Here is a 95,750-nt window from a genome sequence, read left to right on the forward strand (position 1 = left end):
CGCCGCGCGACGGCCTAGACCCAGCCCCCGATATTGTCGCGGATCACGCCCATCATCACCTCGATATGGGCCGGATCGTCGTTCAGGCAGGGGATATAGGCAAAGTCCTTGCCGCCCGCATGTTCGAAACTTTCGCGGATCTCGCCATTGATCTCTTCCAGCGTCTCGATGCAATCCGAGGCGAAGGCGGGCGAGATGACGGCAATGTCGCTGACCCCGGACCGCGCCAGTTCGGCGACATGTTCGACGGTATAGGGACGCAACCATTCCTCGGGACCGAAGACGGACTGGAAACTGGTATCGATGATCCCATCCTCCCAGCCGAGGGCCTGTTGCAGCAGGCGCGAGGTCTTCTGGCACTGGCAATGATAGGGATCGCCTTCCAGAAGATAGCGTTTCGGCATCCCGTGATAGGACGCGACCAGCCTGCCCGGCTTGCGGTCGCCCAGCGTATGGCGGACCGAGGCGGCCAGCGCCTGAACATAGTCGGGCCGGTCGAAATAGGGATCGCAGGTGCGCACCGAGGGCTGCCATTTCTGCGCCATCAACGCGCGGAAAAGCTGGTCATTCGCAGTGGCCGAGGTCGCGCCCGCATAATGCGGATAGAGCGGCAGGAACACGATCCGGCGGCAGCCCGCCTTGACCATCCGGTCCAGCACCTCCTGCGTCGAGGGATTGCCATAGCGCATGCAGAAATCGACCATCACCCGATCGCCCCATTCCTCGGCGGCGCGCGCGGCCAGGGCCGCCGTCTGATCGCGGGTGATTGTCATCAGCGGGCTTTCGTTCCGCTCCTCGTTCCAGATCAGCTTGTAATTCTTCCCCGAGGTGAAGGGCCGTCTGGTCAGGATGATGCCCTGCAACAACGGCTGCCATTTCCACGCCGGATAGTCGATCACCCGCCTGTCCGACAGGAATTCGTTCAGATAGCGGCGCATGGACCAGTAATCATGGCCGTCGGGCGTGCCCAGATTGGCGATCAGGATGCCGGTTCTGGGTTGCTGGATCGGGGGGTGGTCGGCGGGGGCATTCGCTGGCGCGGCGGCTTGCGTCATGTCTTGGTCCTGATCTCGTTCAGCGCATCGGCAAGGCGGGTCGTGGCCGAGCCGGGTCGCAGCGGTCTTGGTTGCGTCTCGGACGGGGCCCACCCGGTCAGAAAGACCAGATCGAAGGTGGTCGCGACACGGGACGGATCGTCGCGGTCGGGGTGATGTTCGGCCATGATCGCGGCGGCGCGGGCAAAGATTGTGGCCCGCGTCGGACGGCGCAGGCGCGCCGCCATGGCATTACCCTCGCCCATGGCGCGCAAATCATGGGCAAGATGGATCAGATCGCGGTAGGAGGCGCGCTGACTGACCAGATCGGCGACCGGCAGCGCCAGCCCGGCCCGCGACAGCAACGCCCCCATGTCGCGGATCTCGCCCATCGGCAGGATGCGGGGCGACAGGCCGCCAGTGACTTCGGCCTCGGCCTGGGCCAGTGCGGCGCGAACCTCGTGCAGGGTCTGGCCGCCGAGACAGGCGGCGATGAACAGACCGTCGGGCGCCAGCGCGCGGCGGCATTGCACCATCTGGCCGACCGGATCCTCGGCCCAGTGCAGCGCCATGGCGTGGATCACCAGATCATGCGCGCCCTGGGCCAGATCCAGGACCGGATCATCGGCCACGACCTGCGCCCCGGGGATCAGTTCGCGCCACAGAGGGCCAAATCCGGTCACGACGACGGGTTGCGTAAACCTTCTGTTAATCTCGGCCAGCCTATCCTCGATTTCGGCGGCCGCGAGGCGGTGCAGCACGTCGACATGGCCGGACCGGACCGCGCGATCACGCTGGCGCAGCAAGGCTACGCGGTCGGTCAGGCCCTGGGGGGCCGGCGCGGGATCGGAGAGGGTCATCATGGGGCTGGAACATAGGGTGCTTCGCGCGGCGATGAAAGGCGCGCTGCGCCTGCTTTATCCACCGCAATGCCTGGATTGCGGCCAGCCGGTCGCGGCGGGCGGGGATGGCGGCATCCAGCTTTGTCCCGATTGCTGGCGCGAGGCGCGGTTCATCACCGGAACCGCCTGCTGCCGCTGCGGCGCGCCGCTGCCCGATGACGGCACCAGCCTGCCCGATGGTGCGCTGACCTGCGACGATTGCCTGACCCTTGCGCGGCCCTGGCGGCACGGCCGGGCGGCGCTGGTCTATGCCGGAACCGGGCGGCGGCTGGTGCTGGCGCTGAAACATGGCGACCGCCCCGACCTGGCCCCGGCACTGGCCGGCTGGCTGTCGCGGGCGGCCGCGCCGCTGATCCGGCCCGGCATGGTCGTCGCGCCCGTGCCGCTGCATCTGCGCCGGCTGATGAAACGGCGATACAACCAGGCGGGTCTGATGTCGGCCCCGCTGGCCCGCTCGCGCGGGCTGGACCATCTGCCCGACCTGCTGCTGCGCAATCGCCATACCGAAGGCCAGGATCACCGCGGCGTCAGCGACCGCTTCGCCAATATCGCCGGCGCGATCACCGTCAATCGCCGCCGCGCCGCGCGGATCGAGGGCAGGGCCGTGCTGCTGGTCGATGACGTGATGACCTCGGGCGCGACGCTGGCCGCGGCGGCCGAGGCGCTGCTGGCGGCGGGCTCGGGGCCGGTCTCGGTCGCGGTTCTGGCGCGCGCGGTCAAGGATGACTAGATTGGGGGTGAACCCTCGAAACCAAGGACCTCCATGAGCCAGCCCCGGATCACGATCTACACCACCGCCACCTGTCCCTTCTGCATCCGCGCCAAGGATCTGCTGACCCGGAAAGGCGCCGATTTCGACGAGATCGACGTGGGTGTCCGGCCCGATCAGCGCGCCGCCATGATCCAGCGGGCCAATGGCCGCCGCACGGTGCCGCAAATCTTCATCGGCGACACCCATGTCGGCGGCTGCGACGACCTGTTCGCGCTGGACCGCGCCGGCAAGCTGGAGGCGTTGCTGGCCGGCCGCGCCGCATGAACCAGGCCCGCGTCCTCAGCGCCGGTCTGGTGCAGCTGAATGTCGGCGACGACCCGGCCGGGAACCTGTCGCCGACATTGTTGCTGATCCGCCAGGCCGCGTCGCAGGGCGCCGAGATCGTGCTGACCCCCGAGGTCACGAACATGCTGTCGCCCGATCGCGCGCGACAGCAGGCCATGCTGCAGCGCGAGGACGACGATCCGACCCTCGCCGCACTGCGCGAGGCGGCGGGGGCTGCACGGATCTGGCTGCTGATCGGATCGCTGGCGCTGAAGACCGGCGATGCGGATGGCCGCTTCGCCAATCGCAGCTTCCTGATCGACCCGACGGGCCGGATCGCGGCGCGCTATGACAAGCTGCACATGTTCGACGTGACCATCTCCCGGACCGAACACTTCCGTGAAAGCGCCGCCTACCGGCCGGGCGACCGCGCGGTTCTGGCCGATCTGAACGGGATCGGTCTGGGCCTGACGATCTGCTACGATCTTCGCTTTCCCCATCTCTATCGCGATCTGGCAAAGGCGGGCGCGCGAATCCTGACCGTGCCCTCGGCCTTCAGCCCGACCACGGGGGCGGCGCATTGGGAAACCCTGCTGCGCGCCCGCGCCATCGAGACCGGCTGTTTCGTGCTGGCCCCGGCGCAATGCGGCACCCATCCCGCGCCCCACAGCCCCGACCGCCAGCCGCGCCGCAGCCACGGGCATTCGCTGGCCGTGGATCCCTGGGGCAAGGTCATTGCGGATGCGGGATCCGAACCCGGTGTCACCATCGTCCGGCTTGACCTTGGAGCGGTTGACAGGGCACGGTCCCGCATCCCCTCGCTTGACCATGACCGTCCCTATTCCGGGCCCTGACAGATGTTTCCCTCCGCACCGGACCGCGCCAGCACGCCCGAGAAGCCGCAGACGACCGACCGTCTGGCGGCCAGCCTGTTCGCCGAGGTGCTGATTGCCGAGCAATTGTCGCGCAATCTGATCAGCAAGGCGCTGCCGCGCGGGATGCAGATCTCGCATTTCTCGGTCTTGAACCTTCTGGCTCACGTGAACGAGGAACGAAGCCCCGCGCAACTGGCCGAGGCGTTCCACGTCACGAGAGGCGCGATGACCAACACGCTGTCGCGGCTGGAATGGGCCGGGCATGTCCATATCCGCCCCGACTGGGACGATGCGCGGCGCAAGTTCGTGTCCATCAGCAAGGCCGGACGGGACGCGCGCGATTCGGCGATCGCGGCCTTCATGCCGCTGATCGCCGGCGTCGTCCGCGACATCGGCGCCGACAAGGTCCGTGGCGCCCTGCCCGTCCTGCGGGAATTGCGTATCCGGCTGGAGGGCGGGCCGGACTAGGGTTCAGCCCCGGCCGCGATAGGGCGCGACGCCCTGATCGGGCAGCCACAGGCCCGCCGGCGCGGCGCCGGTCTGCCAGAACACGTCGATCGGCATTCCGCCGCGCGGATACCAGTAGCCGCCGATCCGCAGCCATCGCGGGGTCAGGCACCGCACCAGCCGCCTGCCGATCCCGACCGTGCAATCCTCGTGAAAGGCGCCATGATTGCGGAAACTGCCCAGAAACAGCTTCAGCGACTTCGATTCGATCAGCCAGTCGCCCGGGGCATAATCGATCACCAGATGTGCGAAATCGGGCTGGTTCGTGATCGGGCAGAGACTGGTGAATTCCGGCTGGGTGAAGCGGACCAGATAGGTCTCGTCCTGATGCGGATTCGGCACCCGCTCCAGCACGGCCGCGTCGGGGCTGGCCGGCAGGTCGGTCTTCGCGCCAAGCTGGGTCAGCGTGTCGGTGTGATGGGGCATGGCGGCTCCTGCCTTGACCGGATGGGCTGCGACCGGGAACGCAGGCGATAGCAGCGCGCCGCGCTTGCGTCAAATCAGTCCGGGTCGCGCGGCGGACGCGGGCGATACACCGGCAATTGCCATCCCCGCAGCAGACTGCCCGCGCGCAGAATCCAGACCGCCACGGCGCCCGCGATCAGCGCGGCGGGCGGGGCGACACCCAGCCAGACAAGGCCGGCCGCGACCAGGGCGCCGCCAAAGGCCGCCGTCAGGTAGAGTTCGCCCTGTTTCAGGACCAGCGGCACCTCGTTGCCGACCACATCGCGCATCAATCCGCCGAAGGTACCGGTGACAACGCCCATGATGACGGTGATGGCGGGGCCAAAGCCCGCCTGGATCGCCACGGCCGCGCCGGCGGCGACCGCCACCGACAGCGCGACGCTGTCCAGCCAGATCAGCAGGCGATAGCGGCTTTCGATCAGATGCGCGGTCCAGAACACCACCAGCGCGGCCCCGGCCGCAAGCATCACATAGGCGGGCTGGGCGACCCAGAACACCGTCGCGCGGCCCAGCAGCAGATCGCGCAGGGTGCCACCGCCGACCGCCGTCAGTGCCGCCATGAAGACGAAGCCCACCGGGTCAAGCTGGGCCCGGCTGGCCACCAGGGCCCCTGTCAGCGCGAAGATCAGCACCGATCCGTAATCCAGCGCCGCGACCAGCGTGCCGGGGCTCATTTGAAGGGCGCCATGCCGGCGCGGGCCAGTTCGTCGGCGCGTTCGTTTTCGGCATGGCCCGCATGGCCCTTGATCCAGCGCCACTCGACCTGATGGCGCGCCTGCGCCTGATCCAGCCGCTGCCACAATTCGACGTTCTTGACGGGCTTGCGGTCAGCCGTGCGCCAGCCGTTGCGCTTCCAGCCATGGATCCACTGGCTGACGCCGTTCTTGACATAGGCGCTGTCGGTGACGATCACGATGCGGCTGGGCCGGGTCAATGCCTCCAGCGCCGAGATCGCGGCCATCAGTTCCATGCGGTTATTGGTGGTGGCGGCCTCGCCACCCTGCAATTCGCGCTCTTTCAGCACCGCCTCGCCATCCATGGCGCGCATCAGCACACCCCACCCGCCAGGGCCGGGGTTGCCGCTGCACGCGCCATCGGTCCAGGCAAAGAGGTCTGTCATGCGGTCAGGCCGACATGGCCGGGCCGGGGTTCAGGCCGACGCAACCCTGGTCCGATGGCCGAAAGATCGCGCCGTTTCACCGAATCGCGCGGTCCGGCACCAGGGTTGCCGGCCGGTATCCCCGCCTGACAACCCGCCTGCGGCAGGATCAATTGTGACGTGGGTGTGTTGCCCGACGAGGGAATCGCATAAAATCGCATCCCTGACCTTTCACTTCGTCCCCGGTCCTGCGCTTTTCAGGCCACATTGTCGCGCAGGATGCGCGGCACCTTGAACTCGACCCGTTCCTGCGCCGTCTCGACCATCTCGACGGTAACGTCGAAGCGGTCGCGGAAGGCGTCGATCACCTCGTTGACCAGCACTTCGGGGGCGCTGGCACCGGCGGTGACGCCGACCGCGCGGATGCCCTCGATCGCGCGCCAGTCGATCTGGTCGGCACGCATGACGAGCTGTGAATAGGCGCAACCCGCCGCGCGACCGACCTCGACCAGGCGCTTGGAATTGCTGGAATTCGGCGCACCGATCACCAGCAGCGCGTCGATTCTGGGCGCCACCGCCTTGACCGCCGCCTGCCGGTTGGTCGTGGCATAGCAGATGTCTTCCCGGGCCGGGCCCTCGATGTTCGGAAAGCGGGCTTGCAACGCGGCGACGATGCCGGCGGTGTCATCGACCGACAATGTGGTCTGGGTGATGAAGGCCAGCGCCTGCGGATCGCGAGGTTCGATCCGGGCGACATCTTCGGCAGTTTCGACCAGGATGACCTCGCCCTCGGGCAATTGCCCCATGGTCCCGAGAACTTCCGGGTGGCCGGCGTGCCCGATCATGATCAATTGCAGACCCGTCGCGTGATGACGCTGGGCCTCGACATGGACCTTGCTGACCAGCGGGCAGGTGGCGTCCACGAAAACCATCTCGCGGCGGCGTGCCTCGGACGGGACCGATTTCGGCACGCCATGGGCCGAGAAGATCACCGGCCGGTCGTCGGGGCATTCGTCCAGTTCCTCGACGAAGACCGCGCCCTTGTCCCGAAGGGCATCGACGACATACTTGTTGTGGACGATCTCGTGGCGGACATAGACCGGGGCGCCCCATTTCTGCAGTGCCATCTCGACGATCTTGATGGCGCGATCGACGCCGGCGCAGAATCCGCGCGGCGCGGCGAGATAGAGGGTCAAGGGCGGCTTTGGCTGTTCCATGCGGCTGACCTAGCGCGGCGAAGCCTTTTCGTCCAGCGCCGCGACGGTCACAAGACCTCAATCCGCGCGAAACCCGGGGACGTCACGCACGGCCTTCGCGTCTCATGGGTATTTGGACAACGAAGAAGCGGATACCCCGCCCAGAGCCAGAAGCGCGGGCATGTCGAGATGCGTTTCGAGATGATCGGCAAGCTGATCGAGCGTCTGCTCGATGCCAATTTCATAGCCCGGCTGCGAGGCTGTGCCGAGCCGGGCGAGGTAGGCCGCCCGGAAGCCGTCATCCGAAAACATCCCATGCAGATAGGTTCCGGCGATCCGGCCATCCGGGCTGATCGCGCCATCGGGCGCCGGGACATGGGCGAAGGGGCGGGCGCAGTCGGCCCCGTGGCTGCGGCCCATATGGATCTCGTAGCCGCTGACCCTTTGGCCCAGGGCAGTGCCGGCGACGCGGACAAGGCGTTTCTCGGCGGCCATCAGGGTCTCGATGTCCAGCAGACCCAGGCCCGCAACTTCGCCCACGGCGCCATCGCGACCCAGCGGGTCGCGGATGATCCGGCCCAGCATCTGATAGCCGCCGCAGATACCCAGCACATGGCCGCCGCGCCGGACATGCGCGGCGAGATCCAGATCCCAGCCCTGCGCGCGCAGGAAAGCCAGATCGCCCAGCGTGGATTTGGTGCCGGGAATCACCACCAGATCGGTATCGCCGGGGATCGGGCGGCCCGGACCCAGCATGGTCAGCCGGACGCCGTGTTCGGCGGCCAGCGGATCGAGATCGTCGAAATTCGCGATCCGCGACAGGGTGAGGCAGACGACATGCAAACCGCTGCCTGTCGAGGCGCGCAGATCGACGGCATCCTCGGCCGGCAGGCGGTGGGCCGCGGGAAACCAGGGCACCACACCGAAGCCGGGCCAGCCGCTGCGCGTCTCGATCATCCGGTATCCATCCTCGAACAGCGCCGGATCGCCGCGGAACTTGTTGATGATGAATCCCCGGATCATCGCGGCATCGCCCGCGTCCAGCACCGCCCGCGTGCCGACGATCTGGGCGATCACGCCGCCCCGGTCGATATCGCCCGCCAGCACCACCGGCACGCCCGCCGCGCGCGCAAAGCCCATATTGGCGATGTCGCGGGGGCGCAGGTTGATCTCGGCCGGGCTGCCCGCGCCTTCGACGATCACCAGATCATGGGCCGAGACGAGGCGGGCGAAGCTGTCCAGCACCCCTTGCATCAGCCGGTCCTTCAACCGCGCATAATCCCGCGCCTCGGCCCGCGCGATGGCGCGGCCATGCAGCACGACCTGGGCGCCGGTATCGGTCTCGGGCTTCAGCAGGACCGGATTCATGTCGGTGACCGGATCCAGCCCGCAGGCGCGCGCCTGCAGGGCCTGCGCCCGGCCGATCTCGCCCCCGTCCAGCGTCACGGCGGCGTTGTTCGACATGTTCTGCGGCTTGAATGGCGCGACCGACAAGCCGCGCCGCCGCGCCGCGCGGCACAGCCCCGCGACCAGCATCGACTTGCCCACGTTCGAGCCCGTGCCCTGGATCATCAATGCCGGCATCCGGACACCCTGCTTGCCTTCACCATCATGGGTGACTAGATAGGCGCGTCCGAAAGTGAAAGGTCGAATTCCGTGCAAAACGTCCTGTTGACCATCCACCTGATCTTGGCGGTGCTGCTGACCGGTGTCGTGTTGTTGCAGCGATCCGAAGGCGGCGGGCTGGGCATGGGCGGCGGCGGAGGAGGCACCGGCGTGATGACCGGCCGGCAGGCCGCGAACGCGTTGACCCGCCTGACCTGGATCTTCGGAATCGCGATCTTCGTGACCTCGATCGGCCTGACGATCATCGCCGCGCAGCAGGGATCCGGTGGATCGATCATGGATCAGCTTGGCGCGACGAACGAACAGCCCGCCCCGGACCAGAATCTTCCCGATCTGCCGGCCTACACGCCCCCGCCGGTGACCGGAGGCGATCCGCTGACGCCGCCCGCGCCCGATGCGCCCGCAACCCAGGCGCCCGCCACCCAGGCGCCCGCCGCGTCCACCCAGGCGCCCGCGGCCGAGCCGGTAACGCCGCCCGCAGCCCAGGCGCCGGCCCCCGAAACCGGCGCAGGCCAGGCTGTCGCGCCAGAGGCGCCCACGACAGAGGCGGTGCCCGCCGGCGATGCCCCGGCCGACCCGGCCGGGACAAAACCGTCGAATTAAGGTCACACAACAACTAGGGGCAGAGAAAATCTGCCCCACATCAACTTGCGGTCCGTTGCGGCCACGGGGCGAATCGACTATATCTCAAGTCCCGTGGTGCCGGCAGTTCGGCGGCCCGCAGAACAACGATTCCGGCACATCACGGGGGCCTCATGGCGCGTTACATCTTCATCACCGGCGGCGTGGTTTCGTCCCTTGGCAAGGGCCTCGCGTCGGCGGCGTTGGGCGCGCTGTTGCAGGCGCGCGGCTTTACCGTCCGCCTGCGCAAGCTGGACCCATACCTGAACGTCGATCCGGGGACGATGAGCCCGTTCGAGCACGGCGAGGTCTTCGTCACCGATGACGGCGCCGAGACCGATCTGGATCTGGGCCATTACGAACGCTTTACCGGGGTCGCGGCGCGCCGGACCGACAGCGTGTCCTCCGGCCGCATCTATTCCAACGTGCTGGAAAAGGAACGGCGCGGCGAATATCTGGGCAAGACCATTCAGGTCATTCCGCATGTCACCAACGAGATCAAGGACTTCCTGGCCATCGGCGAGGACGAGGTCGATTTCATGCTGTGCGAGATCGGCGGCACGGTCGGCGATATCGAGGGCCTGCCCTTTTTCGAGGCAATCCGCCAGTTCACCCATGAACGCCCGCGCGGTCAATGCATTCTGATGCATCTGACGCTGCTGCCCTATCTGGCAGCCTCGGGCGAGCTGAAGACCAAGCCGACACAGCACAGCGTCAAGGAATTGCAGTCGATCGGTCTTGCGCCGGACGTGCTGGTCTGCCGGTCCGAACACCCGATCCCGGAAAAGGAACGCGCCAAGATCGCGCTGTTCTGCAATGTGCGTCCCGATGCCGTGATCCCGGCCTATGACCTGAAAACCATCTACGAAGCGCCCTTGGCCTATCACCGGGCGGGTCTGGACCGCGCCGTGCTGGACGCGTTCCGGATCAGCCCCGCGCCCCGCCCCGACCTGTCGAAATGGGAAGACGTGATGGACCGGCTGGACAATGCCGAGGGCCGCGTCAACATCGCCGTCGTGGGCAAATACACGCAGCTCGAAGACGCCTACAAGTCCATCGCCGAGGCGCTGACCCATGGCGGCATGGCCAACCGCGTCCGCGTCAGGGCCGATTGGGTGGACAGCGAAAAGCTGGAGGGCGAAGGCGCGCATCTGCTGGACGGCTATCACGGGATCATCGTGCCGGGCGGCTTCGGCGAGCGGGGCACCGAGGGCATGATCGCGGCGGCGAAATACGCCCGCGAGAAGGACGTGCCCTATCTGGGCATCTGTCTGGGGATGCAGATGGCTGTGATCGAGGCCGCGCGCAATCTGGCCGACATGCCGGACGCGGGTTCCGAGGAATTCGACCACGAGGCGGGCAAAACGCGCTTCACGCCGGTGGTCTATCACCTGAAGGAATGGGTTCAGGGGAACTATACCGTGCAGCGCAAGGTCGGCGACGACAAGGGCGGCACGATGCGGCTGGGCGCCTATACCGCAATCCTGGCCGAGGGATCGAAGATCAGCCAGATCTATGGCGGCGCGCGCGAGATGGAGGACCGGCACCGCCACCGCTATGAGGTGGACGCGACCTTCCGCGAGGCGCTGGAGGCGGCGGGCCTGTCCTTCTCGGGCATGTCACCGGACGGCAAGCTTCCCGAGGTGATCGAGTATCCCGACCACCCCTGGTTCATCGGCGTTCAGTCGCATCCGGAACTGAAATCCAAGCCCTTTGCTCCGGCGCCTCTGTTTGCGGGCTTCGTTCGCGCGGCGATGGAAGAAGGGCGGCTGGTCTAGGAAGAATTTCCTGCCATCGCCTGCATTTTTCTGAACGGACAACTTGATATCGTCGGTTCGATCTGGCGTCATGGCAAGCCAAGGCCGCACCGGCGGGACCGGAGGCGGCCCTGACCTGCCATGATTGCGTTGAAAAATCCCATTTCATATAAGCCGGGCCTGAATTTTCATGAAGGACAAGACAAGCCACGAACGGTTGATCGCCCAGAACCTGAGAGACAAGTTTTTCAGGGGCTGGCGGGTTTTCCGCGTCTCTTTCAAGATCAAGTCAGGCCGGTCCGAGGCGGTGTTTCGCGCCGAAGGCCCGGACGGGCGCAAGCTGGCCATCAAGCACTGTGCCCATCCGCGGAAGGCGATCGAGGAATTCATCGCGCTGCAATCGCTTTCGGCGGCGCGGGGCGATTGCATCAGGCCGGTCTTTCTGGACGAACAGGCTTCGGTCTTCGCGATGGAATGGATCGAGGCCCCGACGCTGAAACAGATGATGCAGCGGCCCCGACGTCTGGATCTGATCCGACAGGCGGGACGCTGGCTGAAAGGGCTGCATTCCGCGACCAGGTGCTGGACCCCGCGCCGCGACCGCCAGATCGAGGGCGACCTTCTGATCGGCCCACAGGGCGGCGAATTCAGGAAAATCGATGCGATACTGCGAAACCGGCGGACACGGCTTGGCTTGCGCCTTCATCGCCATTCGCTTCTTCATACCGACTTCCACATGGGCAATCTTTTCGTCGATGGCGAACGGATCATCGCATTCGATCCGATGACGTCTCGTCGCGGCCTGCCCGTCCACGACGTCGCCGATTTTCTGGTCCTGTGCGAGGTCTATCGCCTGCACGCGGCCATGCGGGGCGATGGTTGGCCCGATTGCGGAGGGCAGGATCGGCGAGCGTTTCTTGATGGATACGGCGCGCTGAAACCGCGCCGCAAACGGCTGCTGGACTTTGCCCTTGATGTCAAGATCGCCCGGATGTGGCACCACCACGCCAAGGCCGACACACGCGCGCCGCTGGCAGATGCCGAGTTTCTCCATCTGAGCAAGCGGATGCGCCAGCGGGGCCTGCTGCATCCCGTGGACTGAGCCGCGTTGGGGTGGCGGCAGGCGACGCGGCCCTCAGCGCCTGCCCCCCGCCAGCCGCCGTGCCGCCGGCAGCCCGCGCAGCCGCAGCATCGCCCAGGCGCCCGCCAAAGGCCCCGGCACCAGCGCCAAGAAGGTCCACTGCCAGCCTCCCAGCAGACCGGCGATGTGGGGCATCAGCCAGATCGCCAGCACCGTCAGCGCGAAGCCGATGCTGACCTGAAGCGTCAGCGCCGTGCCGACAAGACGCGGATCGGCCAGCTCGGTCACGGCGGCGGAGAACTGGGCGCTGTCGCCGATGATCGCGATACCCCAGATCACCGCGACCAGCGCCAGCAGCCATGCCGGGCCGGTGAAGGCAAAACCGATCAGCACCGCGCAGGCGCCCGAAACCGCCATCATTCCCGCCGTGGTCAGGCAGCGTCCGATACGGTCGGACAGAACACCGCCCAGGACGCAGCCGACGACGCCAGAGGCCACGACGATGAAAGCGAACATAGACGGCGATCCGAACGGCGCCACACCGCCCTGCCCCGCCGCCATGGCGAAGGCCAGAAACCAGGCCCACATCGCGTAAAGTTCCCACATATGGCCGAAATAGCCCAGATTGGCCAGCAGGACGGGTCGATCGCGCAACACGGCCAGCGACTGACGGGGGTCGAAGGTGGCGCGGCCGAAGGCATGGGGCCCCTCGCGGACCAGAAGGCCGAAGATCAGGGCCGATACGATCGTGGCAAGCGTCGAGGCCAGCACGACCATGCGCCAGTCGAAGCCGCCGCCGAGGGCGCGAAGCAGATGCGGCATCGACGAACCCAGCGTCAGGCCCGCGATCAGGAACCCCATCGCCAGGCCGCGTCCGCGGATGAACCAGGTGGCCATCAGTTTCATCGCCGGGGGATAGAGACCGGCCAGCGCCACGCCCGTCACGAAACGCGCCGCCACCGCACCGGGCAAGCCCGGCTCCAGCAGCAGCGCGGCATTGGCAATTGCGGCCAGCAACGCCGCACCGGCGATCAGCCGCGTCAGCGGCATGATGTCGGGCAGGTTCACCAGCGACGCGGCCAGGGCGCCCAGAACGAAGCCGATCTGGACCGCGTTGGTCAGCCAGACCGCCTGACCCTGCGACAGATTCCACGCCACGATCAGATCCGGCACGACGGCCGTGGCCGAGAACCAGCAGGTCATCGCCCCGACGACGCCGGCGCAGATCAGCGCCAGTGCCCTCCAGCGCCCGGCGACGGGATCGGACGCATCGCTCATGGGGGCGGTCGGCGTCGCATCAGGTTTCGGCCTGACCCTCGCGCGGGGGCCGGCCGATGATGTCGCGCAGTGCATCGAGTTCGATGAAATTGTCGGCCTGACGGCGCAGCTCGTCCGCGATCATCGGCGGCTGCGAGCGGATGGTCGAGACGACCGAAACCCGCACGCCCTGACGCTGCAACGCCTCGATCAGGGGGCGGAAATCGCCGTCGCCGGAAAACAGGACGGCGTGGTCCAGCCGGGGCGCAAGCTCCATCGCATCCACCGCCAGTTCGATATCCATGTTGCCCTTGACCTTTCGCCGACCCATCGGATCGATATATTCCTTGGCCGGCTTCGTGACCACGCAATAGCCGTTATAGTGCAACCAATCGACGAGGGGACGGATCGGGGAATATTCCTCGCTTTCCATCAGGGCGGTATAGTAATAGGCCCGCATCAGCTTGCCCCGACGGTCGAACTCTTGCCGCAGCAGCTTGTAATCTATATCGAAACCAAGCGCCTTCGCGGCGGCGTAGAGATTGGCTCCATCAATGAAGATGGCCAGCCGGTCGTCCTTGTAAAACATTCTGTGTTGCCTTCAATGGATCTTTCTTGCTCCCGGCGGTCGCGGATCAGAGTGAGGGGCCTGATTGTTCCAGACCGGCCGGAACGTCTTAGGACAGAAGGACTGACATGGTTAACCTGTCTTTCGGTATCGGTGCAGTCGGCGCCAATCTGCCCTCGGCTGCGGGCATTGCCGGTCAGACACTGCGCGCGGCTGCGGGCATTCTGCATAGTGAACAACACATTTCAATAACGGCGATCAGCCGCTTCTGGCGGACACCCGCCGTTCCCGCCGGATCGGGCCCGGATTATTGCAACGCTGCCTTCTGCTTCAGCACGATCCTGCCGGCCGAGGCGGTTCTGGCCCGGTTTCATGCCATCGAGGCCCGGTTCGGACGGGACCGCGGAACCGGGCGCTGGTCGGCGCGGGTGCTGGATCTTGATCTTCTCGCGCTGGCCGACCGGATCGCGCCGGACCCCGAAACCCTGGCGCACTGGATCGGCCTGCCGCCCGACCGGCAGGGGTGCGAGGCGCCCGACCGCCTGATCCTGCCGCATCCGCGGATTCAGGACCGCGGTTTCGTGCTTGCGCCGCTGGCCGAGATCGCGCCGGGATGGCGCCATCCGCTGACCGGGCGCAGCGTGGCGGCCATGCTGGCCGGCCTGGGACCCGGCGGGCTGGCCGGAATGCAGCCGCTTTCCCCCGAAAGCCTTGACATTTGACCCCTCGGCCATCAGTTATCCGGTTTCGCTCTGGATACCCGATTCGCAGTTTAGCACAGGTGATGACATGGCCCGCGTAACCGTCGAAGATTGCGTCGACAAGGTTCCCAACCGGTTCGATCTGGTGATGCTCGCCTCGCATCGCGCGCGAGAAATCGCCGCAGGCAGCCCGCCCACGGTGGACCGCGACAACGACAAGAACCCGGTCGTCGCCCTGCGCGAGATCGCTGACGAGACCCAGCCGGTCGACGACCTGCGCGAGCGGATGATCGAATCGACCCAGACCCAGATCGAGGTGGATGAGCCCGAAGAGGATGCGATGGCGCTGTTGCTGGGCACGGAAGTGGACCGCCCCAAGCCCGCCGACGAGGAATCCGAGGAACGGATGCTGCGCATGATGCTGGAAGCCAACCAGCGCTAGGGCAGAGGCGAACGAGGTCTTCGGCAGGACATGATCGACGTCGAAGACCTGATCGCGCTGGTCCGCAACTACAACCCGCGCAGCAATGCAGACCTGATCCGCGAAGCCTATGAATACGGGATGCGGATGCACGAGGGTCAGTTCCGCCATTCCGGCGAGCCCTATTTCACCCATCCCATCGCCGTCGCCGCCATCCTGACCGAGATGCGGCTGGACGACGCGACCATCGTGACCGCCCTGCTGCACGACACGGTCGAGGACACGCGATCGACCAAGGAAGAGATCGTCACCATCTTCGGCCCCGAGATCGCCGATCTGGTCGATGGCGTGACCAAGCTGACCAATCTGCAACTCAGCAACACCCAGTCCCGGCAGGCCGAGAATTTCCGCAAGCTGTTCATGGCCATGTCGCGCGATCTGCGCGTGATCCTGGTCAAGCTGGCCGACCGGCTGCACAACATGCGCACGATCCGGTCCATGCGGCCCGACAAGCAGGTGCAGAAGGCACGCGAAACGATGGACATCTATGCGCCGCTGGCCGGGCGCATGGGGATGCAGTGGATGCGCGAGGAACTGGAGGATCTGGCCTTCAAGGTCATCAATCCCGAGGCGCGCAACTCGATCATCCGCCGCTTTGTCAGCCTGCAGCGGGAATCGGGCGACATCATCGGCCAGATCACCGCCGATATCCGCACCGAGATGGACAAGGCCGGGATCGACGCCGACGTGTTCGGACGCGCCAAGCGGCCCTTTTCGGTCTGGCGCAAGATGCAGGAAAAGCAGCTTGCCTTCTCGCGCCTGTCGGACATCTACGGCTTTCGCATCATCACCCGGTCCGAGATGGATTGCTATCGCGCACTTGGGGTGATCCATCATCGCTGGCGGGCCGTGCCGGGGCGTTTCAAGGACTATATCAGCCAGCCGAAATCGAACGGCTACAGATCCATCCACACCACCGTGTCGGGCCGAGACGGCAAGCGGGTCGAGGTGCAGATCCGCACCCGCCAGATGCACGAGGTGGCCGAGGCGGGCGTGGCCGCGCATTGGGCCTATCGCGACGGCGTGCGCGCGAAGAACCCCTTCGCGGTCGATCCGGCGGCCTGGATCGACAGCCTGACCGACCGTTTCGGCGGCGAGGATCACGATGAATTCCTCGAACATGTCAAGCTGGAGATGTATCAGGATCAGGTCTTCTGCTTCACGCCCAAGGGTGACGTGATCCAGTTGCCGAAAGGCGCGACGCCGATCGATTTTGCCTATGCGATCCACACCCGCGTGGGCAATTCCTGTGTCGGCGCCAAGGTGGACGGGATTCGGGTGCCGCTGTGGACCCGGCTGAAGAACGGCCAGTCGGTCGAGATCATCGCGGCCTCGGGACAGCGCCCGCAGGCGACATGGCTGGATATCGTCGTGACCGGCCGGGCCAAGGCGGCAATCCGTCGGTCCCTGCGCGAAGAGGACCGCGACCGCTTCATCCGGCTGGGCCGCGAACTGGTCCGCGTCAGTTTCGAACATGTCGGGCGCAAGGCCACGGACAAGACGCTGCGCACCGCCGCACGGCAGATGGGCATGGCCGATGCGGAGGAATTGCTGGCGCGGATCGGCAGCGCCGAGAATTCCGCCAAGGAGGTTCTGGCGGTTCTCTATCCCGAACTCGCGGGCCATCAGGACGAAATCGACGGCGCCCGCCCCTTCGCCGGGCTGGAGGCCGATGCCAACTTCACCCGCGCGCCCTGCTGCAACCCGCTGCCGGGCGAACGGATCGTGGGCATCACCTATCGCGGCACGGGCGTGGTCATCCATGCCATCGACTGCCCCGTCCTTGCCGAATTCGAGGACAGCCCCGACCGCTGGATCGACCTGCACTGGCGCGAGGGGCGCCATCCTGCGGCCTATTCGACGCTGCTGGATCTGACGATCCGCCACGATGCGGGCGTGCTGGGCCGGATTTGCAGCCTCATCGGGTCGCAGGGGGCCAATATCTCGAACCTCGAATTCATCGACCGCAAGCCGGATTTCTATCGCATCGAGATCGAGGTGGAATTGCGCGATCGCGAACATCTGCACAATCTGCTGACGGTGCTGGAGACCGAAAGCGACGTGGCCCAGGTCGCACGCATCCGCGATCCGGCGCTGAAACCCTAGGCAAGCGGGGCCGATCCGGGTAGGTCTTGCCCGGCAGGACAGGATTGGGATGGGGTAGGCCGGGGTGTTCAAGCGCCGCAAGCCACGCAGCTATGGGCAGATCGCCAGCGACATGATCTATCCGCGCGGCGGCTGGCGGCGCGCGGGTGCCTATGTCTGGTTCCGCCTGCGCCGTCTGCCCGACCAGCCGCACCGGATCGGGCGCGGCGTGGCGTCGGGGGTCTTCGTTTCCTTCACTCCGCTTTTCGGTTTTCATTTCCTGTCGGCGGCGGGCTGTGCCTGGCTGATCGGCGGCAATGTGCTGGCCGCGCTGCTGGCGACCTTTGTCGGCAATCCGATCACCTTTCCCTTCATCGCCGTCGTGGCCGTCAGCCTGGGACGCCGATTGCTGGGGATGGGCGGCGAGTTGTCTCCGCAACTGATCTTCGGCGAATTCGCCCGCGCAAGCGGCGAGATGTGGCACAATATCCGGTCGCTTTTCGGGCCTGAACGCGCGCATTGGGGCAATCTGGTCGATTTCTTCCAGCAGGTCTATCTGCCCTATCTCGTGGGCGGCCTGATTCTGGGTCTGATCGCGGCCATCGCGACCCACTACCTCAGCGTCCCCGTGATTCGCGCCTATCACTGGCGGCGCGCCAAGAAGATGGCCGAGCGGATCGCGCGGGTGCGCAAGCAGGGCGAAATCGTCACCACCGCCCCGGATCTGGCACCCAGCCGCGATTCCGCGGCGCCTGCCGGACACGCCGCCCGCCCCGATCACCCGCCGGAGGATGGCGATCCGCCCCGGAGCATCTGACGGCGGAAACCGCCTCAGTATCCCCGGTCGCGGTCCACGAGGTTCAATATGGGTCGCCCGGACATGGCGCGGCGCAGGTTTTCGGCGACCACCGGGGCCGCGGTTTCGGGCCGCGTCTCGGCGGCGATATGGGGCGTGACGGTCACGCCGGGATGGGACCAGAACGGGTGGCCGCCGGGCAGCGGCTCGGTGCGGAAGACATCCAGCACCGCATGTCCCAGATCGCCTCGATCCAGCGCGGCGATCAGCGCGGCGTCCACGATGGCCGTGCCCCGGCCGGGATTGATGATCCAGGCCCCGCGCGGCAGCATGGCCAGGTGATCATCATCCAGCAGATCCCGCGTCCGCGCGGTGTCGGGCAGCAGGTTGATCAGGATTTCGGCCCGGCCCAGGGCCGCAGCCAGATGGTCCGCGTCAAAGACCTCGACGCCTTCGACCGGGCGGCCCGAGGCGCTGAAGCCCGCCAGCCGAAAGCCGATCGCGCCCAGCATCGCGGCGGTGGCACGGCCCAGCTCTCCGAGGCCCAGGATGGTCACGCCCCGCTGGGGCGCCAGCGGTGCGACGACATCGTTGCGCCAGGTGCCGTCCTGTGCATAGCGGTCCATCCCCAGATGCGCCCGCATCGCCCAGCCGGTGCAGAATTCCGCCATGCCCCGCGCCAGGCCCGGATCGACCATCCGCGCCAGCGGCTGGGTCAGGGTCGGGTTGGTGACGATCCGCTCGACCCCGGCCCACAGGCTCTGGACCAGCCGTGCATTTCCATAGGGCGACAGATCCTCGATCTCGCCGCCCGGCGCGTAGATGATGGCGTCGAAGCTGGCCGGTTCGCCGCCCCTGTCCAGATCCATTTCGGGACAGGCTTCGCGCAGGGCCGGGGCCCAGGCCTGCCACGCCTCGGGACGGGCGGCAAAGAGAACGCGCATCTGGCTACCTCGATCGGTGAACATGGGCGGATTGCACCAGGCCGAAGCCCAGCATCAGGATCATCAGCGAGGTGCCACCATAGCTGATCAGCGGCAGGGGGGAACCCTTGGCCGGGATCAGACCCATCACCGTCGCCATGTTGATGGCGAAATACAGAAAGAACGTGCCCGAGATGCCGATGGTGATCAGGCTGGCAAAGCGGTCGCGGTTGGTCAGCGCCGAATGCAGGCAGAAGCCCACGATCAGCGTATACAGCACCAGCAGCGAGACCGCGCCGATGAAGCCGAATTCCTCGGCCAGCACGGTGAAGATGAAGTCGGTATGCTTTTCCGGCAAGAAGTTCAGCCGCGACTGCGTGCCCTGCATGAAGCCGCGGCCCGACCAGCCGCCCGAACCAAGCGCGATCTGACTCTGTATGATGTTGTAGCCCGCGCCCAGCGGATCGGCGGCGGGGTCGAGGAAGGTGTCGATCCGGCGGAACTGATAATCCTTCAAAAGCTGCCAGTCGGTGCCCCGGCTTTCCAGCACCGTGGCGACGAGGCCGACGGCCATGCCGATCACCGCGCCGAAATACCACAGCGACACGCCGGCGGCGAACATCACGATTCCGCCGCCCGCGACCAGCATGATCGACGTGCCGAGGTCGGGCTGGATGATGACCAGCCCGGTCGGCGCCAGGATCAGCACCACCGGCAGCAGCACCCAGAGCGGGCGCGAGACCCGGTTCAGCGGCAGCCAGTCGTAATAGGCGGCCAGCAGCAGGACCAGGGCGATCTTCATCAGTTCCGAGGGTTGCACGCGAATCGGTCCGAAATCGATCCAGCGCCGCGCGCCCATGCCGACCTCGCCAGCGACCTCGACGCCGACAAGCAGCAGGAAGCAGCCGATATAGGCCGCGACCGAGATCCCGCGCCAGAACCACATCGGAACGAAGCCCAGGCCGATCATGATCACCATGCCGGCCGCGAAACGATACATCTGCGGCTTGGCCCAGCGATCGACATCGCCGCCCGCGACGGAAACCAGCATCAGAAAGCCGATCCCGGCAACGGCGGTGATCAGCAGGATCAGCGGCCAGTTCAGATACAGCAGCTTGCGCCACCCGGTCGGGGTCTGAAGCACCTGATAATCGAGATAGGACATTCCGGACCGTTCCCGTCAGGCGCGCGAGCGCGTGGCGCGCGGCGGATCGGGCACGTAGAGATTCATCGCGGCATGGCGTTCCTGCATCGCGGCGCGTTCGCTGTCAGGAATGGCATCCAGCGGCGGCAGACCGCCGGCCAGCGCGAACAGCAGGATGTCGCGACCGATCGGCGCGGCCACGGTCGAACCGCCGCCGCCATGTTCCACGACCACGGAAACCGCATAGCGCGGCGCCTGATAGGGGGCGTAGCAGATGAACAGCGCGTGATCGCGGCGGCTCCAGGGCAGATCCTCGTTCGACACGACCCCACGCGCGCGTTCGGCAGCGGTGATGTTGCGCACCTGGCTGGTGCCGGTCTTACCGGCCATGCGCCAGTCCTCGCGGATGATGCGCGATCGTCGCGCGGTTCCGCGCGCGCCGTTCATCACCGCCTCCATTCCGCCTTGTGCCAGCCGCATCAGGCCCGGATCGACGCCCAGATCGGGAAATTCGGCCAGCGGCCGGGGGATGCCGTCAACGCTGCGGATCAGGCGCGGCACCACAACCTTGCCGCTGGCCACGCGCGCCGTCATCAACGCCAGTTGCAGCGGCGAAGCCAGCACATAGCCCTGCCCGATCGAAGAGTTCAGGCTGTCGCCGATCTGCCAATCCTGTCCATAACGCGCAGCCTTCCAGGCCCGGTCGGGCGCGATGCCTTCTGCCACCGCGGACATCGGCAGATCATGCTCTACCCCGATTCCCAGTCGCCGCGCCATCGCGGCGATCCGGTCGATGCCGACCCGCTGGGCCAGTTCGTAATAGAACACGTCGCAGCTTTGCTCCATGCTCTGGATCGGGTTCATGCTGCCGTGTCCGCTGCGCTTCCAGCAATGAAAGCGGCGGCCGCCGACCTCGATGTAACCGGGACAGTAGAAGCGGGTATTTTCGTTGATCAGCCCCGATTCGAGCCCGGCCAGCAGCGGCGCCGGCTTGAAGGTCGAGCCCGGCGGATAGAGCCCCTGAACCGTCTTGTCGGCCAGCGGCCGAAGTTCGTGCTGCATCAGCCCGCGATAATCGGCCGAGGATATGCCGCGGACGAACTTGTTCGGATCGAAACTGGGCGAGGAACAGATCGCGACGATATCGCCGGTCTGCACATCCATGACCACGGCCGCGGCGCTTTCCTGGCCCAGCCGCTGCGCCGCGTAATTCTGCAGCCGCGCATCCAGTGTGGTCTGGATCGTCGCGCCCTGCTGACCCTCTTGCCGGCTCAGTTCGCGCATCTCGCGGCCGGTGCTGTTGACCTCGACCCGCCGCGCCCCGGCCTTGCCGCGCAGATCGGCCTCCATCTTGGCTTCCATGCCGACCTTGCCAAGCTGGAAGTCGGGCAGCATCAGCACCGGATCGGGATCCTCGATCTTCGAGAGATCGTAATCCGACACAGGTCCGACATAGCCCAGCACATGCGCCAGGTCGCCGGCGCGCGGATAAATCCGCGAAAGGCCCGATTCCGGCGTCACACCAGCCAGCGCGGGCGCATTCACGGCGATCGAACTGAATTGTTCCCATGTCAGGCGGTCGGCCAGCACCACGGGGGTGACGGCGCTGCGTCTGGAAAATTCTTCCAGAAGCTCGGCCATGCGATCGTCGCCGATCGGGATCAGTTGCGACAGACGCCGCAGGACCGGCTCGACATCGCCGCCGGCCTCTTCGCGGGTCAGGGTGACGCGATAGTTCTGTTCGTTTCCGGCGATGACCAGCCCGTTGCGGTCATGGATCAGACCGCGCGCGGGCGGCAAAAGGCGGATCTTGATCGAATTGCCATCCGCCAGCATTCGATATTCGTCGGCCTGCTCGACCTGCATCGAGCGCAGCTTCAGCGCCAGCGTCGTGACCACGCCAAGCTGGACGGTGCCCAACAGCAGACCGCGCCGCCCGATCAGGCGGGCGCTGTCGACGATCTGACGTTCGGTCTTCTTCATCTCGCGAATCTCGTCCGTTCGGCCGCGCCCGGGCTGACCCGCCGCAACCCGACCAGCCAGCGCGCCGCAAACACCGTGACCGGGTAGGCGGCGATGCTGGCCAGATATTGCAGGATCGCCTGGCCCAGGGCCGGGACCGGCAGGAAGAACACCACCTGAATGACCCGGTAGCCCAGCATCATCGCCCCGATCAGGATCGCGACGCGCAGCCATTCAACCATGAAAGACTGATCGCGCCAACGGGGCTCACGCAGGCGTGCGGCCTCGCTGCCCAGAAGCACGATCAGCGGCCACAGGCCCAGCGGACGATAGAGAAAAACATCTTCCAGCAGGAAGGCGGCGACGATCACGAGGGCGGGCAACTGGTCCGGGCGGCGCAGCACCCAGGCGAAGGTCAGGCCCAGGGCCACGTCCGGACCCGGCCAGCCCGTCAGCCCGGTCGAAAGCGGCAGCAGGCGCACGAAAAGCAGCACGGCAAAGCACAGCCCGAACAGGACCGTGCCACCGACGACCTGCCGCCCCGGACCCCGGCTCATTCGCCGGCGCCTTCCGGCAGGCCCGCGGAGAGGGGATCGGCCGCCTGCGCCGCCTCGACCGGCGACGAGGGCCGTTGCGGGCCGATCATTGCGCCGGAATTGTCGGGGCGTATGATCGCGTCGCTATCGGCCACCGTCTCGGCCGGGTGGGAACGCAGGACCCGCAGGAATTCCAGCCGACCGTAATCCGCCGCCAGCAGCAGCCGCATCCGCCCGTCGCTGCCCTGGGCCACCTGCCCGACCAGCAGGCCGGGCGGAAACACCCCGCCATCGCCCGAGGTCACGACCCGGTCGCCGGGGCGCACGTTGTCGACCGCCTCGATGAAGTCCAGAAACGGCAGCGGCGTGTTGTCGCCCGTCAGCAGCGCGCGTTCGCCCGAGGGCTGGACCGTGACAGGCAGCCGCGACGAGGGATCGTTCAGCAGCACGACACGGCTGGTCCTCTGCCCCACCCCGGCGATCCGGCCCACAAGGCCAAGACCGTCCATCACCGCCCAGCCCTCGACGATGCCGTCCTGGGCGCCAACATTCAGCAGCACCGATTGCCGGAAGGCCGAGCCGCTGTCGACCAGAACCACGCCGGTCACGCTGGTCAGCGCCGGGTCCAGTCGGACGTTGTTCTGCGCCAGCAGCTTGGAATTTTCCTGTTCCAGCTGGACGGCGGCCTCTTTCCAGGCCTGCATCTTCTGCAACTCGCGGCGCAGTTCCTGATTCTGCTCGTAGATGCGGGCATAGGACTGGAAGCCCGCGATCATCTGGCTGACCTTGGTCACGGGCGCGAAGGCCCATTCGAAACCGGGCACGAAACGGTCGATCAGCGCGACCCGCATCCGTTCGGCCCGGGGGCTGTCGATGCGCCAGAAAAGGAACAGACCGATCAGGACAATCGTCATCAGCGCGATCAGGACGCGCCGGATCGGGGTGACGAAATCGGGTCCCTTTCGTGCCATTCGGAAACGCGCCTTCGCGATACCGCCGCGCTGCGTCAGCTTTCGTAGTCGATGACGTGGCGCAACTGCTTTTCGAATTCCAGCGCCTTGCCGGTGCCAAGCGCGACGCAACTCATCGGCTGATCGGCCAGGGTGATCGAAAGGCCGGTCTGTTCGCGCAGGGCCAGATCCAGATCGCCCAGCATGGCGCCGCCACCGGTCAGGATCACGCCGCGATCGACGATATCGGCGGCCAGGTCGGGCGGCGTCGCCTCCAGCGCGACCATCACCGCCTCGCAGATCGCCTGCATCGGTTCGGTCAGCGCCTCGGCGACCATGGCCTGGCTGATCTCGATTTCCTTGGGGATACCGTTCAGCAGATCGCGTCCGCGCACCATGATCGTGGCGCCGCGTCCGTCATCGGGCATCCGCGCGGTGCCGATGCTGGTCTTCACGCGCTCGGCCGTGCTGTCGCCGATCAACATGTTCTGGTTGCGGCGCAGATAGTTGATGATCGCCTCGTCCATGCGGTCGCCGCCGATGCGGACAGAACGCGCATAGACCACATCGCCCAGCGACAGCACCGCGACCTCGGTCGTGCCGCCGCCAATATCGACGACCATGCTGCCGGTGGGCTCGGTGATCGGCATCCCCGCACCGATGGCCGCCGCGATGGGTTCCGCGATCAGGCCCGCACGGCGGGCGCCGGCGGACAGGACCGACTGACGGATGGCGCGTTTTTCGACCGGGGTGGCGCCATGGGGCACGCAGACGATGATCTTGGGCTTCGAGAAGGTGGTGCGCTTGAACACCTTCTTGATGAAATGCTTGATCATCTGCTCGGCGCTGTCGAAATCGGCGATGACACCTTCGCGCATCGGCCGGATCGCCTCGATGCTGCCCGGTGTGCGGCCCAGCATCAGTTTCGCGTCCTCGCCCACCGCCAGAACCTGCCGCTTGCCGTCCTTGACGTGATAGGCCACGACCGAGGGCTCGTTCAGGATGATGCCCTTGCCCTTGACATAGATCAGCGTGTTCGCCGTGCCGAGGTCGATTGCGATATCGGTCGAAAACAAACCGCCGAATGCCATGCCCGTAGTCCCCTGTTCGCACCGGGTTGATCCCGGCCTGCCCGAATTTCACGCCCCGCACAACCGGCGGGAATCGCCCCCGGTGCGGGCCTCGCCCGGTATAGAAGCCCTCAGGCCCAAGCGAAAGCCCTGTCTAGCGCCGCCCGGCACAACCGCGCTGTGCCGGGCGGCGGGGTGCGGCGACCGTGCCACAACGCGCGGCGGCGGACCGCCCCTTCGGATCCTTGCATCATCCGTGGCGCCGATGGCAGGCGGTTTCCGGGACGTGACAGGGCGTCCCCGCTTTCGCATCATCGGGCCAATCGCATCCGCGCGGGGAATGCCCCGCAGGCTTGCGGGCGGGCTTCCATCCGCGCCAGGGGATCAATGCGAATACATGCTGATCTGCTTGTCGTCCCGGCCCGTGCGGGCGCGGCGCACGATCAGGTGGTTCAGCGCGCCGACATAGGCCTTGACCGAGGCCAGGATCGTGTCGGTATCGGCCGCCTGCCCGTTCACGATGCGGCCGTCTTCCTCCATCCGGACGCTGACCGTGGCCTGCGCATCGGTGCCTTCGGTGACGGCATGGACCTGATACAATTGCAGCCGCGCGTCATGCGGGAAGATCTGCTTGACCGCGTTGAAACAGGCATCGACCGGGCCGTCGCCCACCGCATGGACGGTCCGTTCCTCGCCATCCACGATCATGGTCAGATCGGCGCTCTGTCCGTCGCTTCCGCAGACGACGCGCAGATGCTTGACCTGCAGATGATCGTCCTCGGTATTTGCGGCGGCGTCCTGGACAAGCGCGACGATATCCTCGTCATAGACCTCTTTCTTGCGATCGGCGAGCGCCTTGAACCGCACGAAGATGTCCTTCAACTGGTTGTCGCCGACCTCGTAGCCCAGATCCTTCAGCTTGGCCCGCAGCGCCGCGCGGCCCGAATGCTTGCCCATCGCGATGTTGGTTTCGTTCAGGCCGATATCGGCCGGGCGCATGATTTCGAAGGTCTCGACATTCTTCAGCACGCCGTCCTGATGGATGCCGCTTTCATGCAGGAAGGCGTTCTTGCCGACGATGGCCTTGTTGAACTGGACCGGAAAGCCGGAAACCTGCGCCACCCGACGCGACAGGCCGATGATCTTGGTGGTGTCGATTCCGGTGTCGAAAGGCATGATGTCGTGACGCACGCGCAGCGCCATCACCACCTCTTCCAGCGCGGTGTTGCCGGCGCGTTCGCCCAGCCCGTTGATGGTGCATTCGATCTGGCGGGCGCCGGCCTCGACCGCTGCAAGGCTGTTGGCCGTCGCCATGCCCAGGTCGTTGTGGCAATGGGTGGCGAAGATGATGTCATCCGCGCCGGGCACCCGTTCGATCAGCATCCGGATCAGATCGGCGGATTCGCGCGGTGCGGTATAGCCCACCGTATCGGGGATATTGATGGTCGTGGCGCCGCACCGGATCGCGATCTCGACCACGCGGCACAGGTAATCATGTTCGGTCCGCGTGGCGTCCATCGGCGACCATTGCACGTTGTCGCACAGGTTGCGGGCATGGGTGACGGTCTGTTCGATCCGCTCGGCCATCTGGTCCATGTCCAGGTTGGGAATCGCGCGGTGCAGCGGCGAGGTGCCGATGAAGGTGTGGATGCGCGGGCGGCGGGCATGTTTCACCGCCTCCCAGCAGCGGTCGATATCGGGGATCTGGGCGCGGGCCAGACCGCAGATCACGCTGGTCTGCGCCTGTCGCGCAATCTCGCTGACGGCGGCGAAATCGCCTTCGCTGGCGATCGGAAAGCCGGCCTCGATGATGTCCACGCCCATCTCGTCCAGCATCTGGGCGATTTCCAGCTTTTCGGCGTGGGACATGGTCGCGCCGGGCGATTGTTCGCCGTCGCGCAGGGTGGTGTCGAAGATGAAGACGCGGTTCTCGTCGCTCATGGGTCTGTCTTTCTTGCGCTGTCCGGTATCGGGAATATCCGGGCGCCGACCTGACTGAGCGGCGGCCCGGAAGACCCGCTCAGCGCAGCGTAAGAAGCAGCAGACCGCGGAGATTGACGGCCAGACGCGCGCCAAAGGGCGCGGTCGCGGCGGTCGGGATATGCAGCATCCGGGTCATGGCCGCGACTATGCCGCCCGCGGGCCGGCTTGAAAAGCGAAAAATCGCCGCCCAGGGCCGTGCAGCACGGCGCGGCCGATAGCGCCAATCCGCCGGCGTGAAAGGACATTCACGGTTTCGTCATCTTTTTGCTGGCCGCTGCCCCGGTCATTTGCCTATCATTTGATGATCGACGCAGAAGCGAGCACCGAAAAACCACGAAGCAACGGAAAGGGGGATTCATGTCACGCAAGATCGTCGTCGGTTATGACGGCAGCGAGGCGTCACGCCGCGCGCTGGACTTTGCGATAAGTCGGGCCGGCGCGCAGGGGGACAGCATCATCATCGCGCATGTCCTGGAATGGTCGCCCTACAGTTTCCTCACGCCCAACGAGATCGAAGAACGTCACCAGCGGCGCAAGGAAGAATTGCAGCGCGCCGAAGAGATGCTGATCCAGCCGATGGTCAGGCTGGTCGAGGCCGAAGGGATTCCGGTCTCGACCGCGATGCGCTATGGCCACATCGCCGAGACATTGTGCAAGATCGCGCAGGACGAAAACGCGGCGCTGATCTTCATCGGACGCATGGGCCATTCGGGCTTCACCTCGCGCATCTTCGGATCCGTTGCGGGCACGCTGGCGCAGGCATCGCCGGTGCCGGTGACGATCGTGCCATGAGCCACGGGACAAGGAGATTTGACATGACCCATTTCGCAAAACGACTGGGCGTCCCGGCGGCGCTTGCAACCCTGGCCGCGACAGGACCCGCGGCGGCCCAGGGGCTGGACGAGGCCGTCAACAGCGTCTTCGCCAGTTCGACCGGCTGGTTCGTCAGCTTCATCTTTTCCAGCTTTCCGGGCACCTCCTTCCCCTGGATCGTCGGCTGGCTGGTGGTCGCGGCGACGATCTTCACCATCTATTTCGGCTTCATCCAGTTCCGCGCCTTCGGCCATTCCATCGCGCTGGTCCGGGGCGATTATTCCGACCCCAACGACGCGGGCGAGGTCAGCCACTTCCAGGCGCTGGCCACGGCGCTGTCGGGCACGGTCGGGCTGGGCAATATCGCCGGCGTCGCGGTCGCCATCGGCATCGGCGGTCCGGGCGCGACCTTCTGGATGATTCTGGCGGGTCTTCTGGGCATGGCATCGAAATTCACCGAATGCACGCTGGGCGTGAAATACCGCAACGAATACGAAGACGGCCACGTTTCGGGCGGGCCGATGTATTACATGACCAAGGGCTTTTCCGAACGCGGCGTCGGCGGCGGCAAGGTGCTGGCGGTCCTGTTCTCGATCTTCTGCATCCTCGGAGCCTTCGGCGGCGGCAACATGTTCCAGTCCAACCAGGCCCATGCCCAGCTTGCCAATGTCTTCGGCGACTATCCGGGCTGGATCACCGGACTGGTCTTCGCGCTGATCGTGTTCATGGTCATCGTCGGCGGCATCAAGGCGATCGCGCAGGTGACCGAACGTGTCGTTCCCTTCATGGGCATCCTCTATGTCGGCACGGCGCTGATCATCATCTTGCTGAACTACGACCAGATCGGAAACGCCTTCGGCCAGATCTTCCGCGGGGCCTTTACCTGGGACGGCGCCGTCGGCGGGGCCACCGGGGCGCTGATCCAGGGTTTCCGCCGCGCCGCCTTTTCCAACGAGGCCGGCGTCGGCTCGGCCGCGATCGCCCATTCGGCCGTGCGCACCAACGAGCCGATCACCGAAGGCTTCGTGTCGCTGCTGGAGCCCTTCATCGACACCGTCGTGATCTGCACCATGACGGCGCTGGTCATCATCATCACCGGCCAGCTGGTCACCGATCCCCAGACCGGCATGTTCGTGCTGAACGAGTCGGGCGACGCGATCCAGACGCTCAGCGGCAATAGCGGCGTGGCACTGACCTCGGCGGCCTTCAGCGAAAGCTTCGGCTGGTTCCGCTATATCCTTGCGCTGGCGGTGGTGCTGTTCGCCTTTTCGACAATGATCTCGTGGAGCTATTACGGCCTGAAGGCCTGGACCTTCCTGTTCGGCGAGGGCCGGACCAAGGAACTGGTCTTCAAGGTGATCTTCTGCATCTTCACCTGGATCGGCGCGGCGGCGAGCCTGGGGCCGGTCATCGACTTCTCGGATGCGATGATCTTCTCGATGGCGGTCGTCAACATCATCGCGCTCTATGTGCTGATGCCGGTCGTGAAGACCGAGATGAACAGCTATCTCTCGCGGCTCCGGTCGGGCGAGATCAGGAAGTTCGCCTGAGACGGGACCGGCGGGGGGCCAGCCCCCCGCACCCCCCGAGGTATTGGGAAAGAGTGCGAGGGGGGCGGACGACTTGTCCGCCCCCTGCGTTCAGGGCCGGATGCGGCGATCCAGAAGCTGCTGGGCCGCGCCCGCCAGGATCAGCCACAGCGTCGTCACCACCAATCCCCAGATCGCCCAGCTCGAGGGGTGGAAATCGACCCATGCCGCGCGGACGGCAAAGATCACCCAGGCGATGGCCACGGGCAGCGAGATCGCGCGCCAGCGTTCGGTGCGCACCGGGTGGATGAACTTGATGTTGCTGAACATCGCGACGGTCAGCGCCACGATGATGGCCAGGATCACCGTCCAGTGCGGCTTGACCGCGAACAGGACCAGAACAACCATGTTCCAGCATCCCGGAAAGCCCGCGAAGGAATAATCCCTGGTCTTCATCCGCGTATCCGCGAAATAGATCACGCTGCCATAGGTGATGACGATGATCGCGAACCAGCCGGTCCAGCCGCTGAGAAGCCCGGATTTGAACAACGCGAAGGCCGGAATGAAGACATAGGTCAGATAATCGATGATCAGATCCATCAGCACGCCGTCATAGGTCGGCCAGTTGACCCTGACATCGTATCTGCGCGCCAGCGGGCCATCGACGCCATCGACGGCGAAGGCGGCGACCAGCCACAGAAACATCATCGACCATTCCGCGTTGACCGCCGCCAGCATCGCCAGCATCGACAGCACCGCGCCTGTCGCGGTCAGAAGATGGACAAGAAGGGCCTTGTATCGCGGCTGCATCCATCCCTTCTGTCAGTTTGGCGACGACGGTGCAACAATCCTGCGTCACGGCGCGGGGCGAAACCGACGCGACGATCAGCGCAGGATCGGCGGCCCTTTCGGGCCTTTCGGCAGGTCGGGGAGGACGTCCGGCGGCAGGTCGAATCGCAGCGCGCCGGTCGGAGGAACGGTCTCGGAAAAGCTGATATCGACACCGCCGGGCTGCGGCGGCAGGAAGGCCAGCGTTTCGGCCAGGGCCTTGGCGATGGCGGGCTGGTGGTCCGGCGACGCCCCCGAAATCAGCAGCAGATGTCCGGCCCGGCCCGCGATACCCGCAAGGGCTGCGCCGGATACCAGGCCGCGCAGATCGGACAGCCGCGCCGCCAGGGGTTCGGCCAGCGCCGCGACGGCGGCCGGGTCGGGCGCGACAGGCCGCAGCCGCGCCTCGGCGGTTTCGGGCGCAGAGGTCAGCGCGCCCGCCAGCCAATCCAGCGTCGCGGCGTCCAGAAGCATCTCGGAGGGTGCGCCGGGATTGACCAGCAGGCCCGTGCCCTCGGTGCGCAGGATCGCCGCCAGCACCCGCCCGGGCAACGCGGCATAGGCGACCGGGCCGCCCAGGAACCCCGCCAGCCGGTCCTCGCCGTCGCAGGCCAGGGCGACGGGGCCGTCTTCCAGCGCGAAGATCCGGAATTCCAGCGTCTCGCCCCTGGGTTCGGAGACCAGCGCGACGGCCAGTTCGGTATCGGCCAGCCGCGACAGCATCCGCGCCCGAAGCGGTGCCTCGGCATCGTGGAACGGACTGGTGGCAAGATCGTCAAGCGCGGACATGGCCCCCCCCTTTCATCGCGTTCCGCCCTACAGGCGCGACCCCGCCTGACGCAAGCGTGACTTCGCCTGCCGCCGCCGCGCCCGCATAATGGGGCCATGCACAGACGCATCCTGCTGGCTGCCGCCGCCGCCGTCCTTGCCGCGCCGAACCTTGCGCGGGCCTCGCTGTCGCCGATCCTCTCCGAGGCGTCGCGGCTGGAGCCTCTGCGCGCCGTCGCGATCTGGCGCGACGGCGCCGAGATCGCGGCCCGCGGCTATGGCGGCTTTACCCCGGACCGGCCGACCAACATCAAGTCCGCCTCGAAATCCGTGATTTCGGCCCTGGCGGGCATCGCCATCGACAAGGGGCTGCTGGACGGTCCCGACCAGCCGATCGCCCCGATCCTGAAGGCCGATCTGCCGCGCGACCCCGATCCGCGCCTGGCGCAGGTGACATTGGGTGATCTGCTGTCGATGCAGGCGGGACTGGAACGGCAATCGGGACCGAATTACGGCCGCTGGGTCAACACTGCGAACTGGGTCCGCGCCGCATTGGCCGCGCCTTTCACCCAGGATCCGGGCGGGCCGATGCAGTATTCCACCGCATCCAGCCATCTCGTCTCGGCCATCCTGACGCGGGTGTCACAGCGATCCACGATGGCGCTGGCGCGGGACTGGCTGGGCGATGTTCCGGGCTTTCGCATCGCCGGCTGGCAGCGCGACCCGCAGGGCATCTATCTGGGCGGCAACCAGATGGCGATGAGCACCCGGTCGCTGCTGGCCTTCGGCGCGCTTTATGCCACGGGCGGACGCGCCGGCGGGCAGAGGATCCTGTCGCGGGACTGGATCGCGCAAAGCTGGCAGGTCCGCACAGCCTCGATCTTCGGCGGCCAGGGATACGGCTATGGCTGGTTCATCGACCGCATGGCCGGTCGCGACCTGCGCTATGGCTGGGGCTATGGCGGGCAGATGATCTATGTCTTTCCCGCCACGCGCGACCGCCCGGCCAGCGCCATCGCGATGACGTCCGACCCCGACCTTCCCTCGGCGCGGACAGGATATCGTGACCAACTGCATCGGCTGGCGGCCCGCCTGATCGAGACCACCTGAACGGCCCGGCCCGCGCGCCGCGTCACTCGATGAAGTCGCCGGCCTGGAAATTGCCCAGGTTGCCGAGAAGCTGGCGGATGAACGAAACCTCGGTAACGCTGCCCTCCGTCACGCGGCGCGACAGCACCACGACGCGGCCACGTTCCTGCCCGAAACGTTCGATATTGGACACGACCCCGCTGGGCGCGAAGGAAATCGCCACGACTTCTCGATCTACCTCTTGCGGGGGCAGCGCGCCAAAATTGCGCCAGCGCGAGCCGACATAATACCACCCCGCACCGGTCAGCAGACCCTGCGCCGAGGGCCGGCCGATCAGCCCCTCCAGTTGATCCATGCTGGTCTGGCCGACGACCACCTTCGCCAGATCGGAATCGGGCGGCACATAGCCGTGATTGCGATAGACGGGCGCACAGGCGGCCAGCACGGCCACGAAAGCCAGGATCAGAAGGTTCCTGAAGGCAGCCATGCGGGTTTCCTTTGTGCGGGCGGTTGACGCGGCCCGCCCGGCTTAGCAAACTCCGGCGCGGCGCTCAAGAAGTCCATCCGCGACGAGGGCTTGTGCCGCAGGTCACCGCCGCATGTCGCAAGCCAACTGCCCGAGGCACGATCATGACAGCCCCAGCACAGCCCTCCGCGTCGCAGCCGCAACGCCTGCGCGTCGCCCATCTGGATCCGCGCGGCCCGACCGATTTCGCGCTGCGTCCCGCGGCCGAGGCGCGCGCGGCCATCGCGGCCGAACTGAACATCCTCGCCCTGCCCCGCCTGGCTTTCGAGGGCCGGATCAGGGCCGAGGGCGGCCAAGCCTGGGCGTTGTCGGGCCGGCTGACGGCACAGGTCGTGCAGTCCTGCGTGGTGACGCTGAAGCCGGTGAAGACCCGGATCGAGGAAGATGTGCGCCGCCTCTATTCCCCGCATCTGCGCGACCCCGAGGGCGACGAGGTCGAGATGCCGGACGAAACGCTGGAACCGCTGGGCCAGTTCATCGACCTTTCGGCCGTGATGATCGAGGAACTGGCGCTGTCCTTGCCGGATTATCCCCGCGCGCAAGGCGCCGAACTGACGCCGGATGCCCGCGATGATGACGGCCGGCCCGAGACGCGACGGCCCTTCGAGGGGCTGGACCGGCTGATGCGGGGGGACGGCGACGTCCAGGGATAGGGGCCCGGAACCTGCGCCGCCGCGCCGTTGCAATGCAGCCACAGAATCGCGGCCGATCATGCGGATTCGTCCTGCCGGACCAGAATGGGCTGGCGCGGCGCCACCGCCGCGGCGCATTTATGGGCAAGCCGACCCAAGCGAGGGCTTGCAGGCGCGGGTTCTATCGCGTATCTGCGCGGTTCATTTACGAATACAAAACTCATGGTGCCACGGCTTTCGGCCCGCACCCAGACAACCGAGGTCGAGACATGGCTGTCCCTCAGAATCGCGTCACCCGCTCCAAGCGCAACATGCGTCGTGCCCATGACGCGCTGGTCGCCGGCAACCCCAACGAATGTTCGAATTGCGGCGAATTGAAGCGTCCGCATCACGTCTGCCCGTCCTGCGGCCATTACGCCGATCGCGAGGTGATCGCCCAGGCGAACGAGATCGACCTGGACGACGACGCGGCCTGATCGGGTCGGGCCCTCCCGCCATATGACCGACGATCCAGCGACCATTCAGGAACAGCGCGCCCCCGAGAACCGGGGCAGCGTGGTGATTTCGGTTGACGCGATGGGTGGCGATCGCGGCCCCCTCGCCGTGGTGGCCGGAATGGCCGAAAGCGCCGAAAAGAACCCCGAGATCCGCTTTATCGTGCATGGCGACCAGGATCAGCTTCGCCGTCTGATCAACCGCCGCAAGCAATTGTCCGACCGCTGCGACATCCGCCATGCCGCGGGTGTCGTGACGATGGAAGACAAGCCCAGCCAGATCCTGCGCAAGGGCGACGGCACCTCGATGTGGTCGGCGATCGAATCCGTTCGCAAGGGCGAGGCCGGGGCCGCCGTCAGTTGCGGCAATACCGGCGCGCTGATGGCGCTGTCGATGCTGCGCCTGCGCAAGCTGCCGGGCGTGAACCGTCCCGCCATCGCCTGTCTGTGGCCCTCGAAGAACCCTCAGGGCTTCAACATCATGCTGGATGTGGGCGCGGATATCCGCGCCGACGCGCCTGACCTGTTGCAATATGCGATGATGGGCGCCTCCTACGCCCGCAACGGCCTGGACGTCGAACGCCCGCGCGTCGGCCTGCTGAATGTCGGCACCGAGGAACACAAGGGGCGCGCCGAACTGAAACAGGCCCACGACCTGATCGCTGACGCCGCCGGAACCGGCGGTTTCGACTATGTCGGTTTCGTCGAGGGCGGCGATCTGCCGTCGTCGCGCGTCGATGTGATCGTGACCGACGGCTTTACCGGCAATATCGCCCTGAAGACGGGCGAGGGCACGGCCAAGCTGGTGGGCGAGTTCCTGCGCGCGGCCTTCGCCAATTCGATCATGTCGAAATTCGCGGCCGTGCTGGCCATGACCTCTTTGAAGCGCCTGCAAAAGCGGATCGACCCGCGTCGGGTGAATGGCGGCATCTTCCTGGGCTTGAATGGCACCGTGGTCAAATCTCACGGCTCGGCCGATGCGACCGGCGTTTCGGCGGCGATCAAGCTGGCCTTCACCCTGGCGAAGTCGGGCTTTCAGGACCGGCTTGCCGCGCGCGTGGCCCAGGTTGCCTCGGCCACGACCGCCGGCGAATCGGAGACCTCGACGTGACCCGAAGATCCGTCATTCGCGGAACCGGCCTCTATCTGCCTGAAACGGTGATCGAGAACAGCTGGTTCGAGGACAAGCTGGATACCAGCGACGAATGGATCCGTTCGCGCAGCGGGATCGAGCGGCGCCACTTCGCCGCCGAAGGTCAGGCGACCAGCGATCTGGCTCTGAACGCTGCCCGCGACGCGCTGTCGAAAGCCGGGCTGGAACCCGACCAGATCGACGGCATCATCCTGGCGACGTCGACCCCCGATCTAACCTTTCCGGCGGTGGCGACGATGGTGCAGTCCGGTCTGGGCATGACCCACGGCTTCGCCTATGACGTGCAGGCCGTCTGCGCGGGCTTCGTCTTCGCGCTGGCCAATGCCGATGCGATGATCCGGGGCGGCATGGCCGACCGGGTCCTGGTCATCGGGGCCGAGACCTTTTCGCGCATCATGGACTGGACCGACCGCTCGACCTGCGTGCTGTTCGGCGACGGTGCCGGCGCCGTGGTGCTGGAGGCGCAGGAGGGCGCGGGCGGCAATGCCGATCGCGGCGTGCTGTCCGCCGATCTGAACAGCGACGGACAGTATCGCGACCTGCTCTATGTCGATGGCGGCGTCTCGACCACCGGCACGGCGGGGCATCTGCGGATGCAGGGCAATCTGGTGTTCCGCCACGCGGTCGAGAAACTGGCCAGGACCGCGCACACGGCCCTGGACAAGGCCGGGCTGACCGCCGCAGACGTGACCTGGCTGGTGCCGCATCAGGCCAACATGCGCATCATCACCGCCACCGCACAGAAGATGCAGTTGCCGATGCAGAAGGTCGTGCTGACGGTGGCCGATCACGGCAATACCTCGGCGGCCTCGATCCCGCTGGCGCTGGCCGTGGCCGCAGCGGACGGACGCCTGAAACGCGGCGATGTGATCGTGACCGAAGCCATCGGCGGCGGGCTGAGCTGGGGCAGCGTCGTGCTGCGCTGGTAACGCCGGGCGCGGCTATTTCATCTGTGAATCCTTGCTGCCGCGCCGGTTGATCCCGCCTTCCGGGCGAATTCGGCGGTCGCGTCCGGATTGGCATGTGACGCAAAGCTGCACCCCCGGCACCGCCCGGCGGCGGGCCTCGGGGATCGGGTCGTCGCATTCGGCGCAGAATTCGGCCGATGGCGCCTCGGCGGCGCGGGCCGCGCGCGCCCTGGCGCGGGCCACGGCCTCGGCCGTGCTGACCTCGATCTGATCATTCACCGCATCGTCGCGGGCCCATCCTCCGGCCATGGTATCCTCCTTTTCGTCGCTTCAAGATAGGCGTCGTTCGGGCCGGTTTCAAAGCCCGCGTGCTGCGCGGCGGTCCGCGCAAACGCGCCGATCCGGTGCGGATGGCGGAACGATTTGGCGCCGGCCCTCGTTGACACGGCGATCATTCCGCTTCATCCTGTTGTGACAAAAGAGGAAAAGTCATGGGCGACAAGACTCTGACCCGGATGGATCTGGCCGAGGCGGTGTTCCGCGATGTCGGCTTGTCGCGTCACGAATCCGCCCAGCTTGTCGAAAGCGTTCTCGATCACGTTTCGGACGCGCTGGTCAGTGGCGAGCAGGTCAAGATCTCGTCCTTTGGCACATTCAGCGTCCGCGACAAGAACGAACGGATCGGCCGCAACCCTAAAACCGGCGAAGAGGTGCCGATCACGCCGCGCCGGGTGCTGTCCTTCCGACCATCGCACCTGATGAAGGAGCGGGTCGCTGCCGGCAACAAGCGATAATTGCTGATGCAGAAAAGCGCCGAGGCATTCCGTTCGATCGGAGAGGTCGCCAAGCTGATCGGCGTCGCCCCGCATGTCCTGCGCTATTGGGAAACGCAGTTCCCGCAGTTGAAGCCGATGAAGCGGCCTGATGGTCGGCGCTATTATCGCCCCGACGATATCCGGCTGGTAGCCGGGCTGTGCGAGGTTCTGCGCGACGACGGCATGACCATCAGGGGCGCGAAGAAGCTGATCGCAAAGGATCGTGGCGCGGCGATTCGCGGTCGCGGCGCCGAGCGCCTGGGCGAGCAGGTGGCCGCGCCCGGCGCCCCTGAGGCGACGCCGCGCAAGGAAGCCGCCATCGCGAAGCATCTGATCGAGATGCCCGACGAACCCGCGCCGCAGGACGATCCGATGCCCGACCATCCGCCCCGCGCGCGGCAGCGCCGCCGCCGGCAGTCGGGCCATGATGCGCTGCCTCTGTTTCCCGACCTGTCCGCCGACGCGCAGGCCACCGGCTGGCTGGCGCAGCTTGCCCGACTGTCGGTTCGCCTGCGCGCGGCCAGCCATCGCGACGCGCGGTGGCAGCAGGCCGCGCCCCGCGCCGCCGCACTGCGCGGCATCATCATCGCGCATTACGAAAACACCTGACCGGCAGGATGAAGATTCCCGTCCCGTGGCCCTTGTGCAGGCCCGCCGCTTCGCTCTATATGGCCGGCGTCGGGCCGTGGCGCAGCTTGGTTAGCGCGTCCGTCTGGGGGGCGGAAGGCCGCGAGTTCGAATCTCGCCGGCCCGACCATTTCGAAAACGCCCATCCCTCCACGGGGTGGGCGTTTTCGTATCCGCCTGATCTGCAAGGAAGGATGGCATGAACGGAGTCCTGCCCGACAGCGAGATCCGGCACCTGATCGATAAGGGCGCCATCACCGCCGATCCCGCGATCCTGCCCGAACAGGTCCAGCCCGCCAGCCTGGACTTGCGGCTGGGCACGACGGCCTGTCGACTGCGCGCCAGCTTTCTGGCCGGAAAGGGCCATCGCATCAGCGACCGTCTGGCCGATTTCGGAATGCACCGGATGGATCTGTCCGGCGGTGCCGTTCTGGAACGGGGATGCGTCTATCTGGTGCCGCTGATGGAACGGCTGACCCTGCCCGATGGGCTGAGCGCCGTCGCCAATGCCAAATCCTCGACCGGGCGGCTGGATCTGCTGACCCGGCTTGTGACCGATGACGGCACCGAGTTCGATCGCCTGCCCGAAGCCTATGACGGTCCCCTTTATGCCGAAATCTGCCCGCGCAGCTTTTCGGTTCTGGTGCGCCCCGGAATGCGCCTGAACCAGCTTCGCCTGCGGCGCGGTCAGGCGGTGCTGACGGACGCCGAATTGCGCGATCTGGACGCCCGCGAGCCGCTGGTCGGCGGCAAGGCGCTGATCGACCAGGGGCTTGGCTTTTCCGTGGACCTGCGTCCCTCGGGCGGCGATCTGGTCGGCTATCGCGCGCGACCCCATAGTGGTGTCATCGACCTGGACCGGATCGGGGCCTATGACGCGCGCGATTTCTGGGATGAGTTGCGGACCGGCGACGGCCGCCTGATCCTCGACCCCGGTGCGTTCTATATCCTCGTCAGTCGCGAATCGGTCGCGATCCCCGCCGATTGCGCCGCCGAGATGGCCCCCTATCTGGCCATGGCGGGTGAATTCCGCGTTCATTACGCCGGCTTCTTCGATCCCGGCTTCGGCATCGGGGCGGCCGGCGCCGGCGCGCGCGGCGTGCTGGAGGTGCGCTGTCACGAGGCACCCTTTGCGCTGGAACATGGTCAGGTCGTCGGGCGCCTGGTCTATGAACGCATGGCCGCCCGCCCCGACCGCCTCTACGGCGCGGGCATCCGGTCGAATTATCAGGGTCAGGGCCTGAAACTTGCCAAGCAGTTCCGCTGACCGCGAATGCCGTCCGGTCACCCTCGCGGTGTCTGCCACAGCCGGACCTTCAGCCCGCCATGCGCGATGATGGGACCGGCCTCCAGCGGCAGCCCGGTCGCCCGTGCCAGCCCGGCCTCGCTGGTCACGATCCCGACCCGCCAGCCCGCAAGCCGGTCGCGAAACACCTCGCCCATGGCGGCGTGCAACCCGTATAGCGGCCCCTTGTTTCCGACCCGGGCGCCATAGGGCGGATTGACGATGACGATGCCGGGCGGTCCCTTGGGCGGCGTCAGGTCGCCAACCGGCAGGCAGGCAAAGTCGGTCCATTCCGACACGCCAGCCCGGGCGGCGTTCTGAACGCTCATCCGAATGGCACCGGCGTCGCGATCGCTTCCGTGAAAGCGGTTTTCGGGGGTTGTCGGCGCCGGGGATGCGCGCATTGCCCGCCAGGCTGCGGGATCAAAACTGGAAAGGTTTTCAAAGGCAAAGCCGCGACTGCGACCGGCGGCGAGACCGGCCGCCATCTCGGCCGCCTCGATGACGAAGGTGCCCGACCCGCACATCGGGTCGACCACGGTCTGGCTGCCATCGAACCCCATCTCGCGCAGGAACATCGCCGCCATCGTCTCGCGCATGGGGGCCTTGGCGACAGCTTGCTTGTGGCCGCGCTTGTGCAGCGATTCGCCGGTCGTATCGAGGCTGATCGTGACCAGATCGTCGTCGATCCGGACCTTCACGACGATTCCGGCATCGGCCGCGATCGGGGCGCCCAGTTCCTCGGCGATGGCGCGTTCGACCCGCTGTGCCGCCGCGCCCGCGTGATAGATGCGGCTGGCGCGGCAGACGGCATCGACCCTGACGGACAGATCGCGGCGCAGCACCGAAGCCCAGGGAAATTTCCGCGCCCGCTTGTCCAGCTGCGCCAGATGCAGCGCCCGAAAGCTGCCGATCCGCGCCAGAACCCGCGTCGCCCCGCGCAGCCAAAGATTGGCCCGCCAGACATCCGCCCAGCCGCCGCGAATCGTCACGCCGCCGGGCTGGATCTCTGGCACCCAGCCAAGCGCGCGCGCCTCGGCGGCCAAGGGCTGTTCCAGCCCCGGCGTCGCCACCAGGAAAATGTCGAAAGGATCGTCGCGCATGCGCCGAGCCCTAGCGGCTGGCGACGGAAAAGGCGAGGCTCAGCGGCCGATCCGCCGCGCCAATTTCGCCGCCTGCCGGGCACGCTTGGCGGCCTGACGGTTGGTTCTGGCCTGCTGTGGCTTCGGCGTGGCCCCCGGCTTGCGCCGCGACATGCGGTTGATGCCCTTGTTGATGCCCCAGTTCATCATGCGGCGCATGAACAGACGGGTGAACATGTTGATGAAGCCGTTCATCCTGTGACCTCACTCATCTTCGAACAGATCGTCGGCGGGAATGCCGCGGTCGATATTGTCATCCTCGGTGGCCGGCGCAAGAGGGGTGGCGATCCCCTCGCGCGGCGGCCGCGAATCCAGCAGCCCTGCCGCGCGCAACTCGGACAATCCGGGAAGATCGCGGGCCGATTCCAGGCCGAAATGGTCCAGAAATGTCTCGGTCACGACAAAGGTCGCCGGCCTGCCCGGTGTCATGCGGCGGCGGCCGACACGGACCCATTCCATCTCGATCAGCTGGTCCAGCGTGCCGCGGCTGACCGCGACGCCGCGAATTTCCTCGATCTCGGCGCGGGTGACCGGCTGGTGATAGGCGATGATCGCCAATGTCTCGACGGCAGCGCGGGACAATCGGCGCTGCTCGACCGTTTCGGTCTGCATCAGGAAGGACAGATCGGGGGCGGTGCGGAAGGCATAGCCGTCGCCGATTCGTTCCAGCGCCACGCCGCGGCCCTGATAGCGGCGGCGCAGGGCCGACACGGCCTCGGCCGGATCGCAGCCGCGCGGCAGGCGGGCGGCCAGGTCGCGAACGGTGATGGGACCGGCGGCGGCGAAAAGGATGGCTTCGACCATTCGTTCCTGCTGGTCCGGCGGCGGCGGCGGAAACTCGGGCCGGGCTTCGGCCTCGGCGTCGTCTTGCGGGGTCGGATCGGTCACGTCAGGAGCGGTCGGCTGAAGGGTTGCGGCGGAAGCTGATGGGCGCGAAGGTCCCGGCCTGGCGGATCTCCAGCTTGCCCTGCCGGGCCAGTTCCAGCGAGGCGGCAAAGGTGGCGGCGGTGGCCGAGCGGCGGCGCCTGCCGTCACCGTCCCAGCCATCGGGCAGGAAATCCGACAGGTCGGTCCAGTCGCCGGCAAAGCCGATCAGCCCGCGCATCCGGTCCAGCGCCTGTTCCATGGTGAATGTGTCGTGGCGCTCGAAGGCATAGGGGCGGAATTCCTCTTTCGTCTTCAGGCGGGCATAGGCGCGCATCAGGTCGATCAGCCCGGCCTGCCATTCGGTGCGCCGCTTGCGGGCAATGGTTTCGGGCGCGCCGCGCGCAAAGCGGCTGATGCCCAGCCGATCGCGGCCCATCAGGCGGGCTGCCGCCTCGCGCATGGCTTGCAGCCGTTCCAGCTGGAAGGCCAGATGGGCGGCCATGTCCTCGGCCGAGGGGCCCTCGGCCTCGGGGTCGGGCGGCAACAGCAGGCGCGATTTCAGGAAGGCCAGCCAGGCTGCCATGACCAGATAATCGGCGGCCAGCTCGATTCGCAGGGCGCGGGCCTTTTCCACGAAGGCCAGGTATTGTTCGGCCAGGTGCAGGACCGAGATCTTCATCAGATCGACCTTCTGGGTCCGCGCCAGGGTCAGCAGCAGGTCCAGAGGGCCTTCATAGCCGTCCACGTCGATGATCAGCGCCTCGTCCGCCCGGCGCTGCGCCACGCTGTCGAAATCATCCTCCGGCGGGCTGTCGGGCACCGGCTTCAGATAGGGAACGTCTGTCGAGGATCTGGCCAAGGGAATTCCCGTTTGCTGCGACGGGCAGACTCGGCCCAAGCCCTGCGCGAGTCAAGCGCGGCGGGCGCGCAAGGGGTATTTGTGCAACGAAGAAATCAGGCGGTCAGCGCGCGCCATTCGGCGAGCAGCGCGGCACGGTCCAGATTCCGGGGCGCACGGCGCCGGGCAAGTGCTGCATCGGCACGGCGGCGGGCGAGGGGCGTCATCGGCCCCGCGGCGGCGACCACCGGTTCCATCTGGGCCACATCGCGGTTGCAATGCAGAACCAGATCGCATCCGGCGGCGATCGAGGCCGCGGCACGGTCGGATTCGGACCCGGCGAGGGCGTTCATGGTGATATCGTCGCTCATCAGCAGGCCGTCGAAGCCGATCCGGTCGCGGATCAGCGCGATGATCCGGGCCGAGGCGGTGGCGGGGGCGTCGTCCAGGTCGGCAAAGCGGATATGGGCGGTCATGCCCATCGGCAGATCGTTGAGCGCCCTGAACGGCGCGAAATCCGTTGCGTCGAGTTCGGCCAGTGGCGCGGTGACCACGGGCAGGTCGCTGTGGCTGTCGGCGGCAGCCCTGCCATGTCCGGGCATGTGTTTCACAACCGGCAGCACTCCGGCAGCCAGCAGGCCATCGGCGGCAGCGCGGCCCAGTTCGGCGACGGTTTGCGGATCGGTTCCGAGACAGCGGTTGCGCAGGAAGGGATGAGTGTCGGGCTGCGCCACATCCAGCGTCGGCGCGCAATCCGAATCGATGCCGCAATCGCGCAATTCGCGCCCGATCAGGTAGTGTCGCAGCCACATGGCGCGCGGCCCGGCCGGGGCCTGATCCAGCGGTGCGGGCCATTCCATCCAATGCGGCGCCCGCAGGCGCTGGACGCGGCCGCCTTCCTGATCGACGGTGATCACCGCGTCGCGGCCCACGGCCTCGCGCAGATCACCGGTCAGGCGGCGCAGCTGGTCAGGGTCGTCCACGTTGCGGCCGAACAGGATGAAGCCCCACGGATCGGCTTGGCGGAAAAAGGACCGCTCGCCCGTCGTGAGGCTGGTCCCGGCGATGCCGCCGAGGATCGTCGCGTTCGGCGCCATCAGCGCGACAGCGCGATGCAGTCCGTGCCGCCCGATTTGACCGCCGAACAGAATTGGCGCGCATCGCTGATCGAGGAAAAGCCTGCCACGCGCAACCGCCAGAAGGTGCGGCCGTTCGAATCGTATTTCTGGATCACCTGCCCCTTGTCCGAGAACAGCGAGCCGAACTTGCCCGAAAGGCGGTTCCATTCGCCGTTGGCGATGGCATTGCTGTCAAAGGCGCCAAGCTGGACCAGCGGGCCGCTGCCGGTATCGACGGCCGGCTTCGCGGTCGGCTCGGCCGGGCGGCGGGCCGGGGCCGCCGGCGCCGCGTCGGTTGCCATCGTGCCGGCCGAGGCCAGACGGGTGATGCGCGGGCGCGGAGCCGGACGGGGCGAGGCCACAATGGCGCCAAGATTGGCCGCGGCCTGCGCCTGCGCCAGAGCCGCGTTGATCGCATCGGTCTGCGCGGGGACGCCGTTCTCGTCGGTCAGCGCCTCGTTGACCGATCCCTCGATCACGGGCGCGTCGATGACCGAGGAATCCTCGACCGAATCGCTGGCCACGGCAAGGCGGTTCGCTTCGGCCGCCGCCTGTTCCTCGGCCAGGGCGCGGGCCTCGCTGTCAGACATCGGCGTGATTTCCTCGCCATCGAAGCTGAGCGGCGCGTCGGGCGTATTGGCGGGATCGCGCGCCTCGGCGCCAAGCGTGCCCATCGCGACATCCTCGTCGGTCAGGCCCACCGCGGCGGGCGCGATCGCGACCGTATCGGTTCGCGCGGGTTCGGCCCCCTCGGTCACGCCGTTGACCGAATAGCCGGTGTAAGAGGTCAGCTTGCCGCCCGGATCCTCGGGCGTGGTGCGGGCATCGCCCGCGATGGCCTTGATGACCGGCACGCCCGACACATCGCGCGACACCAGTTGCCAGCCCCAGACCATCAGACCGACCATCAGCCCGACCGAGGCCACGGCGCCCAGATAATGGGTCAGCCGGGTCAACCGAACCGAAATGCCTTCCGACCCGTCGGGATCGGCCGCGAATCGGCTGTCGCCGGATACGGCATCGCCGGCGCCGTCCCAGTTGTCCTGATCGTAAGAGAATTCGCGCCGCACCTTGTGCCGCGAGAACACGTAACCGCCTTCGCGGAAATCCATTACTGCCATAGCCTGCCTGTCTGCCGGTTGATCCGACTTGCCTCGACTGCTCGTCCACTTCGGCCGGGGCGCCTTTGGTCAGCGCATTTCCTCGACCGGAGTGACGCCAAGGATACCCAGACCGGCGGAAATGACAACGCCAACCGCCCGGACCAGCGCGATTTTTGCCTGGCTCGTGGCCGAATCGCCATCCTGGACAAAGCGCAGCGACTGATCGTCATTGCCCCGGTTCCACAGCGAATGCAGGTCGGACGCGATCTCGTAGAGGAAAAACGCGATCCGATGCGGCTCGTGCGCGCGGGCGGCATGTTCGACAAGGCGTGGCCATTCGGCAACTTTCCGGGCCAGGTCAAGTTCTGATTGATGGGCCAGTTTCGACAGATCGGCGTCCGCAAGGGCCGAATCCGAGACGTCGATGCCAACCTCTGTCGCGCGGCGCAGGACCGAACTGACCCGCGCGCTGGCATACTGGACATACCAGACCGGGTTGTCCCGGGATTGTTCCAGCACCCTGGCAAAGTCGAAATCCAGCGCCGCGTCGTTCTTGCGCGTCAGCATGATGAAACGGGTCACATCCGAACCTGCCTCTTCGACGACATCGCGCAGGGTGACGAAGGTGCCCGCCCGCTTGGACATCTTGAAGGGCTCGCCGTTCCGGAACAGCTTGACCAGCTGGATCAGCTTGATGTCCAGCGGCACGCGGCCGTTCGACAATGCCTTCACCGCGGCGTTCATCCGCTTGACATAGCCGCCGTGATCGGCGCCGAACACGTCGATCAACTGATCGAAGCCCCGGTCGATCTTGTCCCAGTGATAGGCGATGTCGGGGGCGAAATAGGTCCAGGCGCCATCCGATTTCTGGATCGGCCGATCCACGTCGTCGCCATGGGCGGTCGATCTGAAAAGCAGTTGTTCGCGCGCCTCCCAATCCTCGGGCAGTCGGCCCTTGGGCGGCTCCAGCACGCCGCGATAGATCAGGCCCAAGCTGTCCAGGCGCTTGATCGCCGCCTCGATCCTGCCGCTGCCGTAAAGCGCCTTTTCGCTGGAATAGATGTCCATCCGGACGCCCAGCAGGGCCAGATCCTGGCGGATCATCCCCATCATCGCCTCGGTCGCGAAATCGCGCACCTCGGCCAGCCATTCCTCCTCGGGGCGCTCCAGCAGGCTGTCGCCGTATCTGTCCTTCAGCGCCTCGCCAACCGCAATCAGGTAATCGCCGGGATACAACCCTTCGCGGATTTCCGGTTCCAGCCCATTGGCCTCGCGGTAACGCTCATAGGCCGAGCGGGCCAGCACATCGACCTGCGCGCCGCCGTCGTTGATGTAATATTCGCGTGTCACCTCGTGGCCGGAAAAGGCCAGCAGATTGGCCAGCGCGTCGCCAAAGACCGCGCCGCGGACATGGCCCACATGCATCGGGCCGGTCGGGTTGGCGCTGACGAATTCGACATTGACCTTGTGGCCCGCGCCGATGCCGGAACGGCCGAAATCGCGGCCCGCGCGGATTGCCGTCCTGACCACACCCTGCCAGACCGAGGGCGCGAGGCGCAGGTTCAGAAAGCCCGGTCCCGCCACCTCGGCGCCTGCGATGCGGGGATCGGTCAGCCGGGCGGCCAGTTTTTCGGCGATCTCGCGCGGCTTCATGCCGGCGGGCTTGGCCAGCACCATCGCGGCATTGGTCGCCATGTCGCCATGGGCCGGATCGCGCGGCGGCTCGACCGTGACATTGGCGGTGTCGAGACCGGCAGGCACTTCGCCCGCCCCGGCCATCTGGTCCAGCGCCTCGATGACGATACCGCGAAGATCGGTGAAAAGGTTCATGATCGGCTTCCTGACATTCAGCCTGCCGGTTATCGCCTGCGGATATGGAAGGTCAACAGCGGTGGCCGAAGCGCGCCAGGAAGCAGGGGCATCTGTCGGCGATCCCGGCATCGGAAACGCGCCCACCGGTCCCGGTCAGGGGGCGATGCGCGGCCGGACGACACCCGCCGCGCCGGGATTGCGGTCGGGGGATCCGCGACCGGGACGGGAATGCCCGCCCGGTCGGATCGTCAGTCCTGCGAATCCCGATCCTTTCGGTCTTTCGGCCGTTCCTCGTCCTCCAGCGCCGCATCCGGATCGGGCTGGCTGCTGTGATCCTCATCGCTGTCCGGATCGGCGACCTTGCCCTGGGTCTCGATCAGTTCGGAATCATCTTGCATATCCTCGCGCAGCTCTTCGGCCTCCTGCCCCGATTCGCCGCCCTTGACGCTGCCATTGCCCTGACCGCGCTTGACGGCCTCGGCCTCGTCGCGGGCGATCCGGCGGGCCTTTTCCTGCGGTTTGGCCTGCGCCTCGTTCTCGCGCGCGATCTGGTCGGCGATGTCGGGCGGCAGAAGCGACACGATCCGCACCCCCGCCTTGTCCACGACATCGCTGTCGGGATCGGTGACGAACCACAGCTTGCCGTCCTGCACGACCGCCAGCGGGATCGCGCCCTCGCGCACCGCACGCCAGTCGTCCAGCCGGTATTCCTCGGTCAGGCGCGTGGTGCGGAAAATCCAGCCCTCGGCCAGAAGTTCCAGATACTCGGCCAGCGTGCGGTTGCCGTCGATGGTCTGCCCGCCCAGTTGCGAGGGCAGCGCATGCCGGGCGCGATCTTCCTTGTGGCGGGCAAGCTGCCAGATCGCCTCGCGACCGAATTCCGGTGCGAGATCGGTGGCGACCAGCGTGTTGTAGGCGTCGTTGTCGGATGCCGAGAGGATCCCCGAATAGGTGATGAACTCGACGTTGCTTTCCGCCGCCTCGCCCAGAATGTCGCCATAGAAGGTGGGAATGTTCTGGGCCCGCGCGGTGCGCAGATGATCGCGGTTGGTGTCGGTGATCAGCACGTTCACCTCGGCCTTTTCCAGCGCCTTTGCCAGGCCCGTCGCGAACAGCGAGCCGCCGACGATCATCAGGCCCGGCTTCTCGCCCGAGGTCAGGCCCAGCCGCCGCGCCAGCGGCGCAAGGGTGAAGCCGTGCAGCACGACCGTCACCAGCACCAGCACGAAGGCCAGCGGCGCGATCTGCGCGCCGTCGTCGATCCCCGCCGATACCAGATTCTCGCCGAAGATGCCCGAGACGGCGACCAGCACCACCCCGCGCGGCCCGGTCAGGGCGATCAGAAACCGTTCGGGCAGGGTCAGGTTCGATCCGATCAGCGAGATCAGGACCGTCAGCGGCCGCGCCACCAGCACCACCAGCGCGACGAAGATGCCCGCGCGCAGCCAGTTCAGTTGCGCCAGCGTGTCGAATTCCACACCCGCCGCAAGAAGGATGAACACCCCCGAAACCAGCAGGATCGTCGCATGTTCCTTGAAGCGGTGCAGTTCGTGATAGCTGGGCAGATCGGCATTCGCGACGACCAGCCCCATGACCGTCACCGCCAGCAGCCCGCTTTCCTGCAACAGCGTGTCCGATACCGCGAAGATCGCCAGCACGGCGACGAAAAGCAGCGGAACCTTCATGTATTCGGGCACCCAGCCGCGCCGGAAGGCCTGCACCAGCATGTAGCCCGCCACGGCCCCGATCAGCGCCGCGAAGCCGACGCCCAGAACCAGTTGTCCGATGGCCTCGCCGGCGGTGACACCGGTGCGATAGACCAGCACGATTTCCAGCGCGATGACGCCGACAAGGGCGCCGATCGGGTCGTTGACGATGCCTTCCCATTGCAGGACCTGCGCCGGCCGCGAGGTCAGCCTGGCCTGTCGCAGCAGGGGCGCGATGACCGTGGGTCCGGTGACGATCATGACCCCGCCGAAGACGATGGCCGATTCCCAGCCCAGCCCGGCACCGAAAACCAGCGCAAGCGACGACAGGATCCAGCCCAGCGGCGCCCCGATATAGACCAGCCGCCTGACGCCCGGCCGGGCATCGGCCAGCTTTTTCAGGCTCAGCGTCAGGCCCCCCTCGAACAGGATCACGGCAACGGCCAGCGCGATCATCGGCTTGATCAGATCGCCGATATCGCGGGCCGGCACGAAAATTCCCGTGACCGGGCCCAGCAGCAACCCGGCGGCCAGCATCAGCACGATCGCGGGCAGGCGGAACCGCCATGCCAGCCATTGCGCGCCCACCCCCGCGATACCGACCACGGCGAAGGCCTGGATCGGGCTCAGCCCGCCGGTCACGTCCATCTCCATTCCTGTCCCTCGTTCTGTGCGCCGGTGTCCCGCGTCCAAGCGTCTGCCGGCCGAAAGGTTCCCTGTCGACTGCCATTGTGGCAGGTTTTCGGCCGGAAAGATTGACCTTCCTGCCCGGTTGGTTTAGGCGAGGCGGGTCCGCATCCGGCGGAACGACCGAAGGGGCGTGCGGAACTGCGTCCCATGACAGCCGACTGATGCGCCATTCGGGCGCACGGCATGGAACGCGGCGCGCGATTGGCGCGGCCAATGGAAAGCCCCCGCATGACGAAATTCTCCGATCTGAAAATCGACCCCAAGGTTCTGAAGGCCATCGAAGAGGCCGGCTACGAGAACCCGACACCCATCCAGGAAGGGGCCATTCCGCCCGCGCTGGAAGGCCGCGACGTTCTGGGCATCGCCCAGACCGGCACCGGCAAGACTGCCAGCTTCACCCTGCCGATGATCACGCTGCTGGGTCGTGGTCGGGCCCGCGCGCGGATGCCGCGGTCGTTGGTCTTGTGCCCGACGCGCGAACTGGCCGCGCAGGTGGCCGAAAATTTCGATACCTATGCCAAGCACACCAAGCTGACCAAGGCCTTGCTGATCGGCGGCGTCAGCTTTGCCGAACAGGACAAGCTGATCGATCGCGGCGTCGATGTGCTGATCGCCACGCCGGGCCGCCTGCTGGACCATCACGAACGCGGCAAGCTGCTGTTGACCGGCGTGCAGATCATGGTCGTGGACGAGGCCGACCGGATGCTGGACATGGGCTTCATCCCCGATATCGAACGCATCTTCCAACTGACCCCCTTCACCCGCCAGACGCTGTTCTTCAGCGCCACGATGGCGCCCGAGATCGAACGGATCACCAACACCTTCCTGCACGCCCCCGAACGGATCGAGGTTGCCCGCCAGGCCACCGCCAGCGAAACCATCACCCAGAAGCTGATCCAGTTCACGCCCACCCGCAAGGATCAGGCCGCCAAGCAGAAGCGCGAATTGCTGCGCGCCCTGATCGATGCCGAGGGTCTCGCGACCGAAACCGGCGGGCTGAAGAACGCGATCATCTTCTGCAACCGCAAGACCGATGTGGACATCGTCGCCAAGTCGCTGGCCAAATACGGCTATGATGCCGCCCCGATCCACGGCGATCTGGAACAGAGCCACCGCACCCGGACCCTGGACAGTTTCCGCGACGGCAGCCTGAAACTGCTGGTCGCCTCGGACGTGGCGGCACGCGGGCTGGACATTCCGGCGGTCAGCCATGTGTTCAATTTCGATCTGCCCAGCCATGCCGAGGATTATATCCATCGCATCGGCCGCACCGGCCGGGCGGGCCGTCAGGGCACCGCCATCAGCCTCGCCACGCCCTCGGACGAGAAATATCTTTCGGCCATCGAAAGCCTGGTAAAGCAAAGCCTGCCGCGCGCCGAGGCGCCAACGGGATTTTCGCTGACGGACGCGGCGCCATCCTCGTCTCGCAGGGATGGCGACGACCGCGGTCGCGGGGGGCGCGGCCGAAGCCGCAGCCGTCGCGGCGGCGAGGATCGCCCGCGCGAGGACAGCCCGCGCGTCGATCAACCCGAGAAGACGCGCGCGCCAGAGGCCGAAACCGCACCGCAGCAGCCCGAACGCCGCGAACAATCCGGCCAGCAGGACCGGCGCGACGACCGGCGCGGAGGACGCAGGGGCCGCGGCGAGGATCGCGGCCAGCCGGTGCAGGGCATGGGCGATCACGTTCCGGACTTCATGCTGGTGCCGATCCGGTCGGCGCTGGACAGCGCCACCCGTGACGAGCCCCCGGCAACCAGCGACGACGATGCCGGGAAACCGCAGGAACAGCCCCGGCCAAAGCGCAGCCGGCGCCGCAAATCCTCGACCGCCGAGGCCGAGACGGCGACCGGGCCCGCGTCGCCCGAGCAGCCGGAGGAATCGGCGCCGCCGACGGAGGCCATGGTCGAAACGCCGGCCGAGACACCCGCGGCGGCCGAAGCCCCCGCCGAGGCACAGGCAGAAACGCCGGACGACAAGCCGAGGAAAACCCGTCGCAAGGCTGCGGCCGCCAAGTCCGAGACCGCCGAGGCGGCGGCGGACGCGCCAAAACCGCGCCGCAGCCGCGCCAAGACCGCAAAGAAGGACAGCGCGGCCGAGGACGATACCGGCGCCGCGGACAGCGACTCGGCCGCGAAACCGGCGCGCAGCCGCCGCAAGAAGGCCGACCCTGCCGCAGAGGCCGAGGCCGAGCCGGCCAAGCCCGGGGCCGAGGAGACGCCCATGCCCAAGCCCAGGCGGCCCCGCCGCAAGAAGGCCGATGCCCCCGCAACCGGGGACAATGCCGACGCTGACGCCTGAGCCTCGACGATGCGCGACCGCCTGACCCCGCCGCGCCTGCGCTCTGGCCGGCGACCGCCGCTGCGCCAGCTTCTGCCCGATCTGGCGCTTGGCATGATCGCGTCGCTGGGCCTTGCGCCCTTCGATGTCTGGGGGCTGGCTCCGGTGGCCTTCGCGATCCTGATCTGGCGCGCCTGCCGCGCCAACCCGCAGGCCGCGTTCTGGCATCTGCTGGCGGCGGGGCTGGGCTGGTTCGGCCTGGGCATGAGCTGGATCGTCGAGCCTTTCCTGGTCGAACCCGAGATCTATGGCTGGATGGCGCCTTTCGCGCTGATCCTGATGGCGCTTGGCGGCGCCCTGTTCTGGGCCATTCCCGGCTGGCTGGCCGCACTTGCCGCACCCGGCTGGCGCAGCCGCAGCCTGACCATCGCGGCGGCGCTGGTTCTGTCGGACTGGCTGCGCGGCTGGCTTTTCACCGGCCTGCCCTGGAACCTGGTCGGGCATACCTGGATCTCGACCCCGATTGCGCAGATCGCCTCGAGCACGGGCGCCATCGGGCTGTCGGCGATAACGATGGCGCTTGCCGTCCTGCCCGCAGCGCTGTGGCGACCCTTCGAACGCCGCGCGACCGGTTTCCTGCCGGGCATCGGGCTGGCAATCCTTGCAACCGGCGGGCTTTGGGCTCTGGGCCTGAACCGGCTGTCGCGCCCCCTGCCGCCCGATACCGATTTCACCATCCGGATCGTCCAGCCCGATGCCGAACAAAAGCTGAAATGGGACCCGGAATGGTCCGCGGTCTTTTTCCGCCGCCTGCTGGATCTGTCGGCCGAGCCGGGCCCCCGCGATCTTGTGATCTGGCCCGAGACGGCGGTGAATTTCCTGCTGAACGATGCCGAGGGCGTGCTGCCGGTCCTGGCCGGGTCAGCGGGTGCCCCATTGGTCACCGGCATCCAGCGGCGAGAGGGCGGCCGCTATTTCAACAGTCTCGTCGCGCTGGACGCGCAGGGCAGACCCGAAGCGGTCTACGACAAGTTCCACCTGGTGCCCTTTGGCGAATACATTCCCTGGGGCGATGCGCTGGCAAGGTTCGGCATCTCGGCCTTTGCAGCGCAATCGGGACGCGGCTATTCGTCCGGCTCCGGCCCGGCCTCGATGCAGGCCGGCAAGCTGCCGCCCTTTCAGCCCCTGATCTGCTACGAGGCGATCTTTCCCCAGCATCTTCGCGGTCTGGACAATCGTCCGGCATGGTTGTTGCAGGCCACGAATGACGGCTGGTTCGGCCGCTTCCTGGGTCCGTATCAGCATCTTGCCCAGGCCCGCCTGCGCAGCATCGAATCCGGATTGCCGATGATGCGCGCGGCCAATACCGGCGTCAGCGCCGTGATCGATGCCCGCGGCGCGGTTCGCCAGTCCCTTGGCCTTGGCGTCGCCGGCAAGATCGACGCCAAGCTGCCCGGCGCGCTGCCGCCGACCGTCTGGATCAGGTGGGGCTCGATGCCGGTGGTGGTGCTGGTGGCGCTGGTGCTGCTGATGGCGGCCGCCGCGCCCCGGCTGTTCCGTCGCAAGGGGGGCGCCGCCCCCCGTCGCTGACGCGTCCCCCCCCGGAGGTATCTGGAAAGAGGGCGAGGGACCGGCGCGGCGTGATCCGCCTCAGTCGCGGAAATACCGGCTGTCCTTGACCTGATCCCAGGCCCAGACGACCTCGGCCAGACGATCCTCGTCCGAGCGGTCACCGCCATTCATGTCCGGATGCAGATCCTTGACCAGCGACTTGTACTGGCGGCGAATTTCGGTCCGTGACCAGCCGTCGCGGGCTTCAAGGATTTCCAGCGCCTTGCGTTCGGCCGGCGGCAGTTTGCGGGCCGCGACCCGGGCGCGGGCCTCGGGCGCGGTGCCGTTGGCACCCAGGATCTCGTGCGGGTCGCTGACGCCGTGGCGAGCCCATTTCTGTTCCTCGGCGGCGCGGCCGAAGGGTTTCGTCGGCCTTTCCCAGACCGTCGCATTGTCGATGAACTGCTGGAATTCCTCTTCCGACTGGCCCTGGAAATAGTTCCAGTTGGCGTTGTATTCCCGCACATGTTCCTTGCAGAACCAGAAATAATCATCAAGGTTGCGCGGGTTCTTGGGCGCCCGGTATTGCCCCGCCTCGTCACATCCTTCCCGTTCGCAGATGCGGGTCGAGGTTTCGAAGGCGCCCGACATGCCGCGGCGTCCCTTGTTCTTGCGCTTCTTGTCCTTCGCGGCCGAAATGTCGAATCCGAAGGGGTCTTTGCTGCTCATTCTCGGGCACCTTTGCGACTCGGAGGCGGCAGTTTAGGCTATTTCGGGCGACATGAAAGGTCTTGACGAAAGGATGTGCGGATGATCGCGGACGAGATGCGCAACAGGCTGGAAGCTCTGCGCCCCGAACGGCTGGAGATCGTGGACGACAGCGAATCCCATCGCGGACATGCGGGTTTTCGCGAGGGCGGCGAGAGTCATTTTCACATCCGAATGACCGCGGCCGCCTTTGCCGGGCTGAGCCGGATCGAGCGGCACCGGCTTGTTCACCGCACGCTGGGCGATATCGTGCCGCGGATCCACGCCCTGTCGCTGGATCTGGCCGAGGCCTGAGCGCTGTTAGCGCCGTCAAGGCTTGCCCGCCCGGCGAGCGCCGCGTAGAAGCCCAGCGACGAGGCAGGTGACGAGGAACCGATCATGAATGCGCCCGGGGATTTCAACGACCGCATGCTGTCCCTGGGATTGGCCCGCGTCAGTGAGGCGGCGGCCCATGCCTCGGCCCTGCTGATCGGGCGCGGCGACGAAAAGGCCGCTGATCAGGCCGCCGTCAATGCCATGCGCGATCAGCTGAACATGCTGGACATCAGGGGCGTGGTCGTCATCGGCGAGGGCGAGCGCGACGAGGCGCCGATGCTGTATATCGGCGAAGAGGTCGGCACCGGTCAGGGGCCGCAGGTGGATATCGCGCTGGACCCGCTGGAGGGCACGACGCTGACCGCCAAGGACATGCCGAACGCGCTGACGGTGATCGCGATGGCGCCGCGTGGAACCCTGCTTCATGCGCCTGACGTCTACATGGACAAGCTGGCCATCGGGCCGGGCTATGACAAGGATGTGGTCAGCCTCCGGATGAGCCCGGCCGAACGGGTTCGGGCGCTGGCCCGTGCGCGGGCCTGCCGCGACAGCGACATCACCGTCTGCATCCTCGAGCGTCCGCGCCACGAGGAAATGATCGCCGAGGTTCGCGAGACGGGCGCCGCGATCCGGCTGATCACCGATGGCGACGTGGCGGGGGTCATCCACACCGCCGAGGCCGAATTGACCGGGATCGACATGTATATGGGCTCCGGCGGCGCCCCCGAGGGGGTTCTGGCCGCATCGGCGCTGAAATGCATGGGCGGACAGATGTGGGGTCGGCTGCTGTTTCGCAACGAGGACGAGCGCGGCCGCGCACGCAAGGCCGGGATCAGCGATTTCGACCGCATCTATACCCGCGACGATCTGGTGACGGCGGACGTGATCTTCGCCGCGACCGGGGTGACGAACGGCTCGATCGTGCGCGGCGTTCACACCCGGCCCGGCTATATCGAGACCGAGACGATCCTGATGCGGTCCAAGACCGGCTCGGTCAGGCGGATGCTGTATCGCAACCCGGTAAGGTAGGCCGCGCCGCCCGGCCCCGGGCCCGCCTGGGGAGGATTTCTGCAAGTCGAAAGGAGCCGCGTGGCGTTTCTGGGGATCGAGCAATCGCTGAGCGGGCGGCGCTGGATCGGTCCGGATGCCGCGTTGGAGCGGCTGGCCGAGGGGCTGGCGCAGAAGTCCGCCCTGCCGCTGGCGGTGGCGCGGGTTCTGGCCGAACGCGGAATCGAGGCCGGCGCCCACGAGGCCTTTCTGACGCCGAGGCTGCGCGATCTTCTTCCCGATCCCTTGACCCTGCGCGACATGGAGACGGCGGCCGAGCGGATCGTGGCGGCTGCTGTCGGCGGACAGCGGATCGCGATCTTCGCCGATTACGATGTCGATGGCGGCACCTCGGCCGCGCTGCTGCTGGACTGGCTGCGGCGACAGGGCCGGGACGCGACCCTCTATGTCCCCGACCGGATCGACGAGGGCTATGGTCCGAACGCGCCGGCGATCGAGGCACTGGCCGCCGCGCATGATCTGATCATCTGTGTCGATTGCGGCACGCTGAGCCATGATGCGCTTGCCGCCGCCGGGCGCCGCGACGTGATCGTGCTGGACCACCATCTGGGCGGCGAGACCCTGCCCCCCGCGCTGGCCGTGGTGAACCCGAACCGGGCGGACGAGGACGGATCGCTGGGCCATCTCTGCGCCGCCGGCGTGGTCTTCCTGACGCTGGTTCAGGCCGGGCGCGTGCTGCGCCGGATGGGCCGGCCCGAGCCCGATCTGCTGTCGATGCTGGATCTGGTGGCGCTGGCGACGGTGGCGGACGTGGCGCCCCTGGTGGGGGTCAACCGGGCTTTCGTGAGGACCGGGCTGGCGATCATGGCACGGCGACAGCGGCCGGGACTGGTTGCGCTGTCCGACGTGGCGCGGCTGGACGGGCCGCCCAACAGCTTTCACCTGGGTTTCCTTCTGGGCCCACGGATCAATGCCGGGGGGCGCGTCGGGCGCGCCGATCTGGGCGCGCTGTGCCTGTCGGCGACCGATCCCGTCGAGGCCGGGCGGCTGGCCGCGGATCTGGACGGGCTGAACCGCGATCGCCGCGCGATCGAGGCGGCGGTGCGCGACGAAGCCTTGGCCCAGGTCGAGGCGCGCGGCGATGCGCGCCTGTCATGGGCGGCCGGCGATGGCTGGCATCCGGGCGTCGTGGGCATCGTCGCGGCGCGGGTCAAGGAGGCCAGCGACCTGCCCTCGGTCGTGATCGGGATCGAGGGCGGAATCGGAAAGGGATCGGCCCGTTCGGTTCCCGGCGTCGACCTGGGCCGTGCGGTCCAGCGGCTGGCGCAGGAGGGCCTGCTGCTGAAAGGTGGCGGGCACGCGATGGCCGCCGGTCTGACGGTCGAGGCCGCCCGTATTCCCGACGCGATGGCACGGCTGGCCGACCTGATCGAGCGCGATCTGTCGCAGCGCAGCGGCAGCCGCGACCTGCGCGTTTCGGGGCTGCTGGAGGGCGCGGGGGCCACGCCGCAGATGTTCCGCCAACTCGAAGATGCCGGACCCTATGGCCAGGCCGCCCCGGCGCCCCGTTTCGCCTTTGCCGACCAGTTGATCGACAGCGCCGCGACCATGGGCGACAGCCATCTGCGGCTGTCCTTCCGCAGCCCCGGCGGGCCCTCGCTGGAGGCCGTGGCCTGGGGCGCGATGAACGGCCCCCTCGGGCCCGCGCTGATCGGTGCGAAGGGCCGGCGCTTTCATCTGGCGGGCAAGTTGGAATTGTCCACCTGGGGCGGGCGCGAAAGATTGCGGTTGCGGCTGGACGACGCGGCCCCGGTCTAGCCGCGGGTCAGGCGCATCCCGTTCCGCCTTCGCGGCATTGTCCACGATTTTCGGTCATGACGGCGACCAGCCGCGCTTCGCGACCCGAACGATCCTGCGGATCGGGTTCGGACAGGAACCAGAAATCGGCCAGCACCCTGCCCGGTTCGTCCGACCAGCCGATCCGCAGGATCTCCGGGCCGTCATGCGCGAAAGAGCGCCCGGTCACGGCTTCCGGAGAGATGAATTTCAGCATCGTGCGATTGAAATCCCGGTCGGCGAAGGCCACCGAAACCTGATCGGACGCGCCCTGGAACGTCAGGTTCCAGACCCCGCCCTGCCGCGTCGTGGTCACGAACAGCCCGACAATCCTGCCGGGGCCGGGCAGCCGGACCTGAACGCCGTCCGGACCCGGATCCCACGTCGTGACGCGTCCCACGGCGCTGTTTTCCAGAACGCCCCGCCCGGCCCCCGGAAAATCCGTCACGAGGCGGATCGAGGGCAGATCGGCGCCGGGATGGTGGGGCACCCTGCCGCGCCGGATCAGATCCAGCGCCCCGGCGACGATGTGGCCGAAAACCGCCGGATCATTCGCGTAATGCAGATAGTCCTGGTAAAACTCCACTGGCAGCGTCGCGCTGTCGGGATGGACGGCGAGATAGGCTTCATCGACATCGAAATAGGGGATGCCGCTTGCCCCGAACAGATCGTGCAGCGCGGCACGATAGGGCGATTTCCGCCGGATTTGCGAGGGTCGGCGCGGCTGGAAGATCATCGGCGCGAAGACGACGCCGCGATCCGCGCAGATCGCAATGATCTGACGCAAGACCCCGATCATCTCGTCAACCGTATAGCCGGCATTCCGGATATAGAGCGCGTCGTTGATGCCATAGGCCCAGATAAGGACGTCGCCGCGCCCCATGCCGGTTTCGCGCATCGCCCGCAGCAAGCTCATATGCGAGGGCGCGCCGCCGATCGAGATGTTGCGCACCTCGGCCGGCGTGTCGGGATGGGCGATCAATCCGGCGACCCAGCCATCGCGACGGACCGAATTGGAATCGCCCGAGACGAAGATCGTCATCCGCTCCTCTCCTTGCCGTGGCGGCCCATCCTGTCGTCGGCGAGCCGCGCGGGACCGGCACTGGTTCGTGCGCGTAAGCGGTCGGCCAGAGGAAATCAACAGCCGCGCCCGCTCTGGTCAGTCGGACAAGGCGCCGCTAGGCTTCGACCGACATCGCAAAGGAGGTCTCGATGAAACTGACCTGGCTTGGACATTCCGGCTTTCGCCTTGAAATCGAGGATGCCGTGATCCTCATCGACCCCTGGCTGTCGGGAAATCCGGTCTTTCCCGAAAACGGCCGTGACGCGGCCATTCAGGGCGCGACCCACATCCTGCTGACCCACGGGCACGGCGATCATTCCGGCGACACGCTGGCCATTGCGAAAGAGCTGAAAATACCGGTCGCTGGCATCTATGACCTGATCAACGGCTGGAGCACGCATCACGGAATCGACGGGATCGGCTTCAACAAGGGCGGCACCGTCGATCTGGGCCGGGCAAAGGTGACGATGGTGAACGCGGCCCATTCCAGTTCGCTGGACGGGGCGGACGGGCCGATCTATGCGGGCCACGAATCGGGCTACATGATCGCCGGCGAGGGGCAGGTGATCTATGTCAGCGGCGATACCGACATCATGGCCGACATGGAATGGATGGGCGATTACCACAAGCCCGATATCGGCATCCTCTGCGCGGGCGGACATTTCACCATGGACATGAAGCGGGCGGCCTATGCTGCGAGGCGCTATTTCGCCTTCAAGACCGTGATTCCCTGTCATTACAAGACCTTCCCCCTGCTTGAACAATCGGCCGAGGCGCTGGTGGCGGATCTGCCGGGGGTCATGGTGATCGAACCCGAAGTGATGAAGGCGATCGAATTGTGAGCTTTCAGTCCTTTGACGACCGGGCCGGTGGCGGCGATCACGCAGGCCGGCTGGCCGCGCTGCGGCAGCGGATGAAGGCCGCCTGTCTCGATGCCTTCATCGTGCCACGCGCCGATTCGCATCAGGGCGAATATGTGGCCGAAGCCGATGCGCGGCTAGCCTGGCTGACAGGCTTCACCGGCAGCGCGGGCTTCGCCATCGTTACGGCGGACAAGGCCGGCGTCTTCATCGACGGCCGCTACCGGGTGCAGGTGAAATCGCAGGTCGATCCGGCGCATTTCACCCCTGTCCCCTGGCCTGATACGAGGCCCTCGGACTGGCTGCGCGACGCCCTGCCGGCCGGAGGGCGGGCCGGCTTCGATCCCTGGCTGCACACGCGCAAGGAAATCGAGACGATGGAAAAGGGGCTTGCCGACAGCGGCATCGGCCTGATCGCGATGGACCGCAACCCGCTCGATGCCGTCTGGACCGACCGCCCTGCCCCGCCCGTCGGCCGGGCCCGTGCCCATGACGAGGCACTGGCGGGCGAAAGCGCCGCCGGCAAACGCGCCCGTCTGGCTGCCGCGCTGCGCAAGGACGGTCAGGCGGCGGCCTTTCTGTCGCTGCCCGATTCGATTTCCTGGCTTCTGAACATCCGCGGCAAGGATTTGCCAAGGAACCCCGTGGTGCAAGGCTTTGCCGTCCTGTCCGATGACGGCCATCTGGCGCTGTTCGCCGATCCGGCGAAATTCGACGACGGCTTGCGGACGACGCTTGGCAACGCGGTTTCGATTCTGCACCCCGAGAGCCTGTCCGCCGCCCTGCTGGACCTCGAAGGCCCGGTGCGCCTCGACCCCGCAACGGCGCCCGAGGCCGTCTTCCGCCTGCTGGAACAGGCCGGAACCGATATCGCCCGCGCCCCGGACCCGGCGATCCTGCCCAAGGCCCGCAAGAATTCCGCCGAACTCCACGGAATGCGCCAGGCGCATCTGCGCGACGGCGTGGCGATGGTGCGGCTGCTGGCATGGTTGGAGGCGCGGGATCCGGCGTCGCTGACGGAAATCGATGTCGTCCGAAAACTCGAATCCCTGCGATCCGACCAGGGCATCACGGATATCAGCTTCGACACGATCTGCGGCGCGGGCCCCAACGGCGCCATCGTCCATTACCGCGTGACCGAGACCACCAATCGCCGCCTCTCGACCGGCACGATGCTGCTGATCGATTCGGGCGGCCAGTATCCCGACGGAACCACCGACATCACCCGCACGCTGCCGCTGGGCCAGCCTCCGCCCGACGCCGTCGCCCCCTATACCGCCGTATTGCGCGGGTTGATCGCGCTTAGCCGGGCGCGCTTTCCCAGGGGCGTGGCGGGCGCGCATCTGGACGCGCTGGCGCGGCAATTCCTGTGGCAACAGGGGCTGGATTACGACCATGGCACCGGCCATGGCGTCGGCGCCGCGCTGTGCGTCCATGAAGGCCCGGCCCGGATCAGCCGGACCAGTGACATCGCGCTGGAGCCCGGCATGATCCTGTCCAACGAGCCGGGCTATTACCGCGAGGGCAGCTTCGGCATCCGTCTCGAAAACCTGATCGCCGTGATCGAGGCCCCGTCCGAGGAAGGCCGCACCATGCTGGGGTTCGAGACGATCACACTCTGCCCCATAGACACGCGCTGCATCGACCGCGCCGCGCTGTCACCGGCCGAGGCCCGGTGGCTGGATGGCTATCACGCGCAGGTCCGCGAAACGTTGTCGCCGCTGCTCGACGAGGACACGGGCGCATGGCTGGACCGGGCCACGGCCCCGATCGCCTGACCTCGCCCTCTTTCCAAATACCTTGCAGGGGGTCCGGGGGACGCAAGGTCCCCCGGCGGTCGCGGGACGCGGGGCTACAGCGCGTCCAGGATCCGCTCGGCCTCGTGGCGACAGGACGTCAGCACCGCGCGATCCTCTCCGGGAAAGAACCGTCCGCGGGTGGCGGTCGGCATCGCGGCCGGTTCCGCGATGACCACGCGCGGGCCGATCGCTGCGTTCTCGGCCTGCCAGCTTCGCACCAGCGCGATCTGCGCGGCCTTCGTCGCGCCGTAGGCGCCGAAGAATTTCTGTCCGGCGCGAGGATCGTCGAAGAACAGGGCGGTGCTCTGGCGTATGCGCAGCAGCGGCTCGATCAGGGCGATCAGGCCGCGCACGACCTCGACATTGGCCAGCAGCGATTTCGACCAATCCTTGCCGTCGATATGCGGCGCCGGCGACAGCGGTGCGGCGTGGATCGCACAATGTGCCCACAGATCCAGACCGCCCCATCGTTCGGCCACGGCCTGCACCATCTGCTGCATCGCCGCCGCGTCGGTCACATCCATCGGCGCCAGCGTCGCGCTGCCGCCCGAGGCCCGGATGCGGTCGTCCAGCTCTTCCAGGCCGCCCACGGTCCGGGCCACGGCCAGCACATGAAATCCGCGCCGGGCCAGCCCCTCGGCCAGGGCCGCGCCAAGACCGCGCGACGCGCCTGTCACCAGCGCGATCCTGCCTGTTTCCTCGGTGGTCTGATCCTGTGTCATGGCGGCAGCCTTTCGCAAAAGAGCGGTGCCCGCGCAAGACCCTTTCGCCGACCGGCCGATTGACTTTCGCGCCCGCTGCGTGAACATTCGGCCACGAATTTCGCACCAGGAAGAGGCCCCGCCATGACATTGACCCAAGCCGCGCTGCCGGTCCGCTCGACCCGAACGAACATCCTGCTGGTTCTGGCCGGCTCGGCTCTGGTCGCGTTGTCCGCCCAGGCCAGCGTACCGATGTGGCCGGTGCCGATGACCTTGCAGACTCTGGCCATCACGCTGATCGGGCTGACCTATGGCTCGCGTCTGGCGGCGGCGACGATGCTGGCCTATCTGGCCGAAGGCGCCGTGGGCCTGCCGGTCTTTGCCAATGCCTCGGGCGGGATCGCGCCGCTGATGGGGCCGACGGCGGGCTTCCTGTGGGGCTTTGTCGGCATGGCCTGGCTGACCGGCTGGCTGGTCGAACGCGGGCTGGACCGCGGCTTCCTGCGCCTGTTTGTCGCCGGTCTCGTGCCGGGACTAATGCTGTTCGTGCCGGGCGCCCTGGCGCTGTCGCTGGTGCTGGGCAAATCCCTGTCCGAGGCCGCCGCGCTGGCGGTGATGCCGTTCCTGGCCGGCGCGCTGGTCAAGGCCGCAATCGCCGCGATGGCTGTCGCCGGCGGCTGGCAGTTGTTCCGCAAGCGCTGACCGAAGCGATGTCCGCGACGCGGCGGCCATCGCGGCCCGCCTGAAAGCCGACGAACCCCGTCATTCCGGCGGGGTTTCGTTTTGCGACCGCGCTGCGGCCAGGCCGGTCAGGCCGCCACGGAAGCCGGCGCCGGTCGCCGGCCCGGCCCTGTCCTGCACGCCGGATACAGCGCTGGAACCGGCTGCGCCGGCCACCAGCCGTCGCACCCGGTCCGCAGGAAAATGGAAAACCCCCGCAGATGGCGGGGGCCTTGTTACCGATCCGTGCGGTTTCAGTCTTGTCTGCGAGCGATCCGCAGAGGGGTCACGCCGCCTCGGCCTCGGCCTCGGCGGCCATGCGCCGTTCGCTTTCCTCGCGCGACAGCGCCACCGAGGTCCGGACGCCCTTCGAGACGAAGTCCATCAATCCCTTGACGACCCGCTCGTTCGGGTCGATCCCGGCGCAGGACAGAACCTCGCGTCCGTCGCGCGAACGCGCCCACCGGGCGATCTGCTCGGGGCCGTTGCCGTATTTCTTGTCATCTGCAATGGCGTCATCCAAAGCAGCCAGAACCACCGCCGCAAACAGCTTGCGGGCACGCTGGCCCTGCTCGAAATTGAAAGCCGAGCCGTCAACAAAATCGCGCATATCGTTCGTCCATTTCCTCTGGCCCGATGATACCACCGAGGCCCTTGCGGGAAGACTCTGGGTCAACCCTTCGTTTTTTCTTCCGTTTCTCCGACGGTGCCGTTTGGCTTAGACCATCCTGACCCCGATTCGATATTACTTCGACTGCATGACAGCCATGCGTAGCCTGCAAGGCGGGCAAAAACACGCAAAATTTCGACGGCCCGCCGGACGGCGGCGGCCTTCCGCCACGGATATCAGCTTGACAACGCCCGCATACCGTTCCGGTTGCCAGCCACGGCCTGTCCCGATATAGGGGCGCTTCAACGCCATTCAACGTCTGGACGGCGCGAACCTCTCATCATCCGTCAAGAGAATCCCATGCCCAAGATCAACGGCAACGAAATCCGGCCCGGCAATGTGCTGGAACATGACGGCGGCCTCTGGGCCGCCGTGAAGGTCAATCACGTCAAGCCGGGAAAGGGCGGCGCCTTCGCCCAGGTCGAGTTGAAAAATCTTCGCGACGGCCGCAAGCTGAACGAACGTTTCCGCAGCGAGGACAAGGTCGAGCGTGTCCGGCTGGACCAGAAAGATCAGCAATTCCTGTATGAAATGGACGGCAAGCTGGTCTTCATGGACAGCCAGACCTTCGAGCAGACCGAACTGGACGCCGAATTGCTGGGCGATCGTCGCCCCTTCCTGCAGGACGGCATGACCGCGACCATCGAATATTACGGCGACGAGGCGCTTTCGGTCTCGATCCCGCAGAAGGTCGTCTGCAAGGTCGCCGAGACCGAGCCGGTGGTGAAGGGCCAGACCGCCGCCAACAGCTACAAGCCCGCGATGCTGGACAACGGCGTTCGCATCATGATCCCGCCCTTCGTGGGCGAGGGCGAGGATATCGTGGTGAATACCGAGGTCTTCGAATACAGCGAACGGGCCTGACGCGCGCCACGTCCTGACCGGGTGAGGATCGGACTTCCCGGGCCCTGTCCGGCAGGATGGCGCGCCCTGTCGGAGGGTCGGGACGCCGCCCGGCGCGGTGGCATGCCGATTTCTACCCGAACAGGTTCAGCTGCACCGGATCGCTATCTTCGTCACGATCGAAACCCGACAGCGTGATCCCCAACAGCCGGGCGCCGCGCGGATCGGGCAGGACAGCGCCGGCCAGTTCGCGGGCGATGGACAGCATCTCGGCCTCGGATCCCACGGCGCGCGGCAGGGTCCGCGCCCGTGTGATCTGCTGAAAATCCGAAAACTTGACCTTCAGCGTCACCGTCCGTCCCCGCAAGCCATGGCGGCTGACATGGCGCCAGACCTTACCGGCCAGGGGCGCCAGTGCGTCATGCGCCTGGGCCAGGTCCATCAGGTCGGTGAAATAGGTGTTTTCGGCCCCGACGGATTTTCGGATGCGGTCGGACCGGACCTGCCGGTGATCGATGCCGCGCGAGATGTTCCAGTAATAGCGCCCCGACTTGCCGAAACGCCGGGTCAGGAAATCAAGGTCCTGCGCCCGCAGATCGGCGCCGGTCTCGATCCCCATCGCGCGCATCTTGCCCGCCGTCGCCGGGCCGATGCCGTGAAACTTGCCCACCGGCAGGGCCAGCACGAAATCCGGTCCCCGATCGGGCGTGATCACACAAAGCCCGTCGGGCTTGTTCTGGTCCGAGGCCAGCTTGGCCAGAAACTTGTTGTAGCTGACCCCGGCGCTGGCGGTCAGCGCGGTTGCCTCGCGGATGCGGGCGCGGATCTCGCGGGCCACCTGCGTCGCCGTCTGGCCGGGCCAGAGGTGGTCGGTCACGTCCAGATAGGCCTCGTCCAGCGACAGGGGCTCGATCAGCGGCGTGTAATCGGCAAAGATGTCGCGGATCTGGCCCGAGATGTCGCGATAGATCTCGAACCGGGGCCTTACGAAGATCAGATCGGGGCACAGCCTGCGCGCCGTGACCGAGGGCATGGCCGAGCGGATCCCGAAGACCCGCGCCTCGTAGCTGGCCGCCGCCACCACCCCGCGCATCGAACCGCCGCCCACAGCGACCGGCTTGCCGCGCAATTCCGGATCGTCGCGCTGCTCGACCGAGGCATAGAAGGCATCCATGTCGATATGGATGATCTTGCGCAGCGGTGGCTGCGCGTCGGGGGCCATGCCGGCCCCGACGCTCATTCGGCGACGATTCGGGCCGGGCCTGCCTCCATCCCCGCGCCCAGCCGGTCGAAGCGGACATGGGCGATGCCGCGACCGCCCGATTGGGTAAACAGGGTGCCGACTTCGCGCCCCTCGCGGGTGATGGCGGTGCCGACCGGGGCTTCGCCCTCGACGCGCAGGGTGATCAGACCCTTGCGCAATTCGGTCTTGTGCTTCATCCGCGCGGTGACTTCCTGACCGACATAGCAGCCCTTGCGGAAATCGACGCCGTGCAGACGCTGGAATCCGGCCTCGAGGATGAAAGTCTCGTTCGGGATCAGTTCGATCAGGCTTTCGGGGATGCAATGGGCGACGCGGATCGCGTCCCAGTCGCTGCCGTCATCGCCCCGCTGGCCGTAAAGGCGCCAGCCCAAAGCGTCGTGGCGCGGATCGGCGATGGCGCCATCGGGCGCAGGGCCGGTGCCGCGCGCGATCGGCATCGCCACCGCCTCCAGCGCGACCTTCGAGCGCAGCTTGTACATGCCCAGCCGCCGCAGCAGATCCTCGGCCAGCCCCGCATCGACATCCAGCAGCAGCGCGTCACCATCGGACAGGATCAGGAAATCCGCCAGATACTTGCCCTGCGGCGTCAGCAGCGCGGCCCAGCAGGGTGCGCGGGTCACGTCGTTCGTGACCAGATCCTGCAGGAAATCCAGCCGATCCTCGCCGGTCACACGGATGATCTGGCGGCTCATTGTTTCTCTCCGAATTGCAGCGCGACAAGGCGGGCATAGGCGCCGCGCCTTGCCATCAACTGGTCATGACTACCCTGTTCCACAACCCGGCCAGCCTCGATCACGACGATCTTGTCGGCATTGCGGATCGTGGACAGCCGATGCGCGATGACCAGCGTCGTGCGCCCGCGCGCCAGCCTGTCCAGCGCATCCTGCACCAGCCGTTCGCTGGCGGTGTCCAGCGCGCTGGTCGCCTCGTCCAGAAGCAGGATCGGGGCGTCGCGCAGGACGGCGCGGGCAATGGCGATGCGCTGACGCTGGCCACCCGACAGCGACGACCCCCTTGGCCCCGCGGCGCTGTCCAGTCCGCGCTTTTCGGCATCGACGAAATCGGTGACATGGGCTGCATCCATCGCACGGCGAAGATCGTCCTCGGACGCATCGGGCCGGCCCATCAGCATGTTGTCGCGCAGGCTTTCGTCGAACAGCGCCGCCTCTTGCGAAACCGTCGAGAACTGGTCGCGCAGCACGCCCAGGTCGTAATCCGCAACCGGCACACCGCCCAGCAGCACCTCGCCGCGGTCGGAATCGACCATCCGTGTCAGAAGGTTGAACACCGTCGATTTGCCCGCCCCCGAAGGACCGACCAGCGCCGTCGTTCGCCCCGCCTCGGCCGCGAAGGACAATCCGTGCAGGATCATCTGCCCGTCATAGGACAGCCAGACATCCGACAGCCGGATGTCGCAGTCATCGGGCGGCGCGGTCCGCGTGCCCGATACAACCGTCGGCCTGGTGTCAAAGACCTGATAGACCCGTTCCAGGCTGGCCGCCGCCGTCTGCCAGCTTCCGGCCAGCCCGCCCAGCCGACGCATCGGCTGGAAGGCCAGCGCAAGCGCGGTGAAGAAGGACATGAAATCGCCGACGCTGCGGCTTCCCTCCATCACCTCCTTGCCGCCCAGCAACAGCACGGCGACGAAACCGATGCCGGTGACAATATCGGTCAGCGCCGGGATCACGCTGGAGGTCGCGGCCAGCTTGACCTGCTCTTGCCGGATGCGGCGGACGATCGTGGAAAAGCGTCGGGTCTGGTCGGCCTCGGCCCGGTTCAGCCGGATCGAGGCGATGCCATGCAGGATCTCGTCCAGCCGGGTCGCGCGCGCGCTGGCGCTGACGCGATTCTGGCGCATCTTGCGGCGGATATAGCGTTGCACGACGGCCGCCGGCGCGATCAGGATCGGCGCGCCGATCAGCGCGGCCAGGGTCCAGACCGGATCGATGGTCAAGGTGACGCCGAACAGCATCACCAGCGAGATCGCGTCCCGCGTGGCCCCGGTCAGCAGCGTGGCCCAGATGCCCTGAACGGCCTGCGTGTCGCCCTGGATTCGTTCGATCATCGCGCCCGGCGCGTTCTCGCGGAAAAAACGGCCGTCCAGCGTCAGGATATGGGCCAGCAGGTTGGTCTGCATCAGCGTCGAGATGTCCAGCGAGATCCGGCTCAGCAGCGCCCGGCTGGAGACCAGCGTGATCGCGCGGGTCAGAAAGATCGCGAAGATCGCCGTGCCGACCCACCAGATCGCCCCGGTTTCCTTGCCGATGAAGACCCGGTCGAACAGCGGCTTCAGCATCCAGGAGATCAGCGCCAGCGTCGAGCCCTCGATCGTCATCAGCGCGAAGGCCGCCAGCATCCGCCCACGATGGACATAGAGGTAATCCGACCAGAAGCGGCGGAACAACATGGATGTCGTATCGGGCTTGCTCACGTCCGCGGATGCCTTTCGCAAGGGTGCCCCAGCCTTATCCCGCCAGCCGCCCCGGCGGCAACCCGCGCGCGCATCAGTCCGGGACGCGCCGCCCCGCGATCATGTGCCGCTTGGTGCCGAAACCGGGCTGACGCCGGACCGCGAAACCGGCGGCCGTCAGCGCGCGGCGCACCGATCCCGCCGCGGTATAGGTGGCGAAGCTGCCGTCCGGCGATGTGTGCCGGCCGACCTCGGCCATCAGCGCGGCGGACCACATCTCGGGGTTCTTCGCGGGCGAAAACCCGTCCAGGAACCAAGCATCCGCGCAGCCCTGCCATCGCGGCAGCGTTTCGCGCGCATCCCCGATCACCAGCTGCAATTCGACCGCGCCGACGCGGATCGCCGTGCCGTCCGACAGACCCGCGCGCAGATCGGCCGCCAGCGCGGCCAATTCGGGAAAGGCCGCATGGGCGCGCGCCATCTGCTCCGGCGCCATCGGAAACGCCTCGAAGCTGGTCATTCGCATCGGCACCTGCGCCACCCTGGCCAGCGCGAGGCAGTTCAGCCCGGTCCCGAAGCCCAGTTCGGCAATGTGGAAACCGGGGCGCAGACGCGCGGGCAGATCGTTGCCCGCCAGAAAGACGTGGCGCGTTTCCGCCAACCCGCCGGCCAGGCTGAAATAGGGATCGTCAAAGCGTGTCGAGACCGGCACGCCCCCCTCGCGCCAATCCAGTCCCGGCTGGCTGCCCGGCGTGATTTCGTCTAGATCACCCATGCGCCGAACTAGGGGAAAGGCTCGCGTCTTGGCAAGCGTCACGATCATGGGGGCGGGGATTTTCGGCCTGTCCTGCGCCTGGGAAATGGCCCGCCGGGGCGCCAGGGTCCATGTGATCGAGGCCCGCCGCATCGGGGCCGGATCCTCGGGCGGCCATGTCGGTGCGCTGGCGCCGCATGCGCCCGAAAACTGGAACCGGAAAAAACAGTTCCAGCTGGACAGCCTGCTGATGGCCGATGATTTCTGGCGCGCGGTCGAGACCGCTTCGGGGCGTTGCGCGGGCTTTGCGCGAACCGGGCGGGTCCAGCCCCTGGCGGAGGGGGCCGCCGAACTGCTGGAGGCGCGCCTCGATGCCTCGGCGATCCGCTGGCCGGCCGCGATGGCGATGCGGATCACGCAGGCCCCGGCGACCAGCCTGATCCCTGACAGCCCCTCGGGCCTGTGGCTGGAAGACGGGCTGTCCGCGCGGCTGAACCCCCGGGCCGCGCTGCAGGCGCTGGCCCATGCGATCCGGGCAAGCGGTGGCCGGATCAGCGAAGGCACGTCGGTCCGGCCCCAGACCGGCCCCATCCTCTGGGCGACCGGCGCCGAAGGGCTGGCGCATCTGTCGCAAGCCCTGGACCGCCCTGTCGGCAAGGGCGTCAAGGGGCAGTCGGTCCTGCTGGGCCATGCCGCCCCCGAGGCGGCACAGATCTTTGCCGACGGGCTGCACGTCGTGCCCCAGGCCGATGGCACGACGGCGGTCGGCTCAACCACGGAAAATGATTTCACGCATCCTGATCCGGATGATCGGTGCGACGGGCTGGTGGTCCGCGCCCGCGCAATCTGCCCCGGCCTTCGCGACGCCCCGATCCTCGAATGCTGGGCAGGGATCCGCCCGCGCGCCGGATCGCGGGCGCCGCTGTTGGGCGCCTGGCCCGGCCGCTCTGGACATTATGTCGCCAATGGCGGGTTCAAGATCGGCTTCGGCATGGCGCCGATGATCGCCCGGGTCATGGCCCGGCTGATCCTTGACGGCAGGGACGAGGTTCCACCCGACTTCCGCCTGATCTGAGGCATTTCCGGCGCGTGGCGGCCCCGACCACGGTCGCCGCGCGCCATCATCGCCGCTTGCAAACGCGGCCGAAGACGGTTGAAACTGGCCGAGAACACGGAGAAAGCGCATGACCACACGGCTCGACAAGGCCTTCAGCGCCATCGACGCGGCGAATGCAAGGGATCCCGGCCTCGAGAACGGGAAACCGGCCAATCTTCTCTATGGCCAGCGGATGACCGAGGAACAGCAGCGCCTGTTTCCGGAAGCGTCGGAACCCCTGCGCATCGCCTGCCGCGGCCAGCATGTCGAACGCTGGACATTGCCCCGCGACGCCTATCCGATGGATCGCGCGGGCTATCTGCGATGGCGGCAGGAACAGGGCCGCCGCCATGCCGACCGCATCGCCGGGATCATGCAGGACGCGGGCTATGACGACGACCAGATCGACCGTGCCCGCAGGATGCTGACCAAGCAGGGACTGAAGCGCGACCCCGAGGTTCAGGCCCTGGAGGACGTGATCTGCTTCACCTTCATCCGCTGGTATCTGGGCGATTTCATGGCGGAACAACCCGACGACAAGATGCCGCGCATCATCGAAAGGACCGCGAAGAAGATGTCGCCCGAAGGCCGCGCCCGCGCTTTGACGGAATTCGACATGCCCGACGCCTTGGCGCGACATTTCCGCCAATGACGGAGGCGCGAGCGGTCATCGTCTCGCATGGGCAGCCGGGCGATCCCGTGCCGCAGCAGCGCGCGATCGAGGATCTCGCGGCCGCCGTCGCTCGCAACGATCCCGGTTGCGAAGTCCGGGGGGCAACGCTGGCGATGCCCGGCGCGCTGGCCGAAACCTGCGAACCGGACAGCCTGATCTATCCGATGTTCATGGCCGAGGGGTGGTTCACGCGCACCGAATTGCCGCGCCGGCTGGACCGCGCCGGGGCCGCCGGCGCCCGCGTCCTGCCCCCCTTCGGAGCCGATCCGGCCCTGCCTGCGCTGATCGTGCGGATCGCGCTTGCTGCCGCCGCCGACGAGGGCTGGACCCCGTCCGAGACGACGCTGCTGCTCAGCGCCCATGGCTCGCAACGCTCGCCGGCCAGCTTTGCCATCACCACCGCGATCGCGGCGCAGATCGCGCCGCATTTCGCCCGCGTGGTGACGGGCTTCGTCGAACAGGCCCCGTGGCTTGCCGATGCCGCGCGCGATCTGGACCGCGCCGTGCACCTGCCCTTCTTCGCGCTGAGGGCGGAACATGTGACCGACGATCTGCCTCGGGCCCTGGATCAGGCGGGGTTCACCGGCCCGCGCCTCGATCCGATCGGACTTGCCGCCGAGGTTCCCGCGCTCATCGCCGCCGCGATCAGATCGGCCCGCTCCGATGGCGGGGCGAAATAGCCATAACCCGCCACCTCGCGAAATCCCAGCTTTCGGTAAAGCGCCATCGCCGACATGTTCGGCCGGCTGACCGCCAGAGCCAGCCGCGATGCCCCCTGAGCGTCGGCCCAGAAGGCCGCCTGCCGCATCATCCAGCCGGCCAGACCGCGCTGCCGCCACGCGCCCAGAACCTCGACGCAATGCACCATCGCGATCCGGTCATGGACCGCCACGAAGGCTGCCCCCGCCGCGCGATCCGAGGTCCGGCCGAGGATCGTGGTCTTGGGCTGCGCCACCCGCTCGATCACCGCCTGCCGGGCAGGTCCGATATTGCCCGCAGCCCAGATTTCGCGCTGGATCGCCAGCGGCGGCCACAGGGTGAAGGTGGTCACCGACGGAATCGCGATGTCGGTGAGGGCCCGGGTGGCGGTCGCCATCACCGCGGTGGGCGTCTCGCGACGAAATCCCCGCGATTCCAGCGCCCCGGCCAGCGCCGCATCGTCATCGGCAACCCGGAAGACCGGCCGCTGATCCCAGCCCCGATGGATGGCGATGGCAGCGTCGATGTGATCGCCACGCCACGCGCCCACGGCGCGGGCCGAACTGACCCGGCCGCCCGCGCCCAGGCCGCGCCCGACCCGGAAACCGCCCGCATCGGCATATTCGGATGCCGGCCAACTGATCTCGAAAGCCTCGGCCAGGGCGGCGTCCATCACAGCGACAGCCGTCGCTTCAACTCGGCCATGGCCACGGCGACGCGATCCGCGTCCAGCCCGCGCACGACCAGGTTGGTGCCCCAGCCCCGTTCATCGTGATAGGGATAGGATCCCATCGAGACATCGGGGAATTCGGCCGCGACCGCCTTCAGCTCCTCGGCCACATCGCTTTCGCCGCGCCGGACCTCGACCGTCTCGGACCGCACCGGGCGCCCGGCGGCCAATCGGGGGATCAGCCAGTCCACCATGCCGCGAAACACCTCGGGTACGCCGGCCATGACATGCGTGTTTCCGATGGAAAAGCCCGGCGCTGCCGAGACGGCGTTGTCGATCAGCGTCGCGCCCAGCGGGATGCGCGCCATGCGCAGCCGGTTGAGCGTCAGTTCCGTTCCCATCCGTTCGCAGCGTTCCTGCAACAGCGCGCGCGCGGCTTCGTTGACCTCGGCCGTGGTGCCATGGGCGATCGCGACGGAATCGGCGGTGATGTCGTCATGGGTCGGACCGATCCCGCCCGAGGTGAACAGCAGATCGAAGGCGCCGCCAAGGCTTTTGTCCAGTGCCCGCACGGCCTCCACGATCTGATCCTGATCGTCGGCCACGATTCGTATCTCGCGCAGGTCAAACCCGGTCGCCGTCAGCACCTGGGCCAGATGATGCGCGTTGCCCTCGCGCGTGCGGCCCGACAGGATCTCGTCCCCGATGACCAGGATCGCCGCGCTTGGATTATCCGATTGCATATGCCGTCCTCCGAAGGATGCCGTGACGTTCTAAGCCCGCGCGCGGGGCTGGAACAAGGGGCCGCTCGGGTCTATCTATGCGCCATCAGAAAGGATCCGCGATGGACGAAAGCCACATCACACGAGAAGGCATCCGCATTCACGTCCCGGCAGATTTCGCCGGAATGCGCAAGGCCGGCGCGATGACGGCCCAGATCCTCGATGAGGTCGGCGTGATGGTCGAACCGGGCGTGACCACCGGCGCGCTGGACGATTTCATCCGCCGGCGGATCGAAGAGATGGGCGCGACCTCGGCCACGATCGGCTATCGCGGCTATCAGCATGCAAGCTGCATCAGCGTGAATCATGTCGTCTGCCACGGGATTCCGGGCGACAAGGTGCTGCAGAACGGTGATATCCTGAATATCGACGTGACCGTGATCGTGGATGGCTGGTATGGCGACAGCAGCCGCATGTATGTGGCCGGCACACCCTCGATCAAGGCGCAAAGACTGATCCAGGTCACCTACGATTCGCTGATGAAGGGGATCGAGGCGGTCCGCCCCGGCGCCACCTTCGGCGATATCGGCGCGGCCATTCAGGCCCATGCCGAAGGCCAGCGCATGTCTGTCGTGCGCGATTTCTGCGGGCACGGGCTGGGCCGCGTCTTTCATGCGCCGCCGAACGTGCTGCATTTCGGCCGCGCCGGCAAGGGCCCGGTGCTGGAGGAAGGCATGTTCTTCACCATCGAGCCGATGGTCAACCTGGGGCGCCCCGATACCAAGGTTCTGGCCGACGACTGGACAGCCGTGACGCGCGACAAATCGCTGTCGGCGCAGTTCGAGCATTCCATCGGCGTGACCTCCCAGGGGTTCGAGATTTTCACGCCCTCGGACAGGTTCTTTCCCGATTTCTGACCGTCAGGCGGACATCGCCGGTCCCTCTCGGCCCTTTCCTCGCATCACGCGGCGCGGCCGACGCCCCTAGGCACGCCCGGCCGCTGCCGATAGCAGCGAGGGGTCGATTCCCTGCGCGCGCAGCGCGGATTGCCACTTGCCGTCGTGATCCGCGCCGAAGATCAGATCCTCTCTGCCCTCGCCGGTCAGCCAGCCGTTCTGCAGCATCTCGTCTTCCAGCTGCCCCGGTCCCCAGCCGGCATAGCCCAGGGCCAGGACGGCCGATTCCGGGCCCTGACCATGGGCCAGATCCTCGAGAATGTCGCGGGTCGTGGTCATGGCGATGGCACCGCCGATGCGCAGCCGGCCCTCGGGATCATTGCCGTGTTCGGGCACCTTGTGCAGCACGAAGCCGCGGCCGGGCTCGACCGGGCCGCCGAAACGGACCTCGATCGGGCGGGCGTCCTCGTCGGCCTCGATACCGAGCTGCTCAAGAAGGTCACCGAAGCCGATTTCGGGCAACGGCCGGTTCAGCACCAGCCCCATCGCGCCTTCCTCGGAATGGGCACAGACCAGCACCACGGATCGCTGAAAACGCGGATCGGCCATCCCCGGCATGGCGATCAGGACCTTGCCGGTCAGATTGGCTTCGCCGGGATCGCCGGGATCGTTGTCGAATTCGCTCATCGAATCTCCTTCACGCTCAAGATCGGTGCTTGGCGGGATCGTTGCAAGTCCTGCGCGCAAACGTGACCCCAGGCCACGGCCGGCCAGCAGCGATCCTCACGCCGTCGGGCGCCGTCGCGAGGCAAGGCCGCGCCCCGCAAGGCCAAGCATCGCCAGCCCGGCACCCAGGGCGATGATCAGCAGCGCCAGGGCATACCAGCCAAGCGCCATCCAGGCCGAGGACGCGACCGGCCACCAGCCGGGCAGCGCGATTTTCATGGCGGGCAACAGCGTGACCGGCAGCAGGATCGCCACGAAGGCCAGTGCCGCCAGCCCGGCCGCCAGCCGCACCGGCCAGCGCAGGCCGGGGCTGCGCAGCCCGCGCCGGAAACCCGTGCGGGCGCGGCCGATATCCTCGCCGATACCCAGAACCGCGGGCACCACCAGAAGCACGACGACCATGCCAAAGCCAAGGCCATAGGCAAGCGTCACCACCGTGGGTTTCAGGAACAGCGCCTGGGACGAACGCTCGTAGAGCAACGGCGCCAGACCCAGAACGGTCGTCGCGGTGGTCAGCAGGACCGGACGGAAGCGGTCGCAGACGGCATCGACAATGGCGGGCCGGAGACCACGATCCCTCGCATATTCGTCGATGGTCGAGATCAGGACGATCGAATCGTTGATGATGATTCCCGACATCCCGATCAGACCCACGATCGAGAACATCGACAGGGGCAGCGACCACAGGGCATGGCCCCAGACCGCGCCGACCAGTCCGAAGGGGATCACCGACATCACCACCAGCGGCCGGCTCCAGCTGGCAAAGATCCAGGCCAGCACCATGTAGATCCCGGTCAGCGCAAGCGCGAAACCGACGACCGCGTCGCCCAGGAAATCGCGTTCCTGCTCGGCCAGGCCTGTGGTCTCGTAATTGATGCCGAATTCGGCCGCGATCTGCGGCATGATCTCGGTTTCCAGCGCCTGCGTGATCTGCGCCGCGCGCGCCGGATCATCGCCCGAAATATCGCCGGTGACCGAGATCATCCTTTCGCCGTTCTCGCGCCGGATCACGGAAAAGCCCGCCTCTGTGCCCACCGTCACGATATCGCCCAGCGGCACCCACTGCCCCGACAGCGTGCGCATCATCATCCGGTCCAGAAAATCGCCCTGGCGTTCGTTCTCGGGCAGTTCCACGCGGATTGCGCCGGTGCGGGTGCCCACCGGAAAGGTCGCGGCCTCGATGCCCGCCAGGCGCTGGCGCAATTGCCGTGCCAGGCTGTCGGTCGTGAAGCCCAGGGCCTCGCCCTGCGCAGTCAGCCGCAGGTTCAACTCGTCCTTGTCATAAGACATGCTGTCTTCCAGTGCCGAGACTTCGGCAAAGCCCGACAGGCGCAGCTTCAGCGCCTCGGCCGCGTCCTTCAGGCGCTGTGCCTCCGCCCCCGTCATGCGGACCGAGATCGCATCCCCGCCCGGACCCGATCGGAAGCCGCGAAAGCTGATCGTCTCCAGCCGGGGATCGCTGGGCATGGCCTCTTGCAGCGCAGCCACGAAGTCGAAGCTGGAATAGGGCCGCACATCCGGCTCGATCAGTTCCAGTTGCACCGCGCCCAGCAGATCCGTGTCCTTGGTGTCGGCGCCGGGCAGCGGACGGCCGGAATTTCCGCCGACCATGGTCATCGCATGGGTGATCGGGTTGGCGCCGTATCTGGTTTCGTATTCGGCGCCGACGCGATCGACCGCGTCCTGTACCAGTCCCATCACCCGGATCGTATCCTCGCGCGTGGCGCCGGGCAGCATGGCAAAGTTTCCCGCCACGCTGCCCCGTTCGGGCGCGTCGAAAAAGCGCCAGGGCACCTGCCCGGTGACCAGCGCGCTGGCCGACCAGGCGAACATCGCCGTCGTCGCGGCCAGAACCGGATAGCGCAGCACCATCGCCCAGCGGATCAGCGGTCGCAGCAGGCGAGCCACGAACCAGTCCAGCCCGCGATTGACCAGCTTCGAGGGGCGGTCGTACCAGTTGCGCCGCGCCGTGCGGGTCAGGGCATGGGCCATGTGGCTGGGCAGGACCAGGAAACATTCGATCAGGGATGCGGCCAGAACCAGGATCACCGTCATCGGAATATCCGAGATCAGTTCGCCGAAATGACCGCCGATGAACATCAGCCCGGCAAAGGCGATGATCGTGGTCAGCGAAGACGACACGACCGGCGCGGCCATTCGCCCCGCCGCGCGTTCCGCCGCGACGACCGCGGGCTCGCCCAGCTTGCGGGCGCGATAATCGGCATGTTCTCCCACCACGATCGCGTCGTCCACGATGATGCCCAGCGTCAGGATCAGCGCGAACAACGAGATCATGTTCAGCGTCATGCCGGTCGCATACATCAGCCCCACCGCCGCCGCCAGCGAGGCCGGAATCCCCGCCGCCACCCAGATCGCGGTGCGGGCATTGAGGAACAGAAACAGCAGCGCCAGCACCAGCCCAAGGCCCAGAACGGCATTGTCCAGCAACAATTCCAGCCGTGCCGCGATCAGTTCGGCCCGTGCCCGCACCAGTTCCATGGTGACGCCGCCGGGCAGTGCGGGCGTCATCCGGGCCACGATGTCCTCGACGCTGCGCTGCATCCCGATCGCGTCGCCGGCGGCGCTGCGCTGGACCTGCACGATCACCGCCGGATTGCCGCCGACATAATAGGCCGTGTTGCGATCCATGCCCGATTGCCGCACATCGGCGACATCGCCCACGGTCAGGGTCGTTCCGTCCGGCTGGGCCTTCAGCGCCAGGGCCGCGACGGCGGCCGGATCGCGCGTCTCGGCGCCGGTGCGCACCCGCGCGGCGCCGGACGACACGTCGCCCGCCGGGCTTGCCGAGGCCGCTGCGCCGACGGCTGCGGCGATCTGTTCCAGCGTGATGTCGTACCGGACCAGATCGGCCATCCGCACCTCGACCAGCGTCTCGGGGGCGGCCAGACCCGTGATGCTGAGCCGGGTGATCCCGGCGGCGTAAAGGCGGTTGCTGAAATCGTCGGTGATCCGCGACAGCTGGTCCAGTCCGACCGGTCCCGAGATCACCACATCGGCGACCCTGTCGCGCCAGGAGGATCGCACCGTTTCGGGGTCTTCCGCGCCTTCGGGCAGATCGCCGGCGCTGGCAATGGCGGTTTCCACGTCGGAATTGGCGCGCGCCATGTCCCAGCCCGGTTCGAACTCGATCTCGATCTCGGCCGATCCCTGCACCGCGCGCGAGGTGACGTTGGCCACGCCCTCGACCCCCATCAGCGAGGGTTCCAGCACCGCCACCACGGAACGGTCCACATCCTCGGGTCCGGCGCCGTCCCACTGCACCCGCACGTCGATTTCCTGAACGACGGTATCGGGAAAGAACTGCGCGCGGATCCTGGGCGCGGAATACAGACCGCCGACCACCATCACCATCAGGATCAGATTGGCCAGCGTCCGGTGGCGGGTGAAGATCGACAGGAAACCGCGACGCTCAGCCATTGCCGGCCCCGCGCCGGTTCCGGGCGCTCTGATCCGTGGCGGGTGCCCGTGGCTCGTCGGACGGGGCCTCGGCCTGGCTGTCACGGACCAGAATCCCGGTGCCCAGTTGCGGCGCACGTTCGGCCACGATCCGCGCGCCCGCCAGCTCGTCCGAGACGCGGATCACCACGTCATTTCCCTGCCGCCGCAGGATCTCGACCGGCGTCGCGGTCAGGCGGCCCTGATCATCGGCGACCAGGACGCCGCCATCCGCACCGATCGCGATGGCTGGGATGATGGCGGCATCGGCCAGCGCGGGTTCGGCGATCTCGACGCTGACGAAATCGCCCGGACGCAAGGTCGCGCCGCCCCGGATGATCCTGGCATAGACCACGCGGCCGGACGCACCCTCCGCGACCGAGGCCGCCGCGCGGTCGATCTGCGCCTCGGCCGTCAGCCGCCCGGCCGAGCCGTCCAGCACGATCATCGCCGCCGTCCCGTCCAGCCTGCCATCCTCGTCCACAAGCCGCGAGAACTGATCCAGCGACAGGGGCACCTGCGCCTCCAATGCGTCCGGGTCGATGATCTCGGCCAGTTGTTCGTTCAGGCTGACCAGGCCACCCTCGACCGCGGTGACGGCGGTGACGCGGCCGGAAAAGCCCGCGGTGATCGTGGTATCGGCCAGAGCGCGGCGAGCCTCGGACAGGTCGATCTCGGATCGGCGCAGCGCGTTCTGGGCCGCGGTGACCGCGCTTTCGGCGCTGGCCAGGGCGGAGCGGCCCGCGATCACGGCCTGTTCGGCCGATGATGCCGCCAGCTGTGCCGTTTCGCGGTCGGCGCTGGTGCCAAGCCCCCGCGTGGCCAGCGATTCCTGGCGATCGACCGCCGCGCGGCGCAGTTCGGCCTGCCGCTCGGCCGCCGCCAGATCATCGGTCGCGACCTGCACGTTGCGACGGGCATCGCGCAAGGTCGCCTCGGCGTCGTCGCGGGCGGCGATCTGGTTGTCCAGCGCCGCCTGCGCCGAGGACGGATCGATCCGCACCAGCAATTGCCCGGCCTCGACCTGACCGCCCTCTTGCAGGCTCGGGTCCAGATAGACGATCCGGCCCGCCGCGCCGGCCCGCAATTCCAGGCGCCTGCGCGAGTCGATGCTGCCGAAGACGCGCATCACCGGCTGGACCTGTTGCGGGATGAGGGTCAGCAACCGCGCCGAATAGACCTGTTCGCCGCCGCCGCCGCGCCCCGGTCCACCGTCCTCGCCGCGCGAGGCGACCGCCTGCCACAACTGAAAGCCCGCCAGAAACAGCAGGGCCAGGGTCAGAAAGGTGATGAACAGCCCCGAAAGACTGCGGAAGAGAAAGCGCATCCGGCGGGGATCCCGTCTGTGAAGGGTCGTCCTAACCCATGATGCGGAAATGAAACCTAAACGGAAAGGCCTTCCAGCGTCGCGGACAGCGACAGAAGATCCGCCCATGCCTCGCGCTTGGCGGCCGGGTTGCGCAGCAGATAGGCCGGATGGGTCATCGGCAGCGCGGGGCGGCCGAAAGCCTCAACCCATTGCCCACGCAGGCGCAGAATGCCCCGGCGGCCCAGGGCGGCCTGGCAGGGAATGTTGCCCATCAGCACGATCAGATCGGGCGCGGCCAGTTCGACATGACGCCGCACGAAAGGCATGCTCACGAGGATTTCATCGGGGCTGGGGTCGCGGTTGCCCGGCGGACGCCAGGTCAGCACGTTGACGACATACAGCGCCTGCGCCGCATCGACCGCCGTCCGGGACAGCCCGATGGCGGCGAACATCCGGTCCAGCAACTGCCCCGCGCGACCGACGAAGGGGCGACCCTGACGGTCCTCCTCGTCGCCCGGCGCCTCGCCCAGAATCATCACGCGGGCCCCGGGATCGCCGTCGGCGAAGCAGAAATTCCGAGCGCCCTTCTTCAATTCGATCCCGTCGAAAGCCTCCTGCGCCGCCGCAAGCGCCGCCAGCGTCCCGGCCCCTGCAGCCAGCGCCTCGGCCTCGGCCAGACGGGCGGCGGCGTCATCGGTCGATTGCGGAGGCGACGATCCCGGCGCCCGGGCCTGCAGCGGCGGCGGCAGCGGTGGCTTGGCCGTGGCCGGTTTCGGGCGCGCGGCCAGGTCGAACCGGTCCAGGGGCGCGTCCAGGATCGGCTCGTCCACGCCCATCTCGGCCTGCCATTCCAGCAGCGCCAGCGCGGTTTCGGCATCCAGCTCGATTCCGTGATATGTCGGGTTCGCGTCCATCCGCGCGCAGGCTAGGCCGCGCGCGCGGGCGGGACAAGTCAGTCGCAGACCAGCATGTAGCCGGTGCCGCGCACAGTTTGCAGAAAGCGCGGCTCTTTCGGATCGGGCTCGATCTTGCGGCGCAGGCGGGTGATCTGGACATCGATGGCGCGTTCGCTGTTCTCGGCCTCGTCACCATTGCCGCTGCGCCCCAGATCCTCGATCAGATCCGACCGGCTGACCGGCTGGCCGGCCCGCGCCGCCAGCCGGCGCAACAGGGATTGTTCGGTTCCGGTCAGCCGCAGCGGGGCATCGCCCTGCCACAATTCACCCTTGTCGGTATCGTAGCGCAGCATCCCCAGCGTCAGGAATTTCGGCTGAGAGGCTTCGGCCGCCGGCACCCGGCGCAGGATCGCGGCGATGCGCAGCAGCAATTCGCGCGGCTCGAAAGGCTTGGCCAGATAATCGTCGGCGCCGCTTTCCAGCCCGGCGATGCGATCCTCGGTCTCGCCCCTCGCGGTCAGCAGCAGGATCGGCGTGTCCAGTGCACCGCGCAGGCTGCGGGTCAGCGAGATGCCGTCCTCGCCGGGCATCATCACGTCCAGCACGATCAGGTCGAATTCCAGCCCCGCCAGCAGCCGCCGCGCCTGCGTCGCGTCGCGCGCCATCGTGACCATGAAGTCGTTCTTGCGCAGGAACTTTCCCAGCAGCGCGCGGATACGTTCGTCATCATCGACGATCAGAAGATGGGCGGCAGGATGGGTCATCGGGCTCAGCGGTCCTCGGGCAGGTCCTTCATCGCCTGATACTGCGCCCGCGTCTCGGGGTCCATCATCGCTTCCAGAACCTGCCGGAAACCGGCCACGGCCTGAGGTCCGGCATTGCGATAGGCGGTCCGCATCCGCACCCGCTGCGCCTCGGAGAGGCGGCGTTCCAGCGCCGTTCCCTTGCCGGTCAGGAACAATTGCCGTTCGCGCCGATCACGGCGGCCGACCCGGCTTTCGACCAGCCCGTCCGCGATCAGCGTCCGCAGCACCCGGTTCAGCGATTGCTTGGTCACGCCCAGGACTGCCAGCAACGAGGTCACCGTCAGGCCCGGATCGCGGTTGATGAAATGCAGCGCGCGGTGGTGGGCGCGGCCGTAATCCAGTTCGGTCAGAATCAGGTCGGGATCGGCGGTGAAGGCACGATAGGCGAAGAACATCGCCTCGATCCCCCTGCGCAACTGATCATCGGTGAGAAACAGCAGATCTTCCCCGACCTTGGTCTGGAGTCGCAGCTTCTCGGCCATTCGATCGTCCTTTCGGCGGTTTGCGTCTTGATAGGGCAGCGTTGTTGACTTTCCAAGATTCGATTGCTAGCCGTCAAGGGCTTCGCGCAACAAAACGGCCCTTTCCGGACGGCTGGCGCAAGAATCGCAAATTCCGGACGTGATGGAGGGAAATGATGACGGCGGCATATGACGATCGCGACGGCAAGATCTGGATGGATGGCGAATTGGTCGAATGGCGCGACGCGAATGTTCATGTCCTGACCCATGCGCTGCATTACGCCAGTTCGGTCTTCGAGGGCGAACGCTGCTATGACGGCAAGATCTTCAAGGGGCACGAACATTCTTTGCGGCTGATCGAATCGGCACGGCTGGTGGACATGACCTCGCCCTATACGGCCGAGGAAATCGACGCAGCGAAGGACGCCGTGCTGAAGGCCAACGGGTTCGACAACGCCTATGTGCGCGCGGTGATGTGGCGCGGGTCGGGTCCGGACATGGGCGTTTCGGCCGCGCGGAACCCGGTCCGGATGGCCGTCTGCGCCTGGGAATGGGGCAGCTATTACGGCGATGCGAAATGGCAGGGCGCCAAGCTGGACGTGGCCAAGTGGAAGCGGCCCAGCCCGGAAACGATCCCGACCGCGGCCAAGGCGGCCGGCCTCTACATGATCTGCACCATGTCCAAACACGCGGCCGAGGCCAAGGGCTGTTCGGACGCGCTGTTCATGGATTGGGAAGGCTACGTCGCCGAGGCGACCGGCGCCAACATCTTCTTCATCAGGGATGGCGAGGTGCACACGCCGCTGGCCGACCGCTTCCTGAACGGGATCACGCGGCAGACCATCATCGGGATGCTGAAGGACAACGGCGTTTCGGTTCACGAGCGCCGGATCAGGCCGGAAGAACTGGAAGGTTTTCAGGAATGTTTCCTGACCGGGACCGCCGCCGAGGTGACGCCGGTCGGCCAGATCGGCGACTGGCATTTCCAGGTTGGCGAAACCACGCGCAAGATCGCCGAGGATTACGAGACGCTGGTCCGCGCTTGAATCTCCGCGCTTGAATCACCGACGCCCATCTCGCGCTGGTGGTGCGCGATCATGACGAGGCGATCGGGTTCCATGTCGATGTCCTGGGTTTCCGGCTGCTTGAAGGTGTCCATCAGCCGGAACAGGACAAGCGATGGGTTCTGGTGCAACCGTCGGGTGGCGGCGTTTCCTTGCTGCTGGCGCGCGCGACCAGCGACGCCCAGAACGCGGTCGTCGGCGATCAGACCGGCGGCCGTGTCTTTCTTTTTCTGGAAACCGACGATTTACGCGCGGACCTGGCCCGACTGCGCCGGGCAGGCATCCGGATCATCCGCGAACCGAGATTGGCGGATTGCGGCATCGCGGCGGTTTTCGCCGACCTCTACGGCAATCTCCGGGATCTGATCCAGCGCCCCGCAGAGGCCGGCTGACCTGCGCGGCTAGGCCGTTTGATCCCGTTCGATCCGCAGGAATTCGGCGGTCTTGCGGTTCTCGTCACCCCGCATCTTCGGGCGGGCGCGCAGGGTCTTGATGGCGGGATGGGTGCCGGCCTCGCGTTCCTGGCGTGCGTATTCGCGCAGGCGCGTTCCGTTCTGGCTGCGGGGTTGATCGCTGACATGCTTGTTCATGATCCGGCCCTCCTCTGGCCTTCTGGACCATCAATATAGGACCGGAACAGACCGATTGGAACCGTCAGGCGGCCTTGATTCCCTGAGCCGCCGACAGAACGGCATGCAGGGCGGTCGCGTCGTCGTTGGCACGCAGCTTCGCGCGCAAATCGTTGTCGCGCAGCGTCCGCGAGACCAGCGCCAGCGCCTTCAGATGATCGACGCCACTGGATTCTGGGGCCAGAAGCGCAAAGATCAGATCGACCGGCTGGCGGTCCACCGCGTCGAAATCCAGCGGTTTCTCGAGGCGCAGGAACAGCCCCACGACGTTGTCCAGCCCGTGCAGGCGGGCATGGGGCAGCGCGACGCCATGGCCGACACCCGTCGGCCCCAGGCTTTCGCGCTCCTGCAGAGCATCCACAACCTCCGAGATGTTCAGCTTGTATTCGGCATTGGCCAGATCGGCCAGTTCCTGAAACAGCCGTTTCTTCGAGGTGACCTGCCCAAGAGAACGAACGGCGCCGGGTTTCAGGATCTCGCTGAGTTGCATGATGCTTGCGTCTCTCTCAATGGATGCGCCCCCGCGCGAAAACGCCGGGGGCGGTCCGTCGGTTCAGCCATGTCGCGGGCGACGATCAGCCATTGCCGCGCGGATCGATCCAACCCACATTGCCGTCGTCGCGGCGGTGGACGACGTTGACGCCGCCGTGTTTCTCGTTGCGAAACACCAGCAGCGGCGTTCCGGCCAGTTCCATCTGCATCACGGCATCCCCTACCGAAAGCGTGGGCACACGCGCCTCCATTTCGGCGATGATGATGGGTTGAAGCCCGCTATCCTTCGTCTCCCACACATCCTCGTCGGCGGACAGCACATACATGCCCGCGGGGCCGAATTCAACCGGATCAGAGCGGTCCTTGTGATGATCCTTCAGACGGCGCTTGTAGCGGCGAAGCTGCTTGTCCATCTTCTCGCGGCAGGCCTCGAAGGCATCATAAATCTCGACCGCGGCCCCGCGCGCCTGCACGGTCAGGCCGGTGGACAGATGCACGACGCTATCGCACAGGAACTGATGCGCGTCGCGGGAAAAGGTGACGGTCGCATCGGTGGGCCGCTGCGAATATTTGGTCACCGTCTCGCCCAGTTCCGTCTCGACATGAGTGCTGAGGGCATCGCCCACATCGATATGTTTTCCGCTGATCGTATAGCGCATCGTCGTTCCTCTTCGGTTGCCCGGTCTGACACGCCTGCCCGACGCAGAAAGCCAGGCCCGGGTTTGAGACGGCATTCCGTGCCGCCACCTGAACATTTGGTGACAGAGCGGCTTGGCTGTCAACGGGGCGGCGGAGGATCGCCGACGACCCGCGCCGCACGAGCTGGTGAGCAGCGTGCTGTCGGGGGCCGGGTCTTGCGGCGAAAGCCGCCCGCAATCGCCGCGCAAGCGCAGTCCGGATCGCGGGTCCGCCACTTCGCATTCAAGGTCGTCCCGTGGAACGGCAATCAGGCCAGGCTGAAGCTGTCGCCCAGATAGACCTTGCGGACCCGCGCGTCGGCAACGATCTCCTGCGTCGAGCCGGACATCAGCACGTTGCCGTCATGCAGGATATAGGCGCGATCCACGATGCCCAGCGTCTCGCGAACGTTGTGATCGGTGATCAGCACCCCGATGCCGCGCGATTTCAGATCATGGACCAGCCCGCGAATCTCGCCCACCGCGATCGGATCGACGCCCGCAAAGGGCTCGTCCAGCAGCAGATAGCCGGGATCCGAGGCCAGACAGCGCGCGATCTCGCATCGCCGCCGCTCGCCCCCCGACAGGGCCAGGGCCGGCGCGCCGCGCAGATGACCGATCGAGAAATCCCCCAGCAACTCCTCCAGCCGGTCGCGGCGGTGGCGCGGATCGTCCAGCGTCACCTCCAGCACGGCCATGATGTTCTGCTCGACCGTCAGGCCCCGAAAGATCGACATTTCCTGTGGCAGATAGCCGATGCCCATCCGTGCACGGCGGAACATCGGCAGCGCGGTCGCGTCGCGGCCGTCGATCATGACCTGCCCGGCATCCGGCGCGACCAGCCCCGCGATGCAGTAGAAGCAGGTCGTCTTGCCGGACCCGTTCGGCCCCAGCAGCGCCACCACCTCGCCCCGGTCCAGCGTGACCGAGACATCGCGGATCACCGGCCGGTTGCGATAGGATTTGCGCAGCCCCGCGACCCGCAGCCCGCCTGCCCTGACCTGAGTGTCCCGCGCCATCAATTGCCGCCGGGCTGGAGCACGGATCGCACCCGGCCATCGACCCTGGCGGTGCCGTCGGCAAGGTTGACGATCATGCGGTCGCCGGTCAGCACGTTCTGGCCCTGTTTCAGCACCACCGCGCCGGCCAGCGCGATATTGCCACTGGCAACGTCGTAATCGGCCGTTTCGGACTGTGCCGCATCCTTGCCCGAGGTCAGGGTCACGTTCCCCTGGGCCTTCAGCGCCTGGATCCGGTTCTGCCCGCCCTCTGCATAGATTACCGTCACGCTGTCGGCGGCCAGCCGCATCTCGCCCTGGCCGATCACCACATTGCCGGTGAAGACCGCGCTGCCATCCGCCTGATCGACGGCAAGATTGTCGGCGGCGACCTCGACCGGGGCCGAGGTGTCGGCCGTCATGCCGCCGAAGGCCACGTTCTGCGCCAGGGCGGGCGCGGCCAGGAGGGTCAGGGCGATGGTCAGGGGGCGCAGCATGGCGGGCATCCTCGTCCGGGGTTCAGGGTTGGTATATCAAACGGACGGAGCCCGAGAAATTCAAGACCGCTGCGCCCGCCCCGTCTTCGCGCTTTGGCTGCAGATCCATGCGGTCTGCGCGGATGCTGCCGAACGGCGCCTCGGCCTCGACCCCGCCGGTCGCGCGAATCAGCGAACGGTCAGTCGCGGCATCGACGCTGGGCGCATCCATCCGCCAGCCCGACGAGGTGGTCATCCTCACGCCGCCGCGCAGTCCGATCAGGCCATCGGCAAGCCCGGCCCGGGGCGCGGTCAGATCGGCGGTCAGGCCGTCCTTGCGCCGCCAGTCCAGCCGCACGTCGCGCGCGGCGCCGGCCCCTTGGCCTGGCGGCGTCGCCTCGCTGGCGCTCAGCGACAATTCGGCACCGTCATCGGTCACGCCGGTATAATCGGGCGCCACGAGGCGCGGCTCGCGCGCCATCTGTTCGGCATCGAGCTGGGCATAGGGAATGCGCGAATCCTCTTCGGGTCGGCGCGAGAACAGGAACAGCGTGGACAGGATCGCCAGCGCCGCCAGTGGCAGAAGCACGCGCAGCCAGCGGACGATGCGGGTGCGCCCCATCCGCCTAGACCAGTCCGGCGCGCAGGCAGTCGTGGATATGCAGAATGCCTTCCGGCCTGCCGCCCCGGACGGCGAAAAGACAGGTGATCTTGCGGTCCTGCATCTCGGCCAGGGCCGCCTCGGCCAGGGCGTCGGGGGCGATGGTGCGCGGATCGCGGGTCATCACCTCGTCGGCGCGGTAGTCCAGCAATCCCTGCATGTGGCGCCGCAAGTCGCCATCGGTGATGATTCCGACCAGGGCGCCGGACCCGTCCGTGACCCCGGTCACGCCATATCCCTTCTGGCTGATGACCAGCAGCGCGTCCGCCATCGGTGCGCTTTCGCCGATCAGGGGCATGTCGGAATGCATCAGATCGCCGACCTTCGACAAAAGCGCGCCCAGCTTGCCACCCGGATGAAAGGTCCGGAAATGCTCGGCCGTGAACTGACGATGCTCCATCAGCGCAACGGCCAGCGCATCGCCCAGGGCCAGCGTCATCGTGGTCGAGGTGGTGGGCACGATGCCGCGCCCGCAGGCCTCTTCGGCGGCGGGCAGGACCAGGGCCACATCCGCCTGCCGCAACAGCGTCGATTCGGGGCGCGAAGCGACCGCGATCAGCGGGATGGCGAACCGCCGGGTATGCGCGACCAGATCGGCCAGTTCGGGCGTTTCGCCGCTGTTGGACAGAATCAGCGCCGCATCGCCCTGCGTCACCATGCCCAGATCGCCGTGACTGGCCTCGGCCGGATGGACGAATTGCGCCGGCGTGCCGGTGGAGGCCAGTGTCGCCGCGATCTTGCGCGCGACATGGCCCGACTTGCCCATGCCCGAGACGATGACCCGGCCTCGAGCGCTCAGGATCACCTCGATTGCACGCTGGAAACTGTCGCCAAGTCCGTCGGCCAGCCGCTCCAGCCCGGCGATCTCGGTGCGGATCACGCGCCGCGCGGTCTCGATGTAATCTGCCAAACCCCTGACCCCTGCTCTGGTCGCCACGTCTCTGTTGGGGGTCCGGGGGGAAAGCGCCCCCGGCCGTCGTCTTCCATCTAGTGCTGGAAGATGTCCTTTTCATCCCCCCAGCCCAGCAGATCCAGATGGGCGCGGGCGGGCAGGAAATCGAAACAGGCCTGCGCAAGCCCCATCCGGTTCTCGCGCTTCAGCCGTTCCTCAAGCGCGGCCTTCAGCTTGTGCAGGTGCAGGACGTCGGAGGCCGCGTATTCCAGTTGCGCGTCCGTCAGATCCGGCTGCCCCCAGTCGCTGGTCTGCTGCTGCTTGCTGACATCGACATCCGCCAGTTCGTTCAACAGGTATTTCAGCCCGTGCCGGTCGGTGAAGGTGCGCACCAGCTTCGAGGCGATCTTGGTGCACCAGACCGGCGAGGTCACGACGCCGAAAGCGTTTTCCAGCGCCGCGATGTCGAAACGGCCGAAATGGAACAGCTTCACCACCTTGGGATCGGTCAGGATCCGGCACAGGTTGGGAGCCTCGGTCTGACCGCGCTCGATCTGGACAAGATGGGCATCGCCGTCGCCCGCCGACATCTGCACCAGACACAACCGGTCGCGGCGAGGATCCAGCCCCATCGTTTCGGTGTCGATGGCCACAACGGGGCCAAGGTTCACGTCGTCGGGCAGGTCGTTCGGATAAAGATGGATGCTCATCGGCCTTTTTCTGCTTGGGTTCCGGTTTTGCGCCTCTCTGACCAGAAACCGTCGCGGCATTCCAGAAGAATCGCCGCGCCCCGCGAGGAAGATGACGGTGCGTCGCACGGCATCGGCGTCGAACCGATCCTCACGCCCACGCCACGGCGCAAGGGTCCGCAGGCGGGCCGGGCTTCGGCGCGGCAGGCGCCCGATCATGCGGCCTGCCACAGCCCCTGTTCCCGGACCAGCTGGCAGGCCTGGTCGATCGAGGTTCGCGCCCGTTCGATCAGCAGGTCGATCTCGGATTCGCTGATGACCAGCGGCGGCGAGATGATCATCCTGTCGCCGACATGGCGCATGACCAGATTATTGGCGAAACAGCGTTCGCGGCAGATCAGCCCCACGGTCCCCGCATCCGCGGCAAAGCGCGCCCGGCTGTCCTTGTCCGGCGTCAGCGCGATTGACCCCATCATGCCGACGATCTTGGCCTCGCCCACCATCGGGTGATCCGTCAGGCTTTCCCACCTGGCCTTCAGATAAGGCGCCGTCACCTTGGCCACGCGATCGACAATGCCATCCTCGTCCAGGATGCGCAGGTTTTCCAGCGCCACGGCGGCGGCGACGGGATGGGCGGAATAGGTATAGCCATGGGCGAATTCACCCGTCTCGTTGATGACCTTCGCCACCCGGTCCGACAGGATGGATCCGCCCATTGGCGCATAGCCCGAGGTCAGGCCCTTTGCGATGGTCATGATGTCGGGTGTCATCCCCATCGTCTGCGAGCCGAACCAGTTGCCGGTCCGCCCGAAGCCGCAGATTACCTCGTCCGCGATCAGCAGGATGTCGTATTTGGCAAGGATGCGGTTGATCTCGGGCCAGTAGGTTTCGGGCGGCACGATCACGCCGCCCGCACCCTGCACCGGCTCGGCGATGAAGGCCGCGACCTTGTCGGGGCCGATTTCCTCGATCTTCGCCTCAAGCTGGCGGGCGCGTTCGAGGCCGAATTCCTCGGGCGTCATGTCGCCGCCTTCCGACCACCAGTCCGGCTGGTCTATATGGACGATGCCGGGGATCGGCAGGCCGCCCTGCGCGTGCATCCCCTTCATCCCGCCCAGGCTGGCCGCGCCCATGGTGGACCCGTGATAGCCGTTCCATCGCGAGATCACGACCTGCTTTTCGGGCTGGCCCTGCGCGGCCCAGAAGTGCCGCACGATCCGCAGGTTGGTGTCGTTGGAATCCGATCCCGAACCGTTGAAGAAGACGTGGTTCAGATCGCCGGGCGCAAGCTCGGCCAGGCGTTTGGCAAGGCTCAGCGCCGGAATGTGGGTCGTCTGGAAGAAGGTGTTGTAGAACGGCAGCTGGCGCATCTGTTCGGCGGCGGCCTGCACCAATTCCTCGCGCCCATAGCCGATATTGACGCACCACAGGCCGGCCATGCCGTCCAGGATCTCGTTCCCGTCGCTGTCTGTCAGGAACACGCCCTCGGCGCGGGTAATGACGCGCGCGCCCTTCGCGCTCAGCTCCGCGCCGGCGGTGAAGGGATGCATGTGATGGGCCGCGTCGATGGCCTGCAATTCGGCCGTGGGCAGGTGGTTCTGGATCATCGTCAGGCTCCTCGCACGCGGATCGGAACGAAAAAATGGCCGCGCATGGCGACCCTTTGCGGACAAGATAGAGCTTCGCCGAATGGCGTCAACCCGATTTGATCAAATCTTTTCGCGCAGGATGGCGCGAACGTTCTCCATCCCCTGCCTGATGTCGCCGGCGATGGCCACGCCGGCGGCCGTCCCGTCTCCGCGCGCCAGCGCAGCCAGCGCCTGCTGGTGCAGATCGGGCAGGTTGCGGGTGCCGAATCGGCCGCACATGACCCGCAGCGATGGCGCGGCGCGCAGCCACAGGGCCTCGACCAGCGGCAGCAGGACCTGCGAGGCCGAGGCGGCGTAAAGCGTCATGTGAAAGCGGTGGTTCTGCATCATGTAGCCGGTGATGTCGCCGCCGGCGATGGCCTGGTTCAGAACATCGTCGATCCGGTTCAGACCGGCGATCTGGGCAGTGGTCAGCAGCGGCGCGGCGCGGCGCACCAGTTCGGGTTCCAGGGCGAGGCGGGCGAACAGCAATTCGTCGATCTGGGCCTCGGACAGGATCGGCACCGAAACCCGCCGGTTGCCCTGAAATTGCAAGGCGCCCTCGGCGATCAGCCGCCGGATCGCCTCGCGCACGGGGGTCATGCCGGCGCCCAGCATCGCCACCAGCCCCTGGATCGTGACCGGCTGGCCCGGCGCCAGGTCGCCCGACAGGATCATCTCGCGCAGGCGGTGGTGGACGCGGACATGTTCCGGAGGCTTCGGTTCGGGATTGTTCAAATTCCGGGCATTCCTCTTTTCGAACGGGCCGGTGACTTGGTCTTGACAGGATCGCCGCCACCTGTCCCGATTATCATGTTGCGACGCCCATTCGCTTTTGATCAAATTGGGCTGCGAAAGACAATGAGAACCACCAACAGGGGAGTTTCGCAATGAAAAAGGCATGGATGCCGCTGGCCGCCCTTATCGCCGCCGGGACCGCCGCGCAGGCCGAGGAGGTCCGCGTCTACAACTGGTCCGACTATATCGACGAATCGCTGCTGGCGAAATTCGAGGACGAAACCGGAATCGATCTGATCTACGACGTCTTCGACAGCAACGAGGTGCTGGAAACCAAGATGCTGGCGGGATCGTCGGGCTATGACGTGGTCGTGCCGACCGGATCCTTTCTTCAGCGCCAGATCCAGGCGGGCGTTTTCCAGAAGCTGGATTACGACAAGCTGCCCAACGCGGTGAACCTGTGGGACGTGATCAAGGAACGCACGGCCAAATATGATCCCGGCAACGAATATTCGATCAATTACATGTGGGGCACGACCGGGCTTGGCGTGAATGTCGAGAAGGTCAGGCAGGCCCTGGGCGAGGATGCGCCGATCGACAGCCTGGATCTGATCTTCAAGCCCGAGAACATGGAGAAGCTGGCCTCCTGCGGCGTCATGTTTCTGGACGCGCCGACCGAGGTGATCCCTGCGGCGCTGAAGTTCCTGGGCGAGGATCCCGACAGCAAGGATCCCGACGTGATCGCCAAGGTCGAGGGGGTGCTGATGCCGGTCAGACCCTATATCTCGAAGTTCCACAGTTCGGAATACATCAACGCGCTGGCCAATGGCGACATCTGCGTGGCCTTCGGCTGGTCGGGCGACATCCTGCAGGCCCGCGACCGCGCCGCCGAGGCCGACAACGGCATCACGATCGCCTATAACGCGCCCAAGGAAGGCGCGCTGATGTGGTTTGACCAGATGGCCATCCCGGCCGATGCACCCAATCCCGACGGCGCGCTCAAGTTTCTGAATTTCATGATGGATCCGCAGAACATGGCGGCCGCGTCGAACTATGTCTATTACGCCAACGGCAACAAGGCGTCGCAGCAATACCTGAACGAGGACGTGATCGGCGATCCGGCGATCTATCCTTCGGCCGAGACGATGAAGAACCTCTACACCTTCACGCCCTACGACCCCAAGGTGCAGCGGATCGTCACCCGGCTCTGGACCAAGATCAAGTCCGGCACCTGATCCGGAACGCCGCCGCCGCGCCCTGTTCGGGCGCGGCGCATTCCTTGCCGCTCATCCGTCAGAGGTTTCGATGGCGCAGTCCAAGCCGCAGAATGTCTTCGCCCCCTGGGACGATCCGAACGAGGTGCCGCTGATCCGGTTCCGCAACGTCACCAAGCGGTTCGGGACCTTCACCGCCATCGACAGCCTGGATCTGGACATCTACCGCAAGGAATTCTTCGCCCTTCTCGGCCCCTCGGGCTGCGGCAAGACCACGCTGATGCGGATGCTGGCAGGGTTCGAGACGCCCAGCGAAGGCAAGATCACCGTCGATGATGTCGATGTCGGGCCGATCCCGCCCAACAAGCGGCCGGTGAACATGATGTTCCAAAGCTATGCGCTGTTTCCCCATCTGACGGTCGAGGACAACATCGCCTTCGGGCTGAAACGATCGAAGATGTCGCGGGACGAGATTACCGCGCGCGTGACCGAGATGCTGCGCCTGACCCGGCTCGAGAAATTCGCCAGACGCAAGCCGCACCAGATTTCCGGCGGACAGCGGCAGCGGGTGGCGCTGGCCCGGTCGCTGGCCAAGGCGCCCAAGCTGTTGCTGCTGGACGAACCGCTGGGCGCCCTGGACCGCAAGCTGCGCGAAGATACGCAGTTCGAGCTGATGGACATTCAGGAAAAGACCGGCACGACCTTCGTCATCGTCACCCACGATCAGGAAGAGGCGATGACGGTCGCCAGCCGCGTCGCGGTCATGGATCACGGGCGCATCGTCCAGGTGGACACGCCCGCCGGCATCTACGAGACCCCGAACAGCGTCTATGTCGCGGATTTCATCGGCGATGTGAACATCATCGAGGGCAATGCCTCGCCTGCCGGCGAGGGCCGGGTGTCGATCCACTACGCCGAAGGCGCGCAGCCGATCATCGCCGCAGCCGACCACATCCCGGACGGACAGCGCGTCTCCTTCGCGATCCGGCCGGAAAAGATCGTCGTGGGAACCGAACCCGATCCCGACCGCACCAATCAGGTTCGCGGCAGGATCGTCGATATCGGCTATCTCGGCAATGTCTCGACCTATCACCTGGAATTGCCGGGCGGGCAGAAATTCTCGGCCCAGATGACCAATGCGCGACGCCTGGCGCGGCGCGACTTTACCTGGGACGACGAGGTCTGGCTGTCCTGGACCGAGACCGCCGGCGTCGTCCTGACCGAATAGGGAGGCAGTCATGAACCTGCGCCGCCTGTTGCTGATCGCGATTCCCTATCTGTGGCTGCTGGGGCTGTTCCTGGTGCCATTCCTGATCGTGCTGAAAATCTCGCTTTCGGATACGGCGGTGGCGATTCCGCCCTACACGCCGACGCTGGATCTGTCGGGCGGCTGGGCGTCGATCAAGGAATTCTTCGGCCAGCTCGATTTCGAGAATTTCATCTGGCTGACCCAGGACGAATTGTATTGGCGGTCCTATCTGTCCAGCTTGCAGATCGCGGCCGTCTCGACCTTCATCACGCTGCTGGTCGGCTATCCCGTCGCCTACGGCATGGCGCAAAGTCCCGACGAATGGCGGCCCACGCTGATGATGCTGGTGATCCTGCCCTTCTGGACCTCGTTCCTGATCCGGGTCTATGCGTGGATCGGGATCCTTGCGAATGAGGGGTTCCTGAACCAGTTCCTGCTCTGGACCGGCATCATCGACATGCCGCTCCAGATCATGAACACGACGACGGCCGTCTATATAGGCATCGTCTATACCTACCTGCCCTTCATGATCCTGCCGATCTACGCCACGCTGGAAAAGATGGACGGCGCCCTGATCGAGGCGGCCGAGGATCTGGGCTGTTCGCGGCTGTCGGCCTTCTGGCTGGTGACGCTGCCGCTGTCGCGGCCGGGCATCATCGCGGGCTGTTTTCTGGTCTTCATCCCGGTCATAGGCGAATTCGTGATTCCCTCGCTGCTGGGCGGCTCGCGCACGCTGATGATCGGCAAGGTCCTGTGGGAGGAATTCTTCTCGAACCGCGACTGGCCGGTGGCCTCTGCGGTCGCGGTGGTCCTGCTGATTCTGCTGATCGTTCCCATCGTGCTGTTCCAGCGCAACCAACAACGCCAGCAGGAGGCCAGCCAATGAATCGCCGCCTGAGCTGGTTCAACGTCACCACGCTGAGCCTGGGCTTCGCCTTCCTGTATCTGCCGATGCTGATCCTGATCATCTACAGCTTCAACGCCTCGAAGCTGGTCACGGTCTGGGCGGGCTTCTCGACGCAGTGGTATGTCTCTCTGATGGGCAACCAGCAGTTCCTGGACGCGGCTTGGGTGACGCTGCGGGTCGCCTTCTTCTCGTCGACGCTGGCGACGGTTCTGGGCACGATGGCGGCCTATGTGCTGGTCCGGGCGGGGCGCTTTCCGGGGCGGACGCTGTTTTCCGGCATGATCTACGCGCCACTGGTCATGCCCGACGTGATCACCGGCCTTTCGCTGCTGCTGCTGTTCATCGCCATCAACCTTGACCGCGGCATCTTCACCATCGTCCTGGCGCATACGACGTTTTCCATGTGCTATGTCTCGGTCGTCGTCTCGTCGCGGCTGATGACCTTCGACCGTTCGCTGGAAGAGGCCGCGCTGGATCTGGGCTGCACGCCCTTCGACGCCTTCCGGTCGGTGACGCTGCCGATCATCACGCCGGCGGTGATCTCGGGCTGGCTTCTGGCCTTCACCCTGTCGCTGGACGATCTGGTGATCGCCTCGTTCACCGCCGGCCCGTCCTCGACCACGCTGCCGATCCGCATCTTTTCCTCGGTCCGCCTTGGCGTCAGCCCCGAAATCAACGCCCTGTCCACGATCATGATCTCCATCGTGGCCGTGGGCGTCGTCTCGGCCTCGCTGGTGTCAAAGCGCGCCATCATCCGTCAGCGGCAAGAGGAACTGGCCGGCGTGCGTGCATGAGTCGGTCGCGCCTCTATGAACCCGCAGCCTACGGCGCGGCCGCCCTGGACGGCTGTTTCTGGCCCGGCACGCAGGATGATCCGTGCACCTATCCGGCCCTGCACGGCGAGGCCCAGGCCGATTTCGCGGTGATCGGGGCAGGCGTCACCGGGCTGTCGGCGGCGCTGGAACTGGCCCGGTCGGGGCAGGATGTGGCGGTGCTGGACCGGCACCGGCCCGGCTGGGGCGCCTCGGGCCGCAATGGCGGCTTCTGCTGCCTCGGCGGCGCAAAGCTGGGCCGTGACGCGATGATCCGCCGCTATGGCGAGGCCGAGCACCGCCGTTATCGCACCACCGAGATGGCCGCCATCGCCCATGTCCGCGCGGTTCTGGACGATCACCGCATCGACGCCGACACCCATTCGCGGGGTGGCGAGTTGCAACTGGCGCATCGCCCGCGCGACTGGGCCGCGTTTCAGCAAGAGGCCGGGCTGGCCGCGCGCGATTATGGCATCACGCCGCGCCTGATCCCCGCCGCCGATCTGCCCGCCGAGGGCGCCGCGGGCACGGGCTTTCACGGCGGTTTGGTGCTGCCCCTGGGCTTTGCGCTGAACCCGCGGAAATATGTGCTGGGCCTGGCCCATGCCGCGCAGGATCACGGCGCGCGCCTTCACGCCGACAGCCCGGTTCTGCGGATCGCGCGGCGGCGGGACAGTTATGTGCTGGCCACGCCATACGGACACCTGCGCGCGCGCCGGCTGCTGCTGGCCACGAACGGCTATTCCGCGGAAGACCTGCCGGACTGGATGCGCGGCCGCTATCTGCCGGTGCAGTCCTCGGTGATCGTGACGCGGCCGCTGACCGATGCCCAGATCGCCGCGCAGGGCTGGAGCACCGATCTGATGGCCTTCGACAGCCGCAGCCTGCTGCATTACTTCCGCCTGCTGCCCGACCGCCGGTTCCTGTTCGGGATGCGCGGCGGCATTGCCTGGACGCCCCGCACCCATCGCGCCATCCGCCACCGGATCATCGCGGATTTCCAGGCCATGTTCCCGGCCTGGCGTCAGGTCGGGATGACGCATTTCTGGTCCGGCCTCGCCTGCCTGACCCGCAGCCTGGTGCCCTTCACCGGCCCCATCGACACCTGGCCGGGCGCCTTTGCGGCCTTCGGCTATCACGGCAACGGCGTCGCGATGGGCAGCTTCGCCGGGCAGCAGATGGCCCGGCTGGCGATGGACCAGACCGCGGATCTGCCCGGCTTTTTCGCCCGTCCTCCGCCCCGGTTCGAGGGTGGCGGCCTGCGCCGCCACCTGCTGCGCGCGGCCTATGCGTGGTATGCTTGGCGCGACCGCTGAAATCGTTTCAGGTATCGCGTCTCAGCAGATCGCGGGTAAAGACCCTGCCGGCCACATCGTCCAGATCGTCATGGCGGCGATTGGCGATGATCAGGTCGGCCTTGGCCTTGAATGCCTCCAGATCGCGGATCACGGCCGAGTTGAAGAATTGTTCGGCATCCAGCGCCGGCTCGTAGACGATACATTCGACACCCTTGGCCTTGATCCGCTTCATGATGCCCTGAATCGCGCTGTCGCGGAAATTGTCCGAGCCTTCCTTCATCACCAGCCGGTAGATCCCCACGACCTTGGGCCGCCGCGACAGGACCTGATCCGAGATGAAGTCCTTGCGCGTCCGGTTCGATTCCACGATGGCCGCGATCAGGTTCTGCGGCACGCTGTCATAATTCGCCAGCAACTGCTTGGTATCCTTTGGCAGACAATAACCGCCATAGCCGAAGGACGGGTTGTTGTAGTAATCGCCCACCCGTGGATCCAGCGACACCCCCTCGATGATCGCGCGCGGATCCAGATCGTGGCTCAGCGCATAGCTGTCCAGTTCGTTGAAGAACGCGACCCGCATGGCAAGGAAGGTATTGGCGAACAGCTTGATCGCCTCGGCCTCGGTCGAATCGGTCAGCAGGACCGGCACATCGCGGTCCTCGGCCGCCGCCACCAGCATGTCGGCGAAACGGCGCGCCGCCGCCGTCCTGTCGCCGACCACGATCCGGCTGGGATGGAGATTGTCGTAAAGTGCCTTGCCCTCGCGCAGGAATTCCGGCGAGAACAGAATCCGCTCGCAACCCGACCTGTCGCGGATGCTGCGGGTAAAGCCCACGGGAATCGTCGATTTGATGACGATGGTCGCATCGGGCGCCATCTCGCACGCCATGGCCACGACCTGTTCGACCGAGGACGTGTCGAAGTAATTGCTGCGGGGATCGTAATTGGTGGGCGTCGCCACGATCACGTAATCGGCCCCGGACATCGCTTCGCGCGGATCGGTCGTCGCCGTCAGGTTCAGCGCCCGGCCGGCGAAGAATTCCGCGATCTCGTCATCCTCGATGGGCGAAACCCGCGCCTGCACCGACGCGACGCGCTCGGCATCGATGTCCAGCGCCACCACCTGATGACGCTGGGCCAGCAGAACCGCGTTCGACAATCCGACATATCCCAGTCCGGCCACGGCAATCTTCATCACGTCCACCCCTTATCAACACTTCGCGATCCGTCATAGGTCAGCCCGCGCCCGGCGTCCATCATCCCGTGCCCCGGCCCCGCCGGTCACAGCGATCGCCACAATTGATGAGCCGCAAAGGCCGCATCGCAGAACCGCGCCACCGCCCTGCCGCCCCGGGCCACCGGCATCGCGGATGGCGCCAGAGGCAGATCCGACAACGCCCCGCCCGCCAGATGCCGGGCCAGTCCGCGTCCGACATGCGTGCCCGGACCGATGCCTCGCCCGTTATAGCCGATCGGAATGAACAGCCCCTCGGCCGGGCAAAGGATGCGCGGCAGATGATCGCCGGTCATGGCGATGCGTCCGTCCCAGCCCGCCTCGAATTCGACCGGACCCAGATCGGGAAACAGGACCCGCAGCCGCCGGGCCGCCCATCGCCGCGACAGGCCCGCATCGCCGCCAATCAGCGATCCCATGGACCCCAGGATCAGCCGCCCCGCCACGTCGCGCCGCAACGAGAACATGACGCGCGCCGTATCCCACACGCCCTCACCGCCGGGCAGGATCGAACGGGCCCGATCCCCCAGCGGCGCCGTCGCAAGCTGAAAGAACCGGATCGGGATGAAGCTTCGCGCCAGTCCCGGCCACAGGCCGTCGCTGTAGGCGTTGGTGGCCAGGATCACCGAATCCGCCCTGATCTCGCCCGCATCGCTGCGCAAGCGCCAGGCCGGACCCTCGCGCGTCAGCTTCGTTACGCGGACGTTTTCCACGATCCGCGCCCCGGCCGCGCGCGCGGCGCGCGCCAGACCGCGCGCATAGCCCATCGGGTTGATCGTGCCGGCGCGGCGATCCAGCAATCCGCCGTGAAAGGCGCGGGTCCCGGTCCGCCGCGCGGCCTCGGCGGCCGACAGCAGTTCGACGGGTGCGCCCAAACGCTGCCATTGCCATGCGCGGTCGCGCAGATCGGCCAGCCCGGCTGCCGAATGAGCCACATGGATGGTGCCGTTTCGGGACGCCTCGCAGGCGATGCCGTGACGTTCGATCAGCGAAAAGACCAGATCGGGCGCGTCCCCCAGACCGGCGATCAAGCGGCTTCCGGCCTCTTCGCCCAGGGCGGCGCGAACCTGATCCGGGGGCAGCCACAGGCCGGCATTGACCAGCCCGACATTGCGCCCCGAACCGCCATGACCGATCCGCCGCGCCTCGATCACCTGCACGCTCAGCCCCTGCTCGGCTGCGTGCAGGGCCGCCGAAAGCCCGGTGAAACCGGCACCGACGATGGCCAGATCGGCCGAGGCCGCCATGCCCCCCGCAATCGCATCCGCCGGCGCGGTACGATCCCACAAGGAGATCGGATCCTCATTGTCTGCCTGCATTCCGGGTCCTGCCCCCTGCCGCGTCACGAATGCGACATTCGCCGGAACCTCCGGCGCTGTCAAAACCCGTTCGCGATCCCGGCATGGCAGCCGCGCCCGGACATCGGGTTTTCGGCGATCATTTTG

At 66.8% G+C, this 95,750-nt stretch carries 97 protein-coding genes and 1 tRNA gene; 42 read left to right on the forward strand and 56 right to left on the reverse strand.

The genetic code is table 11. The features are described 5' to 3' along the window. Window positions 1-14 precede the first annotated feature (14 nt). Window positions 15-1,055, reverse strand: a complete 1,041-nt coding sequence (hemH, locus tag B4L36_RS12440) for a ferrochelatase (RefSeq protein ID WP_292957727.1) — start codon at window positions 1,053-1,055, stop codon at window positions 15-17. Continuing rightward, window positions 1,052-1,894 (reverse strand): methyltransferase domain-containing protein, encoded by an 843-nt coding sequence (locus B4L36_RS12445; protein ID WP_292957730.1) that lies wholly within the window; start codon window positions 1,892-1,894, stop codon window positions 1,052-1,054. The genes hemH and B4L36_RS12445 overlap by 4 nt, the downstream gene beginning before the upstream one ends. A gap of 1 nt (window position 1,895) precedes the next feature. Here B4L36_RS12445 and B4L36_RS12450 point away from each other — a divergent pair, with 1 nt between their 5' ends. The 4 genes from B4L36_RS12450 to B4L36_RS12465 are packed head-to-tail and all read left to right on the forward strand — an operon-like array spanning window position 1,896 to window position 4,315. Further along, window positions 1,896-2,666, forward strand: a complete 771-nt coding sequence (locus tag B4L36_RS12450; RefSeq protein ID WP_292957733.1) for a ComF family protein — start codon at window positions 1,896-1,898, stop codon at window positions 2,664-2,666. A 33-nt stretch (window positions 2,667-2,699) separates the two neighbouring features. After that, window positions 2,700-2,972, forward strand: a complete 273-nt coding sequence (gene grxC / locus B4L36_RS12455) for a glutaredoxin 3 (RefSeq protein ID WP_292957736.1) — start codon at window positions 2,700-2,702, stop codon at window positions 2,970-2,972. Then, window positions 2,969-3,826: a carbon-nitrogen hydrolase family protein gene (locus B4L36_RS12460; RefSeq protein WP_292957739.1), complete on the forward strand. Its 858-nt coding sequence runs from the start codon at window positions 2,969-2,971 to the stop codon at window positions 3,824-3,826. Before grxC ends, B4L36_RS12460 begins: the two co-directional genes overlap by 4 nt. 3 nt (window positions 3,827-3,829) lie before the next feature. Continuing rightward, window positions 3,830-4,315 (forward strand): MarR family winged helix-turn-helix transcriptional regulator, encoded by a 486-nt coding sequence (locus B4L36_RS12465; protein WP_292957742.1) that lies wholly within the window; start codon window positions 3,830-3,832, stop codon window positions 4,313-4,315. A gap of 3 nt (window positions 4,316-4,318) precedes the next feature. Here the strand turns inward: B4L36_RS12465 and queF are convergent, their stop codons facing one another. The 5 genes from queF to B4L36_RS12490 all read right to left on the reverse strand — a co-directional run bounded on the left by queF (window position 4,319) and on the right by B4L36_RS12490 (window position 8,698). Further along, entirely contained in the window at window positions 4,319-4,780 is a 462-nt protein-coding gene (gene queF, locus B4L36_RS12470) for a preQ(1) synthase (protein ID WP_292957745.1), read from the reverse strand. A gap of 74 nt (window positions 4,781-4,854) precedes the next feature. Beyond that, window positions 4,855-5,493: a trimeric intracellular cation channel family protein gene (locus B4L36_RS12475; RefSeq protein WP_292957748.1), complete on the reverse strand. Its 639-nt coding sequence runs from the start codon at window positions 5,491-5,493 to the stop codon at window positions 4,855-4,857. After that, window positions 5,490-5,939: a ribonuclease HI gene (gene rnhA, locus B4L36_RS12480; RefSeq protein ID WP_292957754.1), complete on the reverse strand. Its 450-nt coding sequence runs from the start codon at window positions 5,937-5,939 to the stop codon at window positions 5,490-5,492. Before rnhA ends, B4L36_RS12475 begins: the two co-directional genes overlap by 4 nt. 236 nt (window positions 5,940-6,175) lie before the next feature. Next, complete coding sequence (gene ispH, locus B4L36_RS12485) at window positions 6,176-7,135, reverse strand: 4-hydroxy-3-methylbut-2-enyl diphosphate reductase (protein WP_292957756.1); 960 nt, start codon at window positions 7,133-7,135, stop codon at window positions 6,176-6,178. A gap of 102 nt (window positions 7,136-7,237) precedes the next feature. Continuing rightward, on the reverse strand, window positions 7,238-8,698 hold the full coding sequence (locus B4L36_RS12490; protein WP_292957759.1) for a cobyric acid synthase: 1,461 nt from the start codon (window positions 8,696-8,698) through the stop codon (window positions 7,238-7,240). A gap of 72 nt (window positions 8,699-8,770) precedes the next feature. Between B4L36_RS12490 and secG the strand changes: the two genes are divergently transcribed. From secG to B4L36_RS12505, 3 genes are all read left to right on the forward strand, one after another. Then, a complete protein-coding gene (gene secG, locus B4L36_RS12495; RefSeq protein ID WP_292957763.1) occupies window positions 8,771-9,343 on the forward strand; it encodes a preprotein translocase subunit SecG in 573 nt (190 codons plus the stop codon). Between the two features lie 152 nt (window positions 9,344-9,495). Beyond that, a complete protein-coding gene (locus B4L36_RS12500) occupies window positions 9,496-11,139 on the forward strand; it encodes a CTP synthase (RefSeq protein ID WP_292957765.1) in 1,644 nt (547 codons plus the stop codon). Between the two features lie 169 nt (window positions 11,140-11,308). Beyond that, a complete protein-coding gene (locus tag B4L36_RS12505) occupies window positions 11,309-12,220 on the forward strand; it encodes an aminoglycoside phosphotransferase family protein (protein ID WP_292957767.1) in 912 nt (303 codons plus the stop codon). Between the two features lie 33 nt (window positions 12,221-12,253). On the opposite strand, the gene B4L36_RS12510 is transcribed toward B4L36_RS12505, so the two are convergent. Together B4L36_RS12510 and B4L36_RS12515 are read right to left on the reverse strand one after the other, a co-directional pair. Beyond that, window positions 12,254-13,477, reverse strand: coding sequence for an MFS transporter (locus B4L36_RS12510; RefSeq protein WP_292957769.1), 1,224 nt, complete (start codon window positions 13,475-13,477; stop codon window positions 12,254-12,256). Window positions 13,478-13,496: 19 nt separating this feature from the next. After that, window positions 13,497-14,045, reverse strand: coding sequence for an NYN domain-containing protein (locus tag B4L36_RS12515; RefSeq protein WP_292957772.1), 549 nt, complete (start codon window positions 14,043-14,045; stop codon window positions 13,497-13,499). Window positions 14,046-14,152: 107 nt separating this feature from the next. Here B4L36_RS12515 and folK point away from each other — a divergent pair, with 107 nt between their 5' ends. The 4 genes from folK to B4L36_RS12535 all read left to right on the forward strand — a co-directional run bounded on the left by folK (window position 14,153) and on the right by B4L36_RS12535 (window position 18,108). After that, a complete protein-coding gene (gene folK, locus B4L36_RS12520) occupies window positions 14,153-14,746 on the forward strand; it encodes a 2-amino-4-hydroxy-6-hydroxymethyldihydropteridine diphosphokinase (protein ID WP_292957774.1) in 594 nt (197 codons plus the stop codon). 67 nt (window positions 14,747-14,813) lie between these two features. Then, the gene (gene rpoZ, locus B4L36_RS12525) at window positions 14,814-15,167 is read left to right on the forward strand and encodes a DNA-directed RNA polymerase subunit omega (RefSeq protein WP_292957777.1); all 354 of its coding nucleotides are present in this window, start codon (window positions 14,814-14,816) and stop codon (window positions 15,165-15,167) included. 30 nt (window positions 15,168-15,197) lie between these two features. Next, window positions 15,198-17,312 carry a RelA/SpoT family protein gene (locus tag B4L36_RS12530; protein ID WP_292957780.1) on the forward strand — a complete coding sequence of 705 codons (2,115 nt, stop codon included), beginning with the start codon at window positions 15,198-15,200 and terminating at the stop codon, window positions 17,310-17,312. A gap of 64 nt (window positions 17,313-17,376) precedes the next feature. After that, window positions 17,377-18,108, forward strand: coding sequence for a DUF2062 domain-containing protein (locus tag B4L36_RS12535; RefSeq protein ID WP_292957783.1), 732 nt, complete (start codon window positions 17,377-17,379; stop codon window positions 18,106-18,108). Window positions 18,109-18,122: 14 nt separating this feature from the next. Here B4L36_RS12535 and B4L36_RS12540 read toward each other — a convergent pair whose 3' ends face one another. The 7 genes from B4L36_RS12540 to B4L36_RS12570 all read right to left on the reverse strand — a co-directional run bounded on the left by B4L36_RS12540 (window position 18,123) and on the right by B4L36_RS12570 (window position 26,613). Continuing rightward, entirely contained in the window at window positions 18,123-19,031 is a 909-nt protein-coding gene (locus B4L36_RS12540) for a 2-hydroxyacid dehydrogenase (RefSeq protein WP_292957786.1), read from the reverse strand. Window positions 19,032-19,035: 4 nt separating this feature from the next. Beyond that, window positions 19,036-20,175: a rod shape-determining protein RodA gene (rodA, locus tag B4L36_RS12545; RefSeq protein ID WP_292957789.1), complete on the reverse strand. Its 1,140-nt coding sequence runs from the start codon at window positions 20,173-20,175 to the stop codon at window positions 19,036-19,038. A gap of 15 nt (window positions 20,176-20,190) precedes the next feature. Beyond that, complete coding sequence (mrdA, locus tag B4L36_RS12550; RefSeq protein WP_292957792.1) at window positions 20,191-22,137, reverse strand: penicillin-binding protein 2; 1,947 nt, start codon at window positions 22,135-22,137, stop codon at window positions 20,191-20,193. After that, entirely contained in the window at window positions 22,134-22,673 is a 540-nt protein-coding gene (locus B4L36_RS12555) for a rod shape-determining protein MreD (RefSeq protein WP_292957795.1), read from the reverse strand. Before B4L36_RS12555 ends, mrdA begins: the two co-directional genes overlap by 4 nt. After that, entirely contained in the window at window positions 22,670-23,623 is a 954-nt protein-coding gene (mreC, locus tag B4L36_RS12560; RefSeq protein ID WP_292957798.1) for a rod shape-determining protein MreC, read from the reverse strand. The genes B4L36_RS12555 and mreC overlap by 4 nt, the downstream gene beginning before the upstream one ends. A gap of 35 nt (window positions 23,624-23,658) precedes the next feature. Continuing rightward, window positions 23,659-24,693, reverse strand: coding sequence for a rod shape-determining protein (locus B4L36_RS12565; protein ID WP_292957801.1), 1,035 nt, complete (start codon window positions 24,691-24,693; stop codon window positions 23,659-23,661). A gap of 363 nt (window positions 24,694-25,056) precedes the next feature. Further along, a complete protein-coding gene (locus B4L36_RS12570; RefSeq protein WP_292957804.1) occupies window positions 25,057-26,613 on the reverse strand; it encodes a 2-isopropylmalate synthase in 1,557 nt (518 codons plus the stop codon). 399 nt (window positions 26,614-27,012) lie between these two features. On the opposite strand from B4L36_RS12570, the gene B4L36_RS12575 reads away from it, so the two are divergent. Together B4L36_RS12575 and B4L36_RS12580 are read left to right on the forward strand one after the other, a co-directional pair. Then, window positions 27,013-27,447 (forward strand): universal stress protein, encoded by a 435-nt coding sequence (locus B4L36_RS12575; RefSeq protein ID WP_292957807.1) that lies wholly within the window; start codon window positions 27,013-27,015, stop codon window positions 27,445-27,447. Window positions 27,448-27,470: 23 nt separating this feature from the next. Continuing rightward, window positions 27,471-29,018, forward strand: coding sequence for an alanine/glycine:cation symporter family protein (locus B4L36_RS12580; protein WP_292957810.1), 1,548 nt, complete (start codon window positions 27,471-27,473; stop codon window positions 29,016-29,018). A 90-nt stretch (window positions 29,019-29,108) separates the two neighbouring features. On the opposite strand, the gene B4L36_RS12585 is transcribed toward B4L36_RS12580, so the two are convergent. Both B4L36_RS12585 and B4L36_RS12590 read right to left on the reverse strand, forming a co-directional pair. Further along, window positions 29,109-29,807 carry a CDP-alcohol phosphatidyltransferase family protein gene (locus tag B4L36_RS12585; protein WP_292957813.1) on the reverse strand — a complete coding sequence of 233 codons (699 nt, stop codon included), beginning with the start codon at window positions 29,805-29,807 and terminating at the stop codon, window positions 29,109-29,111. Between the two features lie 75 nt (window positions 29,808-29,882). Next, entirely contained in the window at window positions 29,883-30,614 is a 732-nt protein-coding gene (locus tag B4L36_RS12590; protein ID WP_292957816.1) for an SseB family protein, read from the reverse strand. Window positions 30,615-30,710: 96 nt separating this feature from the next. Between B4L36_RS12590 and B4L36_RS12595 the strand changes: the two genes are divergently transcribed. Beyond that, the gene (locus B4L36_RS12595; protein ID WP_292957819.1) at window positions 30,711-31,703 is read left to right on the forward strand and encodes a serine hydrolase domain-containing protein; all 993 of its coding nucleotides are present in this window, start codon (window positions 30,711-30,713) and stop codon (window positions 31,701-31,703) included. A 22-nt stretch (window positions 31,704-31,725) separates the two neighbouring features. On the opposite strand, the gene B4L36_RS12600 is transcribed toward B4L36_RS12595, so the two are convergent. Then, entirely contained in the window at window positions 31,726-32,169 is a 444-nt protein-coding gene (locus tag B4L36_RS12600) for an outer membrane protein assembly factor BamE (RefSeq protein ID WP_292957822.1), read from the reverse strand. A 143-nt stretch (window positions 32,170-32,312) separates the two neighbouring features. Between B4L36_RS12600 and B4L36_RS12605 the strand changes: the two genes are divergently transcribed. The 4 genes from B4L36_RS12605 to B4L36_RS12620 all read left to right on the forward strand — a co-directional run bounded on the left by B4L36_RS12605 (window position 32,313) and on the right by B4L36_RS12620 (window position 35,416). After that, the gene (locus tag B4L36_RS12605) at window positions 32,313-32,861 is read left to right on the forward strand and encodes a YceD family protein (protein ID WP_292957825.1); all 549 of its coding nucleotides are present in this window, start codon (window positions 32,313-32,315) and stop codon (window positions 32,859-32,861) included. 248 nt (window positions 32,862-33,109) lie between these two features. Next, the gene (rpmF, locus tag B4L36_RS12610) at window positions 33,110-33,316 is read left to right on the forward strand and encodes a 50S ribosomal protein L32 (protein ID WP_090742511.1); all 207 of its coding nucleotides are present in this window, start codon (window positions 33,110-33,112) and stop codon (window positions 33,314-33,316) included. Window positions 33,317-33,338: 22 nt separating this feature from the next. Then, window positions 33,339-34,445, forward strand: coding sequence for a phosphate acyltransferase PlsX (gene plsX, locus B4L36_RS12615; RefSeq protein WP_292957834.1), 1,107 nt, complete (start codon window positions 33,339-33,341; stop codon window positions 34,443-34,445). Further along, entirely contained in the window at window positions 34,442-35,416 is a 975-nt protein-coding gene (locus tag B4L36_RS12620; RefSeq protein ID WP_292957837.1) for a beta-ketoacyl-ACP synthase III, read from the forward strand. Before plsX ends, B4L36_RS12620 begins: the two co-directional genes overlap by 4 nt. A gap of 12 nt (window positions 35,417-35,428) precedes the next feature. On the opposite strand, the gene B4L36_RS12625 is transcribed toward B4L36_RS12620, so the two are convergent. Continuing rightward, window positions 35,429-35,704: a DksA/TraR family C4-type zinc finger protein gene (locus B4L36_RS12625; protein ID WP_292957840.1), complete on the reverse strand. Its 276-nt coding sequence runs from the start codon at window positions 35,702-35,704 to the stop codon at window positions 35,429-35,431. A 182-nt stretch (window positions 35,705-35,886) separates the two neighbouring features. On the opposite strand from B4L36_RS12625, the gene ihfA reads away from it, so the two are divergent. From ihfA to B4L36_RS12645, 4 genes are all read left to right on the forward strand, one after another. Next, window positions 35,887-36,189 carry an integration host factor subunit alpha gene (gene ihfA / locus B4L36_RS12630; RefSeq protein ID WP_292957843.1) on the forward strand — a complete coding sequence of 101 codons (303 nt, stop codon included), beginning with the start codon at window positions 35,887-35,889 and terminating at the stop codon, window positions 36,187-36,189. Window positions 36,190-36,195: 6 nt separating this feature from the next. Beyond that, on the forward strand, window positions 36,196-36,819 hold the full coding sequence (locus B4L36_RS12635) for a MerR family transcriptional regulator (RefSeq protein ID WP_292957846.1): 624 nt from the start codon (window positions 36,196-36,198) through the stop codon (window positions 36,817-36,819). Window positions 36,820-36,889: 70 nt separating this feature from the next. After that, window positions 36,890-36,967, forward strand: a tRNA-Pro gene (locus tag B4L36_RS12640). A gap of 69 nt (window positions 36,968-37,036) precedes the next feature. Beyond that, window positions 37,037-38,104 (forward strand): 2'-deoxycytidine 5'-triphosphate deaminase, encoded by a 1,068-nt coding sequence (locus tag B4L36_RS12645; RefSeq protein ID WP_292957849.1) that lies wholly within the window; start codon window positions 37,037-37,039, stop codon window positions 38,102-38,104. Between the two features lie 17 nt (window positions 38,105-38,121). Here B4L36_RS12645 and B4L36_RS12650 read toward each other — a convergent pair whose 3' ends face one another. The 8 genes from B4L36_RS12650 to B4L36_RS12685 form a co-directional block, all read right to left on the reverse strand. After that, window positions 38,122-39,225 carry a THUMP domain-containing class I SAM-dependent RNA methyltransferase gene (locus B4L36_RS12650; protein WP_292957852.1) on the reverse strand — a complete coding sequence of 368 codons (1,104 nt, stop codon included), beginning with the start codon at window positions 39,223-39,225 and terminating at the stop codon, window positions 38,122-38,124. Window positions 39,226-39,264: 39 nt separating this feature from the next. Beyond that, complete coding sequence (locus B4L36_RS12655) at window positions 39,265-39,459, reverse strand: hypothetical protein (protein WP_292957854.1); 195 nt, start codon at window positions 39,457-39,459, stop codon at window positions 39,265-39,267. 9 nt (window positions 39,460-39,468) lie between these two features. Next, window positions 39,469-40,152 (reverse strand): SMC-Scp complex subunit ScpB, encoded by a 684-nt coding sequence (scpB, locus tag B4L36_RS12660; RefSeq protein ID WP_292957857.1) that lies wholly within the window; start codon window positions 40,150-40,152, stop codon window positions 39,469-39,471. Window position 40,153: 1 nt separating this feature from the next. After that, complete coding sequence (locus B4L36_RS12665; protein WP_292957971.1) at window positions 40,154-40,951, reverse strand: segregation and condensation protein A; 798 nt, start codon at window positions 40,949-40,951, stop codon at window positions 40,154-40,156. A gap of 134 nt (window positions 40,952-41,085) precedes the next feature. Continuing rightward, window positions 41,086-42,066 (reverse strand): beta-N-acetylhexosaminidase, encoded by a 981-nt coding sequence (gene nagZ, locus B4L36_RS12670; RefSeq protein WP_292957860.1) that lies wholly within the window; start codon window positions 42,064-42,066, stop codon window positions 41,086-41,088. Further along, entirely contained in the window at window positions 42,066-43,208 is a 1,143-nt protein-coding gene (locus B4L36_RS12675; protein ID WP_292957863.1) for an SPOR domain-containing protein, read from the reverse strand. Before B4L36_RS12675 ends, nagZ begins: the two co-directional genes overlap by 1 nt. A gap of 69 nt (window positions 43,209-43,277) precedes the next feature. Then, window positions 43,278-45,020, reverse strand: coding sequence for an arginine--tRNA ligase (argS, locus tag B4L36_RS12680; RefSeq protein ID WP_292957866.1), 1,743 nt, complete (start codon window positions 45,018-45,020; stop codon window positions 43,278-43,280). A gap of 230 nt (window positions 45,021-45,250) precedes the next feature. Beyond that, on the reverse strand, window positions 45,251-47,362 hold the full coding sequence (locus tag B4L36_RS12685) for a cation:proton antiporter (RefSeq protein WP_292957869.1): 2,112 nt from the start codon (window positions 47,360-47,362) through the stop codon (window positions 45,251-45,253). A 264-nt stretch (window positions 47,363-47,626) separates the two neighbouring features. Between B4L36_RS12685 and B4L36_RS12690 the strand changes: the two genes are divergently transcribed. Both B4L36_RS12690 and lnt read left to right on the forward strand, forming a co-directional pair. After that, entirely contained in the window at window positions 47,627-49,696 is a 2,070-nt protein-coding gene (locus B4L36_RS12690; protein WP_414692178.1) for a DEAD/DEAH box helicase, read from the forward strand. Between the two features lie 9 nt (window positions 49,697-49,705). Then, complete coding sequence (lnt, locus tag B4L36_RS12695) at window positions 49,706-51,265, forward strand: apolipoprotein N-acyltransferase (RefSeq protein WP_292957871.1); 1,560 nt, start codon at window positions 49,706-49,708, stop codon at window positions 51,263-51,265. A 60-nt stretch (window positions 51,266-51,325) separates the two neighbouring features. Here lnt and B4L36_RS12700 read toward each other — a convergent pair whose 3' ends face one another. Then, a complete protein-coding gene (locus B4L36_RS12700; RefSeq protein WP_292957873.1) occupies window positions 51,326-51,955 on the reverse strand; it encodes a J domain-containing protein in 630 nt (209 codons plus the stop codon). 81 nt (window positions 51,956-52,036) lie between these two features. On the opposite strand from B4L36_RS12700, the gene B4L36_RS12705 reads away from it, so the two are divergent. The 3 genes from B4L36_RS12705 to recJ all read left to right on the forward strand — a co-directional run bounded on the left by B4L36_RS12705 (window position 52,037) and on the right by recJ (window position 55,135). Then, window positions 52,037-52,288, forward strand: a complete 252-nt coding sequence (locus tag B4L36_RS12705) for a BolA family protein (protein ID WP_292957876.1) — start codon at window positions 52,037-52,039, stop codon at window positions 52,286-52,288. 84 nt (window positions 52,289-52,372) lie between these two features. After that, window positions 52,373-53,338 carry a class II fructose-bisphosphatase gene (gene glpX, locus B4L36_RS12710; protein ID WP_292957880.1) on the forward strand — a complete coding sequence of 322 codons (966 nt, stop codon included), beginning with the start codon at window positions 52,373-52,375 and terminating at the stop codon, window positions 53,336-53,338. A 60-nt stretch (window positions 53,339-53,398) separates the two neighbouring features. Beyond that, window positions 53,399-55,135 (forward strand): single-stranded-DNA-specific exonuclease RecJ, encoded by a 1,737-nt coding sequence (gene recJ / locus B4L36_RS12715; protein ID WP_292957883.1) that lies wholly within the window; start codon window positions 53,399-53,401, stop codon window positions 55,133-55,135. A gap of 7 nt (window positions 55,136-55,142) precedes the next feature. On the opposite strand, the gene B4L36_RS12720 is transcribed toward recJ, so the two are convergent. Continuing rightward, window positions 55,143-56,195 carry an SGNH/GDSL hydrolase family protein gene (locus B4L36_RS12720; protein ID WP_292957886.1) on the reverse strand — a complete coding sequence of 351 codons (1,053 nt, stop codon included), beginning with the start codon at window positions 56,193-56,195 and terminating at the stop codon, window positions 55,143-55,145. A 170-nt stretch (window positions 56,196-56,365) separates the two neighbouring features. Here B4L36_RS12720 and B4L36_RS12725 point away from each other — a divergent pair, with 170 nt between their 5' ends. Next, window positions 56,366-57,058, forward strand: coding sequence for a metal-dependent hydrolase (locus tag B4L36_RS12725; protein WP_292957889.1), 693 nt, complete (start codon window positions 56,366-56,368; stop codon window positions 57,056-57,058). Further along, entirely contained in the window at window positions 57,055-58,854 is a 1,800-nt protein-coding gene (locus B4L36_RS12730; RefSeq protein ID WP_292957892.1) for an aminopeptidase P family protein, read from the forward strand. Before B4L36_RS12725 ends, B4L36_RS12730 begins: the two co-directional genes overlap by 4 nt. 74 nt (window positions 58,855-58,928) lie before the next feature. On the opposite strand, the gene B4L36_RS12735 is transcribed toward B4L36_RS12730, so the two are convergent. Further along, a complete protein-coding gene (locus tag B4L36_RS12735; protein WP_292957895.1) occupies window positions 58,929-59,597 on the reverse strand; it encodes an SDR family NAD(P)-dependent oxidoreductase in 669 nt (222 codons plus the stop codon). Between the two features lie 123 nt (window positions 59,598-59,720). Between B4L36_RS12735 and B4L36_RS12740 the strand changes: the two genes are divergently transcribed. After that, window positions 59,721-60,278 (forward strand): biotin transporter BioY, encoded by a 558-nt coding sequence (locus tag B4L36_RS12740; protein WP_292957898.1) that lies wholly within the window; start codon window positions 59,721-59,723, stop codon window positions 60,276-60,278. A 304-nt stretch (window positions 60,279-60,582) separates the two neighbouring features. Here B4L36_RS12740 and B4L36_RS12745 read toward each other — a convergent pair whose 3' ends face one another. Beyond that, window positions 60,583-60,906 (reverse strand): DUF6280 family protein, encoded by a 324-nt coding sequence (locus B4L36_RS12745; protein WP_292957901.1) that lies wholly within the window; start codon window positions 60,904-60,906, stop codon window positions 60,583-60,585. 360 nt (window positions 60,907-61,266) lie between these two features. Here B4L36_RS12745 and efp point away from each other — a divergent pair, with 360 nt between their 5' ends. Then, window positions 61,267-61,830 carry an elongation factor P gene (efp, locus tag B4L36_RS12750; protein ID WP_292957904.1) on the forward strand — a complete coding sequence of 188 codons (564 nt, stop codon included), beginning with the start codon at window positions 61,267-61,269 and terminating at the stop codon, window positions 61,828-61,830. A 112-nt stretch (window positions 61,831-61,942) separates the two neighbouring features. On the opposite strand, the gene dinB is transcribed toward efp, so the two are convergent. The 4 genes from dinB to mnmD form a co-directional block, all read right to left on the reverse strand. Next, the gene (gene dinB, locus B4L36_RS12755) at window positions 61,943-63,049 is read right to left on the reverse strand and encodes a DNA polymerase IV (protein WP_292957907.1); all 1,107 of its coding nucleotides are present in this window, start codon (window positions 63,047-63,049) and stop codon (window positions 61,943-61,945) included. Further along, window positions 63,046-63,765 carry a YgfZ/GcvT domain-containing protein gene (locus B4L36_RS12760; protein ID WP_292957910.1) on the reverse strand — a complete coding sequence of 240 codons (720 nt, stop codon included), beginning with the start codon at window positions 63,763-63,765 and terminating at the stop codon, window positions 63,046-63,048. The genes dinB and B4L36_RS12760 overlap by 4 nt, the downstream gene beginning before the upstream one ends. Beyond that, a complete protein-coding gene (locus B4L36_RS12765) occupies window positions 63,762-65,480 on the reverse strand; it encodes an ABC transporter ATP-binding protein (RefSeq protein WP_292957973.1) in 1,719 nt (572 codons plus the stop codon). Before B4L36_RS12765 ends, B4L36_RS12760 begins: the two co-directional genes overlap by 4 nt. 97 nt (window positions 65,481-65,577) lie before the next feature. Further along, on the reverse strand, window positions 65,578-66,258 hold the full coding sequence (gene mnmD / locus B4L36_RS12770) for a tRNA (5-methylaminomethyl-2-thiouridine)(34)-methyltransferase MnmD (RefSeq protein ID WP_292957913.1): 681 nt from the start codon (window positions 66,256-66,258) through the stop codon (window positions 65,578-65,580). On the opposite strand from mnmD, the gene B4L36_RS12775 reads away from it, so the two are divergent. The 3 genes from B4L36_RS12775 (at window position 66,257) to B4L36_RS12785 (ending at window position 68,686) form a co-directional block, all read left to right on the forward strand. After that, on the forward strand, window positions 66,257-67,312 hold the full coding sequence (locus B4L36_RS12775; RefSeq protein ID WP_292957916.1) for an NAD(P)/FAD-dependent oxidoreductase: 1,056 nt from the start codon (window positions 66,257-66,259) through the stop codon (window positions 67,310-67,312). The two genes, mnmD and B4L36_RS12775, sit on opposite strands and share 2 nt — an antisense overlap. Window positions 67,313-67,421: 109 nt before the next feature. Next, entirely contained in the window at window positions 67,422-67,985 is a 564-nt protein-coding gene (locus tag B4L36_RS12780) for a DUF4202 domain-containing protein (protein ID WP_292957918.1), read from the forward strand. Further along, window positions 67,982-68,686: a sirohydrochlorin chelatase gene (locus tag B4L36_RS12785; RefSeq protein WP_292957920.1), complete on the forward strand. Its 705-nt coding sequence runs from the start codon at window positions 67,982-67,984 to the stop codon at window positions 68,684-68,686. The genes B4L36_RS12780 and B4L36_RS12785 overlap by 4 nt, the downstream gene beginning before the upstream one ends. Here B4L36_RS12785 and B4L36_RS12790 read toward each other — a convergent pair. Continuing rightward, window positions 68,575-69,378 (reverse strand): GNAT family N-acetyltransferase, encoded by an 804-nt coding sequence (locus B4L36_RS12790; protein WP_292957922.1) that lies wholly within the window; start codon window positions 69,376-69,378, stop codon window positions 68,575-68,577. The two genes, B4L36_RS12785 and B4L36_RS12790, sit on opposite strands and share 112 nt — an antisense overlap. After that, the gene (locus B4L36_RS12795; protein WP_292957924.1) at window positions 69,378-70,118 is read right to left on the reverse strand and encodes a competence/damage-inducible protein A; all 741 of its coding nucleotides are present in this window, start codon (window positions 70,116-70,118) and stop codon (window positions 69,378-69,380) included. The genes B4L36_RS12790 and B4L36_RS12795 overlap by 1 nt, the downstream gene beginning before the upstream one ends. Before the next feature lie 101 nt (window positions 70,119-70,219). Here B4L36_RS12795 and map point away from each other — a divergent pair, with 101 nt between their 5' ends. Beyond that, entirely contained in the window at window positions 70,220-71,014 is a 795-nt protein-coding gene (gene map / locus B4L36_RS12800; protein ID WP_292957925.1) for a type I methionyl aminopeptidase, read from the forward strand. A gap of 66 nt (window positions 71,015-71,080) precedes the next feature. Here the strand turns inward: map and B4L36_RS12805 are convergent, their stop codons facing one another. From B4L36_RS12805 to B4L36_RS12830, 6 genes are all read right to left on the reverse strand, one after another. Continuing rightward, the gene (locus B4L36_RS12805; protein ID WP_292957926.1) at window positions 71,081-71,680 is read right to left on the reverse strand and encodes a YqgE/AlgH family protein; all 600 of its coding nucleotides are present in this window, start codon (window positions 71,678-71,680) and stop codon (window positions 71,081-71,083) included. Window positions 71,681-71,776: 96 nt separating this feature from the next. Next, window positions 71,777-75,157 carry an efflux RND transporter permease subunit gene (locus tag B4L36_RS12810; RefSeq protein WP_292957927.1) on the reverse strand — a complete coding sequence of 1,127 codons (3,381 nt, stop codon included), beginning with the start codon at window positions 75,155-75,157 and terminating at the stop codon, window positions 71,777-71,779. Then, the gene (locus B4L36_RS12815) at window positions 75,150-76,502 is read right to left on the reverse strand and encodes an efflux RND transporter periplasmic adaptor subunit (RefSeq protein ID WP_292957928.1); all 1,353 of its coding nucleotides are present in this window, start codon (window positions 76,500-76,502) and stop codon (window positions 75,150-75,152) included. The genes B4L36_RS12810 and B4L36_RS12815 overlap by 8 nt, the downstream gene beginning before the upstream one ends. A gap of 56 nt (window positions 76,503-76,558) precedes the next feature. Then, on the reverse strand, window positions 76,559-77,398 hold the full coding sequence (locus B4L36_RS12820) for a uracil-DNA glycosylase (RefSeq protein ID WP_292957930.1): 840 nt from the start codon (window positions 77,396-77,398) through the stop codon (window positions 76,559-76,561). Between the two features lie 38 nt (window positions 77,399-77,436). Beyond that, window positions 77,437-78,144: a response regulator gene (locus B4L36_RS12825; protein WP_292957932.1), complete on the reverse strand. Its 708-nt coding sequence runs from the start codon at window positions 78,142-78,144 to the stop codon at window positions 77,437-77,439. A gap of 5 nt (window positions 78,145-78,149) precedes the next feature. Further along, the gene (locus B4L36_RS12830) at window positions 78,150-78,668 is read right to left on the reverse strand and encodes a MarR family winged helix-turn-helix transcriptional regulator (RefSeq protein WP_292957934.1); all 519 of its coding nucleotides are present in this window, start codon (window positions 78,666-78,668) and stop codon (window positions 78,150-78,152) included. A gap of 155 nt (window positions 78,669-78,823) precedes the next feature. Here B4L36_RS12830 and B4L36_RS12835 point away from each other — a divergent pair, with 155 nt between their 5' ends. Beyond that, on the forward strand, window positions 78,824-79,693 hold the full coding sequence (locus B4L36_RS12835) for a branched-chain amino acid aminotransferase (protein WP_292957936.1): 870 nt from the start codon (window positions 78,824-78,826) through the stop codon (window positions 79,691-79,693). A gap of 14 nt (window positions 79,694-79,707) precedes the next feature. Next, the gene (locus B4L36_RS12840; RefSeq protein ID WP_292957975.1) at window positions 79,708-80,103 is read left to right on the forward strand and encodes a VOC family protein; all 396 of its coding nucleotides are present in this window, start codon (window positions 79,708-79,710) and stop codon (window positions 80,101-80,103) included. A 9-nt stretch (window positions 80,104-80,112) separates the two neighbouring features. Here B4L36_RS12840 and B4L36_RS12845 read toward each other — a convergent pair whose 3' ends face one another. The 10 genes from B4L36_RS12845 to B4L36_RS12890 form a co-directional block, all read right to left on the reverse strand. After that, window positions 80,113-80,301, reverse strand: a complete 189-nt coding sequence (locus tag B4L36_RS12845; protein WP_292957938.1) for a hypothetical protein — start codon at window positions 80,299-80,301, stop codon at window positions 80,113-80,115. Window positions 80,302-80,365: 64 nt separating this feature from the next. Next, a complete protein-coding gene (locus B4L36_RS12850) occupies window positions 80,366-80,830 on the reverse strand; it encodes a PTS sugar transporter subunit IIA (RefSeq protein WP_292957939.1) in 465 nt (154 codons plus the stop codon). Window positions 80,831-80,915: 85 nt separating this feature from the next. Beyond that, a complete protein-coding gene (gene hpf / locus B4L36_RS12855) occupies window positions 80,916-81,491 on the reverse strand; it encodes a ribosome hibernation-promoting factor, HPF/YfiA family (RefSeq protein WP_292957941.1) in 576 nt (191 codons plus the stop codon). Between the two features lie 287 nt (window positions 81,492-81,778). Continuing rightward, window positions 81,779-82,528 carry an LPS export ABC transporter ATP-binding protein gene (gene lptB / locus B4L36_RS12860; protein WP_292957943.1) on the reverse strand — a complete coding sequence of 250 codons (750 nt, stop codon included), beginning with the start codon at window positions 82,526-82,528 and terminating at the stop codon, window positions 81,779-81,781. Then, the gene (lptA, locus tag B4L36_RS12865; protein ID WP_292957945.1) at window positions 82,528-83,004 is read right to left on the reverse strand and encodes a lipopolysaccharide transport periplasmic protein LptA; all 477 of its coding nucleotides are present in this window, start codon (window positions 83,002-83,004) and stop codon (window positions 82,528-82,530) included. The genes lptB and lptA overlap by 1 nt, the downstream gene beginning before the upstream one ends. A 22-nt stretch (window positions 83,005-83,026) precedes the next feature. After that, the gene (locus B4L36_RS12870) at window positions 83,027-83,605 is read right to left on the reverse strand and encodes a hypothetical protein (RefSeq protein WP_292957947.1); all 579 of its coding nucleotides are present in this window, start codon (window positions 83,603-83,605) and stop codon (window positions 83,027-83,029) included. Between the two features lie 4 nt (window positions 83,606-83,609). Further along, window positions 83,610-84,554, reverse strand: a complete 945-nt coding sequence (locus B4L36_RS12875; RefSeq protein ID WP_292957949.1) for a KpsF/GutQ family sugar-phosphate isomerase — start codon at window positions 84,552-84,554, stop codon at window positions 83,610-83,612. Window positions 84,555-84,631: 77 nt separating this feature from the next. Next, window positions 84,632-85,246 (reverse strand): ribonuclease D, encoded by a 615-nt coding sequence (locus tag B4L36_RS12880; RefSeq protein WP_292957951.1) that lies wholly within the window; start codon window positions 85,244-85,246, stop codon window positions 84,632-84,634. 194 nt (window positions 85,247-85,440) lie between these two features. Continuing rightward, window positions 85,441-86,838, reverse strand: a complete 1,398-nt coding sequence (locus B4L36_RS12885) for an aspartate aminotransferase family protein (RefSeq protein WP_292957977.1) — start codon at window positions 86,836-86,838, stop codon at window positions 85,441-85,443. A gap of 96 nt (window positions 86,839-86,934) precedes the next feature. Continuing rightward, window positions 86,935-87,591 (reverse strand): GntR family transcriptional regulator, encoded by a 657-nt coding sequence (locus B4L36_RS12890; RefSeq protein WP_292957953.1) that lies wholly within the window; start codon window positions 87,589-87,591, stop codon window positions 86,935-86,937. Between the two features lie 152 nt (window positions 87,592-87,743). Between B4L36_RS12890 and B4L36_RS12895 the strand changes: the two genes are divergently transcribed. The 5 genes from B4L36_RS12895 to B4L36_RS12915 all read left to right on the forward strand — a co-directional run bounded on the left by B4L36_RS12895 (window position 87,744) and on the right by B4L36_RS12915 (window position 93,089). Beyond that, window positions 87,744-88,826 carry a polyamine ABC transporter substrate-binding protein gene (locus tag B4L36_RS12895; protein ID WP_292957955.1) on the forward strand — a complete coding sequence of 361 codons (1,083 nt, stop codon included), beginning with the start codon at window positions 87,744-87,746 and terminating at the stop codon, window positions 88,824-88,826. 70 nt (window positions 88,827-88,896) lie between these two features. Continuing rightward, window positions 88,897-90,033 carry an ABC transporter ATP-binding protein gene (locus B4L36_RS12900; RefSeq protein ID WP_292957957.1) on the forward strand — a complete coding sequence of 379 codons (1,137 nt, stop codon included), beginning with the start codon at window positions 88,897-88,899 and terminating at the stop codon, window positions 90,031-90,033. A 16-nt stretch (window positions 90,034-90,049) separates the two neighbouring features. Next, a complete protein-coding gene (locus B4L36_RS12905) occupies window positions 90,050-90,940 on the forward strand; it encodes an ABC transporter permease subunit (RefSeq protein ID WP_292957979.1) in 891 nt (296 codons plus the stop codon). Next, the gene (locus tag B4L36_RS12910; RefSeq protein WP_292957959.1) at window positions 90,937-91,755 is read left to right on the forward strand and encodes an ABC transporter permease; all 819 of its coding nucleotides are present in this window, start codon (window positions 90,937-90,939) and stop codon (window positions 91,753-91,755) included. The genes B4L36_RS12905 and B4L36_RS12910 overlap by 4 nt, the downstream gene beginning before the upstream one ends. Beyond that, the gene (locus tag B4L36_RS12915) at window positions 91,752-93,089 is read left to right on the forward strand and encodes an NAD(P)/FAD-dependent oxidoreductase (protein WP_292957961.1); all 1,338 of its coding nucleotides are present in this window, start codon (window positions 91,752-91,754) and stop codon (window positions 93,087-93,089) included. Before B4L36_RS12910 ends, B4L36_RS12915 begins: the two co-directional genes overlap by 4 nt. A 7-nt stretch (window positions 93,090-93,096) precedes the next feature. Here the strand turns inward: B4L36_RS12915 and B4L36_RS12920 are convergent, their stop codons facing one another. Together B4L36_RS12920 and B4L36_RS12925 are read right to left on the reverse strand one after the other, a co-directional pair. Beyond that, window positions 93,097-94,266 (reverse strand): nucleotide sugar dehydrogenase, encoded by a 1,170-nt coding sequence (locus B4L36_RS12920; RefSeq protein ID WP_292957963.1) that lies wholly within the window; start codon window positions 94,264-94,266, stop codon window positions 93,097-93,099. An 86-nt stretch (window positions 94,267-94,352) separates the two neighbouring features. Then, the gene (locus B4L36_RS12925) at window positions 94,353-95,624 is read right to left on the reverse strand and encodes an NAD(P)/FAD-dependent oxidoreductase (RefSeq protein ID WP_292957965.1); all 1,272 of its coding nucleotides are present in this window, start codon (window positions 95,622-95,624) and stop codon (window positions 94,353-94,355) included. Window positions 95,625-95,750: the final 126 nt, after the last annotated feature.

Source organism: Paracoccus sp. UBA889, from assembly GCA_002294185.1.
Taxonomy (GTDB): Bacteria; Pseudomonadota; Alphaproteobacteria; order Rhodobacterales; family Rhodobacteraceae; genus Paracoccus.

Coding starts and splice junctions, on each gene's coding strand:
- B4L36_RS12765 (WP_292957973.1), bottom strand. CDS start 65,480: ATGTTGTTCCGCCGCTTCTGGTCGGATTACCTCTATGTCCATCGTGGG.
- folK (WP_292957774.1), top strand. CDS start 14,153: ATGGTTAACCTGTCTTTCGGTATCGGTGCAGTCGGCGCCAATCTGCCC.
- B4L36_RS12920 (WP_292957963.1), bottom strand. CDS start 94,266: ATGAAGATTGCCGTGGCCGGACTGGGATATGTCGGATTGTCGAACGCG.
- B4L36_RS12820 (WP_292957930.1), bottom strand. CDS start 77,398: ATGGACGCGAACCCGACATATCACGGAATCGAGCTGGATGCCGAAACC.
- B4L36_RS12595 (WP_292957819.1), top strand. CDS start 30,711: ATGCACAGACGCATCCTGCTGGCTGCCGCCGCCGCCGTCCTTGCCGCG.
- grxC (WP_292957736.1), top strand. CDS start 2,700: ATGAGCCAGCCCCGGATCACGATCTACACCACCGCCACCTGTCCCTTC.
- B4L36_RS12845 (WP_292957938.1), bottom strand. CDS start 80,301: ATGAACAAGCATGTCAGCGATCAACCCCGCAGCCAGAACGGAACGCGC.
- ispH (WP_292957756.1), bottom strand. CDS start 7,135: ATGGAACAGCCAAAGCCGCCCTTGACCCTCTATCTCGCCGCGCCGCGC.
- B4L36_RS12795 (WP_292957924.1), bottom strand. CDS start 70,118: ATGCAATCGGATAATCCAAGCGCGGCGATCCTGGTCATCGGGGACGAG.
- B4L36_RS12490 (WP_292957759.1), bottom strand. CDS start 8,698: ATGCCGGCATTGATGATCCAGGGCACGGGCTCGAACGTGGGCAAGTCG.
- B4L36_RS12910 (WP_292957959.1), top strand. CDS start 90,937: ATGAATCGCCGCCTGAGCTGGTTCAACGTCACCACGCTGAGCCTGGGC.
- B4L36_RS12565 (WP_292957801.1), bottom strand. CDS start 24,693: ATGGCATTCGGCGGTTTGTTTTCGACCGATATCGCAATCGACCTCGGC.
- B4L36_RS12585 (WP_292957813.1), bottom strand. CDS start 29,807: ATGCAGCCGCGATACAAGGCCCTTCTTGTCCATCTTCTGACCGCGACA.
- dinB (WP_292957907.1), bottom strand. CDS start 63,049: ATGAGCGTCGGGGCCGGCATGGCCCCCGACGCGCAGCCACCGCTGCGC.
- nagZ (WP_292957860.1), bottom strand. CDS start 42,066: ATGGCGCCGAACGCGACGATCCTCGGCGGCATCGCCGGGACCAGCCTC.
- B4L36_RS12685 (WP_292957869.1), bottom strand. CDS start 47,362: ATGGAGATGGACGTGACCGGCGGGCTGAGCCCGATCCAGGCCTTCGCC.
- lptA (WP_292957945.1), bottom strand. CDS start 83,004: ATGCTGCGCCCCCTGACCATCGCCCTGACCCTCCTGGCCGCGCCCGCC.
- B4L36_RS12805 (WP_292957926.1), bottom strand. CDS start 71,680: ATGAGCGAATTCGACAACGATCCCGGCGATCCCGGCGAAGCCAATCTG.
- B4L36_RS12445 (WP_292957730.1), bottom strand. CDS start 1,894: ATGACCCTCTCCGATCCCGCGCCGGCCCCCCAGGGCCTGACCGACCGC.
- B4L36_RS12510 (WP_292957769.1), bottom strand. CDS start 13,477: ATGAGCGATGCGTCCGATCCCGTCGCCGGGCGCTGGAGGGCACTGGCG.
- mrdA (WP_292957792.1), bottom strand. CDS start 22,137: ATGAAGAAGACCGAACGTCAGATCGTCGACAGCGCCCGCCTGATCGGG.
- argS (WP_292957866.1), bottom strand. CDS start 45,020: ATGAACCTTTTCACCGATCTTCGCGGTATCGTCATCGAGGCGCTGGAC.
- B4L36_RS12645 (WP_292957849.1), top strand. CDS start 37,037: ATGAACGGAGTCCTGCCCGACAGCGAGATCCGGCACCTGATCGATAAG.
- B4L36_RS12785 (WP_292957920.1), top strand. CDS start 67,982: ATGACGGAGGCGCGAGCGGTCATCGTCTCGCATGGGCAGCCGGGCGAT.
- B4L36_RS12635 (WP_292957846.1), top strand. CDS start 36,196: ATGCAGAAAAGCGCCGAGGCATTCCGTTCGATCGGAGAGGTCGCCAAG.
- B4L36_RS12705 (WP_292957876.1), top strand. CDS start 52,037: ATGATCGCGGACGAGATGCGCAACAGGCTGGAAGCTCTGCGCCCCGAA.
- B4L36_RS12915 (WP_292957961.1), top strand. CDS start 91,752: ATGAGTCGGTCGCGCCTCTATGAACCCGCAGCCTACGGCGCGGCCGCC.
- B4L36_RS12810 (WP_292957927.1), bottom strand. CDS start 75,157: ATGGCTGAGCGTCGCGGTTTCCTGTCGATCTTCACCCGCCACCGGACG.
- B4L36_RS12815 (WP_292957928.1), bottom strand. CDS start 76,502: ATGCGCTTTCTCTTCCGCAGTCTTTCGGGGCTGTTCATCACCTTTCTG.
- B4L36_RS12505 (WP_292957767.1), top strand. CDS start 11,309: ATGAAGGACAAGACAAGCCACGAACGGTTGATCGCCCAGAACCTGAGA.
- efp (WP_292957904.1), top strand. CDS start 61,267: ATGCCCAAGATCAACGGCAACGAAATCCGGCCCGGCAATGTGCTGGAA.
- B4L36_RS12460 (WP_292957739.1), top strand. CDS start 2,969: ATGAACCAGGCCCGCGTCCTCAGCGCCGGTCTGGTGCAGCTGAATGTC.
- B4L36_RS12790 (WP_292957922.1), bottom strand. CDS start 69,378: ATGGACGCCGCCCTGGCCGAGGCTTTCGAGATCAGTTGGCCGGCATCC.
- mreC (WP_292957798.1), bottom strand. CDS start 23,623: ATGGCACGAAAGGGACCCGATTTCGTCACCCCGATCCGGCGCGTCCTG.
- B4L36_RS12900 (WP_292957957.1), top strand. CDS start 88,897: ATGGCGCAGTCCAAGCCGCAGAATGTCTTCGCCCCCTGGGACGATCCG.
- B4L36_RS12835 (WP_292957936.1), top strand. CDS start 78,824: ATGACGGCGGCATATGACGATCGCGACGGCAAGATCTGGATGGATGGC.
- rodA (WP_292957789.1), bottom strand. CDS start 20,175: ATGTCCTATCTCGATTATCAGGTGCTTCAGACCCCGACCGGGTGGCGC.
- B4L36_RS12725 (WP_292957889.1), top strand. CDS start 56,366: ATGAAACTGACCTGGCTTGGACATTCCGGCTTTCGCCTTGAAATCGAG.
- B4L36_RS12745 (WP_292957901.1), bottom strand. CDS start 60,906: ATGCGCGATTTTGTTGACGGCTCGGCTTTCAATTTCGAGCAGGGCCAG.
- B4L36_RS12850 (WP_292957939.1), bottom strand. CDS start 80,830: ATGCAACTCAGCGAGATCCTGAAACCCGGCGCCGTTCGTTCTCTTGGG.
- ihfA (WP_292957843.1), top strand. CDS start 35,887: ATGGGCGACAAGACTCTGACCCGGATGGATCTGGCCGAGGCGGTGTTC.
- B4L36_RS12740 (WP_292957898.1), top strand. CDS start 59,721: ATGACATTGACCCAAGCCGCGCTGCCGGTCCGCTCGACCCGAACGAAC.
- B4L36_RS12735 (WP_292957895.1), bottom strand. CDS start 59,597: ATGACACAGGATCAGACCACCGAGGAAACAGGCAGGATCGCGCTGGTG.
- B4L36_RS12895 (WP_292957955.1), top strand. CDS start 87,744: ATGAAAAAGGCATGGATGCCGCTGGCCGCCCTTATCGCCGCCGGGACC.
- B4L36_RS12580 (WP_292957810.1), top strand. CDS start 27,471: ATGACCCATTTCGCAAAACGACTGGGCGTCCCGGCGGCGCTTGCAACC.
- B4L36_RS12780 (WP_292957918.1), top strand. CDS start 67,422: ATGACCACACGGCTCGACAAGGCCTTCAGCGCCATCGACGCGGCGAAT.
- lnt (WP_292957871.1), top strand. CDS start 49,706: ATGCGCGACCGCCTGACCCCGCCGCGCCTGCGCTCTGGCCGGCGACCG.
- B4L36_RS12830 (WP_292957934.1), bottom strand. CDS start 78,668: ATGGCCGAGAAGCTGCGACTCCAGACCAAGGTCGGGGAAGATCTGCTG.
- plsX (WP_292957834.1), top strand. CDS start 33,339: ATGACCGACGATCCAGCGACCATTCAGGAACAGCGCGCCCCCGAGAAC.
- B4L36_RS12825 (WP_292957932.1), bottom strand. CDS start 78,144: ATGACCCATCCTGCCGCCCATCTTCTGATCGTCGATGATGACGAACGT.
- B4L36_RS12600 (WP_292957822.1), bottom strand. CDS start 32,169: ATGGCTGCCTTCAGGAACCTTCTGATCCTGGCTTTCGTGGCCGTGCTG.
- map (WP_292957925.1), top strand. CDS start 70,220: ATGGACGAAAGCCACATCACACGAGAAGGCATCCGCATTCACGTCCCG.
- B4L36_RS12450 (WP_292957733.1), top strand. CDS start 1,896: ATGGGGCTGGAACATAGGGTGCTTCGCGCGGCGATGAAAGGCGCGCTG.
- B4L36_RS12570 (WP_292957804.1), bottom strand. CDS start 26,613: ATGAGCGACGAGAACCGCGTCTTCATCTTCGACACCACCCTGCGCGAC.
- rpoZ (WP_292957777.1), top strand. CDS start 14,814: ATGGCCCGCGTAACCGTCGAAGATTGCGTCGACAAGGTTCCCAACCGG.
- hemH (WP_292957727.1), bottom strand. CDS start 1,055: ATGACGCAAGCCGCCGCGCCAGCGAATGCCCCCGCCGACCACCCCCCG.
- B4L36_RS12775 (WP_292957916.1), top strand. CDS start 66,257: ATGCGCCGAACTAGGGGAAAGGCTCGCGTCTTGGCAAGCGTCACGATC.
- B4L36_RS12625 (WP_292957840.1), bottom strand. CDS start 35,704: ATGGCCGGAGGATGGGCCCGCGACGATGCGGTGAATGATCAGATCGAG.
- mnmD (WP_292957913.1), bottom strand. CDS start 66,258: ATGGGTGATCTAGACGAAATCACGCCGGGCAGCCAGCCGGGACTGGAT.
- B4L36_RS12575 (WP_292957807.1), top strand. CDS start 27,013: ATGTCACGCAAGATCGTCGTCGGTTATGACGGCAGCGAGGCGTCACGC.
- B4L36_RS12590 (WP_292957816.1), bottom strand. CDS start 30,614: ATGTCCGCGCTTGACGATCTTGCCACCAGTCCGTTCCACGATGCCGAG.
- rpmF (WP_090742511.1), top strand. CDS start 33,110: ATGGCTGTCCCTCAGAATCGCGTCACCCGCTCCAAGCGCAACATGCGT.
- B4L36_RS12465 (WP_292957742.1), top strand. CDS start 3,830: ATGTTTCCCTCCGCACCGGACCGCGCCAGCACGCCCGAGAAGCCGCAG.
- B4L36_RS12555 (WP_292957795.1), bottom strand. CDS start 22,673: ATGAGCCGGGGTCCGGGGCGGCAGGTCGTCGGTGGCACGGTCCTGTTC.
- B4L36_RS12530 (WP_292957780.1), top strand. CDS start 15,198: ATGATCGACGTCGAAGACCTGATCGCGCTGGTCCGCAACTACAACCCG.
- B4L36_RS12700 (WP_292957873.1), bottom strand. CDS start 51,955: ATGAGCAGCAAAGACCCCTTCGGATTCGACATTTCGGCCGCGAAGGAC.
- hpf (WP_292957941.1), bottom strand. CDS start 81,491: ATGCGCTATACGATCAGCGGAAAACATATCGATGTGGGCGATGCCCTC.
- glpX (WP_292957880.1), top strand. CDS start 52,373: ATGAATGCGCCCGGGGATTTCAACGACCGCATGCTGTCCCTGGGATTG.
- B4L36_RS12605 (WP_292957825.1), top strand. CDS start 32,313: ATGACAGCCCCAGCACAGCCCTCCGCGTCGCAGCCGCAACGCCTGCGC.
- B4L36_RS12760 (WP_292957910.1), bottom strand. CDS start 63,765: ATGAGCCGCCAGATCATCCGTGTGACCGGCGAGGATCGGCTGGATTTC.
- B4L36_RS12655 (WP_292957854.1), bottom strand. CDS start 39,459: ATGAACGGCTTCATCAACATGTTCACCCGTCTGTTCATGCGCCGCATG.
- B4L36_RS12540 (WP_292957786.1), bottom strand. CDS start 19,031: ATGCGCGTTCTCTTTGCCGCCCGTCCCGAGGCGTGGCAGGCCTGGGCC.
- B4L36_RS12475 (WP_292957748.1), bottom strand. CDS start 5,493: ATGAGCCCCGGCACGCTGGTCGCGGCGCTGGATTACGGATCGGTGCTG.
- B4L36_RS12500 (WP_292957765.1), top strand. CDS start 9,496: ATGGCGCGTTACATCTTCATCACCGGCGGCGTGGTTTCGTCCCTTGGC.
- B4L36_RS12870 (WP_292957947.1), bottom strand. CDS start 83,605: ATGGGGCGCACCCGCATCGTCCGCTGGCTGCGCGTGCTTCTGCCACTG.
- B4L36_RS12675 (WP_292957863.1), bottom strand. CDS start 43,208: ATGGCAGTAATGGATTTCCGCGAAGGCGGTTACGTGTTCTCGCGGCAC.
- B4L36_RS12650 (WP_292957852.1), bottom strand. CDS start 39,225: ATGCGCGACGATCCTTTCGACATTTTCCTGGTGGCGACGCCGGGGCTG.
- B4L36_RS12925 (WP_292957965.1), bottom strand. CDS start 95,624: ATGCAGGCAGACAATGAGGATCCGATCTCCTTGTGGGATCGTACCGCG.
- B4L36_RS12720 (WP_292957886.1), bottom strand. CDS start 56,195: ATGACGATCTTCGTCTCGGGCGATTCCAATTCGGTCCGTCGCGATGGC.
- rnhA (WP_292957754.1), bottom strand. CDS start 5,939: ATGACAGACCTCTTTGCCTGGACCGATGGCGCGTGCAGCGGCAACCCC.
- B4L36_RS12690 (WP_414692178.1), top strand. CDS start 47,627: ATGACGAAATTCTCCGATCTGAAAATCGACCCCAAGGTTCTGAAGGCC.
- B4L36_RS12880 (WP_292957951.1), bottom strand. CDS start 85,246: ATGAGCATCCATCTTTATCCGAACGACCTGCCCGACGACGTGAACCTT.
- lptB (WP_292957943.1), bottom strand. CDS start 82,528: ATGGCGCGGGACACTCAGGTCAGGGCAGGCGGGCTGCGGGTCGCGGGG.
- queF (WP_292957745.1), bottom strand. CDS start 4,780: ATGCCCCATCACACCGACACGCTGACCCAGCTTGGCGCGAAGACCGAC.
- B4L36_RS12515 (WP_292957772.1), bottom strand. CDS start 14,045: ATGTTTTACAAGGACGACCGGCTGGCCATCTTCATTGATGGAGCCAAT.